115 protein-coding genes and 1 pseudogene (2 of these 116 cut by a window edge) are annotated in these 110268 nt (G+C 70.9%); 59 read left to right on the top strand and 57 right to left on the bottom strand.

Annotated elements, in window-relative coordinates:
* The 5 genes from AC3EO4_RS12560 to AC3EO4_RS12540 all read right to left on the bottom strand — a co-directional run.
* Positions 1 to 548 carry the start of a hypothetical protein gene (locus AC3EO4_RS12560; protein ID WP_431895495.1) on the bottom strand. The gene continues 619 nt to the left of window position 1, outside the view, so only the first 548 of its 1167 coding nucleotides appear in the window; the start codon lies at positions 546 to 548; its stop codon lies beyond the left edge, outside the window.
* A gap of 127 nt (positions 549 to 675) precedes the next feature.
* Positions 676 to 1335, bottom strand: coding sequence for an HNH endonuclease family protein (locus tag AC3EO4_RS12555; RefSeq protein WP_379568048.1), 660 nt, complete (start codon positions 1333 to 1335; stop codon positions 676 to 678).
* Between the two features lie 348 nt (positions 1336 to 1683).
* Positions 1684 to 2418, bottom strand: coding sequence for a hypothetical protein (locus tag AC3EO4_RS12550; RefSeq protein WP_431895493.1), 735 nt, complete (start codon positions 2416 to 2418; stop codon positions 1684 to 1686).
* Positions 2411 to 2947 (bottom strand): RNA polymerase sigma factor, encoded by a 537-nt coding sequence (locus tag AC3EO4_RS12545; protein ID WP_379568052.1) that lies wholly within the window; start codon positions 2945 to 2947, stop codon positions 2411 to 2413. The genes AC3EO4_RS12550 and AC3EO4_RS12545 overlap by 8 nt, the downstream gene beginning before the upstream one ends.
* Positions 2948 to 3885: 938 nt before the next feature.
* Positions 3886 to 4524 carry a TetR/AcrR family transcriptional regulator gene (locus AC3EO4_RS12540; protein ID WP_379568054.1) on the bottom strand — a complete coding sequence of 213 codons (639 nt, stop codon included), beginning with the start codon at positions 4522 to 4524 and terminating at the stop codon, positions 3886 to 3888.
* A 22-nt stretch (positions 4525 to 4546) separates the two neighbouring features.
* On the opposite strand from AC3EO4_RS12540, the gene AC3EO4_RS12535 reads away from it, so the two are divergent.
* From AC3EO4_RS12535 to AC3EO4_RS12505, 7 genes are all read left to right on the top strand, one after another.
* Positions 4547 to 5017 (top strand): SRPBCC family protein, encoded by a 471-nt coding sequence (locus AC3EO4_RS12535; protein ID WP_379568056.1) that lies wholly within the window; start codon positions 4547 to 4549, stop codon positions 5015 to 5017.
* Positions 5018 to 5259: 242 nt separating this feature from the next.
* Entirely contained in the window at positions 5260 to 5568 is a 309-nt protein-coding gene (locus AC3EO4_RS12530; RefSeq protein ID WP_379568058.1) for a hypothetical protein, read from the top strand.
* Between the two features lie 628 nt (positions 5569 to 6196).
* Positions 6197 to 7411: a DUF8094 domain-containing protein gene (locus AC3EO4_RS12525; RefSeq protein ID WP_431895489.1), complete on the top strand. Its 1215-nt coding sequence runs from the start codon at positions 6197 to 6199 to the stop codon at positions 7409 to 7411.
* A gap of 25 nt (positions 7412 to 7436) precedes the next feature.
* Positions 7437 to 9254 (top strand): hypothetical protein, encoded by a 1818-nt coding sequence (locus AC3EO4_RS12520; RefSeq protein ID WP_431895487.1) that lies wholly within the window; start codon positions 7437 to 7439, stop codon positions 9252 to 9254.
* 14 nt (positions 9255 to 9268) lie between these two features.
* Entirely contained in the window at positions 9269 to 10663 is a 1395-nt protein-coding gene (locus tag AC3EO4_RS12515; protein WP_431895485.1) for a hypothetical protein, read from the top strand.
* 23 nt (positions 10664 to 10686) lie between these two features.
* Positions 10687 to 11676: a MinD/ParA family ATP-binding protein gene (locus AC3EO4_RS12510; RefSeq protein WP_379568066.1), complete on the top strand. Its 990-nt coding sequence runs from the start codon at positions 10687 to 10689 to the stop codon at positions 11674 to 11676.
* A gap of 11 nt (positions 11677 to 11687) precedes the next feature.
* Complete coding sequence (locus AC3EO4_RS12505) at positions 11688 to 12383, top strand: hypothetical protein (RefSeq protein ID WP_431895483.1); 696 nt, start codon at positions 11688 to 11690, stop codon at positions 12381 to 12383.
* Positions 12384 to 12713: 330 nt separating this feature from the next.
* Here the strand turns inward: AC3EO4_RS12505 and AC3EO4_RS12500 are convergent, their stop codons facing one another.
* The gene (locus AC3EO4_RS12500; RefSeq protein WP_431895481.1) at positions 12714 to 12947 is read right to left on the bottom strand and encodes a hypothetical protein; all 234 of its coding nucleotides are present in this window, start codon (positions 12945 to 12947) and stop codon (positions 12714 to 12716) included.
* 97 nt (positions 12948 to 13044) lie between these two features.
* Between AC3EO4_RS12500 and AC3EO4_RS12495 the strand changes: the two genes are divergently transcribed.
* The 3 genes from AC3EO4_RS12495 (at position 13045) to AC3EO4_RS12485 (ending at position 15257) form a co-directional block, all read left to right on the top strand.
* Entirely contained in the window at positions 13045 to 13611 is a 567-nt protein-coding gene (locus tag AC3EO4_RS12495; RefSeq protein ID WP_431895479.1) for a hypothetical protein, read from the top strand.
* Positions 13608 to 14348 (top strand): glycoside hydrolase family 16 protein, encoded by a 741-nt coding sequence (locus AC3EO4_RS12490; RefSeq protein WP_379568072.1) that lies wholly within the window; start codon positions 13608 to 13610, stop codon positions 14346 to 14348. Before AC3EO4_RS12495 ends, AC3EO4_RS12490 begins: the two co-directional genes overlap by 4 nt.
* A gap of 105 nt (positions 14349 to 14453) precedes the next feature.
* Positions 14454 to 15257 (top strand): SAM-dependent methyltransferase, encoded by an 804-nt coding sequence (locus AC3EO4_RS12485; protein ID WP_431895477.1) that lies wholly within the window; start codon positions 14454 to 14456, stop codon positions 15255 to 15257.
* Positions 15258 to 15433: 176 nt separating this feature from the next.
* On the opposite strand, the gene AC3EO4_RS12480 is transcribed toward AC3EO4_RS12485, so the two are convergent.
* The 3 genes from AC3EO4_RS12480 to AC3EO4_RS12470 form a co-directional block, all read right to left on the bottom strand.
* Positions 15434 to 15652 carry an NmrA family NAD(P)-binding protein gene (locus AC3EO4_RS12480; RefSeq protein WP_431895475.1) on the bottom strand — a complete coding sequence of 73 codons (219 nt, stop codon included), beginning with the start codon at positions 15650 to 15652 and terminating at the stop codon, positions 15434 to 15436.
* Positions 15653 to 15762: 110 nt separating this feature from the next.
* Positions 15763 to 18048: an ATP-binding cassette domain-containing protein gene (locus AC3EO4_RS12475; protein WP_431895568.1), complete on the bottom strand. Its 2286-nt coding sequence runs from the start codon at positions 18046 to 18048 to the stop codon at positions 15763 to 15765.
* A gap of 150 nt (positions 18049 to 18198) precedes the next feature.
* Positions 18199 to 18375, bottom strand: coding sequence for a hypothetical protein (locus AC3EO4_RS12470; RefSeq protein ID WP_431895473.1), 177 nt, complete (start codon positions 18373 to 18375; stop codon positions 18199 to 18201).
* Between the two features lie 245 nt (positions 18376 to 18620).
* Here AC3EO4_RS12470 and AC3EO4_RS12465 point away from each other — a divergent pair, with 245 nt between their 5' ends.
* From AC3EO4_RS12465 to AC3EO4_RS12445, 5 genes are all read left to right on the top strand, one after another.
* Entirely contained in the window at positions 18621 to 19784 is a 1164-nt protein-coding gene (locus AC3EO4_RS12465) for an amidohydrolase (protein WP_379568080.1), read from the top strand.
* A gap of 234 nt (positions 19785 to 20018) precedes the next feature.
* Positions 20019 to 21410: a hypothetical protein gene (locus AC3EO4_RS12460; protein ID WP_431895471.1), complete on the top strand. Its 1392-nt coding sequence runs from the start codon at positions 20019 to 20021 to the stop codon at positions 21408 to 21410.
* 601 nt (positions 21411 to 22011) lie between these two features.
* The gene (locus AC3EO4_RS12455) at positions 22012 to 23301 is read left to right on the top strand and encodes an outer membrane protein assembly factor BamB family protein (protein ID WP_431895470.1); all 1290 of its coding nucleotides are present in this window, start codon (positions 22012 to 22014) and stop codon (positions 23299 to 23301) included.
* Between the two features lie 17 nt (positions 23302 to 23318).
* Positions 23319 to 23801, top strand: a complete 483-nt coding sequence (locus AC3EO4_RS12450) for a metallophosphoesterase family protein (protein ID WP_431895469.1) — start codon at positions 23319 to 23321, stop codon at positions 23799 to 23801.
* 76 nt (positions 23802 to 23877) lie between these two features.
* Positions 23878 to 24636 (top strand): IclR family transcriptional regulator, encoded by a 759-nt coding sequence (locus AC3EO4_RS12445; protein ID WP_379568088.1) that lies wholly within the window; start codon positions 23878 to 23880, stop codon positions 24634 to 24636.
* Between the two features lie 50 nt (positions 24637 to 24686).
* Here AC3EO4_RS12445 and AC3EO4_RS12440 read toward each other — a convergent pair whose 3' ends face one another.
* Genes AC3EO4_RS12440 through melA form a run of 4 tightly spaced genes read right to left on the bottom strand, consistent with a single transcriptional unit; the run spans position 24687 to position 29003 of the window.
* Positions 24687 to 25505 carry a carbohydrate ABC transporter permease gene (locus tag AC3EO4_RS12440; RefSeq protein ID WP_379568090.1) on the bottom strand — a complete coding sequence of 273 codons (819 nt, stop codon included), beginning with the start codon at positions 25503 to 25505 and terminating at the stop codon, positions 24687 to 24689.
* Complete coding sequence (locus AC3EO4_RS12435; RefSeq protein ID WP_431895468.1) at positions 25502 to 26428, bottom strand: carbohydrate ABC transporter permease; 927 nt, start codon at positions 26426 to 26428, stop codon at positions 25502 to 25504. The genes AC3EO4_RS12440 and AC3EO4_RS12435 overlap by 4 nt, the downstream gene beginning before the upstream one ends.
* On the bottom strand, positions 26425 to 27717 hold the full coding sequence (locus AC3EO4_RS12430) for an ABC transporter substrate-binding protein (RefSeq protein ID WP_431895467.1): 1293 nt from the start codon (positions 27715 to 27717) through the stop codon (positions 26425 to 26427). Before AC3EO4_RS12430 ends, AC3EO4_RS12435 begins: the two co-directional genes overlap by 4 nt.
* Entirely contained in the window at positions 27714 to 29003 is a 1290-nt protein-coding gene (melA, locus tag AC3EO4_RS12425) for an alpha-glucosidase/alpha-galactosidase (protein ID WP_379568096.1), read from the bottom strand. The genes AC3EO4_RS12430 and melA overlap by 4 nt, the downstream gene beginning before the upstream one ends.
* 244 nt (positions 29004 to 29247) lie before the next feature.
* On the opposite strand from melA, the gene AC3EO4_RS12420 reads away from it, so the two are divergent.
* Complete coding sequence (locus tag AC3EO4_RS12420) at positions 29248 to 30240, top strand: endo alpha-1,4 polygalactosaminidase (RefSeq protein WP_431895466.1); 993 nt, start codon at positions 29248 to 29250, stop codon at positions 30238 to 30240.
* A gap of 38 nt (positions 30241 to 30278) precedes the next feature.
* On the opposite strand, the gene AC3EO4_RS12415 is transcribed toward AC3EO4_RS12420, so the two are convergent.
* From AC3EO4_RS12415 to AC3EO4_RS12405, 3 genes are read right to left on the bottom strand one after another with little or no spacing between them, the layout of a single operon-like run.
* A complete protein-coding gene (locus AC3EO4_RS12415) occupies positions 30279 to 31328 on the bottom strand; it encodes an amidohydrolase family protein (protein ID WP_431895464.1) in 1050 nt (349 codons plus the stop codon).
* 12 nt (positions 31329 to 31340) lie between these two features.
* A complete protein-coding gene (locus AC3EO4_RS12410) occupies positions 31341 to 32276 on the bottom strand; it encodes a zinc-binding dehydrogenase (protein WP_379568102.1) in 936 nt (311 codons plus the stop codon).
* On the bottom strand, positions 32273 to 33109 hold the full coding sequence (locus AC3EO4_RS12405) for a fumarylacetoacetate hydrolase family protein (protein ID WP_379568104.1): 837 nt from the start codon (positions 33107 to 33109) through the stop codon (positions 32273 to 32275). Before AC3EO4_RS12405 ends, AC3EO4_RS12410 begins: the two co-directional genes overlap by 4 nt.
* Before the next feature lie 178 nt (positions 33110 to 33287).
* Between AC3EO4_RS12405 and AC3EO4_RS12400 the strand changes: the two genes are divergently transcribed.
* Complete coding sequence (locus AC3EO4_RS12400; protein WP_379568106.1) at positions 33288 to 34370, top strand: alanine racemase; 1083 nt, start codon at positions 33288 to 33290, stop codon at positions 34368 to 34370.
* Between the two features lie 13 nt (positions 34371 to 34383).
* Positions 34384 to 35148, top strand: a complete 765-nt coding sequence (locus AC3EO4_RS12395; RefSeq protein ID WP_431895461.1) for an SDR family NAD(P)-dependent oxidoreductase — start codon at positions 34384 to 34386, stop codon at positions 35146 to 35148.
* A 21-nt stretch (positions 35149 to 35169) separates the two neighbouring features.
* Here AC3EO4_RS12395 and AC3EO4_RS12390 read toward each other — a convergent pair whose 3' ends face one another.
* Positions 35170 to 35970 carry a phytanoyl-CoA dioxygenase family protein gene (locus AC3EO4_RS12390; protein ID WP_431895460.1) on the bottom strand — a complete coding sequence of 267 codons (801 nt, stop codon included), beginning with the start codon at positions 35968 to 35970 and terminating at the stop codon, positions 35170 to 35172.
* Positions 35971 to 36030: 60 nt separating this feature from the next.
* On the opposite strand from AC3EO4_RS12390, the gene AC3EO4_RS12385 reads away from it, so the two are divergent.
* The 6 genes from AC3EO4_RS12385 (at position 36031) to AC3EO4_RS12360 (ending at position 41804) form a co-directional block, all read left to right on the top strand.
* On the top strand, positions 36031 to 36915 hold the full coding sequence (locus tag AC3EO4_RS12385; RefSeq protein WP_431895458.1) for a helix-turn-helix domain-containing protein: 885 nt from the start codon (positions 36031 to 36033) through the stop codon (positions 36913 to 36915).
* 63 nt (positions 36916 to 36978) lie between these two features.
* A complete protein-coding gene (locus AC3EO4_RS12380) occupies positions 36979 to 37677 on the top strand; it encodes a carbonic anhydrase (protein WP_431895457.1) in 699 nt (232 codons plus the stop codon).
* A gap of 89 nt (positions 37678 to 37766) precedes the next feature.
* Entirely contained in the window at positions 37767 to 38561 is a 795-nt protein-coding gene (locus AC3EO4_RS12375) for a maleylpyruvate isomerase family mycothiol-dependent enzyme (protein WP_431895455.1), read from the top strand.
* A 190-nt stretch (positions 38562 to 38751) separates the two neighbouring features.
* On the top strand, positions 38752 to 39990 hold the full coding sequence (locus tag AC3EO4_RS12370) for a right-handed parallel beta-helix repeat-containing protein (RefSeq protein ID WP_431895453.1): 1239 nt from the start codon (positions 38752 to 38754) through the stop codon (positions 39988 to 39990).
* Between the two features lie 80 nt (positions 39991 to 40070).
* Positions 40071 to 40934: an SDR family oxidoreductase gene (locus AC3EO4_RS12365; RefSeq protein ID WP_379568120.1), complete on the top strand. Its 864-nt coding sequence runs from the start codon at positions 40071 to 40073 to the stop codon at positions 40932 to 40934.
* Between the two features lie 72 nt (positions 40935 to 41006).
* Positions 41007 to 41804, top strand: a complete 798-nt coding sequence (locus AC3EO4_RS12360) for an N-acetylmuramoyl-L-alanine amidase (protein ID WP_379568122.1) — start codon at positions 41007 to 41009, stop codon at positions 41802 to 41804.
* A 98-nt stretch (positions 41805 to 41902) separates the two neighbouring features.
* Here AC3EO4_RS12360 and AC3EO4_RS12355 read toward each other — a convergent pair whose 3' ends face one another.
* Positions 41903 to 42358 (bottom strand): helix-turn-helix domain-containing protein, encoded by a 456-nt coding sequence (locus AC3EO4_RS12355; protein WP_379568124.1) that lies wholly within the window; start codon positions 42356 to 42358, stop codon positions 41903 to 41905.
* 28 nt (positions 42359 to 42386) lie between these two features.
* Here AC3EO4_RS12355 and AC3EO4_RS12350 point away from each other — a divergent pair, with 28 nt between their 5' ends.
* The 8 genes from AC3EO4_RS12350 (at position 42387) to AC3EO4_RS12315 (ending at position 49416) form a co-directional block, all read left to right on the top strand.
* Positions 42387 to 43328, top strand: a complete 942-nt coding sequence (locus tag AC3EO4_RS12350) for an NAD(P)/FAD-dependent oxidoreductase (RefSeq protein WP_379568126.1) — start codon at positions 42387 to 42389, stop codon at positions 43326 to 43328.
* A 5-nt stretch (positions 43329 to 43333) separates the two neighbouring features.
* On the top strand, positions 43334 to 44725 hold the full coding sequence (locus AC3EO4_RS12345) for a DHA2 family efflux MFS transporter permease subunit (protein ID WP_379568128.1): 1392 nt from the start codon (positions 43334 to 43336) through the stop codon (positions 44723 to 44725).
* Between the two features lie 81 nt (positions 44726 to 44806).
* A complete protein-coding gene (locus AC3EO4_RS12340; protein WP_379568130.1) occupies positions 44807 to 45166 on the top strand; it encodes a cupin domain-containing protein in 360 nt (119 codons plus the stop codon).
* A 236-nt stretch (positions 45167 to 45402) separates the two neighbouring features.
* Positions 45403 to 46011 carry a hypothetical protein gene (locus AC3EO4_RS12335; RefSeq protein WP_379568132.1) on the top strand — a complete coding sequence of 203 codons (609 nt, stop codon included), beginning with the start codon at positions 45403 to 45405 and terminating at the stop codon, positions 46009 to 46011.
* A 135-nt stretch (positions 46012 to 46146) separates the two neighbouring features.
* Positions 46147 to 46710: a CGNR zinc finger domain-containing protein gene (locus AC3EO4_RS12330; protein ID WP_379568133.1), complete on the top strand. Its 564-nt coding sequence runs from the start codon at positions 46147 to 46149 to the stop codon at positions 46708 to 46710.
* A gap of 72 nt (positions 46711 to 46782) precedes the next feature.
* A complete protein-coding gene (locus tag AC3EO4_RS12325) occupies positions 46783 to 47235 on the top strand; it encodes a VOC family protein (protein WP_379568135.1) in 453 nt (150 codons plus the stop codon).
* Positions 47236 to 47238: 3 nt separating this feature from the next.
* Positions 47239 to 48102, top strand: coding sequence for a pyridoxamine 5'-phosphate oxidase family protein (locus AC3EO4_RS12320; RefSeq protein ID WP_379568137.1), 864 nt, complete (start codon positions 47239 to 47241; stop codon positions 48100 to 48102).
* Positions 48103 to 48612: 510 nt separating this feature from the next.
* Complete coding sequence (locus AC3EO4_RS12315; protein ID WP_431895449.1) at positions 48613 to 49416, top strand: amidohydrolase family protein; 804 nt, start codon at positions 48613 to 48615, stop codon at positions 49414 to 49416.
* A gap of 93 nt (positions 49417 to 49509) precedes the next feature.
* Here AC3EO4_RS12315 and AC3EO4_RS12310 read toward each other — a convergent pair whose 3' ends face one another.
* The 4 genes from AC3EO4_RS12310 to AC3EO4_RS12295 all read right to left on the bottom strand — a co-directional run bounded on the left by AC3EO4_RS12310 (position 49510) and on the right by AC3EO4_RS12295 (position 52679).
* Complete coding sequence (locus tag AC3EO4_RS12310) at positions 49510 to 50130, bottom strand: copper resistance CopC family protein (protein WP_431895447.1); 621 nt, start codon at positions 50128 to 50130, stop codon at positions 49510 to 49512.
* Positions 50127 to 51434 carry a Dyp-type peroxidase gene (locus tag AC3EO4_RS12305; protein WP_431895445.1) on the bottom strand — a complete coding sequence of 436 codons (1308 nt, stop codon included), beginning with the start codon at positions 51432 to 51434 and terminating at the stop codon, positions 50127 to 50129. Before AC3EO4_RS12305 ends, AC3EO4_RS12310 begins: the two co-directional genes overlap by 4 nt.
* Positions 51427 to 51990, bottom strand: coding sequence for a copper chaperone PCu(A)C (locus tag AC3EO4_RS12300; RefSeq protein WP_431895443.1), 564 nt, complete (start codon positions 51988 to 51990; stop codon positions 51427 to 51429). Before AC3EO4_RS12300 ends, AC3EO4_RS12305 begins: the two co-directional genes overlap by 8 nt.
* A 128-nt stretch (positions 51991 to 52118) precedes the next feature.
* Positions 52119 to 52679: an MFS transporter gene (locus AC3EO4_RS12295; RefSeq protein WP_431895441.1), complete on the bottom strand. Its 561-nt coding sequence runs from the start codon at positions 52677 to 52679 to the stop codon at positions 52119 to 52121.
* A gap of 170 nt (positions 52680 to 52849) precedes the next feature.
* Between AC3EO4_RS12295 and AC3EO4_RS12290 the strand changes: the two genes are divergently transcribed.
* Positions 52850 to 53014: a hypothetical protein gene (locus AC3EO4_RS12290; protein ID WP_431895439.1), complete on the top strand. Its 165-nt coding sequence runs from the start codon at positions 52850 to 52852 to the stop codon at positions 53012 to 53014.
* 119 nt (positions 53015 to 53133) lie between these two features.
* Here AC3EO4_RS12290 and AC3EO4_RS12285 read toward each other — a convergent pair whose 3' ends face one another.
* The 3 genes from AC3EO4_RS12285 to AC3EO4_RS12275 form a co-directional block, all read right to left on the bottom strand.
* A complete protein-coding gene (locus AC3EO4_RS12285) occupies positions 53134 to 54621 on the bottom strand; it encodes an MFS transporter (RefSeq protein ID WP_431895437.1) in 1488 nt (495 codons plus the stop codon).
* Positions 54622 to 54651: 30 nt separating this feature from the next.
* Positions 54652 to 55122: a hypothetical protein gene (locus tag AC3EO4_RS12280; protein ID WP_431895435.1), complete on the bottom strand. Its 471-nt coding sequence runs from the start codon at positions 55120 to 55122 to the stop codon at positions 54652 to 54654.
* Positions 55123 to 55210: 88 nt separating this feature from the next.
* The gene (locus tag AC3EO4_RS12275; RefSeq protein WP_431895433.1) at positions 55211 to 55756 is read right to left on the bottom strand and encodes a hypothetical protein; all 546 of its coding nucleotides are present in this window, start codon (positions 55754 to 55756) and stop codon (positions 55211 to 55213) included.
* A 93-nt stretch (positions 55757 to 55849) separates the two neighbouring features.
* Here AC3EO4_RS12275 and AC3EO4_RS12270 point away from each other — a divergent pair, with 93 nt between their 5' ends.
* Both AC3EO4_RS12270 and AC3EO4_RS12265 read left to right on the top strand, forming a co-directional pair.
* Positions 55850 to 56491, top strand: coding sequence for a response regulator (locus AC3EO4_RS12270; RefSeq protein ID WP_379568156.1), 642 nt, complete (start codon positions 55850 to 55852; stop codon positions 56489 to 56491).
* A complete protein-coding gene (locus tag AC3EO4_RS12265; RefSeq protein ID WP_379568158.1) occupies positions 56488 to 56943 on the top strand; it encodes a pyridoxamine 5'-phosphate oxidase family protein in 456 nt (151 codons plus the stop codon). The genes AC3EO4_RS12270 and AC3EO4_RS12265 overlap by 4 nt, the downstream gene beginning before the upstream one ends.
* Here AC3EO4_RS12265 and AC3EO4_RS12260 read toward each other — a convergent pair.
* Positions 56903 to 58549 (bottom strand): sensor histidine kinase, encoded by a 1647-nt coding sequence (locus AC3EO4_RS12260; RefSeq protein ID WP_379569167.1) that lies wholly within the window; start codon positions 58547 to 58549, stop codon positions 56903 to 56905. The two genes, AC3EO4_RS12265 and AC3EO4_RS12260, sit on opposite strands and share 41 nt — an antisense overlap.
* 77 nt (positions 58550 to 58626) lie before the next feature.
* Positions 58627 to 59127, bottom strand: coding sequence for a hypothetical protein (locus tag AC3EO4_RS12255; protein ID WP_379568160.1), 501 nt, complete (start codon positions 59125 to 59127; stop codon positions 58627 to 58629).
* A gap of 346 nt (positions 59128 to 59473) precedes the next feature.
* On the opposite strand from AC3EO4_RS12255, the gene AC3EO4_RS12250 reads away from it, so the two are divergent.
* Complete coding sequence (locus tag AC3EO4_RS12250) at positions 59474 to 60103, top strand: helix-turn-helix domain-containing protein (RefSeq protein WP_379568162.1); 630 nt, start codon at positions 59474 to 59476, stop codon at positions 60101 to 60103.
* A gap of 60 nt (positions 60104 to 60163) precedes the next feature.
* On the opposite strand, the gene AC3EO4_RS12245 is transcribed toward AC3EO4_RS12250, so the two are convergent.
* From AC3EO4_RS12245 to AC3EO4_RS12220, 6 genes are all read right to left on the bottom strand, one after another.
* Positions 60164 to 60808 (bottom strand): L-2-amino-thiazoline-4-carboxylic acid hydrolase, encoded by a 645-nt coding sequence (locus AC3EO4_RS12245; protein ID WP_379568164.1) that lies wholly within the window; start codon positions 60806 to 60808, stop codon positions 60164 to 60166.
* Positions 60809 to 60905: 97 nt separating this feature from the next.
* Positions 60906 to 61847, bottom strand: coding sequence for an asparaginase (locus tag AC3EO4_RS12240; protein WP_431895429.1), 942 nt, complete (start codon positions 61845 to 61847; stop codon positions 60906 to 60908).
* A complete protein-coding gene (locus AC3EO4_RS12235; RefSeq protein ID WP_431895427.1) occupies positions 61840 to 62634 on the bottom strand; it encodes an amino acid ABC transporter permease in 795 nt (264 codons plus the stop codon). Before AC3EO4_RS12235 ends, AC3EO4_RS12240 begins: the two co-directional genes overlap by 8 nt.
* Positions 62631 to 63275, bottom strand: coding sequence for an amino acid ABC transporter permease (locus AC3EO4_RS12230; RefSeq protein WP_431895425.1), 645 nt, complete (start codon positions 63273 to 63275; stop codon positions 62631 to 62633). The genes AC3EO4_RS12235 and AC3EO4_RS12230 overlap by 4 nt, the downstream gene beginning before the upstream one ends.
* Positions 63275 to 64195, bottom strand: coding sequence for a glutamate ABC transporter substrate-binding protein (locus AC3EO4_RS12225; RefSeq protein WP_379568172.1), 921 nt, complete (start codon positions 64193 to 64195; stop codon positions 63275 to 63277). The genes AC3EO4_RS12230 and AC3EO4_RS12225 overlap by 1 nt, the downstream gene beginning before the upstream one ends.
* 19 nt (positions 64196 to 64214) lie before the next feature.
* Positions 64215 to 64943: an amino acid ABC transporter ATP-binding protein gene (locus tag AC3EO4_RS12220; RefSeq protein ID WP_431895422.1), complete on the bottom strand. Its 729-nt coding sequence runs from the start codon at positions 64941 to 64943 to the stop codon at positions 64215 to 64217.
* A 143-nt stretch (positions 64944 to 65086) separates the two neighbouring features.
* On the opposite strand from AC3EO4_RS12220, the gene AC3EO4_RS12215 reads away from it, so the two are divergent.
* Positions 65087 to 66226 carry an ROK family transcriptional regulator gene (locus AC3EO4_RS12215; protein WP_379568176.1) on the top strand — a complete coding sequence of 380 codons (1140 nt, stop codon included), beginning with the start codon at positions 65087 to 65089 and terminating at the stop codon, positions 66224 to 66226.
* Between the two features lie 83 nt (positions 66227 to 66309).
* Positions 66310 to 68418, top strand: a complete 2109-nt coding sequence (gene ligA / locus AC3EO4_RS12210) for an NAD-dependent DNA ligase LigA (protein WP_431895420.1) — start codon at positions 66310 to 66312, stop codon at positions 68416 to 68418.
* A 4-nt stretch (positions 68419 to 68422) separates the two neighbouring features.
* Here the strand turns inward: ligA and AC3EO4_RS12205 are convergent, their stop codons facing one another.
* Positions 68423 to 68671, bottom strand: coding sequence for an SCO4226 family nickel-binding protein (locus tag AC3EO4_RS12205; protein ID WP_379568180.1), 249 nt, complete (start codon positions 68669 to 68671; stop codon positions 68423 to 68425).
* A gap of 130 nt (positions 68672 to 68801) precedes the next feature.
* Between AC3EO4_RS12205 and AC3EO4_RS12200 the strand changes: the two genes are divergently transcribed.
* Positions 68802 to 69344, top strand: coding sequence for a phosphotransferase family protein (locus AC3EO4_RS12200; protein WP_431895565.1), 543 nt, complete (start codon positions 68802 to 68804; stop codon positions 69342 to 69344).
* 59 nt (positions 69345 to 69403) lie between these two features.
* Here the strand turns inward: AC3EO4_RS12200 and AC3EO4_RS12195 are convergent, their stop codons facing one another.
* A complete protein-coding gene (locus tag AC3EO4_RS12195; RefSeq protein ID WP_431895418.1) occupies positions 69404 to 70123 on the bottom strand; it encodes a hypothetical protein in 720 nt (239 codons plus the stop codon).
* Between the two features lie 612 nt (positions 70124 to 70735).
* On the opposite strand from AC3EO4_RS12195, the gene AC3EO4_RS12190 reads away from it, so the two are divergent.
* The 3 genes from AC3EO4_RS12190 to AC3EO4_RS12180 all read left to right on the top strand — a co-directional run bounded on the left by AC3EO4_RS12190 (position 70736) and on the right by AC3EO4_RS12180 (position 72547).
* A complete protein-coding gene (locus tag AC3EO4_RS12190; protein ID WP_379568184.1) occupies positions 70736 to 71311 on the top strand; it encodes a DoxX family protein in 576 nt (191 codons plus the stop codon).
* A gap of 413 nt (positions 71312 to 71724) precedes the next feature.
* Positions 71725 to 71937, top strand: a complete 213-nt coding sequence (locus AC3EO4_RS12185; RefSeq protein WP_379568186.1) for a hypothetical protein — start codon at positions 71725 to 71727, stop codon at positions 71935 to 71937.
* Positions 71938 to 72010: 73 nt separating this feature from the next.
* Positions 72011 to 72547 (top strand): hypothetical protein, encoded by a 537-nt coding sequence (locus AC3EO4_RS12180; protein ID WP_379568188.1) that lies wholly within the window; start codon positions 72011 to 72013, stop codon positions 72545 to 72547.
* A gap of 170 nt (positions 72548 to 72717) precedes the next feature.
* Here AC3EO4_RS12180 and AC3EO4_RS12175 read toward each other — a convergent pair whose 3' ends face one another.
* The 4 genes from AC3EO4_RS12175 to AC3EO4_RS12160 form a co-directional block, all read right to left on the bottom strand.
* Positions 72718 to 73650 (bottom strand): NADP-dependent oxidoreductase, encoded by a 933-nt coding sequence (locus AC3EO4_RS12175; RefSeq protein ID WP_431895414.1) that lies wholly within the window; start codon positions 73648 to 73650, stop codon positions 72718 to 72720.
* A 348-nt stretch (positions 73651 to 73998) separates the two neighbouring features.
* On the bottom strand, positions 73999 to 74982 hold the full coding sequence (locus AC3EO4_RS12170) for a GlxA family transcriptional regulator (protein WP_379568192.1): 984 nt from the start codon (positions 74980 to 74982) through the stop codon (positions 73999 to 74001).
* An 8-nt stretch (positions 74983 to 74990) separates the two neighbouring features.
* A complete protein-coding gene (locus tag AC3EO4_RS12165) occupies positions 74991 to 75404 on the bottom strand; it encodes a universal stress protein (protein ID WP_379568194.1) in 414 nt (137 codons plus the stop codon).
* Between the two features lie 12 nt (positions 75405 to 75416).
* Positions 75417 to 76622, bottom strand: a complete 1206-nt coding sequence (locus tag AC3EO4_RS12160) for a YbfB/YjiJ family MFS transporter (protein ID WP_431895412.1) — start codon at positions 76620 to 76622, stop codon at positions 75417 to 75419.
* 298 nt (positions 76623 to 76920) lie between these two features.
* Between AC3EO4_RS12160 and AC3EO4_RS12155 the strand changes: the two genes are divergently transcribed.
* From AC3EO4_RS12155 to AC3EO4_RS12135, 5 genes are all read left to right on the top strand, one after another.
* Entirely contained in the window at positions 76921 to 77337 is a 417-nt protein-coding gene (locus AC3EO4_RS12155) for a YciI family protein (protein WP_379568198.1), read from the top strand.
* Positions 77338 to 77344: 7 nt separating this feature from the next.
* Complete coding sequence (locus AC3EO4_RS12150) at positions 77345 to 78592, top strand: RNA polymerase sigma factor (protein WP_431895410.1); 1248 nt, start codon at positions 77345 to 77347, stop codon at positions 78590 to 78592.
* Positions 78593 to 78642: 50 nt separating this feature from the next.
* Positions 78643 to 79182 (top strand): CGNR zinc finger domain-containing protein, encoded by a 540-nt coding sequence (locus AC3EO4_RS12145; protein WP_431895409.1) that lies wholly within the window; start codon positions 78643 to 78645, stop codon positions 79180 to 79182.
* Between the two features lie 10 nt (positions 79183 to 79192).
* A complete protein-coding gene (locus AC3EO4_RS12140) occupies positions 79193 to 80962 on the top strand; it encodes a CocE/NonD family hydrolase (protein WP_431895408.1) in 1770 nt (589 codons plus the stop codon).
* A 112-nt stretch (positions 80963 to 81074) separates the two neighbouring features.
* On the top strand, positions 81075 to 82802 hold the full coding sequence (locus tag AC3EO4_RS12135; RefSeq protein ID WP_431895406.1) for a thiamine pyrophosphate-dependent enzyme: 1728 nt from the start codon (positions 81075 to 81077) through the stop codon (positions 82800 to 82802).
* Between the two features lie 51 nt (positions 82803 to 82853).
* On the opposite strand, the gene AC3EO4_RS12130 is transcribed toward AC3EO4_RS12135, so the two are convergent.
* Positions 82854 to 83423 carry a TetR/AcrR family transcriptional regulator gene (locus AC3EO4_RS12130; protein ID WP_431895404.1) on the bottom strand — a complete coding sequence of 190 codons (570 nt, stop codon included), beginning with the start codon at positions 83421 to 83423 and terminating at the stop codon, positions 82854 to 82856.
* Positions 83424 to 83480: 57 nt separating this feature from the next.
* On the opposite strand from AC3EO4_RS12130, the gene AC3EO4_RS12125 reads away from it, so the two are divergent.
* Together AC3EO4_RS12125 and AC3EO4_RS12120 are read left to right on the top strand one after the other, a co-directional pair.
* A complete protein-coding gene (locus AC3EO4_RS12125; protein ID WP_431895403.1) occupies positions 83481 to 84407 on the top strand; it encodes an ATP-binding cassette domain-containing protein in 927 nt (308 codons plus the stop codon).
* Positions 84404 to 85186, top strand: coding sequence for an ABC transporter permease (locus AC3EO4_RS12120; protein ID WP_431895401.1), 783 nt, complete (start codon positions 84404 to 84406; stop codon positions 85184 to 85186). Before AC3EO4_RS12125 ends, AC3EO4_RS12120 begins: the two co-directional genes overlap by 4 nt.
* 46 nt (positions 85187 to 85232) lie before the next feature.
* Here the strand turns inward: AC3EO4_RS12120 and AC3EO4_RS12115 are convergent, their stop codons facing one another.
* Complete coding sequence (locus tag AC3EO4_RS12115; protein WP_379568213.1) at positions 85233 to 86576, bottom strand: APC family permease; 1344 nt, start codon at positions 86574 to 86576, stop codon at positions 85233 to 85235.
* 64 nt (positions 86577 to 86640) lie between these two features.
* Here AC3EO4_RS12115 and AC3EO4_RS12110 point away from each other — a divergent pair, with 64 nt between their 5' ends.
* Positions 86641 to 87492 (top strand): LLM class flavin-dependent oxidoreductase, encoded by an 852-nt coding sequence (locus AC3EO4_RS12110; RefSeq protein WP_379568215.1) that lies wholly within the window; start codon positions 86641 to 86643, stop codon positions 87490 to 87492.
* Here the strand turns inward: AC3EO4_RS12110 and add are convergent.
* Both add and AC3EO4_RS12100 read right to left on the bottom strand, forming a co-directional pair.
* Entirely contained in the window at positions 87461 to 88402 is a 942-nt protein-coding gene (gene add, locus AC3EO4_RS12105) for an adenosine deaminase (protein ID WP_379568217.1), read from the bottom strand. The two genes, AC3EO4_RS12110 and add, sit on opposite strands and share 32 nt — an antisense overlap.
* Positions 88403 to 88468: 66 nt before the next feature.
* Positions 88469 to 89383: pseudogene (locus AC3EO4_RS12100) on the bottom strand (RNA polymerase sigma factor); the annotation flags it as partial.
* Positions 89384 to 89510: 127 nt separating this feature from the next.
* Here AC3EO4_RS12100 and AC3EO4_RS12095 point away from each other — a divergent pair.
* Positions 89511 to 90131, top strand: coding sequence for a TetR/AcrR family transcriptional regulator (locus AC3EO4_RS12095; protein ID WP_431895398.1), 621 nt, complete (start codon positions 89511 to 89513; stop codon positions 90129 to 90131).
* Positions 90132 to 90184: 53 nt separating this feature from the next.
* On the opposite strand, the gene AC3EO4_RS12090 is transcribed toward AC3EO4_RS12095, so the two are convergent.
* From AC3EO4_RS12090 to AC3EO4_RS12080, 3 genes are all read right to left on the bottom strand, one after another.
* Complete coding sequence (locus AC3EO4_RS12090; RefSeq protein ID WP_379568221.1) at positions 90185 to 90373, bottom strand: hypothetical protein; 189 nt, start codon at positions 90371 to 90373, stop codon at positions 90185 to 90187.
* 155 nt (positions 90374 to 90528) lie between these two features.
* Entirely contained in the window at positions 90529 to 91581 is a 1053-nt protein-coding gene (locus tag AC3EO4_RS12085) for a winged helix DNA-binding domain-containing protein (protein WP_379568223.1), read from the bottom strand.
* Positions 91582 to 91591: 10 nt separating this feature from the next.
* Positions 91592 to 93013 carry a WS/DGAT/MGAT family O-acyltransferase gene (locus AC3EO4_RS12080; protein ID WP_431895396.1) on the bottom strand — a complete coding sequence of 474 codons (1422 nt, stop codon included), beginning with the start codon at positions 93011 to 93013 and terminating at the stop codon, positions 91592 to 91594.
* 40 nt (positions 93014 to 93053) lie between these two features.
* Here AC3EO4_RS12080 and AC3EO4_RS12075 point away from each other — a divergent pair, with 40 nt between their 5' ends.
* Positions 93054 to 94700: an acetolactate synthase large subunit gene (locus AC3EO4_RS12075; RefSeq protein ID WP_431895394.1), complete on the top strand. Its 1647-nt coding sequence runs from the start codon at positions 93054 to 93056 to the stop codon at positions 94698 to 94700.
* Positions 94700 to 95689, top strand: coding sequence for a tyrosine-type recombinase/integrase (locus tag AC3EO4_RS12070; RefSeq protein ID WP_431895393.1), 990 nt, complete (start codon positions 94700 to 94702; stop codon positions 95687 to 95689). The genes AC3EO4_RS12075 and AC3EO4_RS12070 overlap by 1 nt, the downstream gene beginning before the upstream one ends.
* 30 nt (positions 95690 to 95719) lie before the next feature.
* On the opposite strand, the gene AC3EO4_RS12065 is transcribed toward AC3EO4_RS12070, so the two are convergent.
* Positions 95720 to 96304: an ArsR/SmtB family transcription factor gene (locus AC3EO4_RS12065; protein ID WP_379568231.1), complete on the bottom strand. Its 585-nt coding sequence runs from the start codon at positions 96302 to 96304 to the stop codon at positions 95720 to 95722.
* 139 nt (positions 96305 to 96443) lie between these two features.
* Here AC3EO4_RS12065 and sulP point away from each other — a divergent pair, with 139 nt between their 5' ends.
* A complete protein-coding gene (sulP, locus tag AC3EO4_RS12060) occupies positions 96444 to 98093 on the top strand; it encodes a sulfate permease (protein ID WP_431895390.1) in 1650 nt (549 codons plus the stop codon).
* An 8-nt stretch (positions 98094 to 98101) separates the two neighbouring features.
* Here the strand turns inward: sulP and AC3EO4_RS12055 are convergent, their stop codons facing one another.
* Positions 98102 to 98902, bottom strand: coding sequence for an AraC family transcriptional regulator (locus AC3EO4_RS12055; protein WP_379568235.1), 801 nt, complete (start codon positions 98900 to 98902; stop codon positions 98102 to 98104).
* 70 nt (positions 98903 to 98972) lie between these two features.
* On the opposite strand from AC3EO4_RS12055, the gene AC3EO4_RS12050 reads away from it, so the two are divergent.
* From AC3EO4_RS12050 to AC3EO4_RS12040, 3 genes are all read left to right on the top strand, one after another.
* On the top strand, positions 98973 to 99800 hold the full coding sequence (locus AC3EO4_RS12050; RefSeq protein WP_379568237.1) for a phytanoyl-CoA dioxygenase family protein: 828 nt from the start codon (positions 98973 to 98975) through the stop codon (positions 99798 to 99800).
* On the top strand, positions 99797 to 100072 hold the full coding sequence (locus AC3EO4_RS12045) for a hypothetical protein (protein ID WP_431895389.1): 276 nt from the start codon (positions 99797 to 99799) through the stop codon (positions 100070 to 100072). Before AC3EO4_RS12050 ends, AC3EO4_RS12045 begins: the two co-directional genes overlap by 4 nt.
* Before the next feature lie 95 nt (positions 100073 to 100167).
* Positions 100168 to 100263 (top strand): aromatic-ring hydroxylase C-terminal domain-containing protein, encoded by a 96-nt coding sequence (locus AC3EO4_RS12040; RefSeq protein WP_431895387.1) that lies wholly within the window; start codon positions 100168 to 100170, stop codon positions 100261 to 100263.
* A gap of 117 nt (positions 100264 to 100380) precedes the next feature.
* Here the strand turns inward: AC3EO4_RS12040 and AC3EO4_RS12035 are convergent, their stop codons facing one another.
* Both AC3EO4_RS12035 and AC3EO4_RS12030 read right to left on the bottom strand, forming a co-directional pair.
* Positions 100381 to 102078: a CDGSH iron-sulfur domain-containing protein gene (locus tag AC3EO4_RS12035; RefSeq protein ID WP_431895386.1), complete on the bottom strand. Its 1698-nt coding sequence runs from the start codon at positions 102076 to 102078 to the stop codon at positions 100381 to 100383.
* Positions 102075 to 102374, bottom strand: coding sequence for an antibiotic biosynthesis monooxygenase family protein (locus AC3EO4_RS12030; RefSeq protein ID WP_379568244.1), 300 nt, complete (start codon positions 102372 to 102374; stop codon positions 102075 to 102077). The genes AC3EO4_RS12035 and AC3EO4_RS12030 overlap by 4 nt, the downstream gene beginning before the upstream one ends.
* A gap of 79 nt (positions 102375 to 102453) precedes the next feature.
* Between AC3EO4_RS12030 and AC3EO4_RS12025 the strand changes: the two genes are divergently transcribed.
* The gene (locus tag AC3EO4_RS12025; protein ID WP_379568246.1) at positions 102454 to 103026 is read left to right on the top strand and encodes a TetR/AcrR family transcriptional regulator; all 573 of its coding nucleotides are present in this window, start codon (positions 102454 to 102456) and stop codon (positions 103024 to 103026) included.
* 25 nt (positions 103027 to 103051) lie between these two features.
* On the opposite strand, the gene AC3EO4_RS12020 is transcribed toward AC3EO4_RS12025, so the two are convergent.
* Entirely contained in the window at positions 103052 to 103507 is a 456-nt protein-coding gene (locus AC3EO4_RS12020) for a DUF6463 family protein (RefSeq protein ID WP_379568248.1), read from the bottom strand.
* Positions 103504 to 104124, bottom strand: a complete 621-nt coding sequence (locus AC3EO4_RS12015; RefSeq protein ID WP_379568250.1) for a DUF2867 domain-containing protein — start codon at positions 104122 to 104124, stop codon at positions 103504 to 103506. The genes AC3EO4_RS12020 and AC3EO4_RS12015 overlap by 4 nt, the downstream gene beginning before the upstream one ends.
* Before the next feature lie 34 nt (positions 104125 to 104158).
* Between AC3EO4_RS12015 and AC3EO4_RS12010 the strand changes: the two genes are divergently transcribed.
* Positions 104159 to 104767, top strand: a complete 609-nt coding sequence (locus tag AC3EO4_RS12010) for a TetR/AcrR family transcriptional regulator (RefSeq protein ID WP_379568252.1) — start codon at positions 104159 to 104161, stop codon at positions 104765 to 104767.
* Between the two features lie 551 nt (positions 104768 to 105318).
* On the opposite strand, the gene AC3EO4_RS12005 is transcribed toward AC3EO4_RS12010, so the two are convergent.
* The 5 genes from AC3EO4_RS12005 to AC3EO4_RS11985 all read right to left on the bottom strand — a co-directional run.
* Entirely contained in the window at positions 105319 to 106629 is a 1311-nt protein-coding gene (locus AC3EO4_RS12005) for a hypothetical protein (protein WP_379568254.1), read from the bottom strand.
* A 257-nt stretch (positions 106630 to 106886) separates the two neighbouring features.
* On the bottom strand, positions 106887 to 108413 hold the full coding sequence (locus AC3EO4_RS12000; protein WP_431895384.1) for a carboxylesterase/lipase family protein: 1527 nt from the start codon (positions 108411 to 108413) through the stop codon (positions 106887 to 106889).
* An 84-nt stretch (positions 108414 to 108497) separates the two neighbouring features.
* Positions 108498 to 109277, bottom strand: coding sequence for a MauE/DoxX family redox-associated membrane protein (locus AC3EO4_RS11995; RefSeq protein WP_431895383.1), 780 nt, complete (start codon positions 109275 to 109277; stop codon positions 108498 to 108500).
* Positions 109278 to 109286: 9 nt separating this feature from the next.
* On the bottom strand, positions 109287 to 109883 hold the full coding sequence (locus AC3EO4_RS11990; protein WP_431895381.1) for a cell wall protein: 597 nt from the start codon (positions 109881 to 109883) through the stop codon (positions 109287 to 109289).
* Positions 109884 to 109893: 10 nt separating this feature from the next.
* A protein-coding gene (locus AC3EO4_RS11985) for an RlpA-like double-psi beta-barrel domain-containing protein (protein ID WP_379568260.1) crosses the window boundary here: on the bottom strand, positions 109894 to 110268 show its 3' portion. The gene runs 75 nt beyond the window's last position; only the last 375 of its 450 coding nucleotides appear in the window; its start codon lies beyond the right edge, outside the window — the gene reads right to left on this strand; its stop codon occupies positions 109894 to 109896.

Here is a 110268-nt window from a genome sequence, read left to right as displayed (position 1 = left end):
GCCACGCTCGCCAGCTGGAGGACGTACGCCTTCGGGACGGCCGGGTCGGTGACGCGCGGCCGCCCCATGTCGCTCCAGGCGCGGCCATCCCACCGCTGGACGCCGCGATGGTTCTCGATCACCCAGACGTTGTCGCTCGACGACGCGGCCACCAGATCGGGGAAGCGCATGCCCGGCGGAGGGGCCACCGGGCGCCAGCGCCTCCCGTCCCAGCGCATGAGGACGGCCGTGGTCTCTTCGTGCCATCGGCGGCTGTCGGCCGGTGTCCGGCTGCCCACCGCCCAGACGTCGCTCGGCGTGATCACCTCCAGGTCCGTCAGGGGCGCCTGCAGGCGGCTCTCGACGTCCCGCTCGGGCAGACCCGCCGCCTGCGCGATCAGCGCGCGCCACGGGACGTCGAGCTCCGCTACGGAGGAGTCGCTCCTGGTCGGCGACGGTCGAGGGGCGGGGCGGCCAGGCTCCTGCCGCGGGGTGGCGAACAGGACGAAGGCGCCCCAGGCCATCGCGGTCACGGTCACGGTCACGAGAGCGACGGCGCGTCCGATCACCCCTCGATCGTACGGCTCGGCCGGGGGCCGCTCGCCGTGGTTCGCCGACCTGCCCGGAGCACCTGTCCGATCGCGTTCACGCACGACCTCGAACGGCGACGCCACGCGACCGGCCGGTTGGGCTCCATCACCCTCGGCAGGTCCGGAGCATGTTGAGCAAGGCCACCTTCTCCTTCCTGGTCACGAAGAGCCGGTGATGATGCTTCACGGTGATCCACGAGCTCGCGTACCGGCACCAATAGGCGCGGCGCTGCGGACGCCAGCTCTGCGGCCCCTGGCCGCTCTTGGCGATGTTGGCGGAGTGGCTGACCACGATCAGCTCGGGGCGGGTGAGGTCGTTGGCGAAGGCGCGCCGCCGCGCCTGGCTCCACCTGCTGGCGCCGGAGCGCCAGGCGTACGCCAGCGGCACGACGTGGTCGACGTCGACGTGCTTCTCGCTCTTCAGCACCTTGCCGTCGTACGGGCTGTACCACACCCCCTTGACCGGCCGGCAGGAGGCGTCCCTGCGCACGCGCCGCCCGTCACGCGCCAGGACCACCTCGCGCGCGTCACACCTGCCCTTGTGGTGTGCCCATCGGGGCTGGAACCGCCGGTGGCTGTACCCACGGATGGATAACGGCCTGGCGACTTTCAGCTGGGCCAGCATGCGTCTGGCCAGCGCGCCGGCCTCGGCCTGCGACCGCTTGCGCCCGTCGGCCGCGGCCGGCGGGGTGCCGATGACAGCGGTGATCGGGATGACCAGGAGAGCGAGTACGGCGACTCGGACCGTCCACCTCAAGAAGATCATGCTTCCACCCTTACCAGTCGAACGCCGTCGGCGGCAGCGATATCCACCAGTCACCCCTCCACCGGCGCCCGTCCCGCACGTGATCATCCCGGAAGGACACCGGTCTCGCGGTGCGTGCCGTACCCCGGTGTGAGGTTTCGACGCGACCCGTGGCACCGGATGCGAACACCCACCCCCCACCTCCATGGGCACCGGCAGCGGAGCCCGGACCGCGATCGCCGGCCTGATCGACCCGGCGCCGTCACGCGGCAGCCTCGACCACCACCTCGCCCGGACGGTCTCGAAGGAGGCGTCGTCGAGGGAGAGCGAGTGGATCGGAGTAGGGCGTGCGCCTGCCGTGCCGGAACGTCATCCTTCCTCCGGACCGGCGGTGTCGTGGAGTGCGTGCGCGGCGGGGACGTCGTACGCCGCGACGGACCAGGCTCCAGGGCGCTTCCCCAGCTTGCCGACCAGCCGGTCGGCCGCCCCCGGAGTGGACAGCACCTCCTTGCCGTCGCACGATCCCCGGGCCGGGCACGAGCTTCGCCCGCGCACGACGGGCGCGTCGGGCGGGAAGACCCAGAAGGTGATCTCGTGCTCGCGGCCGAGCCAGCCCGGTTCGTGTGCCTTGTCCGCGAGCATGCTGAGCGCCCCGTCAGGACCGCAGATCCCGCCGGCGCTGCTCCCTCCCTCGCTGCTGAAGAAGATCGAGCCGGGCTTCTCACAGAAGACCACAATCGCGATCTTCGTGCTCGTGGGACGGAACCGGAGGGACGCCTTCGTCGCCGACCGCGGCATCCTCGCGGCCGCGAGGCGGTCCAGGCCCTTGTGAACGCGTGGCGCCTGCTGGAACGCCGGAGGCGGCCCGGGCGGCGACGCGGATTCAGGGACACCCGCCAGGTTCGACACCATCATGACGACCGCCGTGACGACCGCCGTGGTGGCGACCGCGGCGCCCGCCGTCCAGCCCCAGTGCGGGCGCACGCGAGGGCGTCGGGCCGGAGCCTCGCGAGCGGCGATCCGCGCGCGGGCCCTGGCGACGGTCTCGGCCGAGGGCGGCGGCACGTCCGGTACCGCCTGGGCGAGCAGCGTGACCTCATCCATCGTGCGCCTCCTTCAACGGGTTGACGTCGCCCAGTGCCTTGCGGAGATGCTTGCGCGCCCGGTTGAGACGGGACGCGACCGTGCCGTAGGGGATCTCCAGGGCGGCGGCGACCTCCTGGTGGGTCAGCCCGCCCAGCGCCACCAGCAGCACCACGTCCCTGTCGCCGCGGTTCAGACCTGCAAGCGCCCCCGCGAGCCTGCCGGTCAGCGCTCCGGCCGTGACACGCGCGAGCGTCGCGTCCTCGTGGCTCTCCGCCTCGCGTTCGGTCGTCCGCCCGAGCGCCTTCCACCTGCGGACCTCGGTCCGGCGGTGCCTGGCGACGAGGTTGGTGGCGATGCCGTACAGCCAGGGCCTGACCTCGCCGCGCGAGGAGTCGTATCCTCCTTTGACGGCGGCGAGGAAGACCTCGGCCGCCAGATCGTCGGCGGCGTCGACGGAGAGCCTGCGAGCGATGTAGCGGTGGATCTCGGCGAAGTGGGCGTCGAAGATCCGGTCGAAGTCGGTGCCCAGATGGGTGGGAACGCTCATGTCGGCTGTCCCGCTGGCATCCGTAAGTGGGTCACGCACTGCTCTCCATCCGATCCGGAAACACGGTCACCCCTGATTTCCCGACGGGCCGGAATGCTTTCACGGATCGGCGAAGCCGTGCGCGCCCTTCGTCCTGCCGGCGGGCGGACGTCCTGGGTGGAACACCTTCGAGGTGTGGCCGGAGGGTACGGTCGGCCCCGGCGTCCTGAGGATCTCGCGAGCAGGCCCAGGCGCGGACCGAAGCGGTTCTCGGGTCCGTGCCTGGGCCTGGGATCGCTAGGCGAGGGGCTTCTGGTAGACCCGCACGTGGTCCACGAGGAGCTTCGCGGGGAACACCGTCTGCCGTCCGGGTCGCCGACCCAGCCGTCACCGCCGCCGACGGCTCATGCGTGGTTGAGCGCGCGTTCAGCCCCTACGGTCGGGGCCGTCATCGACAGCTGGCGGAGAGACAGGACGCAGCAAGCCAGGCAAAAGGGATCTGTAAGTAGATACAGCTAGAAAGTCCCAAACAACGAAGGGCTGCGACGCCGCCTCTCGTCCGTCCGCGTTCGCGAGAGTAGCGGCGTGATCGTGCCGGCAACCCGTCGTCGCCAGGCAGCCGCCCGCTGCTCCACGGCATCACCACAGGCAAGGAGACGATGGTGACCGACATCCAAGAACTTCAGGACTCGCCGCTGCGGACCCTCCGCCTGCGCGCCCTGCCGCTCAGCCAGGCCAACGAGCTGATCGTCAGCTTGATGATCTCCACGCTCTGCGCCCTGGCGAAACTGGGCCGCACGCTCCAGTCTCCTACGGGACCGCCGGGGAACGCGGCTGGCCGCCCGTTTCGAGCCTGGCGCCCCTCGCCATCGGGCGCTTCCGTCTCGTCGCGACTCCGGGGGATGCCGCGATCCCCGAACGCATCGCGCCCTCCCAGGACGTAACGGTCCCCGGCTCGCCTATGGCCGGACGCGCGACCCGAGATCGTCGGCGTCGCGTACGTTGAGAGCGCGGGTGGCCTGGTCGACCCAGGTCGACAGGAAGAGGTCCGGGTCGAGGTCCCCCGGCGCGTGCCCGATGAGGATTCTCAGGAGCGGGTAGTAGGTCAGCGACGAGATCAGCACGGTGGCGGTGGCCTCCGGGTCGGCGACCTCGACGGTGCCGAGTTCGCGCTGGACGCTGATCCACTGGGCGCACTCGCGGTAGAGGCTCGCGATCACGCCCTGCCACATCTGCTCGAAGAGTTCGGGGAACCCGGTGAACTCCCTGAGCATGATCCGGATCAGGTCCCGGTCGCCGTCGATCACGCTCCACACGGTGGACGCCATCAGGCGGAGGGCTTCGCGCGGGTCGGACGGAGCCTGCGCGACCGTTTCCCTGTTCTTCTGCGCCATCGTTTCGAGGTTCCGCCGGACGGCCGTCTCCAGCAGGGCCCTCTTTGAGGGGAAGTGCTTGTAGAGAGCGCCGGATCCCGCGGTCAGCCCGCAGGCGACCTGGATGTCGGCCACCGAGGTCGCGTCGTACCCGCTGGTCGCGAACAGCCGGACGGCTTCTTCGAGTATGCGCTCGCGGGTCACGCCCGGGGTGGTTCTCGCCATGGAAAGAGAGTACTCTCTTTCCATGGTTCACGTCACCGTGGAAGAGATCATCCGCTGTACGCCGGAGGAATTCCTCGAGTTCGTGATGGACCCGGAAAGGTATGCGACGATCGACGACAAGATCGGGCCGATCGACTGGGTGCGCCGCACCGGCGACGTCACCGAGTTCAGGTTCCGGTCAGCCCTGCCGGGGATCCCCGGCCCCGCGCCGAAAGTCGTGTCCCAGATGCGGCTCACCCCGGGCGACCGGGTCGACGTCAGGTACGCGCCGTTGCCGCACAACAGGCTCAGCCATCGGGTGTCGCGGTTCCAGGCGAGCTTCGTCGCCGAGCCGGTCGACGGCGGCACCAAGGTGACGCGGACGATAGCGATCGACTTCCCACCCGTCATCCGGTGGCTGCTGGAACCGATCCTGCGACGCACCCTTCCCCCTGACGTCGAGAAGGAGGTCCACGGGGCGAAGACGCACCTCGAGGGACAGCAGAAGGAGTGACATCAACGGGCTGAGGACCGGCAGGCGTCCGGTCCCGCACGTGCGCGTCACACCGTTGAAGGCCAAGGGCAGGCACCCGCGTCCTCGGCGCCGACCACGACCTGCAGGCAGGCGCTCAACGGCCCTTCCGCCTCCGGCATCCGCCCTCCCTGTTCGGCGGCGGTACAGCGATCCACCGAGGGCCGGTCCCGCCCGTTGCTACCGTGAGGCGCACGGGCCGGTCAACCGCCGTGGAGGCCGCAGTGGAGGAATTGGCGCAGGTGCTGGACGACGTGCTCGGGATTGTCACCGCGTCCGAGCAGGACACCATCTGGGCGGGCAAGTGGGACACGGGGGACGAGATGATCCGAGAGCTGCGGGACCACGCAGCACGCCTCCGGCGCGGCGACGGCTCCACGCTTGGGGGGCTGGAATTCCTGTTCCTGCCCACTGGACCGCTGCAGGAGGTGTCGATCAGCAGCGGCTGGGGAGATCAGTTCCTGGACCTGGCCGAGCGCTTCGACCGGGCACGGGCAAGGGCGCGACACAGAAACGAACAAAACGGTCAATAGGCGTTTCATGGCGCCGCGTCCGCGCCCGGATGGATGCGGGCGCCGGTACGGCCGCCGGGTCGCCCCAAAGGGGGGCTAGGCGTGTCCCGCGATCATGGGTGCCACGCATGACCGGATCCCCCTGTCGGGCTGCGTGGGACGTGACGTCAGACGCAGAGCACGACGCCGGCCGGAAGCGGGGCGGGCAGGCCGGCCGAGCGTGGGGAAAAGGTGGCGACGTCAGCGGGTGGCCGGGAGATCCACTTCGTTCGAATGACTCGCGGGTTCGGGGTTTTGGTCGGTCGTTTATTGCTGGTCCGATTCGCGCGTTTGCGTGTCCGGCGAGTAATCGATCTACACCGACATCGGGATGCACACCGCAGGGGCGGCTCATCGCGCCTGGATGCTCGACGTCGGACCGCCTATAACCCGCTGTCAGGATCCAGTCAAGGTCTCGATTTATACTTTTTCGTACTTCTATAGAGAAATGCCGAAATGTCGTTCTAATACGATCCGGAAAGTTCAATTACTACATTTATGACCCTTGAAAGGACGGGCCGTAAGTCTAATATCTGGGTTTGTGTCCCATGATCCATCGGACTTACCAGATAAGCAGGTCTGGCCGACCGGCCACTCCGATGACACAGCCATGACCTCTCCCATCCCTCCGCTGGCCAGGCACAGATCGCAGCCGCAGCCGCCGCAGGAGTGGGAGCCCGAACGGCTGTCCGGGACCGGTCCGTGGCGGTTGATCATTCGTGCGGGGATCGTGTTCGTCGTGCTGGCCGCGGTGGGGATCGGGCTCGGCGCGATTCGATCGTCGCGGGCGCCGTCGCCGAGCGTGGCCGCACCCATGGCCACAGCGGCGGCGGAGCCCGAGCAGGGATCGCCGCAGGCAGGGGCGGCTCGCCAGCCGGTCACGCCGGTGACACCGGGGACCCAGGCGACGCCGGCCAGTCCTGCGGCCTCGGCCGACCCGTCGCGAGGGGACGGGGCGAGGCCGGCGATCAACGCCCAGGAGGCGAAGCGGATGCACGACCGCTTCCAGCACGAGCTGTCGGCGGCCCAGCTGGACCTCGACGACAAGGCCGTCGGCCGGCTCGAGCAGGGGCTCGCCCTGGAGATGACCAAGGCGAGCTTCGAGACCGCCAGGATGCGGGACGCCGAGGTGGCGGCCGGGATCTGGCCTGGCACCAAGGTGTGGGTGCCGCGGAGCACGGCAGCGGCGGGCGACTGGTTCGTGGCCTCCATGCACGAGCCGGGCGTGGCCCGCGTGACGGACGTGCTGGTCAAGACCGAGAAGGGGTGGCGGCTCGCGGCCTCGACCGCCGACACCCGCAACCCCGCGCCCGAGCTGCCGGTCATCGCGGTCGACGCCGAGGGTTACGCCAGGAGCCTGGACGAGTTCACCTCGGGCCTGCGCGGCACGCCCAAACAGGTCGCGCTCGCGCACCTGAGGAGCCTGGAACGAGCGACCAAGGACGAGCGGTTCGCCGAAGGGCCGTGGACGTCGACCGCGGTACGGCTGTGGCAGCGCGAACGGGCCCAGCTCCGCAAGGCCGGCTGGGACCTGAAGCTGTCGTACCGCCTGACCGGCAAGGTGCGGGCGCTCAGGACCGTCGACGGCGGCGCGCTGGTCTGGTACTCCGCCCGCTCCACCGAGGTCCGTACGGCGGAGCGGCCCGGCACCACGGTGACGCTGAAGGGTTCGGCCGCCGTCCGCACCGAAACCCGCCCCTTCGCCCAGACGGCGAGCGCGACCTACGGGCGGATGTACGTGGCACACGTCCCGCCGATCGGCTCCACCGAGCCCATCAGGGTCATGGGCGACTGGACAGACGTACTGGAGAGCCACGGCACCTGACGAACCACCAGATAAGAGGAGCACCATGACGACATCCCCACGCAGACCTTCCAGGTCAACGGTCGTCACGACGGCACTCACAATCGGCGTGTTCGGCGCCGGGGCAGGACTGGGCACTTTCCTTCACGATCGCGATCCTCAGCCGCGGGCCGAGGTCCTGCGCCTGGCCGCGGGAACCTATCAGCTGGACGAGCGGGTCGCCGAGTCGTCCTCGGAGGCGCTCACCGCCCGCTCGCTCACCGGCGCGGACGAGGGCAGCACGCTGTCGGGCGGCCTGGGCGGCCCGCCGCTGTGCCTGTCGGCCACCGTCGACTGGCTGGCCGTCCAGGGCGCAGGCGAGGCGTGCGCGTCCATCCCGCTGCTGGGCAAGGGGACGACGTCGCCTCCTCTGCTCCGCCCGGGGAATCCCGCGGAGCGGTCCACGCCGTCGCAGCAACCGCAGGAGCCGAAGAAATCGGACAGACCGGATCCCGCACCCAAGAGGAGCGATCCTCCGGAGCCCACGCGGATGAACGAGCCGCGGACCACGGCGCGCCCGCCCGCGCCGCAGCCTCCGGCGAGGGATCGGGACGACTCCCCCGCGCCGAGGAGGAGCGACCCTCCCGCGACGAGGAAGAGCGAGCCCGAGGGAGACAGGAAGACCGAGAACGACAGCAGGAAGGAGACGGAGAAGAAGGCCGACACCCCGGCCACCGCCCTCCCCAAGGGCACGCTGCGGGCCGTCGAGCCGAACGCGCAGCGGGTGCCCAGCGGCCCGCCGCTCCAGCCGGTCCGCCCCCGCCCCGCTGATCAGAACCGGCCGGACCAGAACCCGCCCAACCAGAACCCGCCCGGCCAGACCCCGCCGAGCCGGGATCCCAACGGCCAGAACCGGCCGGGTCAGCCGCGCCAGAACCCGACGGTCAATCCGCCTGACCAGGTTCCCACGGCCCGCCAACCGGTCCCGCGCGTCCCCACCACGGTCCCCACGACAAGACCGACGGCAAGACCGACGGCAAGGCCCACGACAGGGCCGACGACGAGGCCCACGACGGCGCCGACGACGGGGCCCACGACCAGGCAGCCCGCGCCCCGGGTTCCGACGGCCCAGCCTCCTGGCGGGGACACCGACGACCGGCAGTGCCTGGTCACCGGCCCCGGCGGGAGGGCGCTGCGGCCGGCCGTGGCCGGCGGGATCGCGCCCGGCTGCGAAGACCCCGCCCAGACCGCGCTGCCCACTGCCAGACCCGCCCCTCCGACCGGCAGGTCCGCGCCACCCACCGTCAAGTCCAGCCCGAAGGCCACGGCGAAGGCCACCGGCAAGCCCTCCCAGCCGTCCATGCCGACCTCGCTCCGCCCCGCGGTCACCCCGAACCGCCCGACCAGGGTCCCCGCCACCGTCGCCGCCACCTCGGGCCCGCGCGTCCCCGACGGCACGACGCTGCGGCCCGCCACTCCCGAGGGCGAGAGCCTGCCGATCTTCCAGGATCCGGCGCTCATGCGGCGCGCCGAGGAGGCTCTCGGCCTCGACGGCACCAGGACCTACACCGACGCCAACGGCGAGTGGGACCTCACGATCGCCCCGCCCGGCACCCCGGAATGCCGCGACTACAGCAAGCAGCAGCTCCAGGCGATGGGCGTCTCCGCCGGCTCGCCCGCCAACCTGCCGCGTGACTCGTGCCTGTGGCCGGCCTTCATCCGCTGGCTGTACGCCGATCCGGCCCCGGGCGAGGTGAGCAACTGGACCAAGTTCACCGGCCTGCCGGACCGGAACCTGCAGCTCGTGGTGGTCGATCCGAACAGGGGCGGCGCTCCGGCCGCCGAGACCGCGCCGGGCGTCGTCGAGCCGGACACGGGGCCATGAGCTCCCTTCACGACATGGGAAGCGCCATCCTCGGACCTGACAGGGCCGCCACCTGGGTGCGCGAGCACGGCGGCCACCTCATGGACTACGCCGTCTACCGGCTGGGCGAGGCCGCCGCGCCCGCCGCCGTGGCCGCCGCCCTCGGCGCCGCGCACTGGCGTGCCGTACCGGAGAACGTCTCCGAACGCGGCCTGCTGTTCGCGGCGCTGCGCCGCGGATGCCTGGCCGACCCCGCGTGCGGGGACGGCTACCACCCTGGCACGGGGCCGGGTCTGCCCGACGCGGAGCTGATGCGGCGGGCGTGGGCGCTGGTCGACCCGCTGGGGGTGGAGGCGCTGCTGCTGATGTTCCGGCACGAGCTGACGCTCGCCGACCTGGCGCATGTCCTGGACCTGCCTGAGGCGGAGGCGCACCGGCTGGTCACCAGGACGCAGGACCTCATCGAGACGCTGGTCAGCGCGCTCGACGCGCTGTCGCGCGGCAGGCCGACCTGCGAGGCGCTCGTCCCCCTGGTGGAGGCGGCCTTCCCCGCCGGGTCCGACACGGCGCGTTCCGAGCTGCTCCATCACATGATCGAGTGCTCGGCCTGCAACCGGCCTTTCAACATCCACTACACCGTCCCGCAGATGATCGACCAGGTGCCGGTGGCGCCGCTCAGCGCCGCGCGGCGGGAGGAACTCCTGGCGCTGCTGGCGGCCGTACCCGATCCGGCTCCGCCCGCCGTCCCCCGCCAGGCCACGCCCGCCGAGCCCGCCACGGACCTCGACGTGCGACCGCCCGCCATCCCGACACCGGGGCAGGACACGCCGCTGTTCAACGCGCTGGCGTCCGTGGTGTGGGCCCGCGAGGTCCTCTCCCCCACCGACCAGGTCCACGTCCCGCCGGTCGCGCAGGTGATCCAGGACGGGGTCGTGGAGGTCGGGCCGGCCCGCGCCAGGCCCAGGTCCCGGCTGCCCGAGGCGCTGGCCGCCGCGGGGGCGCGCACCCGCAGTACCGCTGTCAAGGTCGCCATCATGCTGGTCGCCGGTACGGCCGGCATGATCACCGGCCTGCAGATCCTGGGCCCCACCCAGGACCCGCCGCGTGAGACCACGTTCACCCCCTCGGCGAGCCGCGACGTCCTGGCGGGACGGCTGACGCTTCCCCCGTCGGTCTCGCTGGACGAGTTCGGCAGGGGCACGATCACGCTCAACCTCCCCGGCGAACCGGTGAGCTGGCGGATCACCGCGCCAGGTCTGGCCGTCACCCCGTCGACCGGCACCTCGGGCGACGGCGACCCGGCCGTGATCCAGGTGCGCGCGCTGCGCTTTCGCCACTGGTGCGGTGATCCGTCCCCGACGGAGGCCGTCCTGACCGTGCAGGGGCCCGCCGACTCACTCACCACCCGCGTTCGCTGGAACACCTGCTGACCCCATGTGAAAGGACCCTTGCCATGACGGAGACCCCTTCCAGGCTGCAGAAGCCGGCGACCCAGCCGGAGCAGTTCGACCAGTCGATCCCGCTCACCGCCGAACGCCTGCTGACCAACCGGCGGCCCGAGCCGTCATCGGGGTGGCGACGCCTGGTGTGGCAGCTGTCGGGGCGCAGGTACATCCCCGCCGAGTCGGCGGCCGAGGTCGAACGCCGCAAACTGATCGCTCAGGCGCAGACGCCGGTCGCCAGCGGGCACCACAGGATCGCGGTCATGAGCCTGAAGGGGGGCGTGGGCAAGACCACGACCACGGCGGCGCTGGGCAACACGCTCGCCTCTCTGAGGGGTGACAGGGTCATCGCCATCGACGCCAACCCCGACAGGGGGACGCTGGGGCTGAAGGTCAAGTCGGAGACCGCCGCGACCATCCGCACGTTGCTGGCCGAGGCCGAGCACATCGTCAGGTACGCCGACGCGCGGGCCTTCACCTCGCAGTCGCCCGCGCGGCTGGAGGTGCTCGCCTCCGACACCGACCCGGCCGTGAGCGAGGCGTTCGACGCCGACGACTACCGGACCGTCGCCGGGCTGATCGAACGCTACTACTCCATCTGCATCACCGACTGCGGCACCGGCCTGCTGCACGGCGCGATGGGCGCGACGCTGGACATGGCCGACCAGATCGTGCTGGTCAGCCTGGTCGCGGTGGACGGCGCGAACTCGGCGGCGGCCACGCTGGACTGGCTCACCGCGCACGGGCACGCCGACCTGGTGAAGAACGCCATCGTGGTGCTCAACGCCGTCGAGGAGCGCTGCGACGTCGACGTGGACCTGCTGGAGCAGCACTTCAGCGCCCGGTGCAAGACCGTGATCCGCGTGCCGTACGACCCGCATCTGAAGGAGGGCGCCGAGGTCGACCTGCTGCGGCTGCGGCCCACCACCGCCGGCGCCTACCTGCGCCTGGCCGCCGCCGCCGGGCAGGCCTTCAGCCTGCGTCCTGATCGGGGCCACTAGTGTCGCCGGTGATGGAGGACCCGGCCCTGCGCTGGGATCTGGGCCCGGTACGGCGTCGCCACCGGGTCCGCCGGGTGGCGATCGCGGTGGTCGCGCTGGTCGCGGTGGCCGTCGCGGCCTGGATCCTGCGTCCCGGCTCGGGCGTCGAGCCTGTCGCCCTCGCCGAGCCCGCCGGGTACCAGGGCGCGGCGGGCTTCCCCGTCGGCTTCCCGCACACCGAGCTGGGCGCCGCCTCGGCCGCCGCCGCGACTCTGGAGGCCGCGTGGACTCTCGACGAGGCCCAGGCGATGGCGGCCGCGCAGCTGTACGCGGCGCCCGAGCAGCAGGCGGCGGCCCGCGCGGGCGCCGCGAGCGCGACCAAGGGCTGGCGGCGCACGCTCGGCCTGCCGGAGGAGGGCTCGCTGCCGACGGGCGCGGCCATGCGATCGAGCACGATCGGCATCCGATGGCAGGAGCGCGCGGAGGACCAGATCCTCGTCTCGGTCCTCGTCCAGGTGACGGCGACCAAGGGAGACGCGAGCCCGCTGTACTCCAGCCCCTACGCCATGAACCTGCTCATGACCTGGCACCCGACCCTGCGCGGCGGGGACTGGGTCAACACCCCTGACACCCGCCCCGTCGCCGCGCCTCCCGCGGCCGCGCCGGGCTCCCCCCAGTTCACCGCGGCGGGCTGGCGGCCCATCGCCCACACCGACCCCGCCGAGTGAGTCCAGGAGACCTCCGCCCATGACCCCAAGCCGCCCCTCCCGGCGCCTTTCCGTCGCCTCCGGCCTGCTGCTGGCCTGCGTGTCCCTGGTGGGTGGCGGAGCGCTCGCCCAGCCGTGGACGTCGCACGCCGACATCGAACCTCCCTCCACCGGAGGGGGCACGACGACAACCGTGCCCAGTCCGGAGCCCGCACCGGCGCAGGAGCCCGCTGACCAGCCCACCGTCCGCATCACCACCGAGCCGGGCAAGGTTTCGAAGGTCGAGAATCCGCCGCCCACCGAACCCACACCCACGCAGACCCCGCCGGAGGCATCCTCGACACCCGAGAGTCAGAGCTCCAAGAAAGCCTCGGCCGCCGCCAAACCCGCGCCCAAGGCGGAGCCGAAGCCTGGGCCCGCGGGTGAGAAACCGAACGCTGACACGGCGAAGATCGACTTCCCCCTCCCCACGCCCGTCAAGATCACCCCGCCGAAGCCGCCGGTCAGCACCGCGCCCAAGAGCACGAGCAGCGCCGCACCCAGGCCCTCCTCGTCTGTCAGCGCCGCGCCGAAGAGCACGCCCACCAAACCCACCGTTCCCAGAACCTCCGCCGAGCCCGCTGTCCGTCCCACAACTGCCTCCGCGCCGGCTGTTCCGACCGTTCCCTCCACCCAGCCGTCGGTGAAACCGCAGCCCGTCAAAGCATCGGTGCCCGCGCAGGTGCCCGCGCCTCAGCCGACCACGACCGCTGAAGCTCGCCCGCTGCCCTCCACACCGCCGCCCACCGTAAGCGCCCCCTACGTCCCGCCCACGCCTGCCACCGGGTACCCCGTCGACGGCAGCACGTCACCTGATCCCGTCCAGCCCCGCGCGCTCGCGCTCGACCAGCTCAACACCCTCACCACCAGAAACGTCCTGCCGCTGCCCCCGCTCGCGCCACCCGTCGCTGCCACCACCGCCACAGGGCAGACCTGCCTCGCCCAGAACAGCGCCGCATGCTGGAGCCTGTCGCCGTGGTGGAGCAGCACCACCGGCATCGTCACGACGGCACAGCCGCCGAAGTTCGCGTGGGCCTTCGTTCCGCCTGGCGCGGCCCAGCCGTACCCGGGGAGCGCTCCCGCCGCGTCGCAGGACGTCACCGGCGCGTCGGAGGGAACAGCCGCCCCGCAGGACTTCACCAGGCCTACGATGTGCTGGGTGTTCGGGCCCGCGGCCGGTTGCGCCAGGGCGGAAGGGGGTGCCCCGTGAGCTCCAGGATGCGTGCGCGCGTCGCCGCCGTCGGGTTGGTGGCGGCGCTGTGCTGGAGCACGTCCGGGTTCGTCGGCGTGGCGAGCGCCGCCCCGTGCGCGCAGCTCGACGACCAGCGCGGGTGGGGACAGCCCGTGTGGTGCGCCGAGTTCGACGACTACCTCGACCCCAACGAGTGGGCCGTCTACGACTCGCCCGGCCACGCGGGCAACGGCCGCCGCTCACCGGGCCAGCTGTTCCTCGGCGACGGCTCGCTGTTCCTGTACGGTGCGACCGACGGCACCACCGCCGGGCTCGCGGCCAGGTACACGCAGCTGTACGGACGCTGGGAGGCGCGTATCCGCCTGTATCCTGGAGCCGGCTCCTACCATCCCGTCGCCCTGCTCTGGCCTGCGGGCGGAGGAGGCGGCGTGGTGCCCGACGGCGGTCAGGAGATCGACTTCCTCGAGGTCATCGACGATCCCGAACGGCAGCACCCGAACTTCTTCATGCACACCTCCTCGGGGCGTGAAGAGGCGCACGCGAATCTCGACATGACCACCTGGCACACCTACGCGGTGGAGAACTCGCCCGAGGGCGTGGTCGGCTACATCGACGGTCAGGAGTGGTTCAGGTCATCCGTCGCGGCCACCACACCGATGTCGCCGTGCCTGCAGCTCGACTGGTTCCCCGGCGAGGGCAGCGCTGGCGATGCGTGGATGGAGGTCGACTTCCTGCGCATCTACGCGATGACGTGAGGGTCGTGACCCCGGCGGGTGTTCGCGCGATACCTGCCAGATCGCGCATGTACCACCTTTTCGCGCTTTATGATGATCGTTATTGTCCCGCGAGGAGGAACCCCTGTGGCCAAGCAGCCGGATGAGTGGAACAGCGCGATCGACACGACAAGGCCGAGCATCGCCAGGGCCTACGACGTCGTCCTCAACGGCAAGGACAACTTCGAGGTCGACCGTGAGTTCGTCGCCGAGATCGTGAAGGTCGTTCCCGAGATCTACGACGTGGCCACCTACAACCGGCAGATCCTCGGCCGTGGTGTGCGCTTCATGGTCGACCAGGGGATCACGCAGTTCATCGACCTTGGATCCGGTCTGCCGACAGTGGAGAACACCCATCAGGTGGCGCAGCGGGCCGAGCCCGCCTCGCATGTCGTCTACGTCGACAACGACCCGATGGTGCTCGCCCACGGCAGGGCGCTGCTGGCGGAGAACGACCGGACCGCGGTCGTTACCTCCGACCTGCGCGACCCGAAGGCGATCCTCGCCGACCCGGCCGTCCAGCGGCTGATCGACTTCGACCGGCCGGTCGGCGTGATGCTGGTCGGCATCCTGCACCACCTGCACGACGACGAGGACCCCCGCGGGATCGTCGAGGCCTACATGGCAGCGGTCCCCTCGGGCAGCTACCTGTTCGTCACGCACTTCTGCGACTCGAGCCAGGACTCGCGGGACGCGGAGAAGAAGTTCCTCGCGCTGCTCGGGACCGGCCGGTTCAGGACCGTCGAGGAGATCACGTCCTTCTTCGACGGGTTCGAGCTGGTCGAGCCGGGCGTGGTGCCGTTGCCGCTGTGGCGCCCCGAGCAGGCCGTCCCGTCGAACCTGACGGTGGGCCAGCGGCTGATGTACGGCGGCATCGCCCGCAAGCCGTAGGACCCGGGCCGGCCGGGCGGTCCCTGGGCTGGCAGGAGCGGTTCAGCAAAGGCAGCGATCGGCCCTGGTCCGGCGGGAAGGGGGCGTGGGGATCTGGCGGAAGGCCTCCGCGTGCTCCTCCGCCCAGGAGCGGAACGTGCGGGCGGGCCGTCCGAGGAGCCGTTCGACGGTGTCGGTCACCCGCTCGGGCGAGTCCACGAATCCACGTCGCGCAGCGCGGGTGCCGGCGTGCCGGGCGATGACAGGTCGCCGCGCACCGCCGTCACGCCGTGAGGAAGCACGGCACTCGCGGGACCGCGCGGCAGGGCGCGGGCCTCGTGCCCGGCCGCGCTCAGCGCGGAGCCGACATGCCTGCCGACGTTGCCGGTCGGGCCGGTCACAAGGAAGGTGCTCATCAGGCGACCGTAGAACCTCAACCGCAGCGGCCGAGGTCAATCCGGGCCCGCCCACCCCGACGAGGGGGATCGCTCCCGATGATGACGTCACCGGGAGCGACCGCCGATCGTCAGCCGACGTATCTGCGGAGGTGTTCGGCCGTCAGTGAGGTACCCGTCTCGACCAAATCCGCCGCAGGGCCGGAGAACACGACCTGCCCGCCGTCGTGGCCCGCTCCAGGGCCCAGGTCGATGATCCAGTCCGCGTGCGCCATCACGGCCTGGTGGTGCTCGATGACGATGACCGTGTTCCCGTCGTCCACGAGCCGGTCGAGCAGCTCCAGCAGCTGGTCCACGTCGGCGAGGTGGAGCCCGGTCGTCGGCTCGTCCAGCACGTACGTCGTGCCGCTCTTCGCCATGTTGATCGCGAGCTTGAGCCGCTGCCGTTCGCCTCCGGACAGCGTGGTGAGCGGCTGTCCGAGGCCGACGTAGCCGAGACCGACCGCCGAGAGGCGGTCGAGGATGGTCTTGGCCTGGCCGGTGGTGAAGAACTCTCCCGCCTCGGCCACCGACATGCCGAGGACCTCGCTGATGTTCTTGCCGCGCAGCCGGTAGTTCAGCACCTTGGGCGTGAACCGCCTGCCCTCGCACTCCTCGCACACCGACGCCACCTCGGCCATCATGGCCAGGTCGGTGTAGACCAGGCCGATGCCCTTGCAGCCCGGGCACGCGCCTTCGGAGTTGGCGCTGAACAGGCCCGGCTTCACGCCGTTGGCCTTGGCGAAGGCCGTCCTGATCGGGTCGAGCACTCCCGTGTAGGTGGCCGGGTTGCTGCGGCGGGAGCCGCGGATGGCCGACTGGTCGGCGACGATCACGCCGTCGCGTCCCGCGACGTAGCCGTGGATGAGCGAGCTCTTGCCCGACCCCGCGACGCCGGTGACGACGGTGAGCACGCCGAGGGGGACCTCGACGCTCACGTCCCGCAGGTTGTGCGATGTGGCGCCCTCGATCGACAGCCACCCGGTGGGGCGGCGCGCCTTCTCGCGCAGGCTCACCCGGTGGTCGAGGTAGCGGCCCGTCAGGGTGCCGGACGCGCGCAGGCTGTCCAGGTCACCGGCGTAGCAGATGCGGCCGCCCGCCGTACCGGCGCCCGGGCCGAGGTCGACCACGTGGTCGGCGATCGCGATCGTCTCCGGCTTGTGCTCGACGACCAGGACGGTGTTGCCCTTGTCGCGCAGCCTGAGCAGCAGGCCGTTCATCCGCTGGATGTCGTGCGGGTGGAGCCCCGCCGTGGGCTCGTCGAAGACGTACGTGACGTCGGTCAGGCTCGAGGTGAGGTGACGGACCATCCGCACGCGCTGCGCCTCGCCGCCGGACAGCGTGCCGGACTCCCGGTCGAGACTGAGGTAGCCGAGACCGATCTCGACCAGCGAGTCGAGCGTCTCGAGGAGGGTGGCGAGCAGCGGCCCGACGGAGGCGTTCTCGATACCCCGCACGAACGCGGCCAGGTCGTTGATCTGCATGGCCGAGCACTCCGTGATGCTGCGGCCGTTGATCGTCGCCGACCTGGCCGCCTCGTTCAGGCGGGTGCCGCCGCAGGCCGGGCAGCCGGTGAGCTTGACCGCCCGATCGGCGAACGCGCGTGCCTGCGACTGCATCGAGTCGCGGTCCTTGGCCAGGTAGAGCCGCCTGACCTTGGTGACGAGGCCCTCGAAGGTGAGGTTGTTCGAGCCGACCTTGACCTTGGTCGCGGGCTTGTGGAGGAAGTCCTCCCACTGGTCGGGGGTGTAGTCCTTGAGCTTGAGGTCCGGGTCGAACAGGCCCGAGCGGGCCATCAGCTGCCAGTACCAGGTGTCGACCGCGAAGCCGGGCACCTTGATCGCCCCGTCGTTCAGCGACCGGTCCCTGTCGACCAGCTCGTCGATGTCGATGTCGGAGACCTTGCCGAGCCCCTCGCACGCGGGGCACATCCCCTCGGCCCTGTTGAAGCTGAAGGCGAAGGGCGGGCCGACGTGGGGGACGCCGATCCGGCTGAACATGATCCGCAGCATGGTGTGGGCATCGGTGGCGGTGCCCACGGTCGAGCGCGCGTTGACGCCCATCCGCTCCTGGTCGACGATGATCGCCGCGCTCAGGTTGTGCAGCGCGTCGACGTCGGGCCGGTTGAGGCTCGGCATGAAGTTCTGCACGAACGCCGTGTAGGTCTCGTTGATCAGCCGTCGCGACTCCGCGGCGATCGTGTCGAAGACCAGCGAGGACTTGCCCGAACCGGACACCCCGGTGAAGACGGTGAGCCGCCGCTTGGGGAGGTCGAGGGAGACGCCGGTCAGGTTGTTCTCCCTGGCGCCGCGGACCTGGATGAGATCGTGGCCGTCCGCGGCGGCGTGATCAGATCCGCGAAGGTCGTAGTGCCGGATGTCGTTTGCCTGCTGGCTGGAAACCACGGAAGCCTTTCCATAGTCGAGTGACAGTTTCTACGGCCGTACGGCGACGCCCATCGCGTCGGTCGGCGGCGTGGAGCGCCTTCCCAGGTCAGGCCAGGAGGGCGGAACGGCGCGCCGGATCCGCTACGGCCGTTCGGGGAAGGCGGTGACCGGGCGGAGAACGCCCGGGACCGCCGTCAGCACGATGAGCGGCAGGGTGACGACGTCAGCGCGAGCGCGGGGACGTGTCGCGTCCGCGGTCACGGGGCCCGAGGACAGGCTCACGCACGCCGTCGCTGTCGCCGACATCCATGCCTTCAAGTTTCTCATTGAACGTGCCGTGAAGACTTTTCCGTGGCTCCTCCAGCTTGAGCAGGAGGCGTAGACTGCCGACCTTCAACCAGACGTGCAACCTGTGGGGTGAAGGCGGAGGCGATGGGCCGCTCCGGCCACCTCGCCGTCAGCAGCCGCCTGGCAGCCGCCCCCGGTGTTGCGCTGAGGCCGGTACCGGGGCGGGCTCCCGCAAAGGGCGGGATTTCGGCGAACAGGGAAACTAGGGTGCTGGCATGACTGAAATCCTCCTGCGCGGCGGCCGTCCATGGGGTCTCGAAGGACCGGCCGACGTGCTGGTCCGCGACGGCGTCATCGCCGACGTCGGCGCGGGTGTGGACGCGCCGTCCGCGCGCGTGGTCGACGTCTCCGGTGAGGTGGTGCTGCCCGGTCTCGTCGAGGCGCACTGCCACCTCGACAAGACCCTCTACGGGGGTCCGTGGGTCCCGCACTCGGCCGACGACACGCTGGCCGGGCGCATGTCCAACGACCTGGGCCGCAGAGCGGAGCTGGGCGTGCCGAGCGTCGAGCGGATCATCGCGCTGCTGGAGCGGATGAGCGGGTTCGGCACCACGCACGTGCGCACCCACACCGACGTCGACCCCGAGGTCGGGCTGCGCGGCGTCGAGGCGGTACGGCAGGCGGCCGACGCGCTGAACGGCCGCCTCAGCGTGACGCAGGTCGCCTTCCCCCAGCACGGTCTGCTGACCAACCCCGGCACCGCCGGCCTGCTCGAGGAGGCGCTCAAGGGCGGTGTCGAGGCCATCGGCGGGCTCGACCCGGCCGGCATCGACCGCGATCCCGTCCGTCATCTCGACGCCGTCTTCGAGCTCGCCGCGGCGTACGGCGCGCACATCGACATCCACCTGCACGACGGCGGGTCGCTGGGCATGTGGGAGCTCGAGCTGATCGCCGAGCGCACCGCGGTGACAGGGCTGGGCGGCCGGGTCACGGTCAGCCACGCCTACGCCATGGGCCAGGCCGACGAGGCCCAGCAGGGCCGCCTGGCCGAGAAGCTGGCGGCGGCGGGCGTGGCGATCGCGACGGCGGCCGTCTACAGCTTCCCCGTCCCCGCCGTGAAGGTGCTCCGCGCGGCCGGGGTCACGGTCGCGTGCGGCCACGACGGAATCCGCGACCTGTGGGGACCGTACGGCACGGGCGACATGCTGGAGCGCGCGATGCATCTGGCCTACCGGAGCACGTTCAGGCGTGACGAGGACATCGAGCTCGCGCTGGAGGCGGCGACGTACGGCGGGGCCCGCGCGCTCGGCCTGTCCGGTTACGGCCTGGCGCCGGGCGACAGGGCGGACCTGGTCGTGGTTCCCGCGAGCGGGGCGGCGGAGGCGGTCGTCGTGCACCCGCCGCGCACGCTGGTGATGAAGGAGGGCGTCATCCTCTGACCCCCGCAGAAGCGACCCTGTAACCGTTGGTACGCTTGTCGCCTTTCATGACCAACCAGCTCTTACGGGGCAATTGTGATGACGGGGCCCGGTTTTCCCCAGCAGCATCCGACGCAGCAACAGCCGCCGTGGCAGCAGGGCCCGCCGCACCCGGCCCCATGGCCGCCCGGGCACCCGTACCCTGCGCCTCCACCGCCACCGCCACCGCCGCCCAGGCGCAGGACCGGGCTGTGGGTGGTGCTGAGCGCGCTGTCCCTCGTCCTGGTCATCGCCGCAGGGGCGGGGGTCGGGCTGGTCCTGCGGGACCGGGGCTCCACGGCGCCGCCCGACCCGGCACCGACGGGAGCGGCAGGCAAGAGCCAGGCCAGCTCGGCTCCGAGCGGCAAGGAGCAGGACGCCAACACCGTCGTGGTCACCGACGAGGAGATCACCGCGCTGCTCAAGGCGCACGGCGCCGCGCTGACCTCGGGCGACGCCAAGGCGTTCACCTCGATCTTCGACCAGGAGAACACCACCCTCGTCCGCGACCAGGCCAGGCTCTTCGCCAACCTGCGCAAGATGCCACTGAGCCAGATGTCCTACGAGACGTTGTTCCGTAACGGCCGCACCGAGGACAACTTCGGGCGCGGGGTGACGTTCACCCAGGATGTCGCGTTCGTGCACCGGTTCACCGGCATCGACCTGAAGCCGGTTTCGGAGTGGTACCGCTGGACGATCGAGAAGGCCTCGGCCGACGCGCCCCTCGTCGTCACCAAGGTGGGTGGCGCGCCGCCGTCGATCAGGGGCGGCGAGGGCTCCAAGACCGTGTACTACCCGGGCCCTTGGGACATCTGGCCCGACGTGGCCGTGGTGAAGGCGGGCTCCAGCATCGTGCTCGCCAGGCCCGAGGAGGCCGCGCTCGCCAGGCGCATCGCCCCTGCCCTCGCCCAGGCCACGTCCACCGACCTGGACTTCTGGCGACGCCATGGGCCACCGGACGCGGCGGTGCCGATCGGGTTCGTGGTCGCGCTGGCCAAGGGCCAGTCCCAGCTGGGCAACCTGTTCCGCAAGGAGAAGGCGCACGAGGCGGGCGTGTCGATCCCGATGCCCAGCTGGGGCGCCGGCGGCGACATCAGGATCGGCGGCAGCCGCATCGTGCTCGACACCGCCTCGTCCTTCTTCGCCGACACGGCCGGCATCAAGGAGGTCAGCCAGCACGAGATCGCCCACTCGCTGGTGGCCAGCCTCGACAGCGCCGAGTTCTCGCTGTTCGGCAAGCCCAACTGGATCGTCGAGGGCTTCGCCGACTACGTCGCCACGCGGCACCAGCGCGTCGCCCAGGTGCGCCGCTACCAGGAGGGCCGGGCCTACCTCGCGGGACGGCTGGGCAGGCCGTTCGACGGCCGGCTGCCTGACAACGTGTTCTGGGATGACAAGAACCTGATCAACGCCCACTACTTCATGGGCAACCTCGCCATGCGCTTCATCGCGGAGAAGTACGGCGAGCGCAAGGTGGCCGAGGGCGTGGCAGCGGCGTACAAGGCGAAGGGCGGCGACGGCGAGGCGGCGCTGTTCGAGGCGCTCGGCGTGCGCAAGGCGGAGTTCGAGCGTGAGTGGGCGGCCTTCGTCCGCCGGCAACTGGCATGACGGGGGAACGCGGATGACCGATCAGCACCACGGCCACCAGCATGGCGGACGGCCCGCCGACGTCCCACCCCCGAACGGCGGACAACCTCAATACAGTCCCCCGAACGGCGGACAACCTCCCTACAGCCCCTCGCACAGCGGACAACCCCCACACGGTCCCTCGCACAGCGGACAACCCCCACACGGTCCCTCGTACGGCGGACAACCCCCATACGGTCCGCCGAACAGCGGACCACCCCCCTACGGTCCGCTGAACGACGGACGGCCCTCTCACAGCCCGCCGAACCAGTCCACGCAGGGCCCACCCGCCTACGGACCCGCCACCCACGGCGGGCCCGCCTCCGGCCCGCCGAACCAGGCGCCACCTCCCTACGGGCCACCCGCCGGACCGGCGACCGGACCTGCCTACGGGCCACCCGCCGGGCCCGCCTACGGGTCGCCCGCCGGATCGGCGACCGGGCCTTCCTACGGACCTCCCGCGGGGCCCGCGGGGCAGACCGCCCCGTCGAGCCCCCAGCTGCCGTACCCCCACCACCCGTCCGGCCCGCCGTACCCCCACCATCCGCAGCCCCGGCAGGGCAGGGCTCGCACCGCGCTGTTCGTGGTGCTCGGCCTCGTGGTGCTGCTGGCCGTGGGAACGGGCACCGCGTGGTTCGTCGCCACCACAGGGCAGCCGGGGTCCGCGCAGACCGCGCAGGAGGACACCCCGAGCGGCGAAGCCAAGGCGCTCGGCCAGTGGGCGGTGCCGCTGACCAACGCCGGCAGCACCGACTTCACCACCGGCCTGGCCTTCGCCGCCTGGCTGACCGACACCGTGATCATCCGGGCCCAGAAGGACGGCCTGCTCGCCTACGACCTCGACGACGGCAAGCGGGCCTGGGGGGTGCCGTCCCCAGGGGAGCAGCTCTGCGGGGCCACCGCCGAGCTGGCCTCGGGCAAGGGCGCGGTCGCGTACGGCTCCGCCGGCGTGTGCGACCACCTGGCAGGGGTGGACGCGGCGAAGGGTCGGCTCACCTGGAAGATCGACATCCCCGCGGAGAAGTCCAGCCTGTCCAACACGCTCGCCGCGCCGCAGGTGATGGCCGCCGGCGACATGGTGGTGGTGTCGGTGGACGAGACGGTCTACGGCTACCGCCTGTCCGACGGCGGCAGGCAGTGGACCGTCGCGCCGCCCGAAGGCTGCCATCTCGAGGACGCCCACGCGGCCGCCGCCCACGTGGTGGTGATCTACGACTGCGCGTTCGGCGGCACCTCGAACCGGGTCGAGCTGCTCGATCCGCACAGCGGCAAACCGGTCAAGCGGTATCCGATGGACGAGCTCGGTCTCGGCCCTTCGGTGCTGTCGGCCGACCCCGTCATCGTCCACGTGGAGCGCGGGGGCGAGGACACGTTCGTCGCGTTCGACGGTCAGGGCCGCAAGGTCGAGGTCAGAGCCGGCCACGTCGACATGCTGACCATGAACAAGGTGGCGATGTTCGACGGCATGGCGGAGGAGTACCGCTACGCCGTCCACCAGGACCGGTTGTATCTGGCGACGTTCCCCGAGAACGTGCCGAACGAGCTGCGCTCGCGCAACACGGCGCTGGCCTTCGACCTCAAGACGGGCAGGCGATTGTGGGAGTCGTCGGGCACCAACGCCACCAAGCTCACCTTCGTCCGCGCCGACGACAAGGGGCTGCTAGCGCTGGAGGTGGGCGACCGGCGCGACCTGGCTCCCCGGCTGGTACGGCTCGACGCCGCCTCCGGCAAGGCGACACCCGTGGCGACGCTGCCCCAGGAGTTCGGCACCGAGGGCGACAACGCCAAGGTGTTCGAGCGCGGCGGCGGCGTCCTCATCGTGCCGTGGACGTCGGTCGCCACCAAGAACGCTGTCACCTACTTCGGAGGCTGACGGGTAGGGGTCCTCTCGTGAACGTGGTGGTGCTGTCCGACACGCACGCGCCGCGCCGCTGGAAGTCGTGCCCGCCCCTGGTTGCGGCCCATCTGCGCGGCGCGGACGTGATCCTGCACGCGGGGGACGTGTGCGTGCCCTCCGTGCTGGACGATCTGGCCGTCTTCGCGCCCGTGCACGTGGTCAAGGGCAACAACGACGGCCCCGGCGTGGTGGCGCCCGAGGTCCTGGAGCTGACCCTCGACGGGCTCAGGGTGGGCATGATCCACGACAGCGGCCCCGCCAAGGGCAGGCTCGGGCGGATGCGCCGGCTGTTCCCCGAGGCAGACCTCGTGGTGTTCGGGCATTCGCACATCCCCCTGGACGAGTCGGGTGATGGGCTGCGCATCTTCAATCCCGGGTCGCCCACGGACCGACGCCGCCAGCCGTACGGGACGATCGGTGTGCTGACCATCGAACGCGGCGTGCTGGAGGAGGCCAGGATCGTCGCCGTGACCTGAGTCCGGGCCGTCGGGAACGCGCCAAGTTCCGCATTACGCGCTAGCATTCCACAAAGCGGAACTTGAGGAGAATGCAGTGGCTGAGGCACAGTCCCCCGTCGGCAGCGTCGATCGCGCCCTGCTCATCCTGCAGGAGATCGGAAAACACAGCAGGGGCGTTACTCTCGACGAGCTCGCCACCAGGCTCGGCCTCCCCAAGAGCTCGCTGCACCGCCTGCTCGGCGCGCTCAAGCACCGCGGGTTCGCCGCCCAGCCTGAGCCCAGCGGCCCCTACTTCCTCGGCACCGAGATGCTGGCGACGGCGTTCAGGTTCTACGAGACGATGGACCTGCGCACGCTCGTGCGGCCGCTGCTGCTGAGGCTGAGCGAGGAGTTCACCGAGACCGTGCACATGGCCATGCTCGACGGCGGCGAGGTCGTCTATCTGGACAAGGTCGAGGCGGTGCGGTCGATCACGATGACCTCGGTCGTGGGCGGGCGCAACGCGGCCCACTGCACGGGCGTCGGCAAGGCGCTGCTGGCCTGGACGTATCCGACCGACGAGGCGATCAAGGCGTGGGCCGACAGGTACGGCCCGCTGTCGACAAGAACCCGTAACACGATCACCAATCCGGCGAAGCTGGCCACCCACCTCGACCAGGTGCGGCAGCGCGGATACGCGCTCGACCTGGAGGAGAACGAGCATGGTGTGCGGTGCGTGGCCGCCCCCGTCTTCATGGGGGGCGCCACGCCCGTGGCCGCGGTGAGTGTGACCGCGATCAAGGACCGCATGTCGCCCGCCAGGATGGAAGAGGTGGGCAACGTTCTCAAGCGGGCGGTGGCGGAGAAGATCTGACCGCCCGGCGGGGAGCGCTGAGCTCCCAGCCGGGCGACCTGCGCGGGACGTCAGCCCTTGACCGCTCCCGTCAGCGCCTGGACGAAGCGGCGCTGGCCGAAGAGGAACACCGCGAGCACCGGCAGCGTCGTCAGCACCGTGCCCGCCATGATCGCCGGCCAGTCCGCCCTGTGCTGGCCCTGGAAGGTCGTCAGCCCCACCTGGACCGTGTAGTTGTCCTCGGAGTTGATCGCCACCAGCGGCCAGAACAGATCGTTCCACGCCGTGATGAACGTGATGACGGCCAGCGCCGCCAGAGCGGGCCTGGCCACCGGCAGCACCACCCGGTAGAACACCGCGACGCGCGAGCAGCCGTCGATGCGCGCGGCCTCCTCCAGCTCCTTGGGGAACGACTGGAAGAAGGAGGTCATCAGGTAGATGCCCACCGCGGAGCTGAGCTGCGGCACGATCAGCGCGCCCAGCGTGTCGGTGAGCCCCACCTTGTTGAAGATCAGGAAGGTCGGGATCACCGTGAGCTGGAACGGGATCAGCGCGGTGGCGATGACCAGGACCAGGACCAGCTTGGAACCGACGAACCTGATCCTGGCGAACGCGTAGCCGGCCATGCTGCACAGCACCAGCTGGGCCAGCACGATCGCCCCCGACACGATGACGCTGTTGAGGAACCAGCGCAGGAAGTTCGAGCGCTCGATGACCGTGCGGTAGCCGCCCAGGTCGATGCCATCGGGCCAGACCGCGGGCGGGAACCGGTTGAGCTCGGCCTGCGTCATCACCGAGCTGAGCACCAGCCAGACGAACGGCAGCAGGACCACGGCCGACATCGGCACCAGCACCAGGTGCCACTTGCTGGGCAGGTGGAGGCGTCTCATGTCGTGACCCCCCTCCGCCGCGCGACCAGCAGGCCCGCGACGATCAGCAGCAGGGTGCCGGCGAACAGCACGTACGCCACGGCCGCGCCGTACCCGGCGGTGGAGTAGGTGAAGGCGAGCTGCCAGACGTAGTAGACGATGGTCACGGTGGCGTTGGCGGGCCCGCCCTTGGTCGTGGTCATGACCAGGTCGAAGAACTGGAGCGCGTCGATCACGCCCCAGACCGCGAGGAAGACCGTCATCGGGCGGACCGACGGGACGATGATGTGCCTGAACGTGCTCCACCGTCCCGCGCCGTCGATCGAGGCGGCCTCCATCACCTCCTTGCTGATCTCCTGGATGGCGGCCAGGTAGATCACCACGGAGAACCCGAACCGCGTCCAGAAGAAGATCAGCGTGAGGACGAGCATGGCCTGCGAGGGGCTGCTGAGCAGTCCCTGGATGGGCAGCCCCAGCTTGGCGAGCAGCCCGTTGGCCAGGCCGAAGTCGCGGTCGAAGATGAAGCCCATGAGCAGGCCCGTCGCGGTGGCCGAGACGATGTAGGGCACCAGGAAGCAGGTCCGGTAGAACCCGATCCCTCGCACCTTCCTGTTCAGCAGCACCGCGACCAGCAGGCCGGCGATCAGTGACGTGGGGATGTAGAGCACCAACAGCAGCCCGGTGTTCCTGAGCGCCTGGAAGAACACCGGGTCCTCGAGCAGCGCCCGGTAGTTGTCGAGCCCGACGTTGCGCCCGGCCGTCATCAGGTCGGAGTCGGTGAACGACAGCGCCAGCGCCCACGCCATGGGCACCAGCGAGAACCCCAGGATGACCAGCGTCGCCGGCCCGGCGAAGGACCAGCCGGCGATGTTGTCGCCGAGCTTCCTGCGGTCCTTGGGACGCCTGCGCGGGGCGGCGGAGGCGCTGAGCGCGGTGGTGCTCATGAGCCTGGTACGGCCAGCGCCGCGTCCGACTTGGTGGCCGCCTCGTCGAGCGCCGTCTTGGCGTCGCTCTTGCCCAGCAGGGTCTGCGCGATGGCCTCGGCCACGAAGGCGGACACCCGCGGATACCTGGTGGTGGCCGGCCTGACCCGCTTGGCGTTGGCGAGGTTGGCCGAGATCACGTCGATGCCGGGGTACTTGTCCAGGTAGTCCTGGTAGCCGGGCAGCTTGGTGATCGACTCCCTGATCGGCAGCGAGCCCGTGTCGCTCATCCACACCAGTTGCTGCTGGGCGGCCGTCAGCCAGGCCAGGAAGGTGGCCGAGGCCTTCACCCTGCGCTCGTCGTGGTCGAAGACCACCCAGTTGTCGGGACCCGAGATCGTCTCGTGGTTGCCGTTGGTGCCGGGCAGCGGCGAGACGCCGTAGTCGACCTTCGCCGCCTGCAGGTCGGGCAGCACCCACGGCCCGGAGAGGAACAGGCCGAGCCTGCCCGACTCGAACAGCTTCTGCCCCTTCTCCGCGGGGCTGGAGTCGAGGTAGACGGACTTGTCGTCGACGGCCATGGAGCGCAGCCTGCCGAGGGCCTGCTGGCCCGCCGCGGAATTGAAGACGGCCTTCTTGTTGTCGGGCGCGAGGATGTCGCCGCCGGCCTGCCAGACCATCGGCCACAGGCCCCAGACCGCCTCCTCCCCGCCGCTGATCGGCCAGGTGGTGCCGAAGACGCCGTCCTTGGCGTTGGTGGCCTGCTTGGCCATGGTCCTGAAGTCGTCCCAGGTCCAGTCCGCCGCGGGCGGCTGGACACCCGCCTTGGCCAGCACCTTCTTGTTGTAGAGGACGACCATGTTGTCGACGACCGCGGGGAAGCCGATGACCTTGCCCTGGATGGTGACGGCCTCGCGCTCGTTGGCCCAGAAGTCGTCCCAGCGGACGGCCGGGTCCTTCACGAACTCCGTGAGGTCGGCGGTCTTCGGGTTCCTGGCGATGTTGGGCGCCCACGAGCCGTAGAGGTAGGCGATGTCCGGGTAGGCGTCAGAGGTGAGCGCCGCGGTGATCTTGGGCAGCATGCCGTCCGCCGTGGCTCCGCCGGACTCGGTGTTGACCCTGATGTCCGGGTGGCTCTGGTTGAACTGCTCGACCAGCTTCTCGATCGACTTGGCGGAGGCGTCCTCCTGGCCGTGCCAGATGGTGATCTCGACAGGCCCGCCCGCCGTCTGCTCGTCCCGCGTCGCGCCACCGCCGCAGCCGGTGGCGACCAGGGCGACGACCGCGGCGGCGGCCAGCGCGCGCCTCATCGGACGCCCTCGGGAAGCAGGTCGCCGTGGGCCGCGATCATCTCGTCCACGAGATCGTGGATCTGCTGGAGCGTGAGCGTCGCCGAAGCGTTGGGATCAAGCATGGCGGCATGGTAGACGTGGTCGCGGCGTCCTTCGAGCGCCGCCCTCACGGCCAGCTCGCCCACGTTCAGGAACGTCCTGTTCAGCGCGGCCAGCTGGGGCGGCAGCTCGCCGATCCTGGTCGGGCGCATCCCCGACCTGTCCACCAGGCACGGCACCTCGACGCACGCGTCGTCGGGCAGGTTGGCGATCAGGCCGTCGTTGCGCACGTTGCCGTGGACGACCCTCGTCGTACCGGTCTCGATCGAGTGGATGACCTCGGAGGCCAGCTCCATGGCGGGCGCGATCTCGACGCCCTCCCCCGCGGCCAGACTGCGCCTGGTCTCCTCGTAGGTGTCGAGGTTCTCCTCCGACCAGCGCAGGTAGATCTCGACCGGGATGCGGAACTGCTCGACCTGGTCGTCGTGGTGCAGGAACCAGGGCAGGTACTCCGAGCCGTGCTCGCTCGACTCGGTGGGGAAGTAGCCGAAGCGGCGGTACATCTCCACCCTGACCGTCCTGCGCAGCTCGGGGTCGCCGGCGATGACCTCGTCGAGGGCCGGGTACAGGTTCTGGCCCTTGTGCTCGAACTTCAGCACAAACGCCTGGTGGTTGGCGCCGGCGGTGACGAACGAGACCTCCTCCTCCGGCATGCCCACCAGCGAGGCCAGCCTGGCCTGCGTGTCGCGGACGGAGTGGCAGAGGCCGACGACGTTCTTGAACGGCGTTCCCTGGTAGACCGCGCGGGGGATCATCGCCATCGGGTTGGTGTAGTTGAGCAGCAGCGCGCCCGGCGCCAGCTCGGCCAGGTCGTTGCCCAGTCCTACCATCACCGGAATCGTGCGGAGCGCCCGGAAGATGCCGCCGATGCCGAGAGTGTCGGCTATGGTCTGGCGCAGGCCGTAGCGACGGGGGATCTCGAAGTCGACACGGGTGGCGGCGTGTCCGCCTACGGCGATCTCGTTGATCACGTAGTCGGCGCCGTCCACGGCGGCTCGGCGGTCGAGGTGCGCCTCGACCTTGGCACCCAGCCCGAGCTCCGTGACCATCCAGTTGGCCATGGCCTCGGCCGTGGCCAGCCGCTCAGGGTCGATATCGTGCAGGACCAGGGTGGATTCCCCGAGCTCCGGAAATGTCAGGATGTCGGAGAGGACGTTCTTGGTGAACTCGACGCTGCCGGCGCCGATGAAGACGATGCGTGCCATGGGGTTCCCTCCACAGAGCACGGCGGGCGAGAGGGCCCACTGCGTGCGGTGAGTATAGCCATCCATCCGCGATACAGACTAGGGTTCCGCAATGCGGAAAGATCTGGCTGGCGGGGAGGACTGGCGCTGTTCATCCGTTTTGCGGAATTCTCGACATCAAGACGAAGGTTGACAACCTCCGATCTTGGCCGATTTCCTTAATGGCGGAATATCATTCCGCTATATGGAATAGAAGGTGAGTGCGTTGATCAGTCTCCGATCTCTCTACACACGGGTGACCGCGGTCACGGCCTTACTGCCGGTCGCCGCGCTCGGCCTCACGGCGTCCGCCGAGGCGGCGACGGCAGCCGCCCCGAGCTCCGCCAAGGGCTCCGCGACCTCGGCGAGCGCGGCGATCTGGCGCCCGCCGGTACAGAGCCGCTGGCAGTACCAGCTCCAGGGCAACAAGGCCTTCGCCTCGACCGGCGGCATCAACGTCAACATCTGCGAGGTCCCGCAGACCGGCGGCGCCTGCGTGCGCCCGACCGTCTTCGACATCGACCTGTACGTCGACGCCGAGATCGCGGGCAACAACACCACGCTCAACACGGCCGGCGTCAACGCCATCCACGCCAAGGGCGCCAAGGCCGTCTGCTACATCGACGCCGGGTCGATCGAGGAGTTCAGGCCCGACTACCAGCAGTTCGTCGACTGGCACAAGAGCCACGGCAACTCCCTGCTCGGCAACCCGTTCAGCGAGGAGTTCCCGAACGAGCGCTGGGCCAACATCAACAACGACAAGGGCCAGCGCGACTTCCTGCTGAAGATGATGGAGCCCCGCGTCGACAAGTGCGTCCAGGCCGGGTTCGACGGGGTCGAGTTCGACGTCGTGCACGCCCACGAGGAGGGCAAGGAGGTCACCGGCTGGGACATCAGCCCGGAGACCCAGCTGATCTACAACAGGGCCCTGGCGGACCTGGCCCACAGGAAGGGCCTGTCCGTCGCGTTGAAGAACGACCTCAGCCAGATCGACGACCTGGTGTCGGTCTTCGACTACGCGGTCAACGAGGAGTGCTTCCAGTTCAAGGAGTGCGCCGACCTGTCTGCCTTCGTCCGTGCGGGCAAGCCGGTCTTCCAGGTGGAGTACAAGACCTCGCCCGGCAGCTTCTGCACCAAGGCGAACCAGCTCAAGTTCAACTCCATCAAGAAGGCGACCGACTACTCGTTGTTCGACAAGCCGTACAAGCCGTGTAAGTGAGGACGCGCGGTGGCCCTGCCGCGCGCGGGGCCACCCGTTCACGCCAGCCTCGGCACGAGTCTGAGGGCGTTGCCTGCGTAGACCTGCCCGAGCACGTCGTCGGGCAGGTCGAGCCCGCTGATGCTCCAGCGGCCCATCAACGGCGGGTCCTCCGTGGAGTGGGCGAAGGCCTCGTCGGCGGTCTCCATGAATCGGAAGTGGATGCGGTGGACATCGGGATCGGGTGGGATCTCATCCGTCCCGAACAGGACCCGGTCGGGGTGGCGCAGCACCAGCTCGCGCGTCGCGCGCGGGGCACGCCCCAGCTCGGCGATGCGGGCGGCGACGTCGATGTGGAAGTTGGGATACCGCTCCAGCATGCCGCCGACCCAGCCGAGGTTCTCCGGCCAGCATCCCGCGTGAACGCCGATCACCGCCGTCGCGGGATGGGCGGCGACCATCGACTCCATGGCCTCCATCAGCCGCTCGAAGCGGGGGAACTCGGGCCCTGAGAACGCCCAGTCGGGGCGTGCCGCGAGCTGCTCGAGCCGCTCGTTCCGCTCGTCGATCGGCTGGAAGAAGGCGACGGGGTCGGCGGTGTGCAGGGCGATCGGGACGCCCAGCTCCCCCGCCGCCGCCCACAGCGGCGCGAGCCGTTCGTCGTCGAGCATGACCAGCTCGCCGCGGTGGTCGCGGCGCCGCAGTCCGACGTCCTTCCATACCTTGAGCCCGGCCGCGCCCTCGGCGACCGAGGCGCGCAGCTGCTCGGCCAGCCGTTCGCCGAAGCCGGAGCCGGGCTCGGCGGTCCGCGACCAGTCGACGTGGCAGAACGTGGCGAACCTGCCCGGATGGGCGGCGTCGTAACGTTCCAGATTCGCGGCGAGCTCCCTGCCCCAGCGGCCGTCGAGGTTGACCATGCCGCGCAGGTTGAGCGCGTCCATCGTCGCCAGCAGCGCGGGCACGTCCCGGACCATCCAGTCGCCGTCGTCGGTGAGCCAGCGGCCGAGGTGGATGTGGGCGTCCACGGCAGGCACGCGGGCCCGGTCGACGAGGTTGACCGGCACGGTGAGCTGGGAGATCGGTCGGTACTGGGAGAGGGAGATGTCCACGGCTGCCTCGGTTCAGGGGGTGAGCAGGGCCTTGACGGGAACGGTGTGACCGTTCATCAGCGTGGTGAAGACCACCGCTCCCTCGATCAGCGGGAAGGTGTCGACCCAGCTGAGGTCCCAGCCGCCGACCAGCTCGGCGGCGGCGGCGAAGTCCGCGTCGGTGTAGGCGAACGAGCCGAGCACCCGCTTCTCGCCACGCACGAGCCCCGCGGCGTCGAAGCCCGCGTCGGCGGCTGCCAGTCCGAGCCACACCGCGACCCCGCCGGGCCGTAGCAGCGTCAGAGACCGCTCGTGGGTGACCGCGGCGCCCACCGCGTCGAAGATCACGTCGTACTCGCCGGTCAGCTCCGCCACGGCCGCGTCCGCGCCGAGGCGGCCCGCGATCACGCGGCGGCTCTCCGAACGGTCGGCCACCTCGATCCTGGTGGCCCCGCCCGAGAGGGCGACCTGCAGGCAGGCCAGGCCGATCGCCCCCGCGCCGATGATGCCCACGCGGGCGCCCGCCGGAGCTCCGGCCAGCGACCAGGCGTGCACCGCGTTCGCGGCCGGTTCCACGATGCCCGCCGCCGTCCAGTCCAGCTCCGTGGGCAGCGCGGTGACGGCCGCGGAGGGTACGGCCACGCGCTCGGCGAATCCGCCCGGCCGGTGCACGCCGACGATCCGCCGCTCCCTGCACACGTTCCGCAACCCCATCGCGCACACGTCGCACGTGCCGCACGACAGGATCGGGTTGACGATCACCTGCGTCCCGTCGTCCGTACGGCCGGCGAACTCGTGCCCCATCACCAGCGGCGGCACCCGGAAGCCGGGCGTCTTGACCCCGTGCAGCTCGCTCCCGCAGATGCCCGAGGTGACCACGTGGACCAGGACGTCGCCGTCACCGACCTCCGGCTCGGCCACGTCGCGGATCTCGACGACGCCGGGACCGGTGAACACCAATGCCTTCAACGCGGGCCTCCTGCCACGGGGTTGCTCAACGTGCCGATGCCTTCGACGCCCACCTCGACGGTGTCGCCCGGACGCAGGGACCTGCGCGGATCCATGAACTCGCCGCAGCCCCACGGGGTGCCGGTCAGGACGAGGTCACCGGGTTCGAGGGTGAAGGCGCGCGAGCAGTAGGCCAGCAGTTCGGCGACGCCGAACAGCATCTCGGCCGTGCTCGAGTCCTGCACGGTCTCGCCGTTGACGGCCGTCCACAGCCGCAGTGCCTGCGGGTCGCCGAGCTCGTCAGGGGTCACGATGGCGGGGCCGAGGGGACAGAAGGTGTCCAGGCTCTTGCCGCGCGTCCACTGGCCGTCGGCGAACTGCAGGTCGCGGGCCGAGACGTCGTTGGCCACGGTGTATCCGGCCACGCCCGCCAGCGCCTGCGAGGGGCTCGCGTGGCGCAGCGGGGTCCCGATGACCGCCGCCAGTTCGACCTCCCAGTCCACCCGCTCGGTCAGGTCGGCGTCGATGACGATGGGCTCACCGGGGCCGATCACGCTGGAGGGGAACTTGGCGAACATCAGCGGGCGCTCGGGCTTGTCCATCCCGGCCTCACGGATGTGGTCGAGGTAGTTGAGGCCGATCGCCACGATCTTTCCCGGGCGCAGGGGTGCCACGGGTGTCGCTCCGGCGAGCGGCCTGGCGGCCGAGACCGCCAGGCGGTCCACCTCCTCCTGCCCCTCCGCCAGGACCGCGTTCAGCGGGGTGCCCGGGGGAACGTCCAACGCGTACCAGAGTCCCTCACGCTCCGTCGCGGCGAATCGGGCTTCGCCGACACGCACGGTGCCGAGTCTCATTGCGTGCTCCTAATTCCGCAATACAGAATGCTGTTCCGAATCAGCGCAAGAACACCAGCATGCGGTGCGGCTGTCAAGAGGCTTCCGCAGCCACTAGGCAATTCTGTGATACGGAATGCTGGTGCGCTATGCGGAATTGATGCTACTTTCGTCGGAACTTCGAGAGGGGCGGACTGCGATGTACCCCGAGATCGACACTCCCGCGCTCGTCATCGACCTCGACGTGGTCAGAACCAACGTGACGGAGATGGCCAAGGTGGCGGCGCGCAACGGCGTCAGGCTGCGACCCCACATCAAGACGCACAAGATGCCCGAGCTGGCCAGGATGCAGCTCGAGGCAGGAGCGAGCGGCATCACGTGCGCCAAGCTGGGCGAGGCGGAGATCATGGCCGACGCCGGGATCGACGACATCCTGCTGGCCTTTCCCCTCTGGGGAGAGCCGAAGCTGCGTCGCCTGGCCGCACTGCGCGAGCGCGCCAGAGTGCGGGTCAGCCTCGACTCCCCCGACGTCGCCGCGGCGCTCGGCCGACTGGGCGGGCCGCCCGTCGAGGTGCTGGTGGAGGTCGACACCGGCCAGCACCGCCTGGGCCGCCCGCCGGGCCGGCCCACCGCCGACCTGGTCGCCGAGATCGCCGCGATCCCCGGCATCGAGGTCGTGGGGCTGCTCACGCTGGCCGGCCACGCCTACCACTCCCGCACCCCCGGCGAGCTGGCCGCGACCGCCCGCCGCGAGGGTACGGACCTGGTGTCCACCGCCGAGATGTGCGCCCGCGACGGCATCGAGCTGCGCGAGATCAGCGTCGGCTCCACGCCCACCGCCAGGCACGTCGCCGGAGTGGCGGGAGTGACCGAGATCAGGCCCGGCACCTACATCTTCAACGACGCCTCGATGATGCGCCTGGGCGTGGCGACCGAGGCCACCACCGCCGCCCGCGTGCTGGCCACCGTCATCGCCCGGCCCACCCCCGAGCGCGTGGTCTTCGACGCGGGGACCAAGTGCCTCACCTCCGACGGGAGCGGCTCGCCCGACTGGATCAGGGTCGCGGGCGTGCCGTACGCGCACATGGAGTTCCTGAACGAGGAGCACGCCGTCGCCCAGCTGGAGCCTGGCCACCACGGCGAGCTGCCCGTGGGGACGCGGGCGATGCTCATCCCGAGCCACGCCTGCTCCGTCGTCAACCTCTTCGACATCGCCCACTGCGTCGAAGATGGACAGGTCATCACCGAGCTACGCGTCGCGGCCCGCGGCGCGGTGCGCTGAGAGCAGGAGAACCATGCGCGGACTCGCCGGCAAGCGAGTGCTGGTCAGCGGCGGCAGCAGCGGCATCGGTGCCGCCACCGCCCGCAGATTCCTCGAGGAAGGAGCCAGGGTCGTGCTCGGCGGGCTCGACCACGCCGAGGTCGAGGCCACCGTGGCCGAGCTGTCGGCGCTGGGCGAGGTGAGCGGCCTGGCGGGCGACGTCCGCGTGGAGGCGGACGTCGCCCGGCTGGTGGACGGCGCGATCGCGAAGATGGGCGGCGTCGACGTCCTGATCAACAACGCCGGCACGGCATGGCGTGAGCCGTTCCTCGAGATCACGCCCGAGCACTGGGACCGGATCATCGCGGTGAACCTGCGCGGCATGTTCCTCGTCGCCCAGGCCGTGGCCCGCCATCTGGTGGAGCGCGGCGAGGGCGGCGTCATCCTCAACATGTCCTCCACCAACGGCCTCGGCGGCGAGGCCGACTACGCCCACTACAACGCCTCCAAGGGCGGCGTGCTGCTGCTCACCAGGACCATGGCCGTCGAGCTCGGCAAGCACCGCATCCGGGTGAACGCGCTGTGCCCCGGCTACATCGCGACGCCGCTCAACGCCGCGATCTCCGCCGAGCTCGCCGGCGACTTCGTCTCCTCGTACGAGCGTGACCACATCCCGCTCGGCCGCGCCGGGCTCGCGGAGGAGGTCGCGGCGGGATACGCCTTCCTGGCCTCCGACGACGCGGCTTTCATCCACGGCACCGAACTGGTCATCGACGGCGGCCAGCTGGCGATCATGTGATCGCCAGCTGGCGCACTGCCGCTAGTGCGGCCCCGCGGGGTCGTCGGTGCCGCACGGCCCGCCGCCCGCCGCCTCCGCGAAAAAAACGCGCTCCCCCGCGATGGTGAGCGTCGGGTAGTAGGAGGAGATCCGTTCGGTGGAGGCGCCGACGTAGTGGCAGATGAAGCTGCGGCGGAAGCGGTCGGCGGTCGTGTTGGGCTCGGAGCCGTGGACGAGGTTGCCGTTGAAGAACAGCACGTCGCCCGGCTCCATGTCGACCGGCACCCGCGCCAGCCCTGGCGGCGGCGGGACGTACTCCCTGGTGAAGGACAGTCCAGGATCGGCCTCCTCCGGGCAGAACAGGTCCATGAGGTGGGTGCCGGGCACCACCTCGAGGCCGCCGTTGGCCCTGTCGATGGTGTCGAGCGCGACCCACGCGGCCACGCACGTGCCCGGCTCGACCCGCAGATAGAAGTTGTCCTGGTGCAACGCCTGGCCGCGCGCCCCTGGCGGCTTGAAGTAGAACATGCTCTGGGCTGCCACCGGCTCCTCGCCGAGGAGGCGGCCGACGATGGCGGCGATCCTGGAGTCGAGCAGGTAGCGCAGGGCCAGGTCGTTGACCTGGTGGGGATGCATGACGCGGGGGTAGTCGCGCAGGATGTCGTAGGGGCCTCCAGGACCCTGAGGCCGGGGGGTGAAGTGGCCGGGGATCGGCCCTGCCGCGTGCAGAGCCATGAACTCCTCACGCAGCTCAGCGGCCTCCTCGGCGGTGAACAGGCCGCGCACCACGGCGAATCCCTCGTCATGGAAGGCCTTGACCTGCGGCTCCTCGAAGGTCTTCACGATACGTTCTCTCCCTCATTCGGCTGTTTCCCACGCTAGGAGAGCGAACAGGTGGAAGGTATGCCTGCGACGGCTGAGGACATGTCCGTTCCTGCCGCCGACCTGGTGATCGTCGGGCACTTCGACCAGACGCCCGGCTACGCCGTACGCCGGAAGGCGGGCGCGCCGAGCTGGCTGATGATGTGGACCCAGGCCGGGGCGGGACACGTCGAGCAGGGCGAGGCGGCCTTCACGGTCGGCGCCGGCGACCTGATCGTGCTGGGCTCCATGACCGGCCACCACTACCGGGTCGCCTCCGGGGCGAGCCATTGGGCGTTCTGGTGGGTGCACTTCCAGCCGCGGCCCTCATGGCTGACGTGGCTGAGCCCGTACGCGCGAGGCTCGCGCTGCCACCTGGTGCGCGCGGTCCACGAGGCGGTGAACGAGCGTCTCGACCATACCTTCCGCCGGGCGAACGCGGACGCCCGCTGGCCGGGGCACGGCGCGCCGCCGGAGGTCGCCCGTCGACCGCTCAGGCCCGCCGTGGCCGTGGCGCCGCAGGCCCGCGAACTGGTCCTCAACGCCGTCGAGGAGGTGCTCCTGCTGGCGACCGCCGCGGCGGCAGGGCCGGTCGAGGGTCGCGACCCGCGCATCCGCCGGGCCGAGGAGCTCATCGCGGCCGAGCCCGACGCCCCGCACACCGTCGCGTCGCTGGCCGGATCAGTGGCGCTGTCGCCGTCACGCTTCGCCCACCTGTTCGCGGAGCAGGCCGGCAGGACGCCCATGCAGGCCGTGAGAGAGGCCCGGGTACGGCACGCGGCCCGGCTCCTGGAGGTGACCGACATGGACGTCGGGCAGGTCGCCACGGCCTCGGGCTTCGCCAGCCCCTTCCACTTCAGCAGGACCTTCCGCAAGGAGTACGGGTTCTCGCCCCGCCAGTACCGCTCCCGCCTGCGCGGTACTTGATCACTTACTACCTGTGTCGGAAGTCACCATGAGATAGGTCAATAAATCGGCATAATCGCAGTCATGAAGACCAAGATCGTTAATCGCCGCACGCTCCTCCACAGCGCCGGCCTGCTGGCCGGCGGCCTCCTGGTGGGCGCGGGCTCCGCGCACGGCGCCACCAGGCTCTCCGCGCCGCCCGCCCGCCCCGCCACCCCTGACGAGGCATGGGCCACCCTGAAGGAGGGCAACAGGCGCTGGGTCGCCGACGCGGCGATCCACCCGCACCAGGATCGCGCCAGGCGCGACGAGGTCGCCGAGAAGCAGAACCCCTACGCCGTGGTCGTGTCCTGCATCGACTCCCGCGTCCCCCCGGAGATCGTCTTCGACGCCGGGATCGGCGACGTGTTCACCGTCCGCAGCGCCGCCCAGACGATCGACCCGCTGGTCAGCGGCGCCATCGAATACGGGCCCGTCGAACTGGCCACTCCCCTGATCGTCGTCATGGGACACCAACGCTGCGGCGCGGTGACGGCCGCAGCGCACGCCTTACGCGAGGGCACCACGCTGCCCGGCGACCTGCAGCGCATCGTCGAGGCGCTGCGCCCCGCCTACGACCGCGCCCACGGGGACGTGGACAAGATGATCAGGATCAACACCGTCGACACGGTGGCGAAGCTGAAGGCCGACAAGCTCCTGGCCCCTCGCATCGCCCGGAAGCAGCTCAAGATCGTTGGCTCCTACTACTCCCTCGACACCGGCCAGGTCACCCGTCTCGTCTAGCCGGATCCGACACCCGCGACTCGCCGCGTCGCCGCGCGCGAGCCGCGCCGCCGCGCCGCGGTCCCGCCGGCGGATGGCACAGTGAGGTCATGGACCATCTTCCGCACTTCCGTCGCGAGATCCTCGCCTTCGAAACCGCGGCCCGCAAGGCGGCCGAGGCCGGGACGGCGCCCATCGTGCCCTCGTGCCCCGAGTGGTCGGTGTCCGATCTGGTCGGCCACCTGGGCTGGGTGCACCGATTCGTGGCCCACATCATCACCGAGCGGCTCCAGGAGCCCCCGCAGGCCCTGGATCCCGAGCTCCTCGACCTTCCGCCTGACCTGCGCGGCTGGCAGGGCCCAGGACAGGAGCCGACACCAGGGCCGGTGCCGCGGAGCCTGATCGAGTGGTTCGGCAGCGGCGCCTTCGCACTGGAGTCGGCGTTCAGGAAAACCGGCCAGGACGAGCGCGTCTGGACGTGGTCGCGCGACCGGACCACCGGGTTCTGGCTACGGATGCAGACCATCGAGGCGGCCGTCCACCGCTGGGACGCCGAGGGCGCGGTCGGCACGGCCCAGCCGGTCGAGGCAGACCTCGCGGCCGACGCCGTCGTCCAGAGCCTCACCGTCATGGCGCCCTACCGGCGCACGGTGAAGCAGGCCCCTCCCGGATCGGGCGAGCGGTTCAGGTTCCGGCAGATCGACGGCGCGGGAGACTGGACGGTCGCCTTCAACGGCGACGACGTCCTGCTCATCGAAGGCGGCGAGCCTGGCGACGTCGAGCTGACCGGCACCGCGTCGGACCTGATGCTGTTCCTCTGGCAGCGGATCCCGCCCGAGCGGCTCGAGGTGAAGGGTGAGCGCGAGGTCCTCGACCGCTACTTCACCCTCGTGCCTCCCGTGTGATGCTCACCCTTGCCTCTCCGGCCTGACCGAAACCCGACCTAGGGACCGGCCGCGGGTTCACCGAAACGATCACCGTCCGGGGCGGATCATGCCAGGATGACCGCTACGGGTGTACGCGGGAGACAGGGACGTTCCGCACGGCTTTGTCGTGCCCCCGGTCATGTCGCTTGACCTTAAAGGGGGCAATTCCGTGCTGCACTTAAGAAGCCGGCTGGCCGTGGGCGCCGCCGCGCTGGGCCTGACCGCCGCAGGCGTCACGATCCTCATGCCGGTGGGCGCCGCGTCCGCCGCCAGAGTCGACGCCACCTGCGCCAACACCCTTGACGACGCCAAGACGCTGCAGGCGGCGATCGACTCCTCCAAGGAGGGCGACGAGGTCGTCATCAAGGGGCAGTGCCTGATCAACGCGACGATCAGCCTGCCGGGCAAGCGCACCTACCGCGGCGACGCGAAGGCCGCCACAGTGATCAAGCAGGCCGACGGCGCCAACCTGCCGGCGCTGCTCGCCTCCGAAGGGTGGGTCAAGAACTTCGAGCTCAGCGACGAGACGCTGCGCGTGGAGAAGCTCACCATCGACGGCAACCGCGACACCAACACCGGCACCGTGGGCCTGATGCTGCGCTCGTGGAACGCCCGGATCATCGACATCGACGTGTACGGCGCGCCGTCCGACGGCATCCGCATCAGCAACCCGTCCAAGGACGGCGTGATGCTCCGCAACACGATGGTCAACAGCATCATCAGCGACGTCTACATCGCCGGCGCCGCGGAGTCGGGCCTCAGGGTCGTCGACCCGGGCAACTCGGTCACCGACTGGACGCTCACCCGCTCGTGGATCGGTTTCAGCGGCGCGAACGCCATCCAGACCGACAACGCGGCCGGCTGGACCTTCAGCGACCTGCACCTGTACGCGACGCCCAAGCACGCGATCGACGCCCACCGCTGCTTCGGCACCTCGATCCACAACAACTACATCGAGGACTTCGGCGCCGAGCACAAGGCGAACGAGACCTACTACGGCATCCGCTGCGACCTGCAGGGCGAGTCCAACACCACCATCAGCTCCAACAGGATCCACAAGTTCCTGCCCCCGCCGAACGGGCTGGCGAGCGGACTGGCGGAGCTGACGAAGGCGTGGAAGCAGGGCATGGCGCCGCCGGAGCGCAAGCGCACCGTCTCGGGTCCCCTCCCGCCCGACGTCGACTTCGTCTACCTGGCGCTCGACGGCGTCAACTACGGCAAGGGGCACGCCGCCGTCACCGGCAACACCATCCTCGGCCACGGCACCCGGCGCGAGACGGGCATGCTGTTCACCAAGGGTGAGGGCGGGGGCGAGTCGATGTCCGTCGCCTCCTCCGGCAACCTCATCGACGACATCGGGATCCCGCGCAAGGTCGGGCCCGGCGCGAGGCTCACCAGGGGTTACTGACCCTCGGCGGTACGGTGCCCCCTGCACGGGCACCGTACCGCCCGCCGTTAGAGGGTGACCGCGCTGGGCAAGCGCAGGTTATGCCAGAAGAATCCAACGCCACACCGCCCGCGCAGAGCCAGCCGTACCCGGGGAGCAGCGAGCGGATGTCGCCCGAGCCGCGCGACGAGATGCGCGACTACGAGGGGCGCGATCTGCTGCGGGACAAGCGGGCCCTGATCACCGGAGGGGACTCGGGAATCGGCAGGGCCGTGGCCGTCGCGTTCGCCAAGGAGGGGGCCGACGTCGCGATCGCCTACCTCAGCGAGCACGAGGACGCCAACCACACCAGGAAGCTGGTGGAGGCCGCGGGCCGGAGGTGCGTCCTGCTGCCCGGCGACCTCAGCGACGCCGACCACTGCGTGTCCGTGGTCGAGCAGGCGGTGGCCGAGCTCGGCGGACTGGACGTCGTGGTGAACAACGTGGCCTACCAGTCGCCGGTCCAGTCGCTGGAGGAGCTGACCGACGAGCAGTGGGAGCACACGTTCGCGGCCAACGTCCACAGCTACTTCCGCGTCACCAAGGCGGCGCTGCCGCACCTGCGCGAGGGCAGCGCGATCGTCAACACCTCCTCCGTCAACGGCCTGCGGGGAAACAAGACGCTCATCGACTACGCCGCGACCAAGGGGGCGATCAACGCCTTCACCCAGTCGATGGCGCAGAACCTCATCGAGCGCCGCATCAGGGTCAACGCGGTCGCGCCCGGTCCGGTCTGGACGCCGCTGATCCCCGCCACGATGCCCGAGGAGCGCGTGGAGGGGTTCGGCAAGCAGGCGCCGATGCAGCGGGCGGCTCACCCCGACGAGATCGCGCCCTCCTATGTGTTCTTCGCCGCCGAGCGGCTCTCCTCGTACTACACCGGCGAGATCCTGGCCCCGATCGGCGGCGAGACGCTGCCGGGGTGACGGCACGGGATCTACGCAATCGGGAAGCGCCTCAGACCTGAACCCGCAGGTCAAGCCGATACGGTACGAGTCATGCGCGCCCGAAGAGCGGCCCCGGTGATGCTCGCCGCGCTGGTGGCGCTGTCCACCGCGTGCGGCGGGGCGTCCTCCTCGGCCCAGCAGCGGCCGGCCACGGCGACGCCACCGCTGTCGCCCTCGCCGCGTCCGATGCTGTCAAGCAAGATCGTGGTGATCGACCCAGGACACAACGGGGGCAACGCCGCCCACCCCGAGGTGATCAACCGGCCGGTCGACATCATCACCGGGACCAAGCCGTGCAACACGACGGGGACCCAGACCGCCGACGGCTACACTGAGCACGCCTTCACATGGGACGTGGCGCGCAGGCTCGCCCCGATCCTGCGGAAGATGGGCGTCGAGGTGGTGCTGACCAGGCCGAACGACTCGGGCGTCGGGCCGTGCATCAACAGGCGGGCGGCCATCGGGAACAAGGCCGAGGCGGACGCGGTGGTGTCGATCCACGCCGACGGAGCCGCTTCGGGAGGGCACGGCTTCCACGTGATCCTTCCCGGCCTGGTGCCTGGGCACAACGACGCGATCATCGACCCGTCCAAGCGGCTGGGGCTCGACGTCCGCGACGCCTACACGAAGGGCACGGGACTGCCGTTCGCCACCTACGTCGGCAAGGAAGGCCTCGACACCCGTACCGACCTGGGCGGGCTCAACCTGTCGACCCGCCCTGCCGTCTTCGTCGAGTGCGGCAACATGCGCAACAGCGGCGACGCCGCCAAGCTGTCGGATCCGGCCGTCCGCCAGCGCATCGCCGCCTCACTGGCCGACGGGCTGAAGAAGTATCTCGACGGGCAGTGACAGCCGTCCTGCGGACGCGGCGGCGGCCCGCCGCACCGGAGTCGTGAGCCCGCGCACCCGCGGGCGTGCGGGCGGCCGCGGCCGCCCGCACGGGCTGGTCACCTGGGGGGATCCGGCCTGACCACGCACGAGTCCTCGACGAGGTCCGTCAGGTCCGGCAGGACCGCCGTGCTCTCGGCGACGCGCAGGTAGCCGGGGCAGCGGGTGAAATCCTCGGCCGTGCACCGCATGATGTGCTCGATCAGCGCCTTGGACGCGGCGATCTCCCGTAGCCGTCGCTCCAGCTCCGCGTGGTGCCGCTCGAGGATCGCCCTGCGCTCGACGTGGCCCGTGACGTTGAGGATCTCCCCCACCTGCTCCAGGCTCATGCCCGCGGCCTTCGCCCGGATGATCGTCATGACCCTGACGATGTGGTCGTGGGTGTAGAGGCGCCTGCCGTTCACCCTGGTGGCGGGTGTCAGCAGGCCCATGGCCTCCCAGTGGCGCAGCACGTGCGGCGCCAGATCGAACCGCTCGGCCAGCTCGCCGATGCGCATCGAACCACTTGACTTCATGTTGACATTAACTTGCAGACTTTGGCGCATGTCAAACACCTTCGATGTCGTCATCGTCGGCGGCGGGCCCGCCGGCATGGCCGCCGCCCTGACTCTGGGCAGGGCCCACCGCTCGGTGCTGCTGCTGGACGCCGGCCAGGGTCGCAACGCCCAGGCCGAGGCCGTGCACAACTTTCTGACCAGGGACGGCACCCCTCCTGCCCGGCTGCGCGAGCTCGGCCGCCAGGAACTGTCGGCCTACGCGAGCGTCCAGGTGCGGGAGGAGGGCGTGACCGACGTCGAGGCGGATCTGCGGCTCCGGCTGTCGGGCGGCGGCACCGTGCGGGCGCGGCGGCTGCTGCTGGCCACCGGGCTGGCCGACGACCTGCCGGGCCCGCGCGGGGTCGGCGCGCTGTGGGGCCGCACCGCCTTCCACTGCCCCTACTGCCACGGCTACGAGTGCACCGGCAAGCAGGTCGCCGTGCTCGGCGCCGACCTTCCACGGGTACGGCTCGCGCTGCAGCTGAGCCGCTACGCCGCCGACGTCGCGCTCTGCACCGACGGTAGGCCGCTCGACCCCGCGCTGCGCGGCAGGCTCGAGGCCAACGGCGTCACCGTGCGCTGCGAGGCCGTCGCAAGGCTGGAGGCGACGGGCGACCGGCTCGATCAGATCGTGTTCGAGAGCGGGCCGCCGCTCGCGCGGCAGGCGGTGTTCGTGGCCAACGCGCCGCGCCAGCGCTCCGGCCTGCCCGCCCGGCTGGGCTGCGCGGCCTTCGCCGACGGCTGCGTCGAGGTCGACGAGTTCGGCCGGACCAGCGTGCCGGGCGTGTACGCGGCGGGCGACATGGCGCGCAGGGCCACCGTACCCGTGCCGATGGCCGCCGTGATCGCCGCCGCGGCCAGCGGCACCGTCGCCGCGGCGGTCATCGACCAGGACCTGCTCGGCGAGGACTTCGACCTCCCCGACCCGTTCGCGCGGGCGAAGGGCTGAGCGCCGTGACCACAGAAGTCGCCACGGCGACGCCCTCACGGGTGGTACCGGCCACCGCGGGCCTGCTCATCGGCATGCTGTTGTCGGTGCTGGACCAGACGGTGGTGGCCATCGCGCTGCCCGACATCGCCGCCGACCTCGGCGGCCTGGACGCGATCGGCTGGGTCGTCACCTCCTACGTGCTCGCCTCGACCACGACGGGGGCGCTCTACGGCCGCATGAGCGACAGGTTCGGCCGCCGCGAGGTCTTCGTCACCGCGGTCGCCGTCTTCATCGCCGGCTCGATCCTGTGCGGCATGGCGTGGACGATGCCCCAGCTCGTGGCCGCCAGAACCCTTCAGGGCGTCGGCGCGGGCGCGCTGTTCGCGCTGCCGACGATCGCGCTGTCCGAGCTGTATCCACGGCACCTGCGCGGCAGGGTCCAGGGCCTGACCGGCGGCGTGTTCGCCCTGGCCAGCGTGGGCGGCCCGCTGGCCGGCGGCGCGATCACCGACACGGCCGGCTGGCGCTGGATCTTCTACGTCAACCTGCCCCTCGGCCTGCTCAGCATCGCGCTCGTCTGGTTCGCCCTGCGGCTGCCCAGGTCCGGCGGGCACGGCAGGCTCGACGTCGCAGGCTCGGCGCTGCTGGCGGGCTCGATGGTGAGCCTCCTGCTGGCGGCCGAAGGGGGCGGCCGTGCCCATGCGTGGACCTCCGGCGCGGTCCTGTGGCCCGCCGGGGCCTTCGCGCTGCTGTCGGCCGCGTTCGTGTGGTGGGAACGGAGGGCGGCCGACCCCGTGCTGCCGCCCCGGCTGTTCGCCGGCCCGGCGCTGCGTGTCGCGCTGCCCGCCACGGCACTGCTCGGGGCGCTGCTCGGCGGCTCGATCGTGTACCTGCCGACCTACCTGCAGTCGGCCTACGGCATGAGCGCCACCCAGGCGGGCCTGGCCCTCAATCCGTACGTCATCACGTTCATGGTGGTCTCCTCTCTGGCGGGCAGCCGCGTCGCCGGCCGCTACAAGCCCTTCCTGATCGCCGGCTCGGCGATCGTGGTGGCGGGGTTCGCGCTGCTGAGCAGGCTCGGTCCCGGCACACCGTACGCGCTGTTCGCCGTGGCGCTCGGGGTGCTGGGCGCCGGGTTCGGGCTGCTGATGCAGAACCTGGTCGTGGTCGCGCAGAACGCCGCCTCCGCCGCCGACCTGGCCGCCGCCACCTCCGCAGCGGTGTCGGTGCGCGGGCTCGGCATGTCGCTGGGTGTCGCGGTCTTCGGCATCCTGCTCGCCGGGCAGGTGGACGGCATGGGCAAGGGCGCGGAGGTGACCGCCGCGGCCATCCCGGGGGTGCTGGCGTGGGGCGTGCCCGCGGCCGTGGTCCTGGTGGCGCTGACCACCGTGCTACCCCGGTCGGCAGGCCGGTAGCGCGGCCTCGTCCGCCCAGCTCGGAGCCCTTGTTGGGGGTAGATCCCGGTGCGAGACTGAAGCCGACGGAAGGGGGACGTCATGATCGAGGTCAAGAGCATCGACAAGCCCGACGAGCGCCGCGACTTCCCGAACGGCCACCTGGAGGTCTGCAATCTCAGCGGCCTGACCTTCGGCGTGGCGACGTTCCAACCGGGATGGCGCTGGTCCGAGTCGGTCAAACCCATCGCGGGCACCGACTCGTGCGAGGTCCACCACAACGGGTTCGTCGTCTCCGGCAGGCTTCGCCTGCGGATGGACGACGGCACCGAGGCCGAGGTCGGGCCGCATGATGTCTTCGTCTGCCGGCCTGGCCACGACGCCTGGGTGGTCGGCGACGAGCCGTGCACGGTCTACGACTTCGCCGGCGGCGCCGCCGAATACGCCAAGTCGCAGGGGTAGCGGCCCGCGACCGGACATGAGCGGCGCGAGGTCCCCTGGCCGGCGGCATGTCGTCCGTCGTGTTCGTCATCTGGGACAGAGCGGTCGCGGAGGCGGCGACCGACCGGCGGCGTGCCTGCCATCATTGGCGTTTCTCTGCCATCGCTTGTCCCAACCCTGCATCGGCACGGCTCGACCGGGTGGGTGCGGCCACCGTAGCCTCGGACATCGGAGGGCGCGGAAGGGAGGACGTCATCATGTTCATCCAGGTCATCAAGGGGCGTACCGCTGATGCCGGCCAGTTGCGCGCCGCGCTCGACCGGTGGGTCGACGAGCTGGCTCCTGGCGCGCAGGGCTGGCTCGGCACGACCGCCGGTGTCACCGAGGACGGCACGTTCGTCAACCTCGCCCGCTTCGGGTCCGAAGAGGCGGCCCGCGCCAACAGCGGGCGGCCCGAGCAGCATCAGTGGTGGATGGAGACCTCGAAGCTGATCAGCGGCGACATCGTCTTCCACGACTCCAGCGAGGTCGTCTCGTTCCTGGGCGGTGGGTCGGACGAGGCGGGATTCGTCCAGATCATCGAGGGCAGGACGCGCGACGTGGCCCGGATGCGCGAGCTCAACGACCTGTACGAGGCGCGGTTCACGGACTTCCGTCCCGACGTCCTCGGCGGCATCGCTGCGCTGTACGACGATGGCGCGTTCACGCAGGCGATCTACTTCACCTCCGAGGCGGCGGCGCGCGACGGCGAGCGCAAGCAGCCTCCCGCCGAGCTGAAGGAGCTCTTCGACGAGGAGATGGCGCTGTACGAGGGCGACCTGGCCTTCTACGACCTGCGTGAGCCCTGGCTGTTCTCCCCGCGCTGACGCCCGCCCGCCGGAGCAGCCGGCCCGGGGCGCCGGCCGGGCCGAGCGTCGGCCTTCCGTGAACGACAACCGGTAGCCCATCGGTCCGTCCCGGTTCTAACGGACCTCCTTCACCACTGCCATTAGGCTGGAGGGATGCTAGCCCTCGACTTCGTCAGCACGCTCCGCGCGGGACGCGGCGGCCTCACCGACTCACTCGCCGACCCCGACGCGCTCACCGCCTGGGCCCGCTCACGCGCCGAGCTCGACCTGGACCCCGGCTTCACGGCCACGTCCGAGCAGTGGCGTCAGGTCGTGGACCTGCGGCTGGCCGTCAGGGCACTGTTCGCCAGGGCCGTCGCGCCCGGGCCGCCCAGCTCCGCCGACGCGGCCCGGCTGCCACCCTTCGGCCAGGCGCTCGACACGGTGAACGCGGCGGCGCTGGCCGTACCCACCGCACCCCAGCTCGTCTGGGACGACGACGCGGCCACGCTCGTCCGCGTGCCCGTGGGACCTTCCACGGCGACGCTGTCGGCGCGCCTGGCACAGGCGGCACTGGAGTTCCTGGCCGGACCCGAGGTCGCCGAGCTGCGTGCCTGTCCCGCCCCCCGATGTGTGCTGTATTTCGTGAAGGAGCACCCGCGCCAGGAATGGTGCTCGACCGGCTGCGGCAACAGGGCCAGAGCCGCCCGCCACTACCGCGCCCACAGGGGCGAGTGACGCACGCCACAAAATTCTAACGGCACAACTCATCAAACTCCGTTATATTCGTTGTATCGGACCCACGGAGGAGTGAGCATGCCCGCCTTCCAGACCGGCCACGTCGGCCTCAACGTCACCGACCTCGACAGGTCGGCCGCCTTCTACCAGAGCGTCTTCGGCTTCGAGGTCAGCGGCCGATCCGAGCAGGACGGCAAGGAGTTCGCCTTCCTCGCCCAGGACGGCACGCTCACCCTCACCCTGTGGCGGCAGAGCGAGGGCCGCTTCCCCACGGCTCAGCCGGGTCTGCACCACCTGTCGTTCCAGGTCGAGAACCTGCAGGCGGTACAGCAGGCCGAGGCGACGCTGCGCGAGATCGGCGCGACCATCCACCACGGCGGCATCGTCCCCCACCGCGAGGGCGCCTCCTCCGGCGGCGTGTTCTTCGAGGACCCCGACGGCATCCGCCTGGAGATCTACGCCCCCGACGGCGCCGGCGACCGGACCGCCCCCACCGGCTCGGCCCCCACCTGCGGATTCTTCTAGGCCGTGGAACACCGCGGAGAGACCGCCGTCCAGCGCAGGACCGGGGTGGCGCGCCCGGGAACGTGGGGATCGGTCAGGGTCAGGCCGGAGATCCCCGACGTGGCCGCCGACTTCCTGCGCCGCCGGCGCCTGCTGGTCGCCGCGGCCGCCGACGACCGTGGCCGGATGTGGGCGGGCCTCCTGACCGGCCCCGAGGGATTCGCCGAACCGCTGGACGAGCGGTACATCATGATCGGCGCGCTCCCCGCCTCCGGCGACCCCCTGGAAGGGCTGTTCGAGACCGAGCGCGAGATCGGCCTGATCGCCGTGGAGCCCGCCACCAGGCGCAGGATGCGCGTCAACGGCACCGCCCACGTGGCGGGCGCGGGGCTGCTCGTGCACACCGACCAGGTCTACGCCAACTGCCCCAAGTACATCCAGGCCCGAACGATCCTTCCCGGACCTGGGCGCGCCGCCCCCGTCGCCCGCGCCGCCGACACCCTCGGCGAGCGGCACAGGGAGTGGATCTCCCGCGCGGACACCTTCTTCGTCGCCACCCGGGCCCAGGGGCTCGGCGCGGACGTCTCCCATCGCGGCGGCAACCCCGGCTTCGTCGCCGTGGCGGACGAACGGCACCTGGCCTGGCCCGACTACGTAGGCAACTCCATGTACATGACACTGGGCAACCTGGAGCTCGATCCGGCCTGCGGGCTGCTGTTCCTCGACTGGGACAGCGGCGACGCGCTGCACGTGACGGGAACGGCGCGCGTGGAGTGGGAGCCGGAGCGGACGGTGCGCTTCGAGGTGGACGGCGTGGTGGAGGTCACGGGGGCCTCGCCGCTGCGCTGGGAGTTCGGCGGCTACTCCAAGCACAACCCACCGGTCTGACCCCGAGCACCTGGCGGCGGCCGGCCGATCGGCGGATGCGGCGGGCGGCGACCGACACCGTCGGAGGCTCGGCCGCCGGTGCCGGAACCGCCGTGGTGGAGGCCTCGGGCGAGAGCGGCGCTTCGGATGAGGCGGGGACGTACGCCATCGCCGGAGCACGGATCTTCGACGGGACGTCGATGCTCGGCACCGGCCACGTGGTGATAGCCGGCGGGCGGATCGTCGAGGTGTCCACGAGCGGGCACGCCCCCTCCGGCATGCCCGTGCACGACGGCGGCGGCGCCACCCTCATGCCGGGCCTCATCGACGCGCACATGCACTACCTGGGACCGCCTCGCACGGACGGTCCCAGGTTCGGCGTCACCACCGAGATCAGCCTGGTCGACGATCCCGCCACCCAGCAGGACAAGGAGCGGCTGCGCCGTTCCTTCGCGCCGAGCCCGCTGCCGTCCCTGTGGTCGGCGGGCTGGTGGGCTACCGTATCGGGAGGCTGGCGACGGCGCGCCGAACGTGCCGGTCCTGCGCGACGGCGACGATCCGGCCGCGTTCGTGGCCGACCGGCTGGCCGAGGGATCCGACATCATCAAGCTCGCCCTGGAGGACATCGGACTGGACGGCGAACCCATCCCCGTCCTGTCGGCCGCCCAGATCAACGGCCTGGTCGCGGCCGCCACCCGCGCCGGCGTGCCCAGCGTCGCGCACGTGTCGAAGGTGTCACTGGCCAGGACCGCCATCGAGGCCGGCGTCACCGGCCTGGCCCATGTCCCTGTCGACGTCGAGCTTGATCCGGACTTCCTGGACCTGGTCCGGAACAGCGGCGCGTTCGTCACTCCGACCCTGACGCTCATGAGCGCGCTCTCGGCCGCGGACGACCCCGCGCGCGCCGCCGTCACCGCCGACCCGCGCGTGGCCCCGTACCTGTCGTCAGGACAGCGTGACCTGCTCGGCAGCCCGTGGGGCTTCGAGGACGGGGGAAGGCTCGAGTCCGCGGCGCGCAACGTGGCCCTCCTGCACGGGGCCGGCGTGCCGATCGTCGCGGGCACCGACAGCGGGGTCCCTGGCGTCGCGCACGGGGTCAGCATGATCGTCGAACTCGAACTGCTGGTCGGCGCGGGTCTGTCCCCCTCGGCCGCGCTCACGGCCGCGACCTCCGCGCCCGCCGACTTCTACCGCCTGCCGGGGCGCGGCAGGATCGAGCGGGGCCACCGCGCCGACCTCCTGCTCGTCCACGGCGACCCGACCCGCGACATCACCGCCATGCGCGACGTGGCGGCCATCTGGCGGAACGGCGCACGCGTCGGCCGCGCGGCCTGACCCGGGGCCAGGCCGACGTGGGCGGCCGGCCACGTCCCGTCGACGCGGATCGCCGCCCACACGTGAGGTCGCGACGCCGCCGGCCAGGCCGGCCTACTCCTCCTGCTCCGGTTCCCTCCTACCTCGCCTGAGCAGCAGCAGGCCGGCGCCCGCCACGATCAGGACGGCGGCCGTCGCCCACAACCACGCGGGCACGCTCCGCGCCGACCGATCCCCGGCCTCGGTGGCCGCCACAGGCGCCGAAGGCCGCGGCGCCGCGCTGCTCGCCGCAGCGGCGGGCGCTGTCGAGGGATCGGTCGCGGGGGAACTCGAGGGCGCCTTTGAGGGCGTGGGGGTGGTCGAGGCGGTCCCCTTCACGGTGAACGGGATCTCTCCCTCGATCGGGTGGCCGTCGGAGGAGACCACCCGCCACCCGACGACGTACCGGCCCGGTGGGAGCGGCTGCGGCACCGCCGCCGTGACCACGGCTCCGTCGGCCTCCGGCTTGCCGACCGCGACGGCCGCGCCGCCGGCGTCGTGCAGCACGACCGCGGGCAACCGCACGCGCGCGGTGAACTCCAGCTCGATCTCCTCCACCGCCGACACCACGGCGTTCTTGGCCGGCGAGCTGCTCTTGAGCTGGTCGTGGGCCAGTGCCTGGGGGGCGCCGTACAGGACGAACATCCAGCAGGCGGCCAGCAGCAGCAGGCCCCTGGACACGGATTTCTTGATCATGACAGCAGGCTCTCCCCTATCCAGCCGTCGGGTCCGCAGCCCGGCGGTACGGCGAAGACCGCCGAGCCGATCGGCGTCGTCCATTCGTTCAGCAGGTCCGCCTCGGCCAGCCGCTCCTGGACGGGCACGAACTGGCGGGTGATGTCGGCCTGGTAGGAGGCGAACAGCAACCCGGAGTCGGCCTTGCCGTCGGCCGTGACGCCCTCGTCGTAGTTGTAGACCCTGCGCATGATCCGCAGGTTCGGATCGGCGACGCGGGCCCGGCGGATGTGAGCGTACTCGGAGATGACGGGAAATCCGGCGGCCGTGAGCTTGTCGAAGTCAGGCTCGTCGTGCTCACGACCGCCGGTCAGCGGAGCGCCGTCGGCCAGCCTGCGGCCCACCGTGAACTCCTTGGCCACGACGTCGGCGGCGTCCCACGTCTCCATCTCGGCGCTGATCCGCCGCAGCACCAGAGTCGTGCCGCCGCTGAGCCAGCCGCCCTGTTCCTGGACCCAGACCGCCCGGTCGAACTCCGGCGTGCCCGGCACGGGGTTGACGGTCCCGTCGAGCTGGCCCATGACGTTGCGCTGGGTCGTGCCTCGCTGCTGCGCGTGCGCGGCCCGGCGAAAGCCTCGCTGCGTCCAGCGGACGCGCGTGAAGGACCTGGCGTCCTTGACGACCATCCGCAGGGCGTGGGCGAGGGTGAGCGGATCGTCGGCGCAGAGCTGAATGAGCAGGTCGCCGCCGCTCCAACGCTTCTCCAGCTTGTCGATCTTGAAGGTGGGCAGCGGGGCCACCGACGCCGGCCGCCGCCCGTCCCGTCCGACCGCGCCGAACAGGCCGGGCCCGAAGCCGAAGGTGACCGTCAGCCTCGCGGGCAGCGCCGCCAGCTCGGGCTCGGTGTCGGCGAGCGCCGCTCGCCCCTGGGTCAGCCGGCGGGCGTCGTCGGTCAGCAGGCGCATCATCCTGGACACCTCCTCCCGGCCGACGCCCTTGCGCAGGTCCAGGCCGACGAACACGGCGTGCGCCTGCGGCGCGGTCGCGACACCCGCCTGGTGCGGCCCGTGGAACGGCTCGACCGCGCTACCGTCGGCAGGCGCCGTCGCCGCCCCCGCGGGTGACGCGCCCGGTCCTGCCGGTGCCGTACCCGGGATCGATGCGCCCTGTCCGGCGGGGACCGTGCCCGAGGTCGGCGCGCCACGGACGGCGGCGGACGTGCTCGACCCCGCGGGGCCGGCGGGCCCGACGACCGCGGTCACCGCCGCCGCGGCCCCACCGGCCAACAGCCTGCGGCGATTCAGCGCCGTGACCGGCTCAGCCATGGCTGCCGCCCATGTCCATGCCCGGCTGGTAGTCCTCCTTGGCCCCCGCGAAATCCTTGCCCATCGCGGTGAAGTCGAACGTGCCGCCGCCGTCGAGGGCCAGCGTGAACGACACCTCCGCGCCCGGCTTCACCTCCTGGCTGACGCCCATGAGCATGATGTGGTCGCCGCCGGGCTTCAGCACGTGGGAGCCGTTGGCGGGGATCACGAACCCGCCCTTCTTCGGCTGCATCACCATCTTTCCCTTGGACTCCACCACCTCGTGCAGCTCCACCTTGGGCGACAGCGCGCTGCTGGCCGAGACCACGGTGATGGCCTTGCCGGAGTTGTTGACCAGGGTGCCGAAAGCGGCCGTCATCCCCTTTTTGGTGGTCTTGACCCATGGATCGTTGATCGTGAGCGCGGCCGCAGTGACCGACGTCGTTGCCGACGGCTCGGCCGACGCCGTGGCCGCCGCCTTGCCGGCGACGGGCACGGCCGGCTCCTGGGAACCGCAGGCGGCCGTGCCTGCCAGGACGAGCACGCTGACGGCGGCGAGAATGACGCGCGAGTACATGAAAAGCCCTTCTCCCGGCTGAGCCGGTTACTGGTGACACGGCACTGACTCGACTCGGCGCCCCATACGCGGGGAACGCCGAGGAGCACCCCTGAGGGGTGACCAGCGCTGACGCTCGAACGGCGAGGTCAGGCGGTAACGGTGCGAGTGACACCAGGAGGGCCGCGCCTGCCCATGTCATGGCCGAGCAGGATCCAGCGCAGGATCACCGGCCGTTCGGCCGGGGCGAGGATGACCGTACGGCTCGCCGGGTCGACGAACACCAGCAGCGCGAAGAGCAGGCGCACGGCCAGCCGCCTGAGCAGCGCCCACAGTGCCGCCTCGCCGTGAGACAGCCACAGTGCCGTCAGCCCGACCGCCCACCCGTGCATGACCAGCATGCCGAGCCCCGGCACCAACCCCGACTGGCCGTGCCCGTGCGCGACGGCGACCGGCTCGACGGAGTGGGCCCTGGAGAACAGCACGTGCAGCACCGCCTGGGAGGCGGTCAGCGTCAGGAGGATCGTGGCGAGCGACCGCTCGCGCCCGGCCAGCGCCTGCGCGGGCAGGAACGCCAGCAGCAGCGCGAGCAGGACGGCCGGCGTGGAGACCGACCCGCCGGCGAAGGTGTGGGCGACGATGCCGAGCAGGACCGAGACCGCGGCGAAGGCGGCGGCCCGCAGAGCTCGTAGCGGCATCGTGGCTGACATGGCGCGGCCATCATCGCACGATGCCGCACCGCCTCCCAAAGCGGCTTGTTCCGCCCACCCTGGCCGCCCCACCCTTTGGCCGGGCCGAGCCGGGATCGACGGGAACCCCGCTTCTGACAGAAGGTTGGGAACTGCCGCAAACCCTGCCGCACCGCTCGAACGGAGGGGCCGTGACCTTCACCGGCGACTACGTCCGCGTCAAGGGCACCGGCCCCGGCGTGACCTCGCAGGCGCAGCTCAGGGCCGGCACCACGGGATCGGTCAACGGCATCGGCATCCGCGTCCTGTCCCTGTCCGGCGGCAAGGTCGCCCTCCGCCTGGCTCCCCGGCGCTGACCGCCCGCCACGCCGTCCCATCCGGCCGCACGTGCCCGAGCAGCAGGGCGCTTCCTGACCGGCGGTGGCACGCCCTCGTGCCCGGGCGCGGCGGCGTCCGGGCACGAGGGGGCAGTCGTTCAGGCGGTGGCCTTGCTCTCCTCCTCGGCGGTGGCGAGCGGTCCGGCCGCGGGAGCCGTGCGGCGCAGCACGCTCATCGCGAGCGCCCCGGCGAGCAGGCAGCAGACGACCCCGACCCACGAGCCGAGTGACATCGCGGAGCCGAAGGCGTCGCGGGCGGCGGCGAGGAGCCCGGGGTCGCCCAGCACCACCGCCTGGCCGATCGACTCCCGGGCCGCGGCGGGCGCGGACTCCGGCATCTGAGCGGTGTAGACCCCGGCGAGGACGCTGCCGAGGACGGCGATGCTGAGCGCCATGCCGACCTGCTGCATGGTGTCGTTCAGCGCGGAACCGGCGCCCGCCCGCTCGACGGGCACCGCGCCCATCAGCGTGGTGTAGGCGGCCGGTCCCGCCAGCCCGCCGCCCGCCCCCATGATCAGCATGGAGGCGAACATCGACCAGTAGCCGCCGGTCATGGCGAGTACCACGAAGGAGGCCGCCATCACGAGCATGCCCGCCACGATCAGCGACCTGTTGCCGACCTTCTGGCCGAGGGCCACGCCGACGTAGTTGAAGACCGTGGCGGCGACCGCGTACGGCAGCAGCCCGAGACCCGCCTGCGTGGCCCCGTAGCCGAGCACGAACTGCAGGTACTGGGTGAGCATCAGCATCACCGCGCCGACGCCGAACGACATCAGCAGGATGGAGAACGACGCCCCGTTGAAGTCGCGGCTCCTGAACAGCTCGAGCGGCAGCATCGGGTGCGGCGTCCTGCGCTCCCAGAGCACGAAGATCGCGAGGGTGACGGCGGCGACCACCGCCATGAGCACGTTCACGCCCCGGTGGGGAGCCTCGATCACGACGTAGACCAGCGCGGTCAGGCCGACGGTCGACAGCAACACGCCGAGCGGGTCGAGCTTGCGCTCGGGGCCGCGCCGCTCGGGCATGAGCACGTAGGCGGCCACGATCGCGATCACCGCGACGGGGACGTTGAGCAGGAACACCGACGCCCATGAGAAGCGCTCGATGAGCAGGCCCCCGAGCGTCGGCCCGCCGATCACGCCGACGGTCGCCACGACGCTCCACGCGGCCATGGCCTTGCGCCGCTCGTCCTCCTCGAAGGTGGTGATGAGGATCGACAGCGTCGATGGCATCAACATGGCGCCACCGACGCCCATGAAGGCGCGTGCGGCGATCAGCTGCCACGGTTCAGCCGCCAGGGTGGCCAGCAACGACGCGCCGCCGAACAGCGCCAGGCCGATCACGAGGAAGCGTCGCCTGCCGTACCGGTCGGACAGGTTGCCCGTGGTGAGCAGGAGGCCCGCGTAGACGAGCACGTAGGCGTTGAGGATCCACTGGATGTCGGAGGGAGTGGCCCCCAGGTCGGTCATGAGGGAGGGGATGGCGACGTTGAGCACGGTGGTGTCGATGACCAGCACCAGCAGGCTCAGGCAGAGGACGACGAGGACCCACCAGCGGCGGGGGTCTCGACCAGCGTGTGCGGACAATGCGGATCCTTTTCGGGTGAGGGGTGGGGGTCAGCGTGCCCAGCCGACGTGGCGGCGGGCGATGCCGTGGGTGTCGAGCGCGGTGGCGGCCACACGGACGAGCCAGGCGTTGACCGACAGCCCTTCGCCGCTCGCGGCCGCTTCGATGCGGTGCTTCAGCGGGTCGGGAACGCGGAGCGAGATCCGCGAGGTGCCGCCCTCGTCGGTGTCGAGCGTGCCGGAGTGAGCCGGTGGGACAGTGGGTCCGGACTGGGGGTCCGGGGGTGGCGTCACGACGAAGCCGGGGTCGCGGCCGCGCAACCGCATCTCGACCGAGCCCGGCGCGAGGTCGCGGGTGATCTCGTCGGAGGCTTTCGACAGCGCCTCGAGGAGGACGAGCCTGGCGGCGGAGTCCAGGGGCGCGAGGAGGCGCTCGGCGAGGACGCGGGCGTCCTCGCCGCCCGCCTCGGCGGCGATGGCGAGCTCGTTGCGTAGCCGGTCGATGTATGGCGCGAGGTCCATGGCACCACTATGACGCCATCATGGCGTCATAGCAACCTCGATTGTGGGCAGCATGGCACCACGCATGGACAGAACGCGAGGACGCGGGTCAGGAAACCCAGAACTCCGGGTAGTAGCGGGGGCAGACGCAGTGGTGGCTGTCCTGTGGCGGGTCGACGACGCGCGAGGCGACGGGGCCGAGCAGGCGCTCGATCCTCTTGGCGCTCTCGACGGTGGCGTCGGTGACCTCGTAGGGATTCCGCTGGTCACTGAGGCTCACGATCAGCACCTGCGCGGCCGACCAGACATGGGCGGGCTGATCCGCGATCAGCACGTGTCCCGGCTGTGCGAGGTGAGGAAAGCACGGCATCGACGGCACGAACCCGGCGAAGTCGGCGGCGGAGTACGCCCTGCCCGCCACCGGCTGAGGGTTGTCGTCGGGCAGCCGCACGGCGGAGAGTCCGAAGGCGGACATCACCGCAAGCAGGTCGGACTCGGTCCCGGTGCGCAGGCTGAGCAGCAGCCGGTCGCCGTCGCCGGCATGGCCTCCGCCGGCGCGGCAGAAGCGGAAGTAGGCCAGCGACGTGGCCCAGGCGCGCAACACGGCGGGCGAGTGGCGCCCATGGAGATACTCCAGCCAGCGGTCCCGCTCCATCGTCGGATCGTATCCGCCGCCGCGCCCCCTCCGGGTGCAGCTCCGGGACTTTGGTCCCTACCAGGGCGGGCGGAGGAAGGATAGCGTCGGAGCATGATTCGTGTGTTCCTCCTCGACGACCACGAGGTGGTGCGGCGGGGCGTCGCCGCTCTGCTGGAGTCGGAGGACGACATCGAGGTGATCGGCGAGGCGGGGACCGCCGCCTCCGCCATCGCCCGTATCCCCGCGCTCAGGCCGGACGTGGCGGTGCTGGACGTGCGACTGCCCGACGGCAACGGCGTGGACGTCTGCCGCGAGGTCCGTTCCGCCCTGCCGGAGCTGCAGTGCCTGATGCTCACCTCCTACGCCGACGACGACGCGCTCTTCGAGGCGGTCATGGCGGGGGCGGCCGGTTACGTCCTCAAGCAGATCCACGGCTCCGACCTGGTCGGCGCGGTGCGCACGGTGGCGGGCGGGCAGTCTCTGCTCGACCCGCAGACGACCGCGGCGATGCTGCAGCGGCTGCGCGAGCAGGCCGACAGGAAGGATCCGCTACGCGCGCTGTCGGAGCAGGAACGCCACATCCTTGAGCTGATCGGCGAGGGGCTCACCAACCGGCAGATCGGCGAGCGGCTCCACCTGGCGGAGAAGACCGTCAAGAACTACGTCTCCAACCTCCTGGGCAAGCTGAACCTGCAACGCCGTACCCAGGTCGCGGCCATGGCCGCCAGGATGAAGGCGGACCGCGGGCGATGACGGGTCCCTCCCCCCGGGCCGTCGACGGTTCCGGGCTCGAGGTGCTCTCCCATGGGGAATGCCTCGCGCTGCTGTCGTCCGCGGAGATCGGGCGGATCGTGTTCACCGACCGCGCGCTGCCCGCGGTGCAGCCGGTCGCCTTCTGCCTCGACGAAGGTCACATCGTGATCAGGACGGGCGCCGGGTCGAAGCTCGCCGCGGCGACCAGGCGTACCGTGGTGGCCTTCGAGGCCGACGACTTCGACCTCGCCAGCCGCACCGGCTGGTCGGTCACCGCCGTGGGGCAGTCGCGTGCCGTGCACGAGGAGGCGGAGCTGGCCCGGCTGGCCGAGCTGCCGCTGCGCCCGTGGGCGCCGGGCGACGGGGACCACTACATCGTGGTGCGGATCGAGCAGGTGTCGGGGCGCAGGATCACACCGGCACCCTCCAGCACAGCCGCGTCCCTGACGTGACCGGCGTCTCGAGCTCCATCGTGCCGCCGAGCTGAGCGGCCCGCTCCTCGATGTTGCGCAGGCCGCTGCGACGTCCACTCGCGCCCGTCCCCACCCCGTCGTCCTCCACCACGAGCGTGAGCATGCCGTCGGCCACCTCCACGGAGACCTCCGCTCTCGTCGCCTTGGCGTGCCGGACCACGTTCGACAGGGCCTCGCGCAGCACCGCCATCAGATGGTCGGCGACCGCCTCGGGTACCTGGTGGTCGAGCGCGCCCTCCATGCGCAGGGCCGGCATGAACCCGAGGTGGCCGCGGGCGTCCTCGACGAGATCGACGATGCGGGCGCGCAGGGTCGGCGACGTGGACTCGCGGGGCCCCTGGAGAGCGAAGATCGTCGAGCGGATCTGCCTGATCGTCTCGTCCAGCTCGTCGATGGCGTGCTGGACGCGGTCGGCCGCCTCGGGACGCTCGACCAGCCGCACGGCGCCCATCAGCGTCATGGCGACGGCGAAGAGCCGCTGGATGACCACGTCGTGCAGGTCCTTGGCGATACGGTCGCGGTCCTCCAGCAGGCCGAGCCGCTCGGCGTCCTTGCGCGTCTCGGCCAGTTCGATCGCGACCGCGGCCTGCCCGGAGAAGGCGTCGAGCATCTCCACGTCCGCGCCGGTGAACGGCATCCTGCCGGGATGCTTGAACAGCGCCAGCACGCCGCGCACCCGCGGCGCGGCGCCCAGCGCCACCAGCAGCCCAGGCTCATCCAGGCAGGAGGAGTTGCGCAGGCTCGTCTCCACCCACGACTCGCCGCTGGCGAACACGGCGCCGACGGCGCCCTCGCCCACAGGGAAGACGGCGCCGTGCAGGTCGTCGCTGTGCTCGCCCTCCGCGACCGCCACCGTCAGCGTGTCGCCCGACGCGTCGGGAAGCAGGACAGTGGCGACGTCGGCGTCGGTCATCCTGCGGGCGCTCGAGGCGAGCATGCGCAGCACGTCGTGCGGCTCGGCCCCGGACAGGAGGCTGGTGGTGATCTCCGAGGAGGCCTGCAGCCAGGTCTCCCTGCGCCGTGACTCCTCGTACAGCCTGGCGTTCTCGACCGCGACCCCCGCCGCGGTGGCCAGCGCGATGACGATCGCCTCGTCCTCCTCGTCGAACTCGCCGCCGCCGCGCTTCTCGGTGAGGTACAGGTTGCCGAACACCGCGTCGCGGACCCTGATCGGAACGCCGAGGAAGGTGCCCATCGGCGGATGGCCCGGCGGGAAGCCGTACGACTCGGGATGGTCGGAGATGAGGCGCAGGCGCAGCGGCCGCGCGTCCTTGATCAGCAGCCCGAGCAGGCCGAGACCATGCGGCCAGTGCTCGATCCTGGCGATCTCCTCCTCGCTCAGCCCCACCGGGATGAACTGGAGCAGCGTGCGCTCCGCCCCCACCACGCCGAGCGCCCCGTAGCTGGCGTCCACGAGGTCGGTCGCCGTCTCGACGATCCTGCGCAGCATCGTCTCGAGATCCAGATCGCTGCCCACCGACACCACCGCGTCCAGCAGCGCGTGCACCCTGTCGCGGGTCGCGAGCACGGCGTCGAGCCGTACCTGGAGCTCCGCCAACAGCTCGTCCAGACGCATGTTCGGCATCAGCGGGTTGGACACATCTGAGATTTTTTCACTGGTACGGCAAAACGCCCACCTCAAGGCGGTGGGCGTTTCTTGGTCTATTTCAGGTACGACCTGCCGACCAGCCTGCCCATGCCGAGGGTGTTCCCCGCGTTGACCATGGCCAGGGCCGCGAGCACCATCGTGGAGATGACGTGCTCGTTCACGATCGGTGTGGCGACGACGGGCAGCTTGGCGACCCACACGATCATCAGCGTGATCCCGGCGGCCACGGCCGCCGCCCTGGTGGCGATGCCGAGCATGAGGCAGAGGCCGAGGCCGAGCAGTCCCAGCAAGAACAGCGCGTCCACCCAGGGCTGCCCTGCCAGGGAAGCGAAGATGCCGCCTCTCAGGAGTTCGGCGGTCGGGCTGCCCCCGAAGATCCACGCTTTGGTGGCGGGGGTGGCGAAGCCCAGCCCGAAGGTTCTGTCCACATAGGTGAAAAGGAACAGCCATCCCATGGCGATGCGGGCGATCGCCCAGACATAGTCGACGGTTCTGGACGGCCGCTCCTGTTCGGCGCCCTCGTCCGTCTGGGCGGTGCTGTCGGTCGTGACCATGGTGTCCTTCCTTGCGCTCTCCGTCCAGCACACCGCATCGATGACCGGCCCGGCAGTGCCGGACGGCCCGAGCGTCCAGGGACTTTGGTCCTTCAGCCGAGAACCTCCTCCAGCGGGCGGCGGACGCCGGGGAAGGCCTCGAAGGCGCCGCGCGGATCGCTTCAGCCTGCACGGCCGTCACCTTCCACGGTGTCGCGGCAGGCGCGTCACGCGATCCGGGCCGCGGGCCAGGGCCGAAGGTCCCGTCCGCGACGTCCACAGGTCCCTTCGACGCAGGTCCGACGGCCGTGGCGCGCCCGCGGGGAGGCTTGTAGCGTCAGCCGTACCGGATGACGAGGAGGAGCCGATGACCAGCGATCTGGGCCGCAGGGTCCGCTACCACCGTGAACGCCTCGGACTGACCACCGACGAGGTCGCCGAGCGGGCCAAGCTCGCTCCCGGCTACCTGCGGCTCCTGGAGGAGCAGGTGGCCGCGCCCGGCATGGAGACGCTGCTGCGGCTGGCCGACGCCCTGGGCACCACGGCAAGGGACCTGCTCGGCGAGCGCTTCGACCAGCCGCAGGGAGGCGCTCCCCCGTCTGCCGCTCCGCGGCTGGAGACGCTCTCGCGCGAGGAGTGCATCAGGCTGATCGCGCCGGGCGGGGTGGGGCGCGTCGCGTTCGACGGCCTGCGCGGGCCGACGGTGGTGCCCGTCAACTACCGGATGGACGAGGGGACGATCGTCTTCCGCACCGCGTACGGCGGGCCGATGGACGAGGACCTGCGGACCGGGATCGAAGGGGTCGAACGGAAGGTCGGGTTCGAGGTGGACAGGATCGACGAGGCGACGAGGGAAGGGTGGAGCGTGCTCGTCCAGGGCCCCGCCCACCACGACACCACAGGCCCCGACGTGCGCCCATGGGCGGGTGGCGACAGGACGCTCTACGTCAGGATCGTCCCGACCCAGATCACCGGCCGCCGCATCGTCGCCTCATGACCCGCCGCGGCCGCCCTGTGGGTGAGGCCGGGCCCTGCCCGACCTCACCCACGGCGGGCGCTATCGGGTGCGGTGGAAGTGGAACGGGCAGTGGTCGCCGCCGAACCCGATCGTGGTCTCGCGGGTGAAGGCGAACCCGTCGCGGGCCGGGTCGATGGCGCCGATCCAGCTGTTGTCGAACGCGCACAGCGCGGCCGTCAGCTCGGGAGCTCCCTGCCGCGCGAGGTAGTCGTGGTACCCGCAGCGGCGCACGTCGGCGTGGAAGCGCTCGTCGTCGTCGACCGGATGCTCGAAGGTGAACAGCGCGCCGAACGCGTCGCTCTCCCTGCCTCGCGCGATCGCCACCATCATGGCGAACGGGTCGGGGGCCGCGTCGAGCGCGGCCCTGGTCCCCGCCTTGACGTCCTCGGCGAACGGCTCGACGAAGGCCGAGGACAGCCACTCGATCAGCGGCTGTCCCGAGGCGACGCCCGCCGCGCCGAGCACGCGGTAGGCGGCCAGCACGGCGGAGGTGTAGCGGAGGTTGTAGCGCGCCGGCTCGTCCGGCAGGTCGGTCTCGGCGGCCTCCAGCTCGGCCTGGAGGGCGCGCATCCGCGCGGCCAGCCCGGCGGGAGCGCCCGCTGCGCGCGTCTCGAGGTCGGCCTCGATCCGGTCGAAGAAGGCCTCGACGATCGCGCGGCTCTCGTGGTCGTAGTCGATGTGCAAGGTCGGTCCTTTCGGAGGATGCGGTCCGCTCGGACATGCCGAACAGACCAGCGCACTCCACCGACCGACCGGCGCTGGGAACTATGACGTCGCCAATCTACACCGCGTGGATCTCCCCCACGGACACTCCGCCGCCCAGCACCGGGATCGTCAAGAAGTCTTCGGCACCGGACACGTCGCATCCCATGCGGCGCAGCACCGACAGCGCGATCGCCGACGTCGCCCTGGGGTTGCCGTCGATGACCTTGACGGCCGCCGTGTGCCCCGAGCCGAGGGCCGCGACCAGCACGCCCTCGGCGCCACCCTTCACGACCGCTCCGGGGATCGCCCGCATGAGCTCGGTGTTCTGGTGCCCGGTGCCACCGACGTACTCGGGGTGCTCGCGCATCGCGTCGGCCACCTGCCGGGGGGCGCTGCCGGGCTCGGCGAGCACGAGCGCCCGCACCGCCCTGGCCAGCCCCGTCAGCGACAGCCCGAACAGAGGCGCGCCACACCCGTCGACGGCCACGGCGGCGGCCTTCTCCCCCGACAGCTCCTCCACCACGGCCCTCACCCGCAGCTGCAGCGGATGGTCGTGGGCGAGGTAGGAGGCGACGTCCCAGCCGTTGGCGACGGCGGCGGCGAGCATCGCGGCGTGCTTGCCCGAGCAGTTCATCCGCTCCGGCGTCCTGGCGAGCCCTTCGCGGATCAGCCGGTGGCGGGTGGCCTCGTCCTCCGGCCAGTCCTCGGGGCAGCGCAGGTCGGCGGGACCGAGCCCGTAGTCCTCGAGCAGCTCGGCGACCAGGCGGACGTGGAAGTCCTCGCCCGTGTGGCTGCCCGCGGCGATGGCCAGGCGGGGGCCCGGCAGGGCCGCGCCCGCCACCAGGCAGGCCAGCGCCTGGAACGGCTTGGCCGACGAGCGGGGCAGGACGGGTGCGTCCACGGGGCCGAGCGCGACCTCGGCGGCCCCGCCGGGGCCCAGGCCGACGGCGCTGCCGTAGTGGACGCTCTCGACGAAGCCGGAGCGGACGACCTCGGCGAGGGGGGCGAAGTCAGGCACGGGCTTTGCTCCTTTGCTCCAGCACCCTGGCGAGCTTGGACAGCGAGGCGTTGACCACGAGGTAGATCAGCGCTACCACCACGTAGGTCTGGATGAGCAGGCCGTTGTAGGCGGCCAGGACCTTGCCCGAGTAGAGCAGCTCGCCGTAGCTGACCACGAAGCCGAGCGAGGTGTCCTTGAGCAGGCCGACGGACTGGCTGACGATCGAGGGCAGCACCCTGCGGGCCGCCTGCGGCAGCACGACCATCCGCATGGTCTGGAGGCGGGTGAGCCCGACGGCCAGGCCCGCCTCGGTCTGCCCGCGCTCGACGGACAGGATGCCCGCGCGGAAGATCTCGGCGAAGGCGGCCGCGTTCGAGACGGTCAGCGGCACCACGAGCTTCCAGAACAGCGGCAGGTCGAGGCCGTATTTGGGCAGCGCGAACAGCACGACGTACACCAGCAGCAGCGCGGGGATGACCCGCACCACCTCGATGTAGGCGGCGGAGGGCAGCCGCACCCAGCGCCGCTCGGACAGCCGGCCGAGGGCGAGCAGCAGGCCGAGCGCCATGGACAGCGCCGCGGCGACGACGGCGGCCAGCGCGGTCGACCCCAGCCCGTCCAGCAGGTAGCGCCACATGGGCCAGGTGGCGTACGGCTGCCAGCGCTCGTAGGCGAGCTGGCCGTTGGCGGCGAACTGGCGGATCGCCAGCGCGGCGAGCGCGACGGCGGCCAGGACGCCCAGGACGGTGGCGACGCGGATCCTGCGCCTGGCGCGCGGTCCAGGCTCGTCGAACAGGACGCTCATCGGACCATCACCAGCCTCCGCTCAAGACGTCCTGTCACGAAGCCGACGCAGGAGGCGATGAGCGCGTACATCAGGCCGGCGCCGACGAAGATGGGGATGGGCTGGGCCTCCAGCAGGTTCACCCTGTTGGCCTCGGCCGTCAGGTCGACCACGCTGATCGCGCCTGCCAGCGCCGTGTTCATGGTGAGCGCGATGAGGATGTTGCCGAGCGGCTGGACGACCGTGCGCAGCGCCTGCGGCAGGATGACGTGCCACAGCGACTGCCTGAACGTCAGCCCGAGCGCCCTGGCCGCCTCACCCTGGCCCTTGCCGACCGCGTTGACGCCCGAGCGCAGCGCCTCGGCGATGTAGGCCGCCTCGTAGACCGAGATCACCACGATCGCGGTCACCAGCGGCTCCGCCTTGATCCCGATCTCGGGCAGGCCGAAGAAGGCCAGCACGAGCAGGACCAGCAGGGGAAGGTTCTGGAACGTCTCCACGTAGGCGGTGCCCATGGCGCGCAGCACGCCGACCGGGCTCACCCGCATCGCGGTGATCAGCACCCCGAGCACCGCCGCGCCGATGAACGACGCGACGGTGAGCTGGAGCGTCACGACCAGGCCCTGCCACAGCTCGGGCAGGTGGTCCAGCAGGACGGACATCAGGAACCCGGCACCGAGCCGATCTGCGGCGGGGCGGGGGCCTCGCCCTGGACGACCGTGCCGATGGAGTTCTTCCACGCCTGCTGCCAGACGCCGGCGCTCTGCGTCTTCTTCAGCCAGTCGTTGACGAACGTCTTGAACTGGTCGTCACCGTGCTTGAGGCCGATGCCGTACGGGTCCTGGGTGAAGGGGTTGCCGATCACCTGGATGGACGGGTCCTTCTGCGCGTTGGCGACCAGCAGCGTCTCGTCCTGCACGTAGGCGACGCCGCGGTCCTGCTTGAGCGCCTGCATGCACTCGGGGTCGCTGCCGAACGTGACGATCTCTGCCTGCGGGGCCAGCTTCTTGATCGCGGGGATGGCCGGGGTGTTGGCGCCCGCGATGACCTTCTTGCCGTTGAGGTCCTCGGGCTTGGCGATGCCCGTGGTCCCCTTCTTGACGGCGATCGTGAGGCCTGAGGTGTAGTACGGCCCCGCGAACGCCACCTGCTTCGCCCGCTCCGGCGTGATCGTGTACGTCTGGAAGACGACGTCCACGGTCCCGTTGCTGAGCAGCGCCTCACGCGTCTCCGACGCCGAGTTGACGATCTTCACCTTCGGCTCGCCGATGATGTACTTCGCCAGGGCCTTGCCCATGTCGGCGTCGAAGCCCTCGACCTCGCCGCTGACCGGGTTCTGCTGGGACAGCAGCGGGGCGTCGAGCGAGCCGCCGACGATGAGCTCGCCGCGCTTCTTGATCTTCTCCATCGTCGAGCCGGGCAGGATCGCGGCCGCGTCGGCGACGGGGGCCTTGGCGAGCAGCTCGCCGGCGGCGGCGGGCTTCGCCTCCCCTGGTACGGCGGGGCTTCCTGTGGACTCCGTGCTGGAACAGGCGGCGAGGCCGAGCAGCGACACGGCGACGACAGCGACCATCTTCTTCATGGGCACCATCCCTTGCGTTTCAGTGAGTGAGTACCTTGGCCAGGAAGTCCCTGGCCCGGTCCGTCTGGGGGTCGTCGAAGAAGGCCGCGGGAGCGCCCTGCTCGACGATCTGGCCGTCGGCCATGAACACCACGCGGTCGGCCGCCCTGCGGGCGAAGCCCATCTCGTGGGTGACGACGACCATGGTCATCCCGTCGGCGGCGAGGCCGGTCATGACGTCCAGCACCTCGCCCACCATCTCGGGATCGAGGGCGGAGGTCGGCTCGTCGAACAGCATCACCTTGGGCCGCATGGCCAGCGCGCGGGCGATCGCCGCGCGCTGCTGCTGGCCGCCGGACAGCCGTCCCGGCAGCTTGCCCGCCTGCTCGCCGATGCCGACGCAGTCGAGCAGCTCGCGGGCGGTCTTCTCGGCGTCGGCACGGCCGGTGCCGCGCACCTTCATCGGGGCGAGCGTGACGTTCTCCAGCACGGTCTTGTGCTGGAAGAGGTTGAAGGACTGGAAGACCATGCCGACGTCGGCGCGCAGCCTCGCCAGCTCGCGGCCCTCCAGCGGGGCGGGCGCGCCGTCGATGAGGATCTCGCCCTGCTGCGCCGTCTCCAGCCTGTTGAGGCAGCGGCACAACGTGGACTTGCCCGACCCCGACGGGCCGATCACCACGACGACCTCGCCACGAGCGACGTCGAGATCGATGTCGCGCAGCACGTGATGCCGGCCGAACCATTTGTTCAGCCCTCGAACCCGAATCATCCAACCCTCCCACCGCCACGGCAGCCTGGTGGAGATCCCGTGACACTTCCTTCGATATCGAAGATAAAGCGGACCGTAATGGATGATTTCGCGATAAGTCAACACATTGTCGTACGAAGGTAAAGCATGGTATTCATCTGCTCATGTCTGGCAAAGAGCGGCTACCCGTGACGGGGGCGCAGGGGGGTCTGCTGCGGCTCGTCGCCACCGGCCAGGCCGAGTCACGAGCCGATCTGGCGCGGCTGTCCGGCCTGGCCGCCTCCAGCGTTTCGCTGCGGGTGGAGGAGCTCCTCGAGGCCAGGCTGCTGGTCGAGGAGGGCTCGGGCACCTCCCGCGGCGGGCGCAGACCGCGCAGGCTGCGGCTGGCGCCGAGCGCGGGACTGCTGGCGGTCGCCGACCTCGGCTCCCATCACGTGCGGCTCGGCCTGCTCGACCTGAGCGGGGCGCCGCTCGCCGTACAGGAGAGAACGTGTGACATCTCGGCGGGCCCCGAGGCGGTGCTCGACTGGATGGCCGACGCCTTCGACGACCTGCTGCGCACGCACGCGCCCCCCGGGATGCCGCTCCGCGGCGTCGGCACCGGCATCCCCGGGCCCGTGGACCCCGCCTCCGGGCGCGTGGTCGGCCCCTCGCGCATGCCCGGATGGAACAACTACCCGGTCGCCGACCATCTGGGCGCCCGCTACGACCTGCCCGTGCTGGTGGAGAACGACGCCAACCTCATGGCCGTCGGCGAGGCCCGCTCGTGGCCTGGTTCGGACAACCTCATGGTGCTCAAGACCGGCACCGGCATAGGGTGCGGCGTGATCGTCAACGGCCGGCTGCACAGGGGTAGGGGCGCGGCGGGCGACATCAGCCACGTCAGGGTGCGCACCGACTCGTCGGTCATGTGCTCGTGCGGCCACCCCGACTGCCTGGAGGCGTACGCCAGCGGAGCCGCGCTCATGTCGGCGCTGGCCGAGGCGGGGATCGTGGTGGACCGGCCGGCCGACATCATCGGGCTGGTCAGCGACGCCGTGCCGGAGGCGACCAGCCTGGTGCGCGGCGCGGGACGGCTGATCGGCGAGGTCCTCACGGTGCTCGTCAACTTCTTCAACCCCGATGTGATCGCCGTCGGGGGCAGCCTGTCGGCGGCCGAGCCGCTGATCGCGGCGATCAGGGCGGCGGTGTACGAGCGCTGCCTGCCGCTGGCCACCCGCGACCTGGAGATCGCTCCGGCACGGGCGGGCAAGGACGTGGCGCTGCTGGGCGCGGGCGCGCTCCTCCTCGACGCCGTGCTCTGACACGGCGGCGGGGCCGGCCTCGACCTCTTCCGATGCCTCTTCCAGCGGCCGGAATTGTCGGTGCCGACAGGCATGATGAGTTCATGAGCGACGCGCCCCCGATCACCGCCCTGGCCGACCAGTCCGCCTACGCCGAGGCAGTCCGGCTGGCGGTCGACGCCTCCGCCGCCTACTACGCCGACGGCACCTCCACGCTCGACGACGACGCCTACGACCGGCTGGTGCGCGGGATCGCCGCCTACGAGGAGGCCCACCCCGGCGAGGTGCTGCCCGACTCGCCGACAGGCAAGGTGGCAGGCGGCGCGGTGGTGGGCGACGTCCCTCACACGGTGCCGATGCTCTCCCTCGACAACGTCTTCCGAGCCGAGCAGCTGGCCGACTGGGCCGCATCGGTGGAGCGCAGGCTCGGCCGTCCCGTCACCGCGTGGAGCGTCGAGCCCAAGCTCGACGGCCTCGCGATCTCCGCGCGCTATCGGCGTGGCCGCCTGGTCCAGCTGGTCACCCGCGGTGACGGCACCGCCGGCGAGGACGTGTCCCACGCCATCGGCACCGTCGTCGGGCTGCCCGACCGGCTGGCCGAGGAGATCACGGTGGAGCTGCGCGGCGAGGTGATGATGACGGCCGAGCAGTTCGACGCCGCCTGCGCCAAGCGCCAGGCCCACGACGGCACCACGTTCGCCAACGCGCGCAGCGCGGCCGCCGGCACGCTTCGCGCGCAGGACCGGCCGTACACCTGCGAGCTGACGTTCTTCGGGTACGGCGCGCTGCCCCTGCCGCCCGACGACGACTCCGCGCTCGCGACGCGGCTGCGTGAGCTGCCGCACGGCGAGATCATGCGGTGGGTGGCCGCGCATGGTGTGCAGACGACCGCGGCCACGCCCGTGGCCGGGATCGTCGCGACCACGATCGAGCAGGTGCTGGAGCGCGTCGAGCAGATCGCCGCCGCGCGCGCCGAGCTGCCCTTCGGCATCGACGGCATCGTCATCAAGTGCGACCTGGCCGCCGACCAGGCGCAGGCCGGGTTCGGCACGCGCGCGCCGCGTTGGGCGATCGCCTACAAGCTGCCCGCCACCGAGAAGATCACCAAGCTGCTCGCCGTGGAGTGGAACACGGGGCGCACGGGCGTCATCGCTCCGCGTGCCGTTCTGGAGCCCGTCCTCCTCGACGGGAGCGTCGTCGAGTACGCCACCCTGCACAATGTCGCCGACATCACCCGCCGCGGGCTCATGCTCGGCGACAGCGTGGTCGTCTACAAGGCGGGTGACGTGATCCCGCGCGTGGAGTCCCCCGTGGTGCACCTGCGCACCGGTGACGAGCGGCCGATCGAGATCCCGCAGGTCTGCCCAAACTGCGGCGACGCGATCGACACCAGCCAGGAGCGCTGGCGGTGCGTGCGCGGCCGCGACTGCAGGGCGATCGCCTCGATCGGATACGCCGCGGGCCGCGACCAGCTCGACATCGAAGGGCTCGCCGACAACCGGATCCAGCAGCTGCTCGACGCCGGGCTCATCGCCGACTTCGCCGACCTGTTCTTCCTGACCCGCGAGCAGGTGCTCGGCCTGGAGCGGATGGGCGAGGTCAGCACCGACAACCTGCTGGCCGCGCTCGAACGGGCCAAGGGCCAGCCGTTGAGCAGGGTGTTCGCCGCGCTCGGCGTGCGCGGCACGGGCCGTGCGATGAGCCGCCGCATCGCCCGCCACTTCGGCACGATGGAGGCCGTCCGCGTGGCCGACGCGGCGGCGATCCAAGAGGTGGAGGGCATCGGCTCGGCGAAGGCCGCCGTCGTGGTGGCCGAACTGGTCGAGGTGGGCCCGATCATCGACAAGCTGGTCAAGGCGGGCGTGAACATGACCGAACCCGGCGTGTCCCCCGCCTCCGACTCCGCTTCCGGTTCGTCCGGCGACGCCTCCGGCGGTGCCGAAGGCGACGCGGCGGTGGCCGCGCTTCCGCTGGCGGGGATGTCGGTCGTGGTGACGGGCGCGATGAGCGGACCGCTGGAGGCGCTGTCGCGCAACGAGATGAACGAGCTCATCGAGCGCGCGGGAGGGAAGGCGTCCTCCAGCGTGTCGGCGAAGACGTCGTTGCTGGTCGCGGGCGAGAAGGCGGGCTCCAAACGCGCCAAGGCGGAGAGCCTGGGCGTCAGGATCGCCACCCCTGACGAGTTCGCCGACCTGGTCAGCGCCCTGCTCTGAGCGGTCAGGCCATCAACGGCACCGCGTGGATCTCATCGGCGGGGTGACCGGCCCGCTGGTGTATGCGCTGGACGGCTTCCGCGTCCGGGGCTTCCGACAGGCAGTAGATCAGGCCCTCGGTCGGGTCGGCCCACGCATGCTCGAAAGTCACCCCCTCCTCGGCCTGTATCGCGAGGTCGGCGGCGTGTGCTTCCTGAAGCTGCTGGTCGGTGATGCCCACCATGCCGTGATGGACGTCCATGAACTTCGCCATGGCTTCCTCCTCAACCGGCTGACCTGCCGGAACCTTCCCAGATTAGGTCGGACACCGAACGCCGGTCTCCCAAGGCTTGCTCAAATAGCCGCACCCGCTCCCCTCTCCTTCCCCAGGTCACACGGCCAGACTGCGGTTCGTACCGCAATTCGGCGGACCCGCTTTCAGGCTAGGTCCACGATTCCCGCGCGCGAGGGCTGGCCAGCGGTGGCTGCAGGTCCCGCCCGTCCTTCCGGGCGGGCGGCGGCGTGCCCTTGCGGCCGCGCGCGGCTGGTCGAGGCCGCGCTGCCACAACGACCTGTCCCCCGGCAACACCATCTACTCAGGCGGCAGAGCGATCGCGTTCGTCGATTGGGACCTGGCCGCACCCGGCCGGCGCATCCACGACGTGGCGCACCTGTGCTGGCAATTCACCCGCCTGCGTGAGGTCGAGCCGACCCTGGCGGGGATGCGAGCCATCTGCGAGGGGTACGACCTGACCGACCGATCCGAGCTGGTCGCAGCCGTGCTGGGGTGGCAGGAGCGCTGCCGCACCGGCATCGAGCGGGCCGCCCGCGCCGGGGACCCGGCCATGCTGCGGCTGCAAGGGCGCAGAGTGGTGGATGAGATCCACGCCGCAGAACAGTGGGTGAGGGCCCAACGGAAGACGCTGGAGGAAGGGCTGCGTCAGTGACCCGGCCCCGGGCCACGTGGCGGGAGGCGGCGCAGGCTCGCTTGGGGCATGGGCCGTGCTCACGGGTCCAAGGCGGCGCCGTCTTCGCTGGTGGATTCGACCCGGGGCCGTTGCCCCCGGCTGGTCACGACGGCCACGGCGAGCGTGCCGAGGAACATGATCCAGCAGATCACCAAGACCACGGCGTGGACGTGCTTGGCGGTGCTCACCATGGGCCATCCGGTTCGGGGATCGGCCGGGAGCGGACGTAGCAGTCCGAGCGGATCCTCAAGGACGACGATCGACTCCGCCGGATCACCGTCCGTGCGGACCGCCTCCAGCCGTGCCCCCACGAACTCACTCCCCATCATCGCGCCACCGCCCACCTCGTCGCCGCTCGGCCCTTCAAGCTTCAGAAAGTTCGTGCAGACATATGAGGTGGCGGCATCCTGGCCGTGGGCCTGCTCGCCACACTCGCGAATCGTGTCCGCGACTGTGGCCTCGACCGGTCGGCCCAGGACGGTCAAGTACAAAGCGTGCAGGGGTTGCGCTCCACCGAGAAAAGTGACCAGGCCGAGGATCAGTTGCGTCAGTGCCGCGGCGGCGACCCACCGCAGTCGGCCGCCCAGGAAGAGCAGCAGCAGAAGCGGCGCGGCCAGCAGGCCGCCCATGTTGGCCATGAGCATCACGAAGGAGAGGATCCCGCCGTCGTTCCTGCCGAGGATCGACGGCGCCACCAGATCGCATATGAGGCATGCCACGAGTGCGAGCAGACGTCCCTGCCACGGCTTCGAAAGCATCGCTCTGTCCCCCTACGTCATCACCGGTCACGCCGCCGTGCCCGGCGCGGGAGCGACCGGAGTACTCCGCCCGCTCGCCACGCTCCAGTCGTGCACGGCCATGCAGGGCGGCCGTCACGTCTGATCACACAAGTACTGATCGATCATCCACGTCGTCCTCGGCCCGATCAATACGCTCTGGCCCGCCTGACGACACCCTGATCGCATCGGTGGGCGGCTGCGAGACCACGGTGTCCACAGGTGATGCAGACGCCTTGAACGTCGACCGTGCCGAGGCGATCGTCCAGGGATCGGCTGGAGCGTCCGTTGGGTGACGGCTGCTTCGGAGAGGTGTGGCGGGCCGCTGATCTGCCGCGGGATCAGGCGGTCGCGATCAAGTTCCTGCACCGGAAGATCTCTGCTCGATACCCGTACCACGGGAACCGTCCCAACCCGCAGTCACGGTACACATTCGTGTTTCCGCAGGTGGACGGCATCCCGCGTGTCCCACCGTGTCCCACGGACAGCGCGCGCGACCTCGCCGCGGTGGTCGAATCAGTCCTGTCACCACGTACCGACCACCACGTGCTGACGAAGGAACAATCAACCCGACAAGAAAGGTCGTGACAGGACATGAACCGGCACGTCAGCGAGAACCTTCTCGACGCCAAGGACATCGAGCAGCAGCCCAAGCGGCGCGGAACGAGGTTCACGCTCAACGGCGCACTCTGGCCACTTCAAGTGCTGTTCGGCTTCTTCTTCGCCGGCAGCGGCTTCGGCAAGGTGCTGCTGTATGACGAAGCTCTGTACGCGGCGGCGCCCCGGGCCGTGGCTTGGTACGCCGCGGTGCCGCAACCCCTGATCGTCTTCATCGGGGTCTGTGAGGTCCTAGGCGGCATCGGCCTGATCCTGCCGGCGATGACGGGCGTCAAGCCGAAGCTGACGCCGCTCGCCGCCGTCGGCCTGACGCTGACGATGATCCTCGCGGCCGGCTTTCACGTCACGCGCGGCGAATACGCATTGGTGCCTGCGAATCTCCTGCTGGGAGGCGCCGCGGCGTTCATCGCGATCGGACGATGGAAGCTGAGGCCCGTCGCGCCCGTGATCACCACCACCTCACGCGTGCTCAAGTCGTTCGTGGTCCTCGGCGCACTGGTCCTGCTGGTATTCGCTCCGACGTGGTACACGATGACGCACGTCCCATTCTGATCACTGTGATTCGCACCCCGACCGCCCCGACGACCTCGCCCGGCATGAGCGGCTCATGGAGGGGCGCCGAGCGGGTGCGTCCGGAGGGCCCGGCAGCTGTTTCCAGGCGCTCACGCACGTTCCGGGCGCTCACGCACGTTTCCGGGCGCTCACGCACGTTTCCGGGCCGCCCCGCAGGCGCTGCCCGACGCCAGCCCGGTCGCCGCAGCACTCGCCGAGCTGCATCCGGCCACCCTCGGCCGCTCCGTCCGGCTCGGCGAACAGACTTCCGCCCGCATCACCCAGGCCGCCCACTGCCTGCTGGAGCTGACCGGTGCTCTGGCCGGTCAAAGTCCTCTGGCTGTCCTCGAACGGCATTGCGGACTGCGCGACGGTTGGCAGTCGACCCCGACTCCAGACAGAGAGGAACCAACATGCGCACCCGGCGGAAACTGTCGAAGCTCGCGGCTGCGGTCACGGCGGCCGGAGGACTCGCGTTCACCGGAATGTCGTCGGCGGCCGCCGACGATCATCCGGCCCTGGGGAACGCCGCCCCGCTCACCTGCGGCAGCGGCGTGCTCCTCGACGGCCTCCGGGCCCTCACGATCACTGAGAGCGGCCGCGACGAGGTGTGCCGCCGCAGGTGAGAGCGCTGATGGCGGAGCCGTGCGGGCCTACCACCGGCTTGCCATGACGCCAGGTTGACGCCATAGTGGCGTCATGGATCTCGCGCCTTACGTCGACTATCTGCGCCAGGAGCTGGCGGCCGCTGCCGAAGTCGGGGGTGAGGAAGCCCGCGCGCTCGCCGAGCGGCTCACCGGGCCGCTGGAGTCCGCCACCAGGCTAGCCCTGCTGGAAGCGCTGTCGAAGGCGGCCGACGAGATCACCCGCGACCTGGCGCCCGGGTCGGTCGACGTCCGCCTGCGCGGTCGCGACCCCGACTTCGTCGTCAGGATGCCGCTCGAGGAGTCGGCGGACGAGGGCCTCGACTCCACACCCGCAGCCGCCTCCCCGTTGAGGCCGCCCGCTCCGCCGCTGCCGCCGGAGGGCGACGAGGGCGGTACCTCGCGCATCAACTTCCGGCTGCCTGAGCATCTCAAGGCCAGGGTCGAGGACGCGGCGGGCAAGGAGAGCCTGTCGGTCAACGCCTGGCTCGTCCGGGCCGTCGCGGCCACCCTCGATCCCGACGAGAACCGCCGCCCCGGTCGCCGCACCGCCACCGCATCGGGCCGCCGCTACACGGGCTGGGTCCGCTAACCCCGCGCGGTCAACCGGCAGGGCCGCCGATCCTGGCGCCCAGGAGCAGGGCCGCCGATTCGCCGTCCCGGAGCGGGGCCGCCGGTCCGCTCGCCCGCCGGTGCCGGACCGGGCAGTTGATCCCAAGGGCGCCGAGCAACGCCGGTCCGGGTTGGCCGGGAGCAGGGGCATCAGATGCCGGGCGGCTCGTCGGCTACCTGGATGATCGTCCTGCCGGGGGCGCGCCGCTTCGCCGTGAGCGCGGTTCGAGCCTCGGCCAGCGAGTGAACGGCGCCCACGAGCGGGCGCAGCCGTCCCTCCTGGACCCGCCGGGCCAGGTCGGCGAGCCGATACCGGTCGGGTTCGACGATGAAGAAGATCGCGCGGCCGTCCTCGGGCCGGACCTTGGGAGGTGCGGCGATGGTGACGAGAGTTCCGCCGGGCCGTACCAGGGCGGCTGAGCGGTCGAGCACCTCGCCCCCGATCACGTCCAGCACCACGTCCACCGGTCCTGCATCCTCCAGCCGGTCGCTCTGAAGGTCGACGAACGCGTCAGCGCCCAGCTCCAGAGCCGTGTCCCGGGCGGCGGCGCGGCCTGTGGCGATCACGCGGGCCCCGGCGTCGTGGGCGAGCTGGACAGCGAGCGATCCGACCCCGCCCGCCGCGCCGTGGATCAGCACGCTCTGCCCTGCCTCCAGTCGTCCGTGGTCGAAGAGGCCCTGCCATGCGGTGAGCCCGGAGACGGGCAGCGCGGCGCCGTGCACGTGCTCGATCGTCGCCGGCAGCGGCGCCAGGTTGCGGGCCTCCACCGCCACGTACTGGGCGAGCGTGCCGTCGCGCGTCCAGTCCGTCAGCCCGAACACGCGCTGCCCCACGGTCAGGCCGGAGGTGCCCAGTCCCAGCTCGGCCACCACACCGGACACCTCGTGCCCGGGGATCGTGGGCGTGCGGTCACGGCCGGCGCGATCGATCCAGGTGCCCGGCCAGTCGAGCTCTCCGGGCGTGAATCCGGCCGCGTGCACCTTGACGATGACGTCGTTCTCGGACGCGTGCGGATAGGGCGCGTCCTCCCACACCAGCCCGTCCAGTCCGGCATCCCGGTCGCGTGTCCTGATCGCCTTCATCGTGTTCCTCTCGCACATGGTTCTTGCCGATCAGAGCGGCGTTGTCCTGCCGGAAAACCCACCCCTGGGGCCCGACTCATCGGACGAGGACCGGCCGTGCGCCGTCATCATGTGAAGACGCGCTGTCTCTACGGGCCGTGCCCACCAGCGCGCTCAGCATCGTTCGTTCACTCGTCGACGGCCAAGCTACAAGCCGATTTGGCTGGTTGTAAGTACCAATTCCGAACGAAGTGATTGGGCCAAACAAATCCTCCAAGGCGGCGGTGACCTGGCCGTGTTCCGCCCACGATGAGGCGAGGGCTGAAGCGCGTTCGTCCGCCCCGGCCCCGCCCTGCGACGACGAGGCGCTCAGGACGTCGGGCAGCCGTCGCCGGTGGTCCTGAACCGGGCCCGGTAGGCCACAGGGGGCACTCCGAGTTCGCGGACGAAGGCTCGGCGCATCGTCTCGGGCGAGCCGAACCCCGATCGGCGGGCGACCACGTCGAGTGGCTGGTCTCCCGTCTCCAGCAGGTTCTTGGCCCGCTCCATGCGGGCCTGCTCGACGTACCGGGCGGGCGTCGTGTCGAGCTCCTGGCGGAAGAGCCTGGTCAGCTGGCGTACGCTGACGCCCGCCCGTTCGGCCATCGCCTCCAGGCTGTGGTCACCTGCCGGGTCGAGGATGACGGCGTCGAGCGCCGTCCTGAGCGGCTCGCACCGCTGGGCCGGCGGGTTGAGGCGGACGCTGAACTGTGACTGGCCGCCCGGCCTCTGCATGAAGACGACCAGGTGCTTGGCGACGGTCCTGGCCAGGTCGGCTCCGTGGTCGGCCTCGACGAGGCCGAGCGTCAGGTCGATGCCCGAGCTGATCCCCGCCGAGGTGACCACCTTGCCGTCCCTGACGAAGATGGCGTCGCCGTCCACGTTGATCTTCGGGTAGTCGTGGGCGAGCCGTTCGGCCAGGTCCCAGTGCGTGGCGGCCCGGTGACCGTCGAGCAGTCCCGCGGCGGCGAGCACGAAGGCTCCTGCGCACACGGACGCCACCTGCTCGGCCTTGTGCGACAGCCGCCTGACCTGCTCGAGCAGCGGCTGGTCGGCGGCGGTCGCCGCCACGTCGGGACTGCCGGGCACGAGCAGGACGTGCACGCTCTCGTCGAGATCCTCCATCGCGACGTCGGCGCCCATCCTGAAGCCGCCGCTCGTCACGATGTCGCGGCCACCGGGCGAGGCGAGCACCGGCCGGTAGTCGGCGCCGTGCTCGTTCGCCACGGTGAACACCTCGAGCGGGCCGGTCACATCGAGCAGGCGGACGCCGTCGTACACGACGACGACCACGGCTCGACCAGCCCGCCCCATGCTGCGATTCATACCACGAGCAGCAACGATGCGGGAGCGCGGAGGCTGACCTCATGACTCACGCTTGACCCGAGCAGCGCGCCGATCCTGCCGTGGTGGCCGGGGCCGAGCACGATCAGGTCGCTGCCGAGCTCGCGTGCCCTGGTCACGATGAGGTCGGCGACGTTCTCGTGCAGGACGTCGGCGACCTCCCCCTCGGCGTTGACGCCCGCCGCGCGCAGCCTGACGACCTCGCGATCGATCACGGCCTGGGCCACGTCGTCGTCCTCCAGGTCGACGACCCTGTCGTAGACGGCCTCCGCCTCGTCCGCGTGCAGGACATGGACGGCGGCGCCGGTCGCCTTCGCGAGATACTCGACGGCGTCCATGACCCTGGCGGCCCTGGTGGAACCGTCGATGGCGGTGAGGATGTGCTGGTACACGGGGTTCTCCGATCAGGAAGCGGTGTGTTCGCGCTGGACGAGCGCGGTCAGAGCGGCCAGGACGAGCAGCCCCGCCGACAGCCACAGGCCGCGGGCGATGCCGCCTTCGCCGTCCGACATCAGCCCTGACAGGAGCGGGCCCACGGCCTGCCCGACGGAGAAGGCGACGGTCAGCAGGGCGATGCCCGCCGTCCAGCCCGACGCGGGCAGCATGCGGCGCGCGATCACGGTCGCGGCCGTGGGTCCCGCCATGAAGCCGCCGCCGAAGACGACGGCCGACAGCAGGGCGGCCACGAGGCCCGCGGGCATGAGCAGCACGGGCAGGACGCCGAGGAACACCAGGGCGGCCACGAGGGCGGGCGCGCGTCCCGCGCGAAGGCGTCCGACCAGGTGCCCCCAGACGCTGAGCGTGGCGACGACCGACGCGACGCCGAGGACGACGAAGAACAGCGCGGTCATCGACGCGCCGAGCCCCTGCGACTTCAGCAGCGCGATGACGAACGTCATGTAGCTGACGTAGCCCGCGCCGAACAGGATGTACCAGGCGAACGTCGGCCCGAGGCGGCGGATCTGCTCGCCGGACAGCGTGGCCGCGTGCGTGCCCGTCGCCTCGGCCACCGCCCTGGCGCCTAGCCAGGCCGGGACCAGCGCGATCATGGCCAGCACGCCCATGAGCAGCCAGCCCGTCCGCCATCCCGCGTCGCCCGACGAGAGCGCGGCGGGAACGACGAGGCCGGAGATGACGACCCCGATGCCCACGCCTGTCATGTAGACGGCGACGAGCAGCGCGGAACGGCGTTGCACGGCGCCCACGGCGATGCGGGAGGCCAGCGCCGATCCCACCACGAAGGCGACCGCGGTGGTGAACCCACCGGCGAATCGCAGTCCCAGCAGGACCGGCAGGCTCGCCGTCGCCGCCGTCGCCAGCAGCGCGACGCCGCTCAGGGCGAGGCTCCACAGGAACGCCGCGCGGCTTCCCCTCTTCCTGGCCCAGAAGGCGGCGCCGGCGGCGCCCAGGATGTACCCGAGCGCGTTCGCGGTGTTCATGCCGCCCGCCTGGGCGTAGCTCCAGTGCAGTTCCTGGTGCATGGGCGGCAGCAGCAGCGCGTACGCGAAGCGGGTGAAGCCCAGCGCCACCACCGGCCCCGCGGCCAGGCCGAGCGCGATCAACGCCTGCGAGGCGAGGCTCGTCTGCCTTTCAGTGGAGAGTGCGGTCATGACCGGACTCCTCCACGCGCGTACCTCTTCATGATCTCTCCTTTCGTCAGCGGCCGACAGCAGTCATCAAGGCCCGGAGCACCCCGATCGATGGCCGCACTTCTGGACATCCCTCCCTCGAATCCGGCCACGTGGGATCGACGGGCTCACGCCATGCGATCGCGTATGCCGGTGCGCGCCGGTCTGTGACATGCGTCACAATCGGTGATTGTTCGTGGCAAGGTGTCAACGTGGGGTGCGGCGGCTACGACGTCTCCGGTGAAGGCGCCGACGGGCACCGAGGAGAGAAGAGGGCACGATGAAGTACATGATCATGCTGTACGCCTCGCAGCAGGACTACGACGCCATGGCGGAGAGCGCGGCGAACCCGTCGCCCTCGACCGGCGAGGACTTCGCGGCGATGGGCGCGTTCATGGAGCAGTGGAACAAGGAACTGGTCGAGTCCGGCGAGTTCGTCGACGCCCGCGGCCTGGCGGCGCCCGTGCACACCAGGCGGGTCCGCCTGCGCGACGGCGCCCCGGTCGTGACCGACGGGCCCTACCCCGAGACCGCCGAGGTCCTCGCCGGTTACACGATCGTCGAGTGCGACAGCTTCGACAGGGCCACCGAGATCGCCGCCCGCCTGACCGAGTGTCCCGCGCCCGCGCACGTGCGGGCCAGGGCGATGGCGGACGTGCGGCTGATCGTCGAGGAGCGCGGCGACCTGGAAGCATGACCTTCCCATGACCGGAGAGCACGCCGAGGAACGTGTCGAGGATCTGCTGCGCCGGTTGGCGCCGCAGGTGCTCGGGGCGCTCGTGCGCCGCTACGGGCATTTCGACAGCGCGGAGGACGCCGTCCAGGAGGCCATGATCGCGGCCTCCCGGCAGTGGCCGGTCGAGGGGATGCCGGTCAACCCGCGCGCCTGGCTGATCACGGTCGCCTCCCGGAGGCTGACGGACCTGCTGCGCAGCGAGCAGGCGCGCCAGCGTCGCGAGGACACCGTCGCCCTGTGGGCGACGCGCGAGGACCGGGTGGCGTCCCCGGCGGACCGGCCTGCCGCCGACTCCGACGACACGCTCATCCTGCTGTTCATGTGCTGCCATCCCGCGCTGTCGCCCGCGCTGCAGATCGCACTCACGCTGCGCACCGTCGGCGGGCTGACCACGGCGGAGATCGCCCGCGCCTTCCTCGTGCCCGAGACGACCATGACGGCGCGCATCAGCAGGGCCAAGCAGCGCATCAGGGCGAGCGGCGTGCCGTTCCGCGTCCCTGCCGAGTCCGAGCGCGCCGACCGGCTCACGGCCGTGCTGCACGTCCTCTATCTGATCTTCACCGAGGGGTACGCGAGCACGTCGGGCAGCGACCTGTACCGGAGCGAACTGGCGGCCGAGGCGATCAGGCTGACCAGGATCGTCCACGGGCTGCTGCCGCGCGACGGCGAGGTGGCGGGGCTGCTCGCGCTCATGTTGCTCACCGACGCGCGCCGCCGTGCGAGGACGGGCCGCGACGGGGCGCTGATCCCGCTGGCCGAGCAGGATCGGGCGCTCTGGAAGGCGGAGTACGTCGAGGAGGGCGTGGCGTTGATCTCCGAGGCGCTGCCGCGGGGGCCGGCCGGGCCGTACCAGTTGCAGGCGGCGATCGCGGCGATCCACGACGAGGCGGCGACGGCGGAGGACACGGACTGGCCGCAGATCGTGGCGCTGTACGAGCTGCTGATGCGGATCTCCGACAACCCGATGGTGGCGCTGAACCACGTGGTGGCGGTGGCGATGGCGGGGGATGTCCCGGCGGGGCTGTCGCTGCTGTCGAAGGTGGAGGCCGATCCGCGCATCACCGGGCATCACCGGGTGCTGGCGGTGCGGGCGCATCTGCTGGAGATGGCCGGTGACGGCGCGGCGGCGAGGGAGTCATACGTGGCGGCGGCCCGGCGTACCGGCAGCCTGCCCGAGCAGCGCTACCTCAACGCGAGGGCATCCCGCCTCAAGTGACGAGCCGGCGTGCACCTAATGCCGTAAGAGGACGATGTAGCATTAGAGCCATGCTCATCGGAGAGCCTCTGGCGCTGGATCTGATCAACACCCGCCCCCTCGACACCGACCTGATCGCCACCCCCGACCTCCTCAGGCGATGGCTCGACCTCGAAGCCGACAGGCTGCCGGGCCTCGACGGGGTGCTGTCGGAGGACGACGTGACGGCCGTGCGCGCCGTACGCGATCATGCGAGCGCCGCCGTCCACGCCCTCCTGAGCGGGGAGCGGCCCGGCGAGGCCGCACTGCGCGGCCTCAACGACGCGCAACGGGCCGCACCCGCCGTCAGGGAGCTGAGCTGGGACGGTGCCGCGCTCACCGCGACAGAGGTCCGCACCGGCCCGCCTGGTGTACGGCTGGCCGCCGCCCTCGCCGAGGCCGCGGCCGACCTGCTGGGCGACCAGGCGAGCGGGAGGATCCGCCAGTGCGAGGCCCACGACTGCGTGATGCTGTTCCTGCCCGCGCATCCCAGGCGGCGCTGGTGCACGGCCGCGCTGTGCGGCAACCGGGCGAGGGTCGCGCGCCACTACCGCCGCCACAGAACGGTGTGAGACTTGGCGGATGAGATCATTATGGGTCGCCGTCTGTACGGCGATCGCCGTGACCACCCCAGTCCACCAGGCGCAGGCCTCCACCTACTCCTACGAGAACGCCATCCGCGAGACCGCGTGGGTGGAGCTCGACGTCGACCTGGATCGCGACGGCCACAGGGACCGCCTGGCCGCTGACGTCATCCGCCCCTCCGAGCCGGCGGCGAGCGGTGAGAAGGTCCCTGTCCTGATGGACATCAGCCCCTACTACGCCTGCTGCGGCAGGGGCAACGAGGCCCAGAAGAAGACCTACGACGCCGACGGCAGGCCGGCCGGGTTTCCGCTCTACTACGACAACTACTTCGTGCCGAAGGGCTACGCGGTGGTGCTGGTCGACATGTCGGGCACCAACAGGTCGACGGGCTGCATGGACCGGGGCGGCCCGCACGACGTGGCCGCCGGCGCGCAGGTGGTGAACTGGCTGAACGGCAGGGCCCGCGCCTACACCAGGCCATTCGGCGGCGAGCCGGTCGGGGCGGGCTGGTCGACGGGCGCGGTCGGCATCTGGGGCAAGTCGCACGACGGGTGGCTGGCCAACGGCATCGCCACGACCGGGGTGCGCGGGCTGAAGACGGTCGTGTCGATCGCCGGCAACACCGACATCTACCGCACCTTCAACGCCAACGGCGCCTGGCGCGGTTACGAGCAGACGGACGCGGGCCCTCCGCAGCTCTACAACGAGCGTGCGATGCGGCTGTGCGCGCCGTTCACGGAGGAGCTGAACAGGCAGGAGGGCACCGACGGCGACTGGAACAGGTACTGGCAGGAGCGCTACTACCCCGGCAAGGCCGACAGGGTACGGGCGAGCGTCTTCGTGACCCAGGGATTCGGCGACTACGCGGTGTCGGCCTCGAACTTCTCCCTCTGGTGGCGGGCGTTGCGGGTGCCGCGCAAGGCGTGGCTGTTCCAGGGCGGCCACGTGGACCCGTTCGACCTGCGCAGGGCCGACTACGTGAGCACGGTCGAGAGGTGGTTCGACAGGTGGCTGCGCGGTGCCGACAACGGTGTGGACCGCGAACCCGCCGTGACGATCGAGCACGCGCCCGGCCAGTGGAGTGACGCGCGGGCGTGGCCCGCGCCCGCCGCGCGCCCGCGGACGTGGTGGCCTCGGCCGGAGGGCCTGTCCACGAGCCGTCCGGAGGCTCCCGCGCAGGCCACTTTCCACGACAACCCGGACATCGGCCGGTTCGAGTGGGTGAAGGACGAGCCCTCCGACAACAGGCTGCTGTACAAGACCGAGCCGCTCGCGACCGAGACCCGCCTGTCGGGCACGGGCCGGGTCACGGTGACGATGAAGTCGTCCACGCCCATCGCCAGGGTGGGCGTCGCCGTGGTCGACTACGGCCCGGCGACGATCAGGGACTACGTCGAGATCACCGGGCAGGGCGGCATCCGCACGCTGACCACCCGCTCGTGCTGGGGGGAGAGCAGCGGCGCCGACAGCGCCTGCTACCTCGACACCGAGACGGCGACCACGACCGTGGACCGCGAGATCGTGGCCACCGGCTGGGCCGACCTCGGCCACCACGCCACGCTGCGGCACGGCCTCCCGCTGGACCCCGGCCGGTTCTACACGATGAGCTTCGACCTGTCGCCGCTCGACCACGTCGTCCCTGCGGGCCACCGTATCGGGCTGGTGATCGGCGGGACCGACTACTGGGAGTTCCTCGATCCCGGCCGGCGCCCCACGCTCACGGTGGATCTGGCGAGAACCTCTCTCACCCTGCCCGCGGTCGGCTGAGCTCCCCTCCCCGGCCCCGCGCCGGGGAGGGCTGACCGGCAGACCGGTACGGCACGGCTGGACCCGCCGTCCGGGGTAGGAGGTGGTGCGGAACAGGAAAAGGGGGATGCCGATGAGCCGCACCGTAGCCGACGATCTGGTGGACGTGCTGGTCCGGGCGGGAGTCACCCGCGTCTACGGGCTGGTGGGCGACAGCCTCAACGCCTTCAGCGACGCCGTCAGACGCAGCGGCACCCTGCAGTGGGTGCACGTGCACCACGAGGAGAGCGCCGCCTTCGCGGCCTCCGCCGAGGCCCAGCTGACCGGGCGGCTGGCGGTGTGCGCGGGAAGCTGCGGCCCTGGCAACGTGCACCTGATCCAGGGCGTCATGGACGCGCACCGCTCCGGCGCGCCCGTCCTGGCCCTGGCCTCGCACATCGCCTCCACGCAGATCGGCATGGGCTTCTTCCAGGAGACCAAACCCGAGCTCCTGTTCGGCCAGGCCAGCCACTACTGCGAGCTCGTCTCCAAGCCGGCCCAGCTGGACCGCACGGCGAGGATCGCGATCCAGAACGCGGTCGGCAAGGGCGGCGCGGCCGTCCTCGTGCTCCCGGGCGACGTTCTCTCCGACGAGTCGGCCCACGAGCCTCCGGACAGCGCGCTGGTCGCCGGCCGCCCGAAGCCGGTGCCCGACGACGCGGCGGTGGCCGAGCTGGCCGAGCGGATCAACGGCGCGAGCAAGATCGCGATCTTCGCGGGCATCGGGTGCGCGGAGGCACGCGAGGAGGTACTGCGGCTCGCGGCATGGCTGGAGGCGCCCATCGGCCACACGCTGCGCGGCAAGGACGTCATGCAGTACGACAACCCCTACGACGTGGGCATGACGGGGTTGCTCGGCTACGGCGCCTGCCACAAGGCGCTGCACGAAGCCGATCTGGTGCTGCTGCTGGGCACCGACTTCCCCTACACCGACTTCCTGCCCGCCCGCGACAACGTGCAGGTCGACCTCGACCCGTCCAGACTCGGCCGCAGGGCGCCGATCAGCCAGGGCATCGCCGCCGACGTGGGCCACACGATCAGGGCGCTGATGCCGCTGCTGCGCGAGAAGACCGACCGGTCCTTCCTGGACGGCATGCTGCGCGAGCACGAACGCGCCGTCAGGCGGAGCGTCGACGCCTACACCCACGACGTCGACCACCTGGTGCCGATCCATCCCGAATACCTCGCGGCGCTCGTCGACGAGCTCGCCGCCGACGACGCGATCTTCACCGCCGACACCGGCATGTGCTGCACGTGGGCGGCCAGGTACCTCACCCCCAACGGCAGGCGACGGCTGATCGGCTCGTTCGTGCACGGGTCGATGGCCAACGCGCTGCCCATGGCGATCGGCGCGCAGTTCGCGTACCCGGGCAGGCAGGTGGTGTCGCTGTCCGGCGACGGCGGGCTGGCGATGCTCATGGGCGAGCTGCTCACGGTGAAGACGCACCGGCTGCCGGTCAAGGTCGTGGTCTTCAACAACTCCAGCCTCGCGATGGTCAGGCTGGAGATGATGGTGGCCGGCGACCCGCCGTTCGAGACCGACCACGACATGGTCGACTACGGCGCCATCGCCTCGGCCGCGGGGTTCTTCACCAGGAGGGTCACCGAGCCTGGCCGGCTGCGGGAGGCGGTCAAGGAGGTGCTCGCGAACGACGGGCCCGCGCTGCTCGACGTCGTCACGACCGCCGACGCTCTCGAGGTGCCGTCGCATGTCACGGCGGCCGAGGCGCGCGGGTTCGCGCTGTCCATGGGCAAGATCGTCCTGGACGGCGGGATCGGCGAGGCGTGGCGGCTGGCGCGCACGAACCTGCGCCACCTCTGAGTGCGGCGACCGGCGGCTCGTACCCCGGCCGGCAGCCCATCCGCCCGTCCCCTACCTCACCACTCCGTTCTCGAAGGTGCGGATCACCGTGGCGGTGACGCCGTGACGAGGCAGCTCGCCCTTCTCGGCCGCCTCCCACCCGGAGTAGGTCAGCGACCAGATCACGGTCTGGATCCACTCGGGGGTGGAATCGGGGTCGAAGACGCCCTCCTCCTGTCCGCGCTTGATGAGGTCGATCGTCGTCGGCACCGACATGTCGGGTTCGAAGCAGTCGGTGAAGTCCTCCAGCACGCGCGGGTCGCCGAACAGGAAGGCCAGCCGGTCGCCGACGTCGACCATGGCCGCGAGCAGGCGCCGCATGGCCTCCAGCGCGGGCCCCTGGTCGATCGCGGCCTCGCGGACCGAGTCCTCCACCGCACGGAAGGAGTCGACGATCGCGGCCGCCATCAGCTCGTTCCTGTCGGCGAAGTAGCGGTGCAGGGTGCTGCGCCCGACCTGGGCCGCCTCGGCGATGTCGGCGAGCGTCGCCTTGCGGTCGCGGGCGAGAGTGGCGGCGGCGGCCGCCAGGATCGCGCGGCGCGTACGACTGCGGGTCCCGGACTCGGGAGTGGAACTGCTCACTCCCAAACTCTAACATGAGGGTTTGACTTTGGGACATCAGTGTCTCATTCTAAAGCAATGAACTCCTATTCACTCGTCGCCGAGGGGCTGTCCAAACGCTTCGGCGGCACCCTCGCGCTCGACGGCTTGGATCTCGCCGTACGGGAAGGGACGGTCTGCGGGCTGCTCGGCCCCAACGGGGCGGGCAAGACCACCGCCGTACGCATCCTGACCACGCTGCTTCGGGCCGACGGCGGCAGGGCCACGGTCGCAGGTCTCGACGTGGCCACCCAGCCGGAGAAGGTCCGCCAGGTCATCGGCCTGGCCTCGCAGGAGCCGGCCGTGGACGAGATCCTCACCGGCAGGGAGAACCTGGTGATGTGGGGCAGGCTCTACCACCTGGACGCCAGGCGGGCCAGGCGCAGAGCCGACGAGCTGCTGGAGCAGTTCGGACTCACCGAGGCGGCTGGCAAGCGGATCAAGCACTACTCCGGCGGGATGCGCCGCCGCCTCGACCTGGCCGCCACCTTCATCCAGGCGCCGCGCGTGCTCTTCCTCGACGAGCCGACGACGGGCCTCGACCCCCGCAACCGCAACGAGGTGTGGCAGGCCATCCGCACGCTGGTCGTGAACGGCAGCACGGTACTGCTCACCACCCAGTACCTGGACGAGGCCGACCAGCTCGCCGACCAGATCGCGGTGCTGCGCCAGGGCAGGGTGATCGCCGACGACGCGCCGGACCGGCTGAAGTCGTCGATCGGCGGCGACCGGCTCGACCTGGTGCTGCGCGACCCGGCGGACCTGCAGGAGGCCGGCGACATCCTGGCCGCCTTCGGCCCGCCCATGGCCGACCCCGACACGCGCCGGCTGTCCGCGCCCGTCGCCGACCGCATGCACGCCCTCGGCCAGGTCATGCGCGCGCTGGAGGCCAAGGGGATCGAGGTCGAGGACGTGTCCCTGCGCCGGCCCACGCTCGACGAGGTGTTCCTGAAGGTGACGGCATGACCCACGTGCTCTCCGACAGCTGGGTGATCGCCAGGACGAACCTGCTGCACTGGGTGCGCAACCCTGCCGCGATCCTCTCGGGCCTGCTGTACCCGATCGTGATGGTGCTGCTGTTCGGCTACGTCTTCGGCAGCGCGATGGCCGTCGCGGGCGCGGGAGACAACTACCGGGAGTACCTGATGCCCGGCATGTTCGGCCAGACGATGGCCGTCGGCATCACGACCACGTTGATCGTCGTCACCACCCACGCGGCCAAGGGGGTGACCGACAGGTACCGCTCGATGCCCGTGTCGCAGACCGGCGTGGTGCTCGGCAGGGCCGTCTCCGACATGATCAGCTCGGCGATGGAGCTGACCATCCTCATCGCGTGCGGCGTGGCGGTCGGCTGGAGCTGGCACAACGGGCCGCTCAAGGCGCTGGCCGCGGTGGGCCTGCTACTGCTCCTGCGCTTCTCGCTCATCTGGGTCGGGATCTTCGCCGGGCTGAAGCTCACCCCTGAGGCCGCCGGCGCCTCATGGATGATCATGCTGCCGCTCACGATGGTCGCGAACACGTTCGTCTCCCCCGCCCAGATGCCGGGATGGATGGGCCTGCTCGCCGAGTGGAACCCGCTGTCGGCCACGGTCGCCGCCTGCCGCCAACTGTTCGGCAACCAGGGGTTCGCGGGCGGGTCGTGGGCGTCGGAGCACGCGCTGCTGCTGGCCGTGGCGTGGCCCGTGGTGATCACGCTGGTCTTTCTGCCGCTGTCGGCGCGCGCCTACCGGCGGCTGAGCCGCTGACCGGCCGGCCGTGCCGTACAGGGGATGTACGGCACGGCCGCGCGCGTCAGACGGTCTCGCCCTCGTCCTGCCGCTGGCGGCGGGTGAAAGCCCAGTTGACCAGCCACAGCAGGATGCCGATGCCGAGCAGGACGCCCGCCGTGATGTACACGGTGCCCGGCCGTCCGGTCAACGGGCTGGCCAGCACGACCGCCATGACGGCGCCGATCGCGGGCAGCGCCGTCGGCGCCCGGTAGTGCTCGTGGTCCACCTCCTCCTTGCGCAGCACGAGCACGGCGATGTTGACCACGGCGAAGACACACAGCAGCAGGAACGCCGTGGTCTCGCCGAGCCCGGAGATCTCGCCCGTGGAGATGAGGCCGATGGCCAGTGCGGTGGTGAACAGGATCCCGACGATGGGAGTGCGGCGGCGCGGGTCCACCAGGCCGAGCGAGCGCGGCACGACCCGCTCGTTGGCCAGGCCGTACACCAGGCGGGAGGCCATCATCATGTTGATCAGCGCGGAGTTGGCCACCGCGAAGATCGCGATCGCGGCGAACAGCTGCGGCGGGAAGCCCAGGCCGCCCGCCTTGACCACCTCGAGCAGCGGCCCGTCCGACTCCTTCAGGACGCGGTAGTCGACGAGCAGTGAGGAGGTGAGCGCGACCAGGATGTAGACGGTGCTGGTGATGGCCACGCCCAGGAAGATCGCGCGGGGGAAGTTGCGCGCCGGGTCCTGGGTCTCCTCCGCCATGTTCACCGAGTCCTCGAACCCGACGAAGGCGAAGAACGCCAGCGCGGTGCTGCCCAGCAGGGCCAGCAGCAGCCCGCCCGACTCCTCGGTGCTGATCTGCGTCAGCCGCGACGGTTCTCCGGCGCCCGTCGCGACCGCGTAGACGCCGATCAGGATGATGATCAGCAGACCGGTCAGCTCGATCAGGGTGAAGACGATATTGGTCTTGACCGACTCCGACACGCCTCGGTAGTTCAGCGCCGCGACGGCGACGATGAAGATGATGCCGACCACCACCGAGGGCAGGCTGACGAACTCCTGCAGGTACCTGCCGCCGATGGCGCGGGCCGCGGCGCTGGCCGAGGTGAGGCCCGAGCACATGACCGCGAAGGCCACCATGAACGTGAGGAACGGCTTCCTGAAGGCCAGCTGGGTGTAGAGGGCGGCGCCTGCCGCCCTGGGGTACTTGGTGACGAGCTCGACGTAGGACATGGCCGTGAACAGCGCGATCACGAAGCCGATGAGGAACGGGATCCACAGCGCTCCGCCGACTCTGCCCGCGACGGATCCGGTGAGGGCGTAGACGCCGGTGCCGAGGATGTCACCGACGATGAACAAGATCAGCAGCTTTGGTCCGATGGCGCGTTTCAGCGACACCTGTGCGGGGGGCGTAGTCATGAGGTTGCCGTGCCCATCCCTGCCGATGTTGACACTCGCCGGTAATGTTGATACATCAACAAACATGGAATTCGGACTCAGCATCCCCGCCGACGCCCGTCCTGGCGACGACCCCGTCAGGGCAGCCGTCCGCGCGGAAGAACTCGGCTTCGACTTCGTCTCCACCAGCGACCACCCGTGCGGGAGCGATCCGAGCTTCGAGACGTGGACGCTGCTGTCGTGGATCGCCGCCTCGACCTCGCGGATCAGGATCGCCACGAGGGTGCTCGGCGTGCCCTACCGGCCGCCGGCGATGGTCGCCAAGATGGCGGAGACGTTCGACCGGCTGTCGGGCGGCCGGTTGATTCTCGGGCTCGGAGGCGGCCACTCCGACGAGGAGTTCAGGGCGTTCGGGCTGCGCGTGCCCACGACCAGGGAGAAGATCGACGGCCTCGAGGAGGCGATCCACGTCACCCGAGGGCTGTGGGAGCGGCCCGGCTTCACCTTCGAGGGTGAGCTCTTCCACACCGTCGCGGCCGACCTGGAGCCCAAGCCGTCGCGTCGCATCCCCATCTGGCTGGGCACGTTCGGGCCGAGGGCGCTGGAGCTCACGGGACGGCTGGCCGACGGCTGGATCCCCTCGCTGGGCTTCGCCCCGCCGGAGCGGGCCGCCGTCATGCGCCAGAAGGTGCTGGCCGCGGCGGAGCGGGCAGGGCGGCCCGCACCCACGTGCGCCTACCACATCGTGGTGCACGTCGGTGAGGACCAAGGGCGCCCCGGCATGGTCTCGGGACATCCCGAGGCGGTCGCCGAGCGGCTGGCGAGCTTCGTCGCGATGGGGTTCACCACGCTCAGCCTCGCCCCCTCAGGTCCGGGCGATCAGGCCGGGCGGCTGGCGAGCGAGGTCATCCCGCTGGTGCGGAAAGCCACGCGCTGATCCCCTCCAGCAGCTCGGTCTTCAGTGGCGCCGGGGCGAACGACGCGGTGACCGAGGCGGCGGCCAGCTCGGCGAGGGTCTCGTCGCTGTCGCGCGCGTCGGCGTACTCCTTCAGCAGCGAGGTCTCGCCGTCGGTGTTGAGGGTGACGACCAGCCCCTCCCTCCGCAGGCGGGGCAGCGGATGCTCGGCCCTCGACGGCACGATGCCGAGCAGCACGTTGGAGAACGGGCACACCTCCAGCGGCACGCGGCGCTCGCGCAGCTCGGCCACCAGGGCGGGGTCCTCGAGCACGCGGATGCCGTGGCCGAGACGCTCGGCGTGGCCCACCTCGAGCGCCTCGCGGATACTGTCAGGACCCGCGGTCTCACCGGCGTGGTGCACCAGGTGCAGGCCCGCCTCCCTGGCGACCTCCAGCACGTCGGCGAAGGGCGTCAGCGGGTACGTCTCGTCTCCCGCGAGCCCGATGGCGATGACCTCGTCGTGCGCGGTGGCCAGCTTCAGCGTCTGCCACAGGCGCTCGGCCGGGCGGCGGCGGGAGTGGTCGAGGATGAGCGCGCACCTGATGCCGTGCTCGGCCTCGCCCTCGGCCAGCCCTTCGAGGACGGCCAGCAGCGGCATCTCCAGATCGCCGAGCCGTTCGCCGTGGGAGGCGGCGGTGAAGGTGACCTCGGCGTAGCGGGTGCCCTGGGCGGCCTCGTCGGCGCAGAACTCGCGGGCGATCCTGCGGAAGTGCTCGGGCGTGCGCAGGGCGCCGCGGACGCGCGCGTTGTGGTCGGCGAACTGCCGGAATCCGGTGAAGACATCGGGGCGCGGCGTCTGGACCCCGAGCTCTCGCAGGGTGGCAGGGCGGACCGTGCTCTCCAGATGAACGTGCAGGTGGGCCTTGGGCAGCCGCGCGATGTCTCTCACTGGTGTGATCCTACGGAGGACACGTCCCTCCTCACATCTCCTTTTCCCTCCGGCGGCGGGCCCGGCTCAGTTGAGGTAGTCGCGCAGCGCCTCGGCGCGGGAGGGGTGGCGCAGCTTCGACATCGTCTTGGCCTCGATCTGCCTGATGCGCTCCCGCGTCACGCCGTACACCTTGCCGATCTCGTCCAGCGTCATCGGCCTGCCGTCGGTCAGGCCGTACCGCATCGAGATCACCCCCGCCTCCCGCTCGGAGAGGCTGTCGAGGATCTGGAGCAGCTGGCTGCGCATGAGCGTGAACGACACCTGCTCGGCCGGCGAGGGCGACTCGGAGTCCTCGATGAGGTCGCCGAGCTCGCTGTCGCCCTCCTCTCCCAGCGGCGTGTGCAGGGAGATCGGCTCGCGGGCGTAGCGCTGCACCTCCGCGACCTTGTCGGGGGCCATCTCGACCTCGGCGGCGATCTCCTCGGGCGTCGGCTCGCGGCCGAGGTCGGCCAGTAGCCGCCGCTGCGTGGACGACACCTTGTTGATCACCTCGACCATGTGCACCGGGATCCGGATGGTCCGTGACTGGTCGGCCATCGCCCTGGTGATGGCCTGCTTGATCCACCAGGTCGCGTAGGTGGAGAACTTGAATCCGAGCGTGTAGTCGAACTTCTCGATGGTGCGGATCAGGCCGAGGTTGCCTTCCTGGATCAGGTCGAGGAAGAGCATGCCGCGCCCGGTGTACCGCTTGGCGATCGAGACGACGAGGCGAAGGTTGGCCTCCAGCATGCGCTCCTTGGCCAGCGCCCCGTCCTCGGCGATCCACTCCAGGTCGGCCCGCAGATCGGCGGGCAGGTCGAGCTCGGTGTCGAGGCGTTCGCGGGCGAACAGCCCCGCCTCGATCCGCTTGGCCAGGTCGATCTCCTGCTCGGCGCTGAGCAGCGGTACCTTTCCGATCTGCTTGAGGTAGTCCTTGACGGTGTCGCGGGTTGCTACGGCCTCGTCCATCAGGGTCGCGGTCATGCGTTCCTTTCCAAACTTAGTACGGACATAAGATTAGACTTGACCCTTCCTAGCGTCAACCTAAAATAATGTCGAACCTAAAAATTTGTGAGAGGGTGTGCCCATGAGCACTGACGCGTTGGGTTTGAGGGAACAGAAGAAGCGAGAGACCAGGCAGGCCATCTCTGACCACGCTACCCGCCTGTTCGTGGAGCATGGGTTCGAGCGGACCACGATTTCCGACATCGCCGCGGCTTCCAGGGTCGCGAAGATGACGGTGACGAACTACTTCCCCCGCAAGGAGGACATGGCGCTCGACCACCACGAGGAGTTCGTCGCCTCACTGGCGCAGACCGTCAGAGGGCGGGCACGGGGAGAGTCGGCGCTCGCGGCGCTGCACGCCGCGTTCCTGGCCGCGGTGGAGCGGCGCGACCCGGTGATCGGGTTCACGGGCGAGCCGTTCGCCCGCATGATCGCCGACAGTCCCACTCTGGTCGCCCGCCTGCGCGACCTGCACGAACAGCGCGAGGAGGCGCTGGCGGCCGAGCTCGGCGGCGACGTCGAGGCGAGGGCCGCCGCGGCCGCGCTCGCGGGCGTCCACCGGGTGCTGTTCGCCGAGCTGATGCGGCGCACGCTGGAGCACGAGGACGCCGACGCCGTCGCCGCCGCGCTGGAGAAGGCGGCGACGACGGCGTTCGGCCTGCTGGAGCCGTCGCTCGGCGGCTACGCGGTACGCGAGGCGTAGTCGCCGGCGAGGGCTCAGGAGGCGGCCACGAACGCAGGGGGCGGCGGCGTCGGTTACCCCACTCGCGGCCGCCAGTCTGTTTGGCCGGCCTGGTACGCGCCGAGCGCGGAGCGACTGCGAGACCGCAAGCGAACGCACACGGCGGTGACCGCGAACCCGATGGCGGTGAACAGCTTGAGCAGCTTGCCTGGCCGGGAGTTGATCAGCGCGGTGAGCTCCTCGGCGCGGACCTCCGCCCGCATGGAATCGCGGTACCGAAGACGGGCTGACCGGCGGACGAACTTCGTCGCCAACCACGGCGAGACGTCGCACATCTCGTGGACGACCCCGCGGGTGACGCGTTCGATCCCTGCCCAGCCGCTGTCTTACATGGCTGAAATAGGGTGCGCGATCGGATCTACGCGGTGATCCGGATCTCCGCCTCCGGCTGTCCCGCGAAGGCGAGCATCCGGCTCGCCTCCGCCATGACCTCGGAGGGGAGCTCACGGAAGGGCTTGATCTCCAGGCCCGCCTTGGTCAGCCACCACATGCCTGCCACGAACCCGTCGACCAGGATGACCGGGTTGGTGACCGCCCCCACGCACACCAGCCTGCGGTGCTCGTCAGCCATCATGCGGGTGCGGTCGTCATAGGCCAGGACGAGGTTGTCGAAGTACGGCAGGAAGCGCACGGGGGCGGAGGCGTCCTCGGGGGCCAGTTCGGCGTCGGGCAGGTCGTAGAGGTCGCGGCCCTCCTCGTCGGTGTAGCGGCGCAGCGGCATGCGCTCGACGACCTCGCGCAGCCTCGTCAGGCCCGACCACATCTGGATGTCCTTGGCACTGGCCGGGCCGAAGGCGGCCAGATACCGCACGATCATCGTCTCCACGTCGAGCTCCGCCGACAGCGGGGCGCCGATCCACTCCTCCGCGAGCGTGAACGGCGTGGCGCCGCCCGTCCCCCAGATGCCGTTGGGCGGGGTGTGCACCAGGGGCAGCAGCGCCTGGGCCGACCAGCCCAGCGCGAGTGGTTCCACCTCGGGCCAGCGGGCCGCCAGCAGGTCGCGCAGCTGGGGGCGGGTCAGGGTGCGGCCCTTCAGGTGCTCGCGGGCGAGCGCGGTCAGCTCGCCGAGGTCCACTCCGCCGGTCGCCTTGCCGAAGGCGGCCTGGCGGGAGCGGCTGAGGCAGGCCTGCATGATTGGGCGCAGCCACAGATAGTCGTCCGCGGCGGCCAGGTGCTGGGTGCCGCGCAGCAGCGAGCCGCGCACGACGTGCCTGCCGTACAGGAGGTCGGACAGGTCGTCCTGGGTGAAGCTCGCCAGACGCGACCACAGACCGAAGTAGGGGGCGTTGATCTCCTGGCCCTGCACCGCCACCAGCCTGCGGATCGCCTCGACCGGCGACATCTCCGCGCGGCGCAGCAACAGCTGGCGGTCGAGGGCGGTGCGGTTCAGTGTCCTGCGCGTCAGCTTCATGGCGGCAACGCTACGGCTTATCGCGGAAGGCTTCGTTCCTCAATTCATCGAGTGCGTCGCGGATCCTGTCGGTGATCTCCCAGGCGTCGGGGATCATGTCGCGGTCGGTGACCACGCCGACGTCGAGCGAGCCGTCGTAGGAGAAGCAGGTGATGTTGACGCCGCCGCTGACATCGGTGATCACCGAGACGGGGTAGTGCGTCAGCAGCCGCGCGCCGCACACGTACAGCGGGAACTGCGGCCCCGGCACGTTGGAGATCCCCACGTTGATGGGCGGCGCGGTCTGCCCGACCAGGCCGAACGCCGAACGCGAGGCCAGACCCATGAGAGCGGCGGGCATCGACTCGCTGAACTCCCTCAGCCAGCGGGCGGGAGCCAGGGAGAAGCGCTCCTTGATCCGGTTCATCGACTTCTGGACCTGCTCCAGCCTGGCCACGGGATCCTCCACGTGGACAGCCAGCGGCGCCGTCATGATCGCGACCTGGTTGCCCGGGCCGCGCTCGCGCAGCGAGAACGGCACGCCCGCCACCAGGGGCCCGTCGGGGACCCCGCCGTGCGCGGCCAGCCATCCGCGCAGCCCGCCCGCGCACACCGCCATTACCACGTCGTTGACCGTCACGTCGAAGGCTTTGCGCACCTGCTTGATCTCCTCAAGCGGCAGCGACACGAAGGCGAAACGCCGGTGCGCGGAGATCGGGCCGCTGAACGGGGTGCGCGGCGCGGGCAGGGCGGGCAGCCCCGGCGCGTCTCCCGCGCCCGCGACCCTGCGGGCCAGCCCCGAGACCAGTTCCACGCCCGGCACCTTCGACACCACGGGGATCTCGTCGAGATGCGGCACCGCCCTGGCCGCGAACCTCACCGCCTGCGCGGGGTTGGCGGCGAGCCTGGTCAGCGCCCGGCCCACCATCGCGGCCCAGCCGGGCGCCGGCTCGTCAGGCTCTGGCTCGCCCTCAGGGGGCGGCGCGGGCGTCGGGGTCAGGTCGAGCAGCGCGGCCAGCACGTCCGCGCCGCCGACGCCGTCGACCGCCGCGTGATGGATCTTGGTGTAGAGGCCCATGCGGCCTCCCGACAGGCCGTGGATCAGGTAGATCTCCCACAGCGGCCGGTGGCGGTCGAGCCTGCGGGCGTGTAGGCGGGAGACCTGCTCGGCCAGTTGCCTGTCGTCGCCCGGCGGGGGCAGCCCGATCTCCCTGACGTGGTAGTCGAGGTCGAGGTCGTCCTCACGCACCCAGTACGGATGATCGAGGCCGAGGGGCACCGGCGCCAGCTTGCGCCGCATCGCCGCCACGTGCGGGAGCCGCTGCGTCAGCAGCTCCTGCAGGTCGCTCCTGTTGAGGTCGCCGTCGAGGATGGCCAACCCCGCGATGTTGGCGACGTTCGTCGCGGTCTCGAAGTTGAGGAACTGCGCGTCGAGTGCAGTGAGCTGCGCCATACCAGGAAATTTACTGTGCTTCCGGATTGCTGCAGAGACCATGAGTAGCACGGCTGCCGCGTTGCTGGTCCGAGCGCTGGAGGCGGAGGGCGTCACGCACGTCTTCGGCATCCCCGGCGAGGAGAACATCCATTTCATCGACGCGTTGAACGATTCCTCGATCCGCTATGTCCTCGTCCGCCACGAGCAGGGCGCGGCCTTCATGGCAGAGATCTACGGCAGGCTGACGGGCAAGGCGGGCGTCGCCTCCGCGACTCTCGGCCCTGGCGCGATCAACCTGCAGCTCGGCGTCGCCGACGCCACCAGCAACAGCACTCCCGTGGTCGCCATCTCCGCGCAGGTGGGCCTGGACCGCATCTACAAGGAGTCGCACCAGATCGTGGACCTGGTGTCGTTGTTCAGGCCGATCACGAAGTGGTCGGAACTGGTTCCCACCGCGGCCGCGATCCCCGAGATGCTGCGCAAGGCCTTCAAGACCGCTCAGACCGAGCGGCCGGGAGCGGTGTACCTGGCGATCCCCGAGGACGTGGAGAAGGCCGAGGTCCCCGACGACGTCAGGCCGCTGCCGCTGAACGTGGTGCGCCCGGTCGACCCGTCCTCCTCGCAGATCGCCCGCGCGGCCGACCTGCTGGCCACGGCCCGCCGTCCGATCATCCTGGCCGGCCACGGCGCCACCAGGGCGGGCGCCCGCGACGCGCTGGTCCACTTCTCCGAGCGGCTCGGACTTCCCGTCGCCACCACCTTCAACGGCAAGGGCGTCTTCCCCGACGACCACCGGCACGCGCTGGGCGCGTTCGGGTTCATGCGCCACGACCACGTGAACTTCGCCTTCGACGAGGCCGACGTGCTGATCAGCGTGGGGTACGAGCTCCAGGAGTTCGACCCCGTGAAGATCAACCCGGACCGGTCGAAGAAGATCATCCACATTCACCAGTTCCCCGCCGAGGTCGACGACCACTATCCGGTGGCGGTCGGCGTCCAGGGCGACATCTCCAGGTCGCTGCACGCCCTCGGGGAGGCCGTGCACCGGCGTTTCACACTCAGCCCGACCGTGGAGAAGGTGCGACGGCTGATCAGGGAGGAGTTCGAGCAGGGGCGGACCGAGGAGGGCTTCCCGCTGACACCGCGCAGGATCGTCGCCGACATCAGGCAGGCGATGGGCCGCGACGACATCGTGCTCGCCGACACGGGCGCGGTGAAGATGTGGATGTCGCGCATGTACCCGACCTACGAGCCGAACACGATGCTGGTCTCCAACGGGCTGTCGTCGATGGGGTTCGCGGTGCCCGGCGCGATCGCCGCCAAGCTCGCCTTCCCCTCGCGCAGGGTGCTGGCCGCCACCGGTGACGGCGCGTTCCTGATGAACTCCCAGGAGCTGGAGACCGCGGTGCGCGAGCGCGTGCCGATCACGGTGCTGATCTGGGAGGACGACGCCTACGGGCTCATCGACTGGAAGATGGGGCTCGAGCTGGGGCGCAGCTCCAACATCGCGTTCGGCAACCCCGACTTCGTGAAGTACGCCGAGAGCTTCGGGGCCAGGGGCTACCGGGTGGACTCGGCCGACGCGCTGCTGCCGACGCTGCGCGAGGCGCTGGACGGCGAGGGCGTCTCCGTGATCGCCGTTCCCGTGGACTACTCGGCCAACCTCGCGCTGACCGAGTCGCTCGCGGGCCTAAGATCGGCTTGATGGACGCGCCTGCCGTAGTCGCCGACGACCCGCAGCCGCCCGCGCCTGCCGTACGGCCTGCGGGCGACCCGTACCACGTCTACCTCGAATCCCTGGCCGGCGCGGAGTCGAGGAGGACGATGCGGGGCTGCCTCGACCGCATCGCGCGCGTGCTGACGGGCGACGACGCGGTCACCGGCGCGGGGATGCCCTGGCATCTGCTGCGCTATGAGCACACCGTGCGGATCAGGACCGTGCTGACCGAGCAGGGATGGTCGCCCGCCTACGTCAACAAGCACCTGGTGGCGCTGCGGCGGGTGCTGAAGGAGGCCTGGCGGCTGGGGCAGACCAGCGCCGAGGACTACGCCAGGGCCGCCGACCTGGCCCCCGTCACGCACACGAGGCTGCCCGCGGGCCGGCACGTGCCGCCGGAGGTGGTCGGGGCGGCGCTGGCGGCCTGCGACGACTCCCCCGCCGGACTGCGCGACGCGGCGCTCATCGCCGTCCTGTACTCCACCGGCTGCAGGCGGGCCGAGGTCGCCGGGCTCGCGCTGGTCGACTACGAGCCCGGCGCCCGCTCCCTGAGGGTGCTGGGCAAACGGGACAAGGAACGGCTGGTCTACCTGACGGGCGACGCGATCGGCCTGCTGGAGCGGTGGCTGGCCGTCCGCGGTGGAGCCACGGGGGCGCTGTTCTGCCCGATCAGCAGGTCGGGGCGGCTGCGGACGCGTGACGAACGGCCGGTCCCGTTGACCGGGCAGGGCATCGCCGACATCCTGGCGCGCAGGCTCGGCGAGGCCGGCGCGGGCAGGCGGACGGCGCACGACTTCCGCAGGACGTTCATCGGCGAGCTGCTCGACGCCGGGGTGGACCTGGCGACCGCGCAGGCGCTGGTGGGGCACTCCTCCCCGGCCACGACCGCGCGCTACGACCGGCGTCCTGAGAACACCCGCAGGGAGGCCGTCGACCGGCTCAGGCTGCCCAGAGCCCGTCCCCTCACGCCCGGCTGACCCTTCCTTCGCCGCCGGTCCGGCCTGTCGTCACCCCTCGGGGACGCTGGGATGGACGGCGACCACGATGCGATGATCGCGTCCTCCCTCCGCGTTCTCGTCGTGGTACTTGGACACCAGCCTGGTGACCGCGTCGGCCAGTTCCTCGGCGAACGCGGCCCGGTCGGCCGCCGAGGAGAAGCGGACCGTCCCGTCGACGGCGAACGTCGCCAGGCGCTGCTGCGCTTTGGTCGCGCCGGTGATGAGCGTGCCGACGTCGCGCACCAGCCGGGAGGCGACGGCCAGCAGCCAACGGGCCGACAGGCCGTCGGGCGCGCGCGACGGATCGGGTTGCACGGCCCCGAGCGCGGCGGGCGAGATGACGTAGGAGGCGGCGGTGGCGCGCATGACCCGCTCGATGGCGTTGCCCTTGCGCCGCTCCTCCACCAGCTCGACCAGACCATGATGTTCCAGGGTGCGCAGATGGTAGTTGACCTTCTGGCGAGGCAGGCCGACCTTGGCGGCCAGCATGGTGGCCGAGCCGGGCTCGGACAGCTCGGCCAGCAACCGGGCCCTGATCGGGTCCAGCGAGATCTCGGCCGCGGCCGGATCCTCGATCACTGCGACGTCGAACACCCCTCTACGGTCGCACCGACAATTCGGTTTGTCAAAGCCGAGGAGGCTTGTCGGCCATGGCCCCTCCTTCCTTCGAGGAGACAGGCCCAGGGTCAGGAGCGGGTCAGGTGTCCCGCCGCCATGGTGCGACACTGCGGTCATGGTCCCGTTCCTGCCATACCGGCGAGAGTGGCTGCGCGGTGACGCGCTGGCCGGGCTCACGGTGGCGGCCTACCTCGTGCCCCAGGTGATGGCGTACGCCACGGTGGCCGGACTGCCGCCGGTCGCGGGACTCTGGGCCGCCCTGGCGCCGCTGGCGCTGTACGCGCTGCTCGGCTCCTCACGCCGGCTGTCCGTGGGCCCCGAGTCCACGACCGCGCTCATGACCGCGGTCGTGGTCGGACCGCTCGCGACCGGCGACCCCGGCAGGTACGCGACGCTCGCCGCCGCGCTCGCCGTCGCCGTCGGCCTGCTGTGCCTGGTGTGCCGGCTGCTCAGGTTGGGCTTCGTCGCCGACCTGCTGTCACGGCCGATCCTGGTCGGCTACATGGCGGGCGTGGCCGTCATCATGATCGCCGGACAGCTCGGCAAGATCACCGGAGTTCCGGTGTCAGGGACCCACCCCATCGCCGAGGTCGTCTCGTTCGCGCGCGGGATGACGCAGACCCATCCGGCGACGTTGCTGCTCTCGATCGGGGTGCTGATCCTGCTGTTCCTGGCCCAGTGGTGGCTGCCGCGCCTCCCCGCGCCGCTGCTCGCCGTCCTCCTGGCCACCGCCTGCGTCACGCTCTTCGGGCTGGAGCGGTACGGGATCAAGGTGGTCGGCGAGATCCCCGCAGGCCTGCCCGCGCCGGCCGTTCCCGCGCCCGCCGATCTGCGCGGCCTGCTGCTGCCCGCGTTCGGCGTGCTCCTGGTGGGCTACAGCGACAACGTGCTCACCGCGCGGTCCTTCGCGGCCCGGCACAACGAGCAGATCGACGCGAACAGGGAACTGCTGGCCCTCGGCGTGGCCAACGTGGGCGCGGGAGTCCTGCACGGGTTCCCCGTCAGCAGCAGCGCAAGCCGAGCCGCTCTGGCCGAAACGGCCGGTGGCCGCACGCAGGTGTACTCGCTCGTCGCGCTGGCCGCCGTCGTCGGCGTGCTGCTGTTCGCCGGGCCCCTCCTGGCCGACTTCCCCGTCGCCGCGCTCGGCGCCATCGTCATCTACGCCGCCGTCCGGCTGATCGACGTCGCCGCCTTCCGCCGGCTGGCGTCCTTCCGTCGCAACGAGTTCCTGCTCGCCCTGGGCGCGTTCACCGGCGTGCTCGTCTTCGACATCCTGTACGGCGTGCTCCTCGCGGTCGGCCTGTCGGTCGCCGAGATGCTGTACCGCGTCGCCCGTCCCCACGACGCCATCCAGGGCATCGTCCCAGGCCTGGCGGGGATGCACGACGTCGACGACTACCCGCAGGCGCGCACCGTCCCCGGCCTGGTCGTCTACCGCTACGACTCACCGCTGTTCTTCGCCAACGCCGAGGACTTCCGGCGTCGCGCGCTGGCCGCCGTGGACCGGCACGAGGGGGCGGTGTCGTGGTTCGTGCTCAACGCCGAGGCCAACGTGGAGGTCGACGCCACCGCTCTGGACGCGGTCGAGTCGCTGCGCGCGGAGCTGACCCGCCGCGGCATCGTGTTCGCGATGGCCAGGGTCAAGCAGGACCTGCGCGCCTCGCTCGACGCGTTCGGCCTGACGGCGGCGATCGGCGAGGACCTGCTCTTCCCCACCCTGCCGACCGCCGTCCAGGCCTACGAGCAGTGGGCGGGGCGAGCCTGAGCCCGGCCTCAGCCGCCGTGCCGGCCCGCGGCCGGGCGGGCGTCCGCGGACGAGCCCGACGCGCGGATGACGCGCGGGGCCGCGCCCAGCGTTCTGCGGCAGGCCTTGTTGAACGCCTGGAGGTCGCGCATGCCGACGGCGGCCGCGACCGCGCTGATCGGCATCGTGGATTCGGCCAGTAGGTGGCGAGCGCGGATCATCCGGCGCCGGTGGATGTAGGCGACGACGGTGACCCCCATCTCCGCGTGGAAGAGCCTGGTCAGGTGGTTGTGGGAGACCCCAGCGACCCGAGCGACGCCGGACACCGACAAGGGGGAGGCCAGGTGGGCCTCGATGTGGGAGATCGCGGCGGCGACCGCGGGATGGGGGTGGTCGCCTCCGCTCAGGGTCGCCACCCTCCAGAGCGCCGTCCAGATCTCGGCGGCGGTCCTGGCGGGGGCCTGCGGGGCGGCGGCGATCGCGGCACGCAGCATGTCCGACAGCGCGGGCGCCTGCACGCCCGCATTCTGCATGACCGGTACGGCGTGCGCCCCTGCTCCGCCCGGTGCGCGGAAATGCACGTAGAGGTGCTCCGACGGCCCCCGGTAGCGGTAGCGCGCCTGCGTCCCCGGCGGGATCAGGCTCACGAACCCTGGCTCGATGGCGTGCGGGGTGCCCGCCACAGTGAGTTCCGCGCTGTAGCCGTACAGGTGGAACTGCCAGAGCTCCGGCAGCAGATAGGTGTCGTGCCGCCTGCTCACGCCGTGCAGGCCGACGCCGATGTCGACCACCTCGGGTGGCTCGTCGAGCGAGATCTCCACGACGCGCATGGTGAGAAAATACCAGTTTTGGGGAAGATGACCCACGATTCTCCAGGCATGACGCCCTTATGGTCGACGCATGCCAACCAGTGATGGTCACCTCCTGACCTCTGTGCAGATGGCGCGATTCGTCGCGGCGGGGTCGTTCCGCCTGGACGCGGTCGTGCCTCCCGATCTGAACGCCCAGGCGATCGACGTCTTCACCGCGGGCATTCCGCGCACGCCGTACGGGACGCCGGTGAAGGAGGCCTTTCCCGAAGGCTCGTTCCCTCGGCGGCTTATCGAGCTGCCGCCCGTGGCGGGCGCGCTGCGAAGCCTCCTCGGGCCTGACCCGACCGTCGACCACCACTTCGTCCACATCCGCGAGCCGCACGAGGGCAAGGCCCAGCCCCTGCACGCCGACGCGATCATCGACACCCGGCCTGACGCCTTCGACGTCCAGCTCATGTACTACCCGCAGGACGTCACCGAGGACATGGGCGGCACGCTCAGCGTGCCCGGCAGCCACCTGCGCAGGACCAATGAGAGCGACACGGGCCGCTACCAGAACCTGCGCGGGCAGTCCATGCTCACGTGTCCCGCGGGCACCGTGGTGCTGCTGCACCACGGCATCTGGCACGGCGGGCGGCGCAACGACGCCGACGTCCCCCGCTACATGTTCAAGATCCGCTTCAATCCGACGGTCCCCCAGGTCCGCCTGTGGGACACCGACGACCTGCACGATCCCGCTGTGCTCGCCGAGCTCGACACCCGCTTCCCCTGGTACGAGCCCGCGACGGCCCGGCTGGAGATCCACAACCGGATCAAGCTCTGGCGGGTGCTCACCGGCGACGACGGCTTCGACATGGACCACTGGGTGACCCGGATCGGCAACCGGCCCCGCGTCGCCACGGGAGGTGCGGCGTGAGCCCCGTACGACAGAAGGTTCTGGTCCTCTACCTGGCCGACTCCGCGCTGGACTCCACCGTGATCGGCTGGGCGCGCTACGACGGCACCGGCCGTACGACGCCGGCGACCGGTGACAGTGTCACCCCGCCCTACGAGCGCGGGCTCGACGCCCTGCTGGACGGCTGGCGGCTCATCCAGGCCTCCCAGCTCATTCCGCCCTATCCGGGGTACGAGTACGACACGTCCTTCCTCAAGCACGAGTTCTTCTTCGAAAGGCTCGTCGACGTCTGACCGCGCGCTGAGGTGAGGCGCGGGCCGCCATGCGGACCCGCGCCCATCACCCGGCACCTTCCGGTCGTCGCTCCTGCGAGAAGCGGTAACGCAGGATGCTGCTGGTGCGCCCCGACGGCTTCGTGGCCTGGCGGGGGACGGCGCCGGGCGACCTGCCGGACGTCATGTCCCGGCTGCTCAGGCTGCCGTAGCGGAGCCCGGCCGCATCGCGATGGCCCCGGACAGGCCGACCGACGGCGCCTCCCCTTCGACCGGCCGGGCAGCCGACGCCGCCCTGCGATCCTCCGTGAGCCCCGGGAGGGCGCTGATCAGGGCGCGTGGCCCTCGGCGATCCAGCGGGCGAAGAGGTCGACGTGCTCGGCGGGCCAGGCGCCGTCGCAGGGCATGCTGCCCCTGCGGAGCCGCGCCAGGATGGCGTCGGCGTGCCGTACGACGTCGTCGTGGGACCACAGGTCGAAGACGAAGCTCATCGACCTGCGGTCCATCGCGCGGAACAGCGGCTTGATGTGGTCGGCGAAGCCGACCGGCTCGTCCGATGCGGGAAGGCGCACCTCTGTCCTTTCGACGGGTGGGGCCAGCGCGGAGACGCGCGAACCCGGTCTGGCCTCGCACACCCACCACCATTGCGGCACCGGCATGTGCGGCGGCGGTGTCGCGCCGGGCTGGGAGTTCTCCACCGCGATCCTGGAGCCCCATTCGACGTAAGCGGCGAAAGCGGCGCGGAACTCGGGATCGGTGGGCAGACCCGCGTCGTCGGCGGCCCGGCTGATGAGCTGCGCCCAGCGGGATCGCCACTGTTCGGTCAGCGCCTTGCCCGCGTGCTCGGCGACCATGTGGTCGTAGCCGCCGTACTGCTCCGTGTAGAGCTTGGGGCCGCCGAAGGTCTCGGCGAGCCAGGCGGCGACACGCTGGGGATGGTCCGGCGACATCCGGGCGAACAGCGGCCCGAGCAGGTCGTCGTGCGGAACGTACTTCTCGTAGAAGATGCGGGTCATGCGTGTCAGGGCGGGCAGCCCTCCGGCCCACTCGAACAGCGTGGGATCCTCCGAGAGCGGCGGGTCGGCGAAACCGACGTGGTAGTGCATGCCGCTGCAGATCGGCTTGTTCCGCGACTGGCCGCACCGGCAGAGGCTGTAGTGCTCCCTGGAGGCGTCGCCGTCGAGCGGGATGCCGCCGGTGATCCGGTACGGGCCGTCCTTGGACACCTCGATCGCGGGCTCGCGTCGCGGGGCGGGGGCCGTCCTGCCGTCGATCGCCTGCCCCAGTGCGCCGGACGGGCAGGCCCGTACGGCGCGGACGATCTCGTCGGCCCTGCCGCCGCTGGGCGCCACGAACGGCTCCTCCCCCACCCGGAACACGGTGGGCAGCCGGTCGGTGCAGAAGCCCGAGTGGGCGCAGATGCCCCGGTTGTCGAGCACGGTGACCTGCACGCCCTCGTAGGACTCCTGCCGGTCGGGCACCCGGGCGGGATCCTTGTCGCCCTTGAACCCGATGCGGGCGTGGCTGCCGTCGCACAGCGGCTTGACGGTGGACGCGCCGCATCGGCACAGGGCCATCTGCGGGAACGTCTGGATGGGCTCGCCCAGCCAGTTGGTGATCTTCGTGGCGTTGGTGACCAGGTACGGCCCGTCGGCCGCGACGTCGATCCGCGTCTCCAGACCGCCTTGGAGGCCGGCCAGCTCCTCGATCCTGGCCGCCATCGACTCGGCGTCCTCGGCGAACAGGCACGCCAGGTGCTGTAACGCGGCCGTCGCCTCGATCAGGCCGTCGGGAGCTCCCGGCAGGGCGCGCAGGCGCGTCGCGTCCTTGGCCAGTTCCCACAGCCGCTCGGCGGGCGAGCCGGTCTCGGCGACCTCGGGCTCTGCCCCGGCCTCCGGGTCCGGCCTCGTCGCGGCTTCCGCGACGGCGGCGGCGAGGGGCCGGATCACCGTCTCGGCCAGCGGCTCGCCGGGCGCCAGGTCGCGGTCGAGCAGGCGCGCCCGCGCCAGCAGGGCAGCCGTGCTCATCGCGCCCCGAACAGCGCGGTGTAGTGCTTCATCTCCTCGATCTGCGAGAAGAAGGGCTTGACCGCGGTGAAGAACTCGCCGAACCGGGCGCTGCGGCGAAAGCCCTGCTCGTGCCCCTCGACCGAGTCCCATTCGATGCGGACGGTGTAGTGCTCGGGCTCCTCGACGCCGCGGGCGATCTCGTAGGCCAGGCAGTGCGGGTCGTCGTCGAGGACGCTCGACGCCGTCTTGTACGCCTGCTCGAACTCCTCGGCCCGGTCGGATGGAACGGTGTATCGGATGTACTCGATGACCACGATAGAACCTCTTCAGTACTGTGGTGCGAGACGAACTTTCATTACATTACAGCATTGTAATGAAACTAGGGGCTGGATCATGACACGTAGGACCGGGCGAGCGCGGGACTCCTCCATCGACGACCGGATCCTGGCCGTCGCCCGACGGCATCTGTCGGTGTACGGATACGAGCGCATGTCGCTGGCCGCCGTCGCGCAGGAGGCGGGCACCACCCGTCCCGCCCTGTACCGCCGCTGGCCGGGCAAGGCCGAGCTCGCCGCCGCGGCGGTCGCGAGCATGGCCGAGGAGGAGGAAGTGAGGCCGCCACGGGATCCCTACACCGCCCTGGTGGCCGAACTCGCCGACTTCGAGCGCGGGGTCTCCAGGCCCGGCAGGCTCTCACTCGTCGGCAGCATGCTCCAGGACACGACGCAGCCCGAGGTCCTGGCCCGCTACAGAGCCCGCGTGGTGGCCCCGCGACGACGCCGCATCCTGGCCATCCTCGAGACCGCCAGGGACGGCGGCCTCATCGACGCGGACGCCGACCTGGAGGTCGCCGTCACCATGTGCACGGGAAGCTGGTACGGCCGCGCGCTGGCCGGGTCCACCCCGCCGCCGCGCTGGCCGGAACGGACCGCGGCCCTGGTCTGGCGCGCCCTCGGCGGCCGGTGACGACCGGCTCCGCCGAGGGCGCGCATCACGCCAGGTCCACCTCCCGGTCCCTGACCGCTCCCGACCGATCCTCCTTCCGCGCCGCGACGACGATGAACGCCCCGGCGACGACCCCTGCGAAGAACGGGCTCGGCACCAGAAGGACGCCGCCCAACGCACACCACGCCGCGAGGCCCCAGCCGATCCCCGCGGGCACCGCCACCCCGCGTCCGGCGAGATGCCATGTCAGGCAACCCAGGAGGATCAGCGGCACCGCGAAGCTTCCCGGGCCTGCCCAGAAGGTGACCTCGTTCTGAAGGGCCCCCGCCGTCCGAACGGCGCCCCCGTCCGCGAGCGCGAGCGGGACGGCCGCCCACATCCCCCGATCCACCCAGCCGGCGACGTCCTCCCTGGCGACGAGCGCCAGCAAGGACAGGTGCCCTGCTCCCAGCACGAGCATGATCCCGCTCGCCCAGCGGAGCAGCCGCTTTCTGGATTTCATCGTGACCTTCCTTCTTCGCACCGGGCCTGCGCCCGGTCGCGGTCGCTCCAGGCCCGTTCCCACCGCCGGGTCAGCGCCGGGTAGACGATGAGGTAGCGGAAAGGCGCGATGGCGGCCATGTAGAGCCGCCCGAACCATCCGTTGGGCTTGACGAGGACGGCCATCCGCAGCTCATGGTCGCCGTTCGCCCCCTGAACCCAGCCGAGATGCATCACGGTGTGCACGGTCTTGTTCGCCAGCTCGCGCGCGCACTCCATGTCGAGCTCGTAGACCGCCTTGAGAGGCATGCTCTCGCTGTCCGGGCCGCGGGGAGCGTCGCGGAGGTCGGCGGGCAGGCGGTCGCGGATCGAGGCGACCCGCGCACCGACGCCCGCCGATGGCTTGTCCCAGCCGAGAAGCGCGCCGAGCCTCCACCTGACGGCGAACAGGAACCTCGCGGGCCAGGGCTGCTTGGCGAGTCCGCCGGCCGCTCGCATCGCTGCGAGCATCGCGGGGAAGTCGCCGGGTCCGGCCCCCGGAGTGCGGAACGACCACACATCCTCGACCGCGAAGTCGCTGGTGAGTTCGTGGATGCGCCACGGCTGCTCGGTGTAGGTGGCCTCTGCGAGTCGCGGCAAGGGTTCGACCTCTCATGTATACGGTGCCGTACATTTGATATGTACGGTAACGTACAATTTCAAGGCGATCAATGGAGGTGTCCGGATTCCCGCTGCGACCCGCACCACACGAGCCCGCTGGATAGAGGCGGGCCTCGAAGCCCTCGCCGAGGGAGGACCCGACGCGGTCCGCGTCGAGACGCTCGCCTCCAGGCTCGGCGTGACGAAGGGCGGCTTCTACGGGTACTTCGACGGCCGTCCCGCGCTGCTCGCGGAGATGCTGGACGAGTGGGAACGCCGCTGCACCAGAGAGGTCCTCGCCCAGGTCGCGGCCGAAGGCGGCGACGCCGCCGAGAGGATCAGGCGCGTCGGCCAGCTGACCTTCTCAGAAGACCTTCACCGGATCGATCTCGCGGTCAGGGCCTGGGCTCGCCATGACCAGTCCGTCGCGGCGCGCCTGCGGCGTATCGACAACGAGCGCATGGACTTCCTGCGGAAGATGTTCGGCACGTTCATCACCGACCCCGACGAGATCGAGGCACGCAGCACCCTGGCGTTCGCGCTCGCGATCGGCCGCCACTTCATCGTCGCCGACCACCCTGGGTACACCACCCGCGACGTCGTCCACCTCGCGGGTGAACACCTCCTGCGCCCACCACGGTGACCACCGTGTTCGCGCCTCGTCACCATCAACCATGGGGCGCCCCACCGCGCTCGGGTTCGCCCCAGGACCAGAACCCCCGTCAAGTCGACGCCCAACGCCAGGCTGGGACGGCCACCGGGCACCTCCGCACCGGGGGTGCCGCCGGGCGCGCCCGAGCCGGAGCAGCCGCCGGGCATGTCCACGTCGGCACGGCCTCCGGGGCCGAAACGTCCCGGCCGCCGGCCATACGCGCGGACGGCGGTCTTGCCTGTACGCACGGGCGGCGGTGCGGCCGATACTCGCGGGCGGCGGTCCGGCCGATACTCGCGGGCGGCGGTGCGGCCGGTACGCACGGGCGGCGGTCTTGCCGCCCGCGCCCCGGTCGAAGGGGCGGCCCGTCCGGGCGCCGGGCCCGTCTCGCCCGGCGCCTCTGCGATGCCGGTGAACGCACCGTGCAGCGGATCGATGACATGGTTCTTCGTGCCCCGCTCGACCGTCCTGAGCCACCTCGACAGGACCGGCATCGACTCCCCGGCCCCGCGCGGCGAGCGGATCACCCCCGGATCGACGGGTCAGTACTCGTAGGCCCCTGCCTCGATGGCGCCGTCCTTGCCCACGGTGACCCCGGCCAGGTCGAGGTCGTTGTAGACGGTGACGCCGAGCCCGATGGCCGGGCTCCCCGCGCGCAGGCGCAGGGGGTTGGCGGGGTCGAACAGCGGGTCCTTGTGGACGTTGTTCGTCCCTGCCGGCATCTGGTACTGGCCGCCGAAGAAGACGTTGTGGTGGTTGTCGGTGAAGCCGGCCTCGGCGTAGCCGCTCTTCTTCGCCGCGACGACGACGTTCTGCGCCAGCGACAGGTGCTCGTTGGTGCAGCCCGCGTCGCAGACGACGCCTTCGGCCTGCGCGTTCGGCAGATTGATCGAGTTGTTGCGGAAGACCGTGCCGAACACCGGCCCGTTGGACTCGATGCGGCCGTCGTCGTGCCGCGGGCCTCGGGTGATCAGGCCCGCCCTGCCCTTGGAGCCGTAGATCGCGTTGTACTCGAAGACGTTGCCCGAGGTCCCGTCGGGGTCGTTGGTGCTGCCGTCGTCGTTGGTGGAGGTCCCGAGCTCGGTGAAGGTGTCGTTGTCCACCGCGATGTTGTGGTGGACGCGGTTGCGGGAGCCGAGGAAGATCTCGACCGCCGCGCCGTCCAGCTCGTAGTCGTAGCTGAAGGCGATGGAGCCCTTGATGGTGTTCCAGCCGATGTTGGAGTCGTCGCCCTGCACCAGGATCGCGAAGGCGCCCGAGTCGTCGTTCGGATGCTCTTCCTTGGGGGTGAGCGTGCTCATGTGGTTGTTGTTCACGAACTCGTTGGCGGTCACCGCGGTGTACTGGGCGGAGGTCTCGATGTAGACGCCCGCGGCCGCGCCGGTGACGTAGTTCTTCTCGATCACGTTGTCGGTGCCGGTGACCTTGATCCCGGCCCAGGAGCACCGTCCCGCGTCCTGGTCCACGCCGATCTGCAGGTTGTAGACCTCGAGGTAGCTGCCTTGGAGGTGGACGCACGCCTCGGTGTCGCCCTTGACGATCGGCCTGGCCCCGGCGCCGTAGGCGTCGACGACGATGGGGCTCGCCGCGTTGCCCGACTCCGTCAGCGACAGCCTGCCGGACCAGGAGCCGCCCCGGCGCAGCAGCAGCTTGGCTCCGGGGGGCAGGACGGCGGAGGAGGCCTTGGCCAGGGTCTTCCACGCGGTGGTCTGGGAGGTGCCCGCGGCCGCGTCGTTCCCGCTGACGCTGTCGAGGTAGTACACGGGAGCGGCGGTCGCGGACGCGGAGCCCGCCCAGAGGCCCGCGGTCACGAGCGCGAGTGCCACCGCACCCGCCGCGTATGTCCTTAACACTGAGTTCCTCACCTCACAACGAAGATCAATTGGACGTGCGGCACTCACCCTAATCGAGCGGATCCCGGATGGACAGAGAAAAGTGGGAGCGCTCCCACTTTGCATCGGTCCATCTCGGGCAGGGGTCCGTGGCACCGGGTGGACAGGCCGCCGGCATGCGGGCACGGGCCACGTCGAGCCCTTTCCCGCGCCACGGGATGACGCCGTGGCCGGCGGAGCGCCGGAGAAGGTCCCGGCACTCCGCCGACCGGCTCACGCTACTTCCAGAAGCCGAGCCGGTGCTCCGCCGCGTAGTCGATCGGCCGGATCGCCCCAGGCGCGAGCGACTGGGTGCCGTGCCCCAGCGTGCGCCAGACCGGCAGCCCGCGGCCGTTGGGTGAGCCGGTGCGGGCGAAGTTGGTCCAGTAGCCGAGCATCTGCTCCGACAGCCTCTCCTGGGCCTGGCTCAGCGCGCCCTTCTTCTCCGGGAAGAGGTACTGCAGGTCGGCGGCGTGAAAGGCGCCCCAGTCGAAGTCCGCCTCCAGCGGCAGGAACATCGGCGCCTCACGATCGGCGAACTCGAAGCCGTAGACGGGGACGCGCCTGGCCAGCAGCGTGTTCTGCTCGTGGGTGCCCCGCGCCCACAACCGGTCGGTCATCACGGCCGCCCACGCCTGGCTGGGCGAGGCGTAGGACGAGAGCGGATATCTACGCATCACCCGTCCCGCGTCCTTGCCGAACGCCGTCGCGACCAGCGTGCCGTACTGCTCAGCGGTGACCGGCTTGCCCGCCACGTCATAGTTCATCCCGACGAAGATCCGGTGCTCGTCGCGGGTGGCGCCCGCCAGCACCGGCACCCGGTGGAAACGGCCCGCGCGGATCGCCGTGGAGGGCAGCTCGGGCAGCACCCGGTTGCCGTAGGCGTACACCTGGAAGGCGTTCATGATCTGCGGCACCTCGAGGATCTTCTTCACCGGCAGCGCGCGCAGGCACGCCAGGTCGCGGCAGCCCAGCTTGTCGGCGTACACCTTCCCCACCGCCTCGGCGTCCTCGGCGCTGCGCCAGGCGAAGGTCGGCGCGGCGGGCAGGCCGGGGATCATGCTGCCCGCCGGCATGTCCATCATCGTCTCGCCGCTCTGCATGGCCACCCGCTGCACCAGCCCCCTCGCGCCGGGCGAGGTGAGATGGCCGCCGATGGCCAGCGCGCCGAAGGAGACGCCGAACGCGGTGACGTTCGACGGGTCGCCGCCGAAGGCCGCCGCGTTGCGCCGCACCCAGCGCAGCGCCTCCTGCTGGTCCTGCAGGCCGTAGGTCCCGCCGTCCTTCAGGCCCGGGTAGCCGAAGCCGCTGAACACGCCGAGCCGGTAGTTGATCGTCACGACGACCACGCCGCGGGAGGCGAGCTTGCGCGCGTCGGAGAAGTGGCCGGCGCCGACGGCCCCGTCGCCGTGGATCCACACCATGACCGGGCGCTTGTGGCCCGGCTTGCTCGGGGTGGTGACGTTGAGGACCAGGCAGTCCTCGTTCGTGCTGGAGATCGGGGCGTAGACGGAGCCGACCTGCGGGCACATCGGGCCGGGCTTCGTGGCGTCCTTCACGCCGCTCCAGCTCCTGGCGGGCCGGGGACTCTGCCACCGGCCCGCGGTCGCGTAGGGGATGCCTTGAAAGAGCCGGTGCTGGCCGGTCACCACACCGCGCACGGCTCCTGTGTCGGTTCTGACGACCGCGGGATCCGGTGGCCGATGCTCCGTGGCCTGGCCTGTGAGCAGCCCGGACGCGGCGAGTGTCGCAAGGAGGATTCGCATGCCTCAACGTTGCTGGATCGGCCACCAGGCCAGAAGGTCCATCGATCCACGATGACCCAGGACGAAAGTCCCGGCCGTGGAGACTCAGGCGGCCGCGGGCTCGTCGACGAGGGCGACGCGGACGGCCGCGGGGTCGTCGCCGGACAGGGGGATCGCGAAGATCGCCGTTCTGCCGCCCGCGGCGGCGTAGCTGGCGAAACGGTGGACGTCCTCGTCCCACACGTCCTGGACGTCCGAGGTGAGGTGCGCGGAGGCCGTGCAGTAGGCGGGGCTGAGATAGAGCAGGCGCAGCGACGTCTCCAGCGGAACGTCCTGCGGCGGCGGTACGGCGAGCGGCCGGCGCAGCCGTACGAGGAACTGGCGCAGCGGCCGCAGCCAGTGGCGGTCCAGTTCGGGCGACAGGCCCAGCAGGGCGACGGCCTCGGCCGCTCCCAGGAGGACGAGCAGGGTGTCCGGCCGGAACGGCGTCGCCCACACGGCGGTGACGCTCATGGCCAGCAGGAGGCCGGCGCGGGTGAAGGCGCGCCAGTTCACGGGCTGGGCGTGCGCGCCCAGGCAGCCGCAGGACGACGTGGGCGTGGCCAGGGAGGAGTAGGTGAGGTAGCCGAGGAATCCGATGGAGAGCGCGGTCGCGGCCGCGCCCTCCGCGGGTAAGGCGGGCGGCGCCAGCAGCGCGGCCGCCACTGCCAGCTCCACCAGCCCGATGAGCCGGAACGTGGGGATCGCGCGCGCCGAGCCGACCAGCCGGGCCAGGGCGGTCTGTCCGGCTTGCGATCGCATCCGCCGGTCGAGGAGTTTGAGCAGGGCCGCCCAGACGAGGAAGGCGGCGATCAGATACGGCTGCAGCGCGGCGATCCCTTGCATGTGGCGCTCCTAGTGAGGGGAGAAGACGGTGGCGATGTCGACCTCGTTGGTGTCCGGCCGCCAGGCGCCGAGGATCTGCACGTGCTGGCCTACGCGCAGCAGCGACAGGTCCGTGGAGGGCGGCGAGTCGGAGTGGATGGCGACCGACCTACCGGGCACGACGTGGCAGAGGACCTCCTTGCCGTTGTGGTCGAGGTGGATCTTCTCGCTGGTGATGTTCTGCACATGGCCCTTGATGTTGACGATGTTGAGCCACACCGACTCGGCCGCGAGCACCCCGTCCGGCATGCGCACGCCTCTGGCGTAGAGCCCGTCACCGGGCTTGGCCTGGTCGAAGCCGACCGGGCCGAGCTTCCAGAGGCTCGTACCGTCGACGACCCTGATGTTGTGGAACACCAGGTTCGAGCCCATGACGAGAAGGACGTTGTCCTTGATGGAGCGGATCCGGCCCTCGGCGAAGTCGGGGTCGGGGGCGCCAGGCTCGGCCTGCGGCGCCGTGGCGCCGCAGGCGGCCTCGGCGCCGAGCGAGCCGAGCGCGGTCGCGGCGACGACGCTGGCGCCGCCCCCGAGCACGGCGGACTTGAGCATCTGCCTTCTGCTGGTCATCCTCAGCCCCCTAGGCGGTCGAGATCTCGCACGGACGCAGCCCGGTGGACAGGCTGGCGATCTTGCTGTACGCCGCCGGGGTGAGGTCGATCAGGCGGTTGCTGGCGCAGGTCGCGCCGCAGCAGCTGCGCTCACCGCAGAACAGGTCCGTCTGCGGGCCGCAGTCGGCGATGGCGGTGATGACGCTGGCGCCGCTGCACAGCGCCGTGGTCTTGTGGCGGAATCCGCAGGTCCGCCGGGAGAGGGAGTCGCCGCATCTGTCCGGGCGGGTGATCGCCCAGCAGGCGTCGGAGGTGTTGGGCCACGCGTGCTGCATGCTGCCCGAGTTGCAGGTGCCGCAGGCTCCCTTGCCGGTCGTGCTGCACGGGCCCCAGGCCGTCCCGCA

The organism is Nonomuraea sp. bgisy101, assembly GCF_057708945.1.
The sequence above is the reverse complement of the archived record's forward strand: the minus strand, read 5'-3'. Positions and strand labels throughout refer to the sequence as shown.

Bases quoted from the DNA above. Each gene is read 5' to 3' on its own strand.
- AC3EO4_RS12555 (WP_379568048.1), bottom strand. From the start codon at position 1,335: ATGATCTTCTTGAGGTGGACGGTCCGAGTCGCCGTACTCGCTCTCCTG.
- AC3EO4_RS12550 (WP_431895493.1), bottom strand. From the start codon at position 2,418: ATGGATGAGGTCACGCTGCTCGCCCAGGCGGTACCGGACGTGCCGCCG.
- AC3EO4_RS12545 (WP_379568052.1), bottom strand. From the start codon at position 2,947: ATGAGCGTTCCCACCCATCTGGGCACCGACTTCGACCGGATCTTCGAC.
- AC3EO4_RS12540 (WP_379568054.1), bottom strand. From the start codon at position 4,524: ATGGCGAGAACCACCCCGGGCGTGACCCGCGAGCGCATACTCGAAGAA.
- AC3EO4_RS12535 (WP_379568056.1), top strand. From the start codon at position 4,547: ATGGTTCACGTCACCGTGGAAGAGATCATCCGCTGTACGCCGGAGGAA.
- AC3EO4_RS12525 (WP_431895489.1), top strand. From the start codon at position 6,197: ATGACCTCTCCCATCCCTCCGCTGGCCAGGCACAGATCGCAGCCGCAG.
- AC3EO4_RS12520 (WP_431895487.1), top strand. From the start codon at position 7,437: ATGACGACATCCCCACGCAGACCTTCCAGGTCAACGGTCGTCACGACG.
- AC3EO4_RS12515 (WP_431895485.1), top strand. From the start codon at position 9,269: ATGGGAAGCGCCATCCTCGGACCTGACAGGGCCGCCACCTGGGTGCGC.
- AC3EO4_RS12510 (WP_379568066.1), top strand. From the start codon at position 10,687: ATGACGGAGACCCCTTCCAGGCTGCAGAAGCCGGCGACCCAGCCGGAG.
- AC3EO4_RS12505 (WP_431895483.1), top strand. From the start codon at position 11,688: ATGGAGGACCCGGCCCTGCGCTGGGATCTGGGCCCGGTACGGCGTCGC.
- AC3EO4_RS12480 (WP_431895475.1), bottom strand. From the start codon at position 15,652: ATGAGCACCTTCCTTGTGACCGGCCCGACCGGCAACGTCGGCAGGCAT.
- AC3EO4_RS12465 (WP_379568080.1), top strand. From the start codon at position 18,621: ATGACTGAAATCCTCCTGCGCGGCGGCCGTCCATGGGGTCTCGAAGGA.
- AC3EO4_RS12440 (WP_379568090.1), bottom strand. From the start codon at position 25,505: ATGAGACGCCTCCACCTGCCCAGCAAGTGGCACCTGGTGCTGGTGCCG.
- AC3EO4_RS12435 (WP_431895468.1), bottom strand. From the start codon at position 26,428: ATGAGCACCACCGCGCTCAGCGCCTCCGCCGCCCCGCGCAGGCGTCCC.
- AC3EO4_RS12430 (WP_431895467.1), bottom strand. From the start codon at position 27,717: ATGAGGCGCGCGCTGGCCGCCGCCGCGGTCGTCGCCCTGGTCGCCACC.
- melA (WP_379568096.1), bottom strand. From the start codon at position 29,003: ATGGCACGCATCGTCTTCATCGGCGCCGGCAGCGTCGAGTTCACCAAG.
- AC3EO4_RS12405 (WP_379568104.1), bottom strand. From the start codon at position 33,109: ATGAGACTCGGCACCGTGCGTGTCGGCGAAGCCCGATTCGCCGCGACG.
- AC3EO4_RS12400 (WP_379568106.1), top strand. From the start codon at position 33,288: ATGTACCCCGAGATCGACACTCCCGCGCTCGTCATCGACCTCGACGTG.
- AC3EO4_RS12395 (WP_431895461.1), top strand. From the start codon at position 34,384: ATGCGCGGACTCGCCGGCAAGCGAGTGCTGGTCAGCGGCGGCAGCAGC.
- AC3EO4_RS12385 (WP_431895458.1), top strand. From the start codon at position 36,031: ATGCCTGCGACGGCTGAGGACATGTCCGTTCCTGCCGCCGACCTGGTG.
- AC3EO4_RS12380 (WP_431895457.1), top strand. From the start codon at position 36,979: ATGAAGACCAAGATCGTTAATCGCCGCACGCTCCTCCACAGCGCCGGC.
- AC3EO4_RS12375 (WP_431895455.1), top strand. From the start codon at position 37,767: ATGGACCATCTTCCGCACTTCCGTCGCGAGATCCTCGCCTTCGAAACC.
- AC3EO4_RS12365 (WP_379568120.1), top strand. From the start codon at position 40,071: ATGCCAGAAGAATCCAACGCCACACCGCCCGCGCAGAGCCAGCCGTAC.
- AC3EO4_RS12360 (WP_379568122.1), top strand. From the start codon at position 41,007: ATGCGCGCCCGAAGAGCGGCCCCGGTGATGCTCGCCGCGCTGGTGGCG.
- AC3EO4_RS12355 (WP_379568124.1), bottom strand. From the start codon at position 42,358: ATGAAGTCAAGTGGTTCGATGCGCATCGGCGAGCTGGCCGAGCGGTTC.
- AC3EO4_RS12350 (WP_379568126.1), top strand. From the start codon at position 42,387: ATGTCAAACACCTTCGATGTCGTCATCGTCGGCGGCGGGCCCGCCGGC.
- AC3EO4_RS12340 (WP_379568130.1), top strand. From the start codon at position 44,807: ATGATCGAGGTCAAGAGCATCGACAAGCCCGACGAGCGCCGCGACTTC.
- AC3EO4_RS12335 (WP_379568132.1), top strand. From the start codon at position 45,403: ATGTTCATCCAGGTCATCAAGGGGCGTACCGCTGATGCCGGCCAGTTG.
- AC3EO4_RS12330 (WP_379568133.1), top strand. From the start codon at position 46,147: ATGCTAGCCCTCGACTTCGTCAGCACGCTCCGCGCGGGACGCGGCGGC.
- AC3EO4_RS12310 (WP_431895447.1), bottom strand. From the start codon at position 50,130: ATGATCAAGAAATCCGTGTCCAGGGGCCTGCTGCTGCTGGCCGCCTGC.
- AC3EO4_RS12305 (WP_431895445.1), bottom strand. From the start codon at position 51,434: ATGGCTGAGCCGGTCACGGCGCTGAATCGCCGCAGGCTGTTGGCCGGT.
- AC3EO4_RS12300 (WP_431895443.1), bottom strand. From the start codon at position 51,990: ATGTACTCGCGCGTCATTCTCGCCGCCGTCAGCGTGCTCGTCCTGGCA.
- AC3EO4_RS12295 (WP_431895441.1), bottom strand. From the start codon at position 52,679: ATGTCAGCCACGATGCCGCTACGAGCTCTGCGGGCCGCCGCCTTCGCC.
- AC3EO4_RS12280 (WP_431895435.1), bottom strand. From the start codon at position 55,122: ATGGACCTCGCGCCATACATCGACCGGCTACGCAACGAGCTCGCCATC.
- AC3EO4_RS12275 (WP_431895433.1), bottom strand. From the start codon at position 55,756: ATGGAGCGGGACCGCTGGCTGGAGTATCTCCATGGGCGCCACTCGCCC.
- AC3EO4_RS12270 (WP_379568156.1), top strand. From the start codon at position 55,850: ATGATTCGTGTGTTCCTCCTCGACGACCACGAGGTGGTGCGGCGGGGC.
- AC3EO4_RS12265 (WP_379568158.1), top strand. From the start codon at position 56,488: ATGACGGGTCCCTCCCCCCGGGCCGTCGACGGTTCCGGGCTCGAGGTG.
- AC3EO4_RS12260 (WP_379569167.1), bottom strand. From the start codon at position 58,549: ATGCCGAACATGCGTCTGGACGAGCTGTTGGCGGAGCTCCAGGTACGG.
- AC3EO4_RS12255 (WP_379568160.1), bottom strand. From the start codon at position 59,127: ATGGTCACGACCGACAGCACCGCCCAGACGGACGAGGGCGCCGAACAG.
- AC3EO4_RS12250 (WP_379568162.1), top strand. From the start codon at position 59,474: ATGACCAGCGATCTGGGCCGCAGGGTCCGCTACCACCGTGAACGCCTC.
- AC3EO4_RS12235 (WP_431895427.1), bottom strand. From the start codon at position 62,634: ATGAGCGTCCTGTTCGACGAGCCTGGACCGCGCGCCAGGCGCAGGATC.
- AC3EO4_RS12230 (WP_431895425.1), bottom strand. From the start codon at position 63,275: ATGTCCGTCCTGCTGGACCACCTGCCCGAGCTGTGGCAGGGCCTGGTC.
- AC3EO4_RS12225 (WP_379568172.1), bottom strand. From the start codon at position 64,195: ATGAAGAAGATGGTCGCTGTCGTCGCCGTGTCGCTGCTCGGCCTCGCC.
- AC3EO4_RS12220 (WP_431895422.1), bottom strand. From the start codon at position 64,943: ATGATTCGGGTTCGAGGGCTGAACAAATGGTTCGGCCGGCATCACGTG.
- AC3EO4_RS12215 (WP_379568176.1), top strand. From the start codon at position 65,087: ATGTCTGGCAAAGAGCGGCTACCCGTGACGGGGGCGCAGGGGGGTCTG.
- ligA (WP_431895420.1), top strand. From the start codon at position 66,310: ATGAGCGACGCGCCCCCGATCACCGCCCTGGCCGACCAGTCCGCCTAC.
- AC3EO4_RS12205 (WP_379568180.1), bottom strand. From the start codon at position 68,671: ATGGCGAAGTTCATGGACGTCCATCACGGCATGGTGGGCATCACCGAC.
- AC3EO4_RS12195 (WP_431895418.1), bottom strand. From the start codon at position 70,123: ATGCTTTCGAAGCCGTGGCAGGGACGTCTGCTCGCACTCGTGGCATGC.
- AC3EO4_RS12190 (WP_379568184.1), top strand. From the start codon at position 70,736: ATGAACCGGCACGTCAGCGAGAACCTTCTCGACGCCAAGGACATCGAG.
- AC3EO4_RS12185 (WP_379568186.1), top strand. From the start codon at position 71,725: ATGCGCACCCGGCGGAAACTGTCGAAGCTCGCGGCTGCGGTCACGGCG.
- AC3EO4_RS12180 (WP_379568188.1), top strand. From the start codon at position 72,011: ATGGATCTCGCGCCTTACGTCGACTATCTGCGCCAGGAGCTGGCGGCC.
- AC3EO4_RS12175 (WP_431895414.1), bottom strand. From the start codon at position 73,650: ATGAAGGCGATCAGGACACGCGACCGGGATGCCGGACTGGACGGGCTG.
- AC3EO4_RS12170 (WP_379568192.1), bottom strand. From the start codon at position 74,982: ATGGGGCGGGCTGGTCGAGCCGTGGTCGTCGTCGTGTACGACGGCGTC.
- AC3EO4_RS12160 (WP_431895412.1), bottom strand. From the start codon at position 76,622: ATGACCGCACTCTCCACTGAAAGGCAGACGAGCCTCGCCTCGCAGGCG.
- AC3EO4_RS12155 (WP_379568198.1), top strand. From the start codon at position 76,921: ATGAAGTACATGATCATGCTGTACGCCTCGCAGCAGGACTACGACGCC.
- AC3EO4_RS12150 (WP_431895410.1), top strand. From the start codon at position 77,345: ATGACCGGAGAGCACGCCGAGGAACGTGTCGAGGATCTGCTGCGCCGG.
- AC3EO4_RS12145 (WP_431895409.1), top strand. From the start codon at position 78,643: ATGCTCATCGGAGAGCCTCTGGCGCTGGATCTGATCAACACCCGCCCC.
- AC3EO4_RS12140 (WP_431895408.1), top strand. From the start codon at position 79,193: ATGAGATCATTATGGGTCGCCGTCTGTACGGCGATCGCCGTGACCACC.
- AC3EO4_RS12135 (WP_431895406.1), top strand. From the start codon at position 81,075: ATGAGCCGCACCGTAGCCGACGATCTGGTGGACGTGCTGGTCCGGGCG.
- AC3EO4_RS12125 (WP_431895403.1), top strand. From the start codon at position 83,481: ATGAACTCCTATTCACTCGTCGCCGAGGGGCTGTCCAAACGCTTCGGC.
- AC3EO4_RS12120 (WP_431895401.1), top strand. From the start codon at position 84,404: ATGACCCACGTGCTCTCCGACAGCTGGGTGATCGCCAGGACGAACCTG.
- AC3EO4_RS12115 (WP_379568213.1), bottom strand. From the start codon at position 86,576: ATGACTACGCCCCCCGCACAGGTGTCGCTGAAACGCGCCATCGGACCA.
- AC3EO4_RS12110 (WP_379568215.1), top strand. From the start codon at position 86,641: ATGGAATTCGGACTCAGCATCCCCGCCGACGCCCGTCCTGGCGACGAC.
- AC3EO4_RS12095 (WP_431895398.1), top strand. From the start codon at position 89,511: ATGAGCACTGACGCGTTGGGTTTGAGGGAACAGAAGAAGCGAGAGACC.
- AC3EO4_RS12090 (WP_379568221.1), bottom strand. From the start codon at position 90,373: ATGCGGGCGGAGGTCCGCGCCGAGGAGCTCACCGCGCTGATCAACTCC.
- AC3EO4_RS12085 (WP_379568223.1), bottom strand. From the start codon at position 91,581: ATGAAGCTGACGCGCAGGACACTGAACCGCACCGCCCTCGACCGCCAG.
- AC3EO4_RS12080 (WP_431895396.1), bottom strand. From the start codon at position 93,013: ATGGCGCAGCTCACTGCACTCGACGCGCAGTTCCTCAACTTCGAGACC.
- AC3EO4_RS12075 (WP_431895394.1), top strand. From the start codon at position 93,054: ATGAGTAGCACGGCTGCCGCGTTGCTGGTCCGAGCGCTGGAGGCGGAG.
- AC3EO4_RS12070 (WP_431895393.1), top strand. From the start codon at position 94,700: ATGGACGCGCCTGCCGTAGTCGCCGACGACCCGCAGCCGCCCGCGCCT.
- sulP (WP_431895390.1), top strand. From the start codon at position 96,444: ATGGTCCCGTTCCTGCCATACCGGCGAGAGTGGCTGCGCGGTGACGCG.
- AC3EO4_RS12055 (WP_379568235.1), bottom strand. From the start codon at position 98,902: ATGCGCGTCGTGGAGATCTCGCTCGACGAGCCACCCGAGGTGGTCGAC.
- AC3EO4_RS12050 (WP_379568237.1), top strand. From the start codon at position 98,973: ATGCCAACCAGTGATGGTCACCTCCTGACCTCTGTGCAGATGGCGCGA.
- AC3EO4_RS12040 (WP_431895387.1), top strand. From the start codon at position 100,168: ATGCTGCTGGTGCGCCCCGACGGCTTCGTGGCCTGGCGGGGGACGGCG.
- AC3EO4_RS12035 (WP_431895386.1), bottom strand. From the start codon at position 102,078: ATGAGCACGGCTGCCCTGCTGGCGCGGGCGCGCCTGCTCGACCGCGAC.
- AC3EO4_RS12025 (WP_379568246.1), top strand. From the start codon at position 102,454: ATGACACGTAGGACCGGGCGAGCGCGGGACTCCTCCATCGACGACCGG.
- AC3EO4_RS12020 (WP_379568248.1), bottom strand. From the start codon at position 103,507: ATGAAATCCAGAAAGCGGCTGCTCCGCTGGGCGAGCGGGATCATGCTC.
- AC3EO4_RS12000 (WP_431895384.1), bottom strand. From the start codon at position 108,413: ATGCGAATCCTCCTTGCGACACTCGCCGCGTCCGGGCTGCTCACAGGC.
- AC3EO4_RS11995 (WP_431895383.1), bottom strand. From the start codon at position 109,277: ATGCAAGGGATCGCCGCGCTGCAGCCGTATCTGATCGCCGCCTTCCTC.
- AC3EO4_RS11990 (WP_431895381.1), bottom strand. From the start codon at position 109,883: ATGACCAGCAGAAGGCAGATGCTCAAGTCCGCCGTGCTCGGGGGCGGC.